The 111574-nt window shown below is 73.3% G+C and carries 102 protein-coding genes; 45 read left to right on the forward strand and 57 right to left on the reverse strand.

Annotated features, from left to right (window positions below; translation table 11 throughout):
- Positions 1 to 355: 355 nt before the first annotated feature.
- A complete protein-coding gene (locus Aru02nite_RS30185) occupies positions 356 to 1102 on the forward strand; it encodes a lysozyme (RefSeq protein ID WP_203663391.1) in 747 nt (248 codons plus the stop codon).
- A 56-nt stretch (positions 1103 to 1158) separates the two neighbouring features.
- Here Aru02nite_RS30185 and Aru02nite_RS30190 read toward each other — a convergent pair whose 3' ends face one another.
- On the reverse strand, positions 1159 to 1692 hold the full coding sequence (locus Aru02nite_RS30190) for a DUF2087 domain-containing protein (RefSeq protein WP_203663393.1): 534 nt from the start codon (positions 1690 to 1692) through the stop codon (positions 1159 to 1161).
- A 64-nt stretch (positions 1693 to 1756) separates the two neighbouring features.
- On the opposite strand from Aru02nite_RS30190, the gene hisN reads away from it, so the two are divergent.
- Positions 1757 to 2566, forward strand: coding sequence for a histidinol-phosphatase (hisN, locus tag Aru02nite_RS30195; RefSeq protein WP_203663395.1), 810 nt, complete (start codon positions 1757 to 1759; stop codon positions 2564 to 2566).
- 148 nt (positions 2567 to 2714) lie between these two features.
- On the forward strand, positions 2715 to 3563 hold the full coding sequence (locus tag Aru02nite_RS30200) for a hypothetical protein (RefSeq protein ID WP_239077053.1): 849 nt from the start codon (positions 2715 to 2717) through the stop codon (positions 3561 to 3563).
- A gap of 294 nt (positions 3564 to 3857) precedes the next feature.
- Here Aru02nite_RS30200 and Aru02nite_RS30205 read toward each other — a convergent pair whose 3' ends face one another.
- Genes Aru02nite_RS30205 through Aru02nite_RS30215 form a run of 3 tightly spaced genes read right to left on the reverse strand, consistent with a single transcriptional unit; the run spans position 3858 to position 6567 of the window.
- Positions 3858 to 4394, reverse strand: a complete 537-nt coding sequence (locus tag Aru02nite_RS30205) for a hypothetical protein (RefSeq protein ID WP_203663399.1) — start codon at positions 4392 to 4394, stop codon at positions 3858 to 3860.
- A gap of 26 nt (positions 4395 to 4420) precedes the next feature.
- Positions 4421 to 5935: a hypothetical protein gene (locus tag Aru02nite_RS30210; protein ID WP_203663400.1), complete on the reverse strand. Its 1515-nt coding sequence runs from the start codon at positions 5933 to 5935 to the stop codon at positions 4421 to 4423.
- Between the two features lie 8 nt (positions 5936 to 5943).
- Positions 5944 to 6567 carry a hypothetical protein gene (locus Aru02nite_RS30215; RefSeq protein WP_203663401.1) on the reverse strand — a complete coding sequence of 208 codons (624 nt, stop codon included), beginning with the start codon at positions 6565 to 6567 and terminating at the stop codon, positions 5944 to 5946.
- 374 nt (positions 6568 to 6941) lie between these two features.
- Between Aru02nite_RS30215 and Aru02nite_RS30220 the strand changes: the two genes are divergently transcribed.
- On the forward strand, positions 6942 to 7916 hold the full coding sequence (locus Aru02nite_RS30220; protein ID WP_203663402.1) for a helix-turn-helix domain-containing protein: 975 nt from the start codon (positions 6942 to 6944) through the stop codon (positions 7914 to 7916).
- An 84-nt stretch (positions 7917 to 8000) separates the two neighbouring features.
- Here Aru02nite_RS30220 and Aru02nite_RS30225 read toward each other — a convergent pair whose 3' ends face one another.
- From Aru02nite_RS30225 to Aru02nite_RS30240, 4 genes are all read right to left on the reverse strand, one after another.
- Positions 8001 to 12092, reverse strand: a complete 4092-nt coding sequence (locus Aru02nite_RS30225) for a carboxypeptidase regulatory-like domain-containing protein (protein WP_239077048.1) — start codon at positions 12090 to 12092, stop codon at positions 8001 to 8003.
- 312 nt (positions 12093 to 12404) lie between these two features.
- The gene (locus Aru02nite_RS30230; RefSeq protein ID WP_203663404.1) at positions 12405 to 13307 is read right to left on the reverse strand and encodes a carbohydrate ABC transporter permease; all 903 of its coding nucleotides are present in this window, start codon (positions 13305 to 13307) and stop codon (positions 12405 to 12407) included.
- Positions 13307 to 14239: a carbohydrate ABC transporter permease gene (locus Aru02nite_RS30235; RefSeq protein WP_203663405.1), complete on the reverse strand. Its 933-nt coding sequence runs from the start codon at positions 14237 to 14239 to the stop codon at positions 13307 to 13309. Before Aru02nite_RS30235 ends, Aru02nite_RS30230 begins: the two co-directional genes overlap by 1 nt.
- Positions 14236 to 15597: an extracellular solute-binding protein gene (locus Aru02nite_RS30240; RefSeq protein ID WP_203663406.1), complete on the reverse strand. Its 1362-nt coding sequence runs from the start codon at positions 15595 to 15597 to the stop codon at positions 14236 to 14238. The genes Aru02nite_RS30235 and Aru02nite_RS30240 overlap by 4 nt, the downstream gene beginning before the upstream one ends.
- Before the next feature lie 177 nt (positions 15598 to 15774).
- Here Aru02nite_RS30240 and Aru02nite_RS30245 point away from each other — a divergent pair, with 177 nt between their 5' ends.
- The 4 genes from Aru02nite_RS30245 (at position 15775) to Aru02nite_RS30260 (ending at position 20604) form a co-directional block, all read left to right on the forward strand.
- Positions 15775 to 17082, forward strand: a complete 1308-nt coding sequence (locus tag Aru02nite_RS30245; protein ID WP_203663408.1) for an ROK family transcriptional regulator — start codon at positions 15775 to 15777, stop codon at positions 17080 to 17082.
- 63 nt (positions 17083 to 17145) lie between these two features.
- Positions 17146 to 18888: a malto-oligosyltrehalose trehalohydrolase gene (treZ, locus tag Aru02nite_RS30250; RefSeq protein ID WP_203663409.1), complete on the forward strand. Its 1743-nt coding sequence runs from the start codon at positions 17146 to 17148 to the stop codon at positions 18886 to 18888.
- 69 nt (positions 18889 to 18957) lie between these two features.
- Positions 18958 to 19542, forward strand: a complete 585-nt coding sequence (locus tag Aru02nite_RS30255; protein ID WP_203663410.1) for a CGNR zinc finger domain-containing protein — start codon at positions 18958 to 18960, stop codon at positions 19540 to 19542.
- Positions 19543 to 19545: 3 nt separating this feature from the next.
- Positions 19546 to 20604 carry a serine hydrolase domain-containing protein gene (locus Aru02nite_RS30260; RefSeq protein WP_203663411.1) on the forward strand — a complete coding sequence of 353 codons (1059 nt, stop codon included), beginning with the start codon at positions 19546 to 19548 and terminating at the stop codon, positions 20602 to 20604.
- Positions 20605 to 20654: 50 nt separating this feature from the next.
- On the opposite strand, the gene Aru02nite_RS30265 is transcribed toward Aru02nite_RS30260, so the two are convergent.
- Positions 20655 to 21815, reverse strand: a complete 1161-nt coding sequence (locus Aru02nite_RS30265; protein WP_203663412.1) for an ROK family protein — start codon at positions 21813 to 21815, stop codon at positions 20655 to 20657.
- A gap of 129 nt (positions 21816 to 21944) precedes the next feature.
- Between Aru02nite_RS30265 and Aru02nite_RS30270 the strand changes: the two genes are divergently transcribed.
- On the forward strand, positions 21945 to 22703 hold the full coding sequence (locus Aru02nite_RS30270) for a creatininase family protein (protein ID WP_203663413.1): 759 nt from the start codon (positions 21945 to 21947) through the stop codon (positions 22701 to 22703).
- Positions 22700 to 23806: a mandelate racemase/muconate lactonizing enzyme family protein gene (locus tag Aru02nite_RS30275; protein ID WP_203663414.1), complete on the forward strand. Its 1107-nt coding sequence runs from the start codon at positions 22700 to 22702 to the stop codon at positions 23804 to 23806. Before Aru02nite_RS30270 ends, Aru02nite_RS30275 begins: the two co-directional genes overlap by 4 nt.
- Before the next feature lie 448 nt (positions 23807 to 24254).
- Here Aru02nite_RS30275 and Aru02nite_RS30280 read toward each other — a convergent pair whose 3' ends face one another.
- The 4 genes from Aru02nite_RS30280 to Aru02nite_RS30295 form a co-directional block, all read right to left on the reverse strand.
- The gene (locus Aru02nite_RS30280) at positions 24255 to 24560 is read right to left on the reverse strand and encodes a peptidoglycan-binding domain-containing protein (RefSeq protein WP_203663415.1); all 306 of its coding nucleotides are present in this window, start codon (positions 24558 to 24560) and stop codon (positions 24255 to 24257) included.
- Positions 24561 to 24694: 134 nt separating this feature from the next.
- Positions 24695 to 26578 (reverse strand): glycoside hydrolase family 15 protein, encoded by a 1884-nt coding sequence (locus Aru02nite_RS30285; protein WP_275408753.1) that lies wholly within the window; start codon positions 26576 to 26578, stop codon positions 24695 to 24697.
- Positions 26579 to 26662: 84 nt separating this feature from the next.
- Complete coding sequence (locus Aru02nite_RS30290) at positions 26663 to 27343, reverse strand: YcnI family protein (protein ID WP_203663419.1); 681 nt, start codon at positions 27341 to 27343, stop codon at positions 26663 to 26665.
- 31 nt (positions 27344 to 27374) lie between these two features.
- A complete protein-coding gene (locus tag Aru02nite_RS30295) occupies positions 27375 to 29396 on the reverse strand; it encodes a copper resistance protein CopC (protein ID WP_203663421.1) in 2022 nt (673 codons plus the stop codon).
- A 267-nt stretch (positions 29397 to 29663) separates the two neighbouring features.
- Here Aru02nite_RS30295 and Aru02nite_RS30300 point away from each other — a divergent pair, with 267 nt between their 5' ends.
- From Aru02nite_RS30300 to bcp, 3 genes are read left to right on the forward strand one after another with little or no spacing between them, the layout of a single operon-like run.
- Positions 29664 to 30212 carry a MauE/DoxX family redox-associated membrane protein gene (locus Aru02nite_RS30300; RefSeq protein WP_203663423.1) on the forward strand — a complete coding sequence of 183 codons (549 nt, stop codon included), beginning with the start codon at positions 29664 to 29666 and terminating at the stop codon, positions 30210 to 30212.
- The gene (locus Aru02nite_RS30305; protein WP_203663426.1) at positions 30205 to 30930 is read left to right on the forward strand and encodes a DsbA family protein; all 726 of its coding nucleotides are present in this window, start codon (positions 30205 to 30207) and stop codon (positions 30928 to 30930) included. Before Aru02nite_RS30300 ends, Aru02nite_RS30305 begins: the two co-directional genes overlap by 8 nt.
- Positions 30931 to 30981: 51 nt before the next feature.
- Entirely contained in the window at positions 30982 to 31458 is a 477-nt protein-coding gene (bcp, locus tag Aru02nite_RS30310; RefSeq protein ID WP_203663427.1) for a thioredoxin-dependent thiol peroxidase, read from the forward strand.
- Positions 31459 to 31462: 4 nt separating this feature from the next.
- Here bcp and Aru02nite_RS30315 read toward each other — a convergent pair whose 3' ends face one another.
- Together Aru02nite_RS30315 and Aru02nite_RS30320 are read right to left on the reverse strand one after the other, a co-directional pair.
- Entirely contained in the window at positions 31463 to 32089 is a 627-nt protein-coding gene (locus tag Aru02nite_RS30315) for a hypothetical protein (RefSeq protein ID WP_203663428.1), read from the reverse strand.
- Complete coding sequence (locus Aru02nite_RS30320) at positions 32086 to 32643, reverse strand: M48 metallopeptidase family protein (RefSeq protein ID WP_203663429.1); 558 nt, start codon at positions 32641 to 32643, stop codon at positions 32086 to 32088. The genes Aru02nite_RS30315 and Aru02nite_RS30320 overlap by 4 nt, the downstream gene beginning before the upstream one ends.
- 577 nt (positions 32644 to 33220) lie before the next feature.
- Here Aru02nite_RS30320 and Aru02nite_RS30325 point away from each other — a divergent pair.
- Complete coding sequence (locus Aru02nite_RS30325) at positions 33221 to 33373, forward strand: DUF5679 domain-containing protein (RefSeq protein WP_203663430.1); 153 nt, start codon at positions 33221 to 33223, stop codon at positions 33371 to 33373.
- A 257-nt stretch (positions 33374 to 33630) separates the two neighbouring features.
- Complete coding sequence (locus Aru02nite_RS30330) at positions 33631 to 34674, forward strand: TOMM precursor leader peptide-binding protein (protein WP_203663431.1); 1044 nt, start codon at positions 33631 to 33633, stop codon at positions 34672 to 34674.
- Between the two features lie 2 nt (positions 34675 to 34676).
- On the opposite strand, the gene Aru02nite_RS30335 is transcribed toward Aru02nite_RS30330, so the two are convergent.
- A complete protein-coding gene (locus Aru02nite_RS30335) occupies positions 34677 to 35159 on the reverse strand; it encodes a MarR family winged helix-turn-helix transcriptional regulator (protein WP_203663432.1) in 483 nt (160 codons plus the stop codon).
- A 114-nt stretch (positions 35160 to 35273) separates the two neighbouring features.
- On the opposite strand from Aru02nite_RS30335, the gene Aru02nite_RS30340 reads away from it, so the two are divergent.
- The gene (locus Aru02nite_RS30340) at positions 35274 to 36830 is read left to right on the forward strand and encodes an FAD-dependent oxidoreductase (protein ID WP_203663434.1); all 1557 of its coding nucleotides are present in this window, start codon (positions 35274 to 35276) and stop codon (positions 36828 to 36830) included.
- Positions 36831 to 36867: 37 nt separating this feature from the next.
- Entirely contained in the window at positions 36868 to 38178 is a 1311-nt protein-coding gene (locus tag Aru02nite_RS30345) for an ABC1 kinase family protein (protein ID WP_203663436.1), read from the forward strand.
- Positions 38179 to 38251: 73 nt separating this feature from the next.
- On the opposite strand, the gene Aru02nite_RS30350 is transcribed toward Aru02nite_RS30345, so the two are convergent.
- The 5 genes from Aru02nite_RS30350 to Aru02nite_RS30370 form a co-directional block, all read right to left on the reverse strand.
- Complete coding sequence (locus Aru02nite_RS30350; protein WP_203663438.1) at positions 38252 to 38437, reverse strand: hypothetical protein; 186 nt, start codon at positions 38435 to 38437, stop codon at positions 38252 to 38254.
- A 123-nt stretch (positions 38438 to 38560) separates the two neighbouring features.
- The gene (locus tag Aru02nite_RS30355; RefSeq protein ID WP_203663440.1) at positions 38561 to 39085 is read right to left on the reverse strand and encodes a YbhB/YbcL family Raf kinase inhibitor-like protein; all 525 of its coding nucleotides are present in this window, start codon (positions 39083 to 39085) and stop codon (positions 38561 to 38563) included.
- Between the two features lie 386 nt (positions 39086 to 39471).
- Complete coding sequence (locus Aru02nite_RS30360; protein ID WP_203663442.1) at positions 39472 to 39828, reverse strand: WhiB family transcriptional regulator; 357 nt, start codon at positions 39826 to 39828, stop codon at positions 39472 to 39474.
- A gap of 112 nt (positions 39829 to 39940) precedes the next feature.
- Positions 39941 to 40345 carry a hypothetical protein gene (locus tag Aru02nite_RS30365; protein WP_203663444.1) on the reverse strand — a complete coding sequence of 135 codons (405 nt, stop codon included), beginning with the start codon at positions 40343 to 40345 and terminating at the stop codon, positions 39941 to 39943.
- 271 nt (positions 40346 to 40616) lie between these two features.
- On the reverse strand, positions 40617 to 42770 hold the full coding sequence (locus tag Aru02nite_RS30370) for an ATP-dependent DNA helicase UvrD2 (protein WP_203663446.1): 2154 nt from the start codon (positions 42768 to 42770) through the stop codon (positions 40617 to 40619).
- Positions 42771 to 42889: 119 nt separating this feature from the next.
- Here Aru02nite_RS30370 and Aru02nite_RS30375 point away from each other — a divergent pair, with 119 nt between their 5' ends.
- Positions 42890 to 43150, forward strand: coding sequence for a mycoredoxin (locus tag Aru02nite_RS30375; protein ID WP_203663448.1), 261 nt, complete (start codon positions 42890 to 42892; stop codon positions 43148 to 43150).
- 47 nt (positions 43151 to 43197) lie between these two features.
- Here Aru02nite_RS30375 and Aru02nite_RS30380 read toward each other — a convergent pair whose 3' ends face one another.
- Genes Aru02nite_RS30380 through Aru02nite_RS30390 form a run of 3 tightly spaced genes read right to left on the reverse strand, consistent with a single transcriptional unit; the run spans position 43198 to position 45542 of the window.
- Positions 43198 to 44448 (reverse strand): MFS transporter, encoded by a 1251-nt coding sequence (locus tag Aru02nite_RS30380; RefSeq protein WP_203663450.1) that lies wholly within the window; start codon positions 44446 to 44448, stop codon positions 43198 to 43200.
- On the reverse strand, positions 44445 to 45065 hold the full coding sequence (locus Aru02nite_RS30385) for a winged helix-turn-helix domain-containing protein (RefSeq protein WP_203663452.1): 621 nt from the start codon (positions 45063 to 45065) through the stop codon (positions 44445 to 44447). Before Aru02nite_RS30385 ends, Aru02nite_RS30380 begins: the two co-directional genes overlap by 4 nt.
- Before the next feature lie 9 nt (positions 45066 to 45074).
- Positions 45075 to 45542 (reverse strand): MarR family winged helix-turn-helix transcriptional regulator, encoded by a 468-nt coding sequence (locus Aru02nite_RS30390; protein WP_203663454.1) that lies wholly within the window; start codon positions 45540 to 45542, stop codon positions 45075 to 45077.
- Between the two features lie 225 nt (positions 45543 to 45767).
- On the opposite strand from Aru02nite_RS30390, the gene Aru02nite_RS30395 reads away from it, so the two are divergent.
- A complete protein-coding gene (locus Aru02nite_RS30395; RefSeq protein WP_203663456.1) occupies positions 45768 to 46583 on the forward strand; it encodes a nitroreductase/quinone reductase family protein in 816 nt (271 codons plus the stop codon).
- Here the strand turns inward: Aru02nite_RS30395 and nudC are convergent.
- The 3 genes from nudC to Aru02nite_RS30410 form a co-directional block, all read right to left on the reverse strand.
- A complete protein-coding gene (gene nudC, locus Aru02nite_RS30400; protein WP_203663457.1) occupies positions 46558 to 47442 on the reverse strand; it encodes an NAD(+) diphosphatase in 885 nt (294 codons plus the stop codon). The two genes, Aru02nite_RS30395 and nudC, sit on opposite strands and share 26 nt — an antisense overlap.
- A gap of 66 nt (positions 47443 to 47508) precedes the next feature.
- A complete protein-coding gene (locus Aru02nite_RS30405) occupies positions 47509 to 48840 on the reverse strand; it encodes a M16 family metallopeptidase (protein WP_203663458.1) in 1332 nt (443 codons plus the stop codon).
- Positions 48841 to 48898: 58 nt separating this feature from the next.
- Positions 48899 to 50227, reverse strand: coding sequence for a M16 family metallopeptidase (locus tag Aru02nite_RS30410; RefSeq protein ID WP_239077049.1), 1329 nt, complete (start codon positions 50225 to 50227; stop codon positions 48899 to 48901).
- 106 nt (positions 50228 to 50333) lie between these two features.
- Here Aru02nite_RS30410 and Aru02nite_RS30415 point away from each other — a divergent pair, with 106 nt between their 5' ends.
- Positions 50334 to 50762 (forward strand): hypothetical protein, encoded by a 429-nt coding sequence (locus Aru02nite_RS30415; RefSeq protein WP_203663459.1) that lies wholly within the window; start codon positions 50334 to 50336, stop codon positions 50760 to 50762.
- 5 nt (positions 50763 to 50767) lie between these two features.
- Here the strand turns inward: Aru02nite_RS30415 and Aru02nite_RS30420 are convergent, their stop codons facing one another.
- The 5 genes from Aru02nite_RS30420 to Aru02nite_RS30440 form a co-directional block, all read right to left on the reverse strand.
- A complete protein-coding gene (locus Aru02nite_RS30420; protein ID WP_239077050.1) occupies positions 50768 to 51790 on the reverse strand; it encodes a hypothetical protein in 1023 nt (340 codons plus the stop codon).
- Positions 51791 to 51943: 153 nt separating this feature from the next.
- Positions 51944 to 52156 (reverse strand): hypothetical protein, encoded by a 213-nt coding sequence (locus tag Aru02nite_RS30425; protein WP_203663460.1) that lies wholly within the window; start codon positions 52154 to 52156, stop codon positions 51944 to 51946.
- A gap of 206 nt (positions 52157 to 52362) precedes the next feature.
- On the reverse strand, positions 52363 to 53019 hold the full coding sequence (locus Aru02nite_RS30430; RefSeq protein ID WP_203663461.1) for a GOLPH3/VPS74 family protein: 657 nt from the start codon (positions 53017 to 53019) through the stop codon (positions 52363 to 52365).
- Positions 53020 to 53022: 3 nt separating this feature from the next.
- The gene (locus Aru02nite_RS30435) at positions 53023 to 53247 is read right to left on the reverse strand and encodes a type II toxin-antitoxin system antitoxin (RefSeq protein WP_203663462.1); all 225 of its coding nucleotides are present in this window, start codon (positions 53245 to 53247) and stop codon (positions 53023 to 53025) included.
- A 65-nt stretch (positions 53248 to 53312) separates the two neighbouring features.
- Positions 53313 to 54236: an SPFH domain-containing protein gene (locus tag Aru02nite_RS30440; protein ID WP_203663464.1), complete on the reverse strand. Its 924-nt coding sequence runs from the start codon at positions 54234 to 54236 to the stop codon at positions 53313 to 53315.
- Positions 54237 to 54349: 113 nt separating this feature from the next.
- On the opposite strand from Aru02nite_RS30440, the gene Aru02nite_RS30445 reads away from it, so the two are divergent.
- Genes Aru02nite_RS30445 through Aru02nite_RS30460 form a run of 4 tightly spaced genes read left to right on the forward strand, consistent with a single transcriptional unit; the run spans position 54350 to position 56926 of the window.
- The gene (locus Aru02nite_RS30445; RefSeq protein ID WP_203663466.1) at positions 54350 to 54955 is read left to right on the forward strand and encodes a TetR/AcrR family transcriptional regulator; all 606 of its coding nucleotides are present in this window, start codon (positions 54350 to 54352) and stop codon (positions 54953 to 54955) included.
- Positions 54952 to 55596, forward strand: coding sequence for a VC0807 family protein (locus Aru02nite_RS30450; protein WP_203663467.1), 645 nt, complete (start codon positions 54952 to 54954; stop codon positions 55594 to 55596). Before Aru02nite_RS30445 ends, Aru02nite_RS30450 begins: the two co-directional genes overlap by 4 nt.
- Positions 55593 to 55970: a DUF6069 family protein gene (locus Aru02nite_RS30455; protein ID WP_203663468.1), complete on the forward strand. Its 378-nt coding sequence runs from the start codon at positions 55593 to 55595 to the stop codon at positions 55968 to 55970. The genes Aru02nite_RS30450 and Aru02nite_RS30455 overlap by 4 nt, the downstream gene beginning before the upstream one ends.
- Positions 55971 to 56023: 53 nt before the next feature.
- Positions 56024 to 56926: a GNAT family N-acetyltransferase gene (locus Aru02nite_RS30460; RefSeq protein WP_203663469.1), complete on the forward strand. Its 903-nt coding sequence runs from the start codon at positions 56024 to 56026 to the stop codon at positions 56924 to 56926.
- A 27-nt stretch (positions 56927 to 56953) separates the two neighbouring features.
- Here Aru02nite_RS30460 and Aru02nite_RS30465 read toward each other — a convergent pair whose 3' ends face one another.
- Complete coding sequence (locus tag Aru02nite_RS30465) at positions 56954 to 57742, reverse strand: DeoR/GlpR family DNA-binding transcription regulator (RefSeq protein ID WP_203663470.1); 789 nt, start codon at positions 57740 to 57742, stop codon at positions 56954 to 56956.
- Between the two features lie 270 nt (positions 57743 to 58012).
- Between Aru02nite_RS30465 and Aru02nite_RS30470 the strand changes: the two genes are divergently transcribed.
- From Aru02nite_RS30470 to Aru02nite_RS30485, 4 genes are all read left to right on the forward strand, one after another.
- The gene (locus Aru02nite_RS30470; RefSeq protein ID WP_203663471.1) at positions 58013 to 59398 is read left to right on the forward strand and encodes an MFS transporter; all 1386 of its coding nucleotides are present in this window, start codon (positions 58013 to 58015) and stop codon (positions 59396 to 59398) included.
- Complete coding sequence (locus Aru02nite_RS30475; RefSeq protein WP_203663472.1) at positions 59395 to 60183, forward strand: MBL fold metallo-hydrolase; 789 nt, start codon at positions 59395 to 59397, stop codon at positions 60181 to 60183. The genes Aru02nite_RS30470 and Aru02nite_RS30475 overlap by 4 nt, the downstream gene beginning before the upstream one ends.
- 3 nt (positions 60184 to 60186) lie before the next feature.
- Complete coding sequence (locus Aru02nite_RS30480) at positions 60187 to 60882, forward strand: HAD family hydrolase (RefSeq protein WP_203663474.1); 696 nt, start codon at positions 60187 to 60189, stop codon at positions 60880 to 60882.
- Between the two features lie 150 nt (positions 60883 to 61032).
- A complete protein-coding gene (locus Aru02nite_RS30485) occupies positions 61033 to 61227 on the forward strand; it encodes a hypothetical protein (protein ID WP_203663476.1) in 195 nt (64 codons plus the stop codon).
- A gap of 156 nt (positions 61228 to 61383) precedes the next feature.
- Here Aru02nite_RS30485 and Aru02nite_RS30490 read toward each other — a convergent pair whose 3' ends face one another.
- From Aru02nite_RS30490 to Aru02nite_RS30505, 4 genes are all read right to left on the reverse strand, one after another.
- Positions 61384 to 61806, reverse strand: a complete 423-nt coding sequence (locus Aru02nite_RS30490) for an acyl-CoA thioesterase (protein ID WP_203663478.1) — start codon at positions 61804 to 61806, stop codon at positions 61384 to 61386.
- Positions 61803 to 65096, reverse strand: coding sequence for an ATP-dependent helicase (locus Aru02nite_RS30495; protein ID WP_203663480.1), 3294 nt, complete (start codon positions 65094 to 65096; stop codon positions 61803 to 61805). Before Aru02nite_RS30495 ends, Aru02nite_RS30490 begins: the two co-directional genes overlap by 4 nt.
- Complete coding sequence (locus Aru02nite_RS30500; protein WP_239077054.1) at positions 65093 to 68296, reverse strand: ATP-dependent helicase; 3204 nt, start codon at positions 68294 to 68296, stop codon at positions 65093 to 65095. Before Aru02nite_RS30500 ends, Aru02nite_RS30495 begins: the two co-directional genes overlap by 4 nt.
- Before the next feature lie 378 nt (positions 68297 to 68674).
- Positions 68675 to 70012, reverse strand: coding sequence for an MSCRAMM family protein (locus Aru02nite_RS30505; RefSeq protein ID WP_203663482.1), 1338 nt, complete (start codon positions 70010 to 70012; stop codon positions 68675 to 68677).
- Positions 70013 to 70354: 342 nt separating this feature from the next.
- Here Aru02nite_RS30505 and Aru02nite_RS30510 point away from each other — a divergent pair, with 342 nt between their 5' ends.
- From Aru02nite_RS30510 to Aru02nite_RS30520, 3 genes are all read left to right on the forward strand, one after another.
- Positions 70355 to 71971 carry a gamma-glutamyltransferase gene (locus Aru02nite_RS30510; protein ID WP_203663484.1) on the forward strand — a complete coding sequence of 539 codons (1617 nt, stop codon included), beginning with the start codon at positions 70355 to 70357 and terminating at the stop codon, positions 71969 to 71971.
- Positions 71972 to 72131: 160 nt separating this feature from the next.
- Positions 72132 to 73055 carry a hypothetical protein gene (locus Aru02nite_RS30515; RefSeq protein ID WP_203663485.1) on the forward strand — a complete coding sequence of 308 codons (924 nt, stop codon included), beginning with the start codon at positions 72132 to 72134 and terminating at the stop codon, positions 73053 to 73055.
- A gap of 109 nt (positions 73056 to 73164) precedes the next feature.
- The gene (locus Aru02nite_RS30520; RefSeq protein ID WP_203663486.1) at positions 73165 to 74106 is read left to right on the forward strand and encodes an EamA family transporter; all 942 of its coding nucleotides are present in this window, start codon (positions 73165 to 73167) and stop codon (positions 74104 to 74106) included.
- 49 nt (positions 74107 to 74155) lie between these two features.
- On the opposite strand, the gene Aru02nite_RS30525 is transcribed toward Aru02nite_RS30520, so the two are convergent.
- Positions 74156 to 74599, reverse strand: a complete 444-nt coding sequence (locus Aru02nite_RS30525) for a MarR family winged helix-turn-helix transcriptional regulator (protein WP_203663487.1) — start codon at positions 74597 to 74599, stop codon at positions 74156 to 74158.
- Between the two features lie 132 nt (positions 74600 to 74731).
- Here Aru02nite_RS30525 and Aru02nite_RS30530 point away from each other — a divergent pair, with 132 nt between their 5' ends.
- Both Aru02nite_RS30530 and Aru02nite_RS30535 read left to right on the forward strand, forming a co-directional pair.
- A complete protein-coding gene (locus tag Aru02nite_RS30530; RefSeq protein ID WP_203663488.1) occupies positions 74732 to 75922 on the forward strand; it encodes an MFS transporter in 1191 nt (396 codons plus the stop codon).
- Between the two features lie 468 nt (positions 75923 to 76390).
- Positions 76391 to 77248 (forward strand): alpha/beta fold hydrolase, encoded by an 858-nt coding sequence (locus Aru02nite_RS30535; protein ID WP_203663489.1) that lies wholly within the window; start codon positions 76391 to 76393, stop codon positions 77246 to 77248.
- A 271-nt stretch (positions 77249 to 77519) separates the two neighbouring features.
- On the opposite strand, the gene Aru02nite_RS30540 is transcribed toward Aru02nite_RS30535, so the two are convergent.
- From Aru02nite_RS30540 to Aru02nite_RS30550, 3 genes are read right to left on the reverse strand one after another with little or no spacing between them, the layout of a single operon-like run.
- Positions 77520 to 78854, reverse strand: coding sequence for an AAA family ATPase (locus tag Aru02nite_RS30540; protein ID WP_239077051.1), 1335 nt, complete (start codon positions 78852 to 78854; stop codon positions 77520 to 77522).
- The gene (locus tag Aru02nite_RS30545) at positions 78830 to 80251 is read right to left on the reverse strand and encodes a serine/threonine-protein kinase (protein WP_203663491.1); all 1422 of its coding nucleotides are present in this window, start codon (positions 80249 to 80251) and stop codon (positions 78830 to 78832) included. The genes Aru02nite_RS30540 and Aru02nite_RS30545 overlap by 25 nt, the downstream gene beginning before the upstream one ends.
- On the reverse strand, positions 80248 to 81297 hold the full coding sequence (locus tag Aru02nite_RS30550; RefSeq protein ID WP_203663492.1) for a hypothetical protein: 1050 nt from the start codon (positions 81295 to 81297) through the stop codon (positions 80248 to 80250). The genes Aru02nite_RS30545 and Aru02nite_RS30550 overlap by 4 nt, the downstream gene beginning before the upstream one ends.
- A 213-nt stretch (positions 81298 to 81510) precedes the next feature.
- Here Aru02nite_RS30550 and Aru02nite_RS30555 point away from each other — a divergent pair, with 213 nt between their 5' ends.
- Positions 81511 to 82212, forward strand: coding sequence for a ThuA domain-containing protein (locus Aru02nite_RS30555; protein WP_203663494.1), 702 nt, complete (start codon positions 81511 to 81513; stop codon positions 82210 to 82212).
- A 4-nt stretch (positions 82213 to 82216) separates the two neighbouring features.
- On the opposite strand, the gene Aru02nite_RS30560 is transcribed toward Aru02nite_RS30555, so the two are convergent.
- Positions 82217 to 83347, reverse strand: a complete 1131-nt coding sequence (locus Aru02nite_RS30560; RefSeq protein ID WP_203663496.1) for a hypothetical protein — start codon at positions 83345 to 83347, stop codon at positions 82217 to 82219.
- 40 nt (positions 83348 to 83387) lie between these two features.
- Positions 83388 to 84167, reverse strand: a complete 780-nt coding sequence (locus Aru02nite_RS30565; RefSeq protein ID WP_203663498.1) for a peptidylprolyl isomerase — start codon at positions 84165 to 84167, stop codon at positions 83388 to 83390.
- A gap of 242 nt (positions 84168 to 84409) precedes the next feature.
- Between Aru02nite_RS30565 and Aru02nite_RS30570 the strand changes: the two genes are divergently transcribed.
- A complete protein-coding gene (locus Aru02nite_RS30570; protein WP_203663500.1) occupies positions 84410 to 84949 on the forward strand; it encodes a DinB family protein in 540 nt (179 codons plus the stop codon).
- 24 nt (positions 84950 to 84973) lie between these two features.
- On the opposite strand, the gene Aru02nite_RS30575 is transcribed toward Aru02nite_RS30570, so the two are convergent.
- Entirely contained in the window at positions 84974 to 86065 is a 1092-nt protein-coding gene (locus Aru02nite_RS30575) for a cytochrome P450 family protein (RefSeq protein WP_203663502.1), read from the reverse strand.
- A gap of 57 nt (positions 86066 to 86122) precedes the next feature.
- Complete coding sequence (locus Aru02nite_RS30580) at positions 86123 to 86527, reverse strand: hypothetical protein (protein WP_203663504.1); 405 nt, start codon at positions 86525 to 86527, stop codon at positions 86123 to 86125.
- Between the two features lie 115 nt (positions 86528 to 86642).
- Between Aru02nite_RS30580 and Aru02nite_RS30585 the strand changes: the two genes are divergently transcribed.
- Entirely contained in the window at positions 86643 to 88094 is a 1452-nt protein-coding gene (locus tag Aru02nite_RS30585) for an alpha/beta hydrolase (RefSeq protein WP_203663506.1), read from the forward strand.
- 56 nt (positions 88095 to 88150) lie between these two features.
- Here Aru02nite_RS30585 and Aru02nite_RS30590 read toward each other — a convergent pair whose 3' ends face one another.
- A complete protein-coding gene (locus tag Aru02nite_RS30590) occupies positions 88151 to 88834 on the reverse strand; it encodes a response regulator (protein WP_203663508.1) in 684 nt (227 codons plus the stop codon).
- Positions 88831 to 89988, reverse strand: coding sequence for a sensor histidine kinase (locus tag Aru02nite_RS30595; RefSeq protein ID WP_203663510.1), 1158 nt, complete (start codon positions 89986 to 89988; stop codon positions 88831 to 88833). The genes Aru02nite_RS30590 and Aru02nite_RS30595 overlap by 4 nt, the downstream gene beginning before the upstream one ends.
- A gap of 125 nt (positions 89989 to 90113) precedes the next feature.
- Here Aru02nite_RS30595 and Aru02nite_RS30600 point away from each other — a divergent pair, with 125 nt between their 5' ends.
- On the forward strand, positions 90114 to 91016 hold the full coding sequence (locus Aru02nite_RS30600) for an ABC transporter ATP-binding protein (protein WP_203663511.1): 903 nt from the start codon (positions 90114 to 90116) through the stop codon (positions 91014 to 91016).
- Entirely contained in the window at positions 91013 to 91792 is a 780-nt protein-coding gene (locus Aru02nite_RS30605) for an ABC transporter permease subunit (protein ID WP_203663512.1), read from the forward strand. Before Aru02nite_RS30600 ends, Aru02nite_RS30605 begins: the two co-directional genes overlap by 4 nt.
- A gap of 159 nt (positions 91793 to 91951) precedes the next feature.
- Here Aru02nite_RS30605 and Aru02nite_RS30610 read toward each other — a convergent pair whose 3' ends face one another.
- From Aru02nite_RS30610 to Aru02nite_RS30630, 5 genes are all read right to left on the reverse strand, one after another.
- Positions 91952 to 93106 carry a S8 family serine peptidase gene (locus Aru02nite_RS30610; RefSeq protein WP_203663513.1) on the reverse strand — a complete coding sequence of 385 codons (1155 nt, stop codon included), beginning with the start codon at positions 93104 to 93106 and terminating at the stop codon, positions 91952 to 91954.
- 116 nt (positions 93107 to 93222) lie between these two features.
- Positions 93223 to 94503 carry a hypothetical protein gene (locus Aru02nite_RS30615; protein ID WP_203663514.1) on the reverse strand — a complete coding sequence of 427 codons (1281 nt, stop codon included), beginning with the start codon at positions 94501 to 94503 and terminating at the stop codon, positions 93223 to 93225.
- The gene (locus Aru02nite_RS30620) at positions 94496 to 95158 is read right to left on the reverse strand and encodes a hypothetical protein (RefSeq protein ID WP_203663515.1); all 663 of its coding nucleotides are present in this window, start codon (positions 95156 to 95158) and stop codon (positions 94496 to 94498) included. Before Aru02nite_RS30620 ends, Aru02nite_RS30615 begins: the two co-directional genes overlap by 8 nt.
- Before the next feature lie 155 nt (positions 95159 to 95313).
- Positions 95314 to 96486, reverse strand: a complete 1173-nt coding sequence (locus Aru02nite_RS30625; RefSeq protein WP_203663516.1) for a DUF4185 domain-containing protein — start codon at positions 96484 to 96486, stop codon at positions 95314 to 95316.
- A 32-nt stretch (positions 96487 to 96518) separates the two neighbouring features.
- Positions 96519 to 97280, reverse strand: coding sequence for a PE-PPE domain-containing protein (locus Aru02nite_RS30630; protein ID WP_203663518.1), 762 nt, complete (start codon positions 97278 to 97280; stop codon positions 96519 to 96521).
- Positions 97281 to 97456: 176 nt separating this feature from the next.
- On the opposite strand from Aru02nite_RS30630, the gene Aru02nite_RS30635 reads away from it, so the two are divergent.
- Complete coding sequence (locus tag Aru02nite_RS30635; RefSeq protein ID WP_203663520.1) at positions 97457 to 100225, forward strand: AfsR/SARP family transcriptional regulator; 2769 nt, start codon at positions 97457 to 97459, stop codon at positions 100223 to 100225.
- Here Aru02nite_RS30635 and Aru02nite_RS30640 read toward each other — a convergent pair.
- Positions 100207 to 100584 (reverse strand): nucleotide pyrophosphohydrolase, encoded by a 378-nt coding sequence (locus Aru02nite_RS30640; RefSeq protein ID WP_203663522.1) that lies wholly within the window; start codon positions 100582 to 100584, stop codon positions 100207 to 100209. The genes Aru02nite_RS30635 and Aru02nite_RS30640 overlap by 19 nt on opposite strands.
- A gap of 516 nt (positions 100585 to 101100) precedes the next feature.
- Between Aru02nite_RS30640 and Aru02nite_RS30645 the strand changes: the two genes are divergently transcribed.
- The gene (locus tag Aru02nite_RS30645) at positions 101101 to 101709 is read left to right on the forward strand and encodes a hypothetical protein (protein ID WP_203663523.1); all 609 of its coding nucleotides are present in this window, start codon (positions 101101 to 101103) and stop codon (positions 101707 to 101709) included.
- Between the two features lie 278 nt (positions 101710 to 101987).
- On the opposite strand, the gene Aru02nite_RS30650 is transcribed toward Aru02nite_RS30645, so the two are convergent.
- The gene (locus tag Aru02nite_RS30650) at positions 101988 to 103880 is read right to left on the reverse strand and encodes a DUF2075 domain-containing protein (RefSeq protein WP_203663525.1); all 1893 of its coding nucleotides are present in this window, start codon (positions 103878 to 103880) and stop codon (positions 101988 to 101990) included.
- Between the two features lie 379 nt (positions 103881 to 104259).
- On the opposite strand from Aru02nite_RS30650, the gene Aru02nite_RS30655 reads away from it, so the two are divergent.
- Together Aru02nite_RS30655 and Aru02nite_RS30660 are read left to right on the forward strand one after the other, a co-directional pair.
- The gene (locus Aru02nite_RS30655) at positions 104260 to 106680 is read left to right on the forward strand and encodes a HelD family protein (protein WP_239077052.1); all 2421 of its coding nucleotides are present in this window, start codon (positions 104260 to 104262) and stop codon (positions 106678 to 106680) included.
- A gap of 133 nt (positions 106681 to 106813) precedes the next feature.
- Entirely contained in the window at positions 106814 to 107239 is a 426-nt protein-coding gene (locus tag Aru02nite_RS30660) for a hypothetical protein (protein ID WP_203663527.1), read from the forward strand.
- 73 nt (positions 107240 to 107312) lie between these two features.
- Here Aru02nite_RS30660 and Aru02nite_RS30665 read toward each other — a convergent pair whose 3' ends face one another.
- Together Aru02nite_RS30665 and Aru02nite_RS30670 are read right to left on the reverse strand one after the other, a co-directional pair.
- Entirely contained in the window at positions 107313 to 108278 is a 966-nt protein-coding gene (locus Aru02nite_RS30665; RefSeq protein ID WP_203663529.1) for a hypothetical protein, read from the reverse strand.
- A gap of 138 nt (positions 108279 to 108416) precedes the next feature.
- On the reverse strand, positions 108417 to 108908 hold the full coding sequence (locus tag Aru02nite_RS30670; protein WP_203663531.1) for an excalibur calcium-binding domain-containing protein: 492 nt from the start codon (positions 108906 to 108908) through the stop codon (positions 108417 to 108419).
- 203 nt (positions 108909 to 109111) lie between these two features.
- On the opposite strand from Aru02nite_RS30670, the gene Aru02nite_RS30675 reads away from it, so the two are divergent.
- From Aru02nite_RS30675 to Aru02nite_RS30685, 3 genes are read left to right on the forward strand one after another with little or no spacing between them, the layout of a single operon-like run.
- Positions 109112 to 109486, forward strand: coding sequence for a YybH family protein (locus Aru02nite_RS30675; protein WP_203663533.1), 375 nt, complete (start codon positions 109112 to 109114; stop codon positions 109484 to 109486).
- A 57-nt stretch (positions 109487 to 109543) separates the two neighbouring features.
- On the forward strand, positions 109544 to 110062 hold the full coding sequence (locus tag Aru02nite_RS30680; RefSeq protein WP_203663535.1) for a DinB family protein: 519 nt from the start codon (positions 109544 to 109546) through the stop codon (positions 110060 to 110062).
- 12 nt (positions 110063 to 110074) lie between these two features.
- Positions 110075 to 110578: a hypothetical protein gene (locus Aru02nite_RS30685; RefSeq protein ID WP_203663537.1), complete on the forward strand. Its 504-nt coding sequence runs from the start codon at positions 110075 to 110077 to the stop codon at positions 110576 to 110578.
- Between the two features lie 10 nt (positions 110579 to 110588).
- Here Aru02nite_RS30685 and Aru02nite_RS30690 read toward each other — a convergent pair whose 3' ends face one another.
- On the reverse strand, positions 110589 to 111320 hold the full coding sequence (locus tag Aru02nite_RS30690; protein WP_203663539.1) for a DUF2306 domain-containing protein: 732 nt from the start codon (positions 111318 to 111320) through the stop codon (positions 110589 to 110591).
- Positions 111321 to 111574 lie beyond the last annotated feature (254 nt).

Below are 111574 nucleotides of genomic sequence, written 5' to 3' on the forward strand. Positions count from 1 at the left end.
CCCCGCCGACCTCGATCCCGGCCGGCACCGCCACCTGGACGATGTGGCAGTACGCCGACTCCGGCACGTTCCCCGGCGACCAGGACTACTTCAACGGTGACGCCACCCGTCTCAAGGCGCTCGCCACGAACCACGACTGATCGACCCCGTTCGATCCGAACGGCGCCCGGCCAGCGAGCCGGGCGCCGTTCGCATTACCAGTGAGTAACCAAAACGACGAAAGTCACCACTCAGGGCGAACATTGAGAAGAAATTTGCCAGAACGTCTTGAGTGGCATCGTCCCGGATGGGAACCTGATCCCGAGTCCAGCCGTTTCAACCCCCTCTTTGCGGCTGGCGTACCGGGAGGTAGGTCATGACCCTTTCCCCAGCTCGTCATGTCAGACGCGCGCTGTTCGGCGCGCTCGCCGCGGCGGCCGTCGCGGTACTGAGCCTCGGACTCGCGGCCCCCGCCCAGGCCGCGACGTACGTGAGCGGCATGGACGTGTCGGCGTACCAGGGCAACGTGAACTGGACCGCCGCGTACAACAACGGTGGCCGCTTCGCCTACGTCAAGGCGACCGAGGGCACCAGCTACACCAACGCGTACTTCGCGCAGCAGTACAACGGGTCGTACAACGTGGGGATGATCCGCGGGGCGTACCACTTCGCCCGGCCGAACATCTCCTCCGGCGCCACCCAGGCCAACTACTTCGCCGCACACGGCGGCGGCTGGTCCGCCGACGGCAAGACCCTGCCCCCGGCACTCGACATCGAGTACAACCCCTACTCCGGCGGCACCTGCTACGGACTGTCCCAGTCCGGCATGGTCAGCTGGATCCGCGACTTCTCCAACACCATCAAGGCCAAGTACAACAAGTACCCGATGATCTACACGACCTTCGACTGGTGGAACACCTGCACCGGCAACTCCAGCGCGTTCGCGTCCACCAACCCGTTCTGGATCGCGATCTACCGGTCCACCCCGCCGACCTCGATCCCGGCCGGCACCGCCACCTGGACGATGTGGCAGTACGCCGACTCCGGCACGTTCCCCGGCGACCAGGACTACTTCAACGGCGACATGACCCGGCTCAAGGCACTCGCCACGAACCACGACTGACCGCGCCCCTCGGCGACGGCGCCCCGGCCAACCCGGCGGGGCGCCGTCGTCGTGTCTCAGACGTCGACCGGGCCGCCGGTCCGCCAGTAGATGCCGCGGTCCCGGGACATCAGGTCCTCGTCCACCAGGTATCGCCGGAGCGAGGCGTAATCGTGGTACCAGGCGCGCAGGACCGCGTCGACCGCGCGCTCCGGGTACCGTACGCCCGGCTCGAAGCAGGCGGCCAGGTGCTCCAGCACCACCTTGCGCTTGCCCCGCGCGGTGGGGATGCTGACCAGCCGGCCGTCCGCGATGAACGCGCGCAGCACCGCGTCGCGCTCCGCGTCCGGGTCCAGCCGTACCAGCTCGGCGGGGACCAGGTTGTCCCGCACCGCGGTCTTGAACAGCGACAGGTCCGCCGACAGCCGCCCGCCGGACTCGGTGACCAGGCCGCGGTCGGTCAGCGTCGCCAAGGCCCGCACCACGTCGCGGGCACCGAGCCCGCTCGCGGTCGCGACGTCCGACGGGGTCGCCGCGCCGAGCACGACCGCCGCGTACGTCCGGAGCCGCTCGGGCTCGGCCAGCAGCCGGCAGATAGCTTCGGGGTTCATCAAGGCACACAATATCCGGAAACCGGAGCCTCGCCGGGTGCCGGCGGGACCGTAGAGTGCTTGCATGACCCGCGCCCGCAACGACTACGGCGACGACCTATCGCTGGCACACGTGCTCGCCGACGCCGCCGACGGCATCTCCATGGCCCGGTTCCGGGCACTCGACCTGCGGGTCGAGTCGAAGCCGGACCTGACGCCGGTGACCGACGCGGACAAGGCCGTGGAGGAGTCGATCCGGTCCTCGCTGTCCCGGGCCCGCCCCCGCGACTCGGTACTGGGCGAGGAGTTCGGCGAGTCGGAGTCGGCGGTGTGGCGCGGCAACCGGCAGTGGATCGTCGACCCGATCGACGGTACGGCGAACTTCGTGCGCGGCGTACCGGTGTGGGCGACGCTGATCGCGCTGTTCGCGGGCGGCCAGCCGGTCGTCGGGCTGGTCAGCGCGCCGGCGCTCGGCCGCCGCTGGTGGGCCGCGACCGGCCACGGGGCGTACGCGGGGCGCAACGTCACCCACGCCTCGAAGATCCGCGTGTCCGGGGTGTCCCGGCTGGCCGACGCGTCCTTCTGCTACTCGTCGCTCGGCGGTTGGGAGCAGCGCGGCAAGCTCGACGGGATGCTGTCGCTGATGCGGCATTCCTGGCGCAGCCGGGCGTACGGGGACTTCTACGGCTACATGCTGCTCGCCGAGGGCGCGCTGGACACCATGGTCGAGCCGGAGCTGTCGCTGTGGGACGTGGCCGCGCTGATCCCGATCGTCACCGAGGCGGGCGGCACGTTCACCGACCTGACCGGTGCGCCGGCCCCGGGCAACGGCAGCGCGGTGGCCACCAACGGTGCCCTGCACGCCGACGTACTGGACGCGTTGGGCGACGCATGAGCGGAGCATCGGCGAAACCGGGCGCAGACCGGAGGCACCGCCCCGGAGCCGGGTATTTCGCCGCTGGATACTCACCGCTGTCGATCCGTTCGCGGCGACGGCCTATCCTCGCCGCGTGATCCCCCTCGGCTGGTTGTGCCTGGCCGCGATGATCCTGGCGTACGGCGTGGCCAACCTGCTCCAGTCCATCGCGGCGAACCGGGTCAGCGTGCACGACACGTTGCACCCGGGGCTGTTCGTCCGACTCGCCGGCCACAAGACGTACGTGATAGGCGTTGCGTTGCAGTTCGTCGGGTTCCTGCTGGCCTTCTTCGCCCGGCGCGACCTGCCGCTGTTCCTGGTACAGGCGAGTTCGGCGGCCGGCGTCGGCGTGATGGCGCTGCTCGGCATCCTGTTGCTGCGCTGGCGGCTCGTCGCCACCGAACTCGTGCTGATGGCGCTGCTGTCGCTCGGCATCACCGCGCAGGTGCTCGCCGCCCGGCCCGGCCCCGCGCACCGGATCGGCATGCCCGGCGGCATCGTGCTGTTCGCGGCGATCGGCGCGATCGGCGGCCTCGCCCTCCTCGCCGTACGGCTGCGCGGGGCGCCCGGGTCCGTCGCGCTCGGCTCCCTCGCCGGCATGGCGTTCGGCGCCGCCGCGATCGCGTCCCGGCCGCTCGCCGGCGTCGCCACCGTCAACGACCTGTTCCTCAGCCCCCTGCTGTACCTGCTGATCCTGCACTCCGTACTGGCCCAGCTGCTGCTCGGGCTTGCCATGCAGCGCGGCAGCGCGACCGCGGCGGTGGCGTCCATGGACGCGGCCTCCGCCGTACCGGCCGCGGTCGTCGGGGTGCTGTTCCTCGGCGACGGCATCCGTCCCGGCCGGATGTGGCTGGCCACCGTCGGCTTCGTGCTCGCGCTGTCCGCCGTCCTGCTCCTCACCCGGTACGCCCGGCCCCAGCCTCGGCGCGTCGCCGCCGGCCGGGTCACCGCGTTCGGCTCGGCCGACGCCGGCTGACGCGCCTCCCGGGTGGCTCGTTCGGCCCGGTTGAGCCAGGTCCGGACGTTCCGCGGTCGACACCAGGCAGGCGCGACGCCCGATGGAGCCGGACCGGGCCGCGGTCGATGCGCAGCAGGCGCGCGCGTTCGGGTCGGCTGACGCGCCTCCCGGGCGGCTCGTTCGGCCCGGTTGAGCCAGGTCCGGACGCTCCGCGGTCGACACCAGGCAGGCGCGACGCCCGATGGAGCCGGACCGGGCCGCGGTCGACGTACGGCGGGCACCCGCGTTCGGCTTGGTTGAGCCAGGTCCGGGTCAGCCCTGGGTCTGGGCCTTGCGGCGGGCGTGCCGGCGCAGCGCGACGACGAGGCACAGGATCGCCGCGAACAGGAACGCGCCGCCCGGGCACACGAACGCGCCGACGATCCCGGTCACCAGCCGCCCGACGCTGAAGTACGAGCCGAGGGCGAGGTGCGGGGTGCCCTCGCTGGCGGTACAGGTCACCGCGTACGTGCCGGCCTTGTCGGCGGTGAGCTGGTAGCGGCCGACCCAGTCCTCGCCGTCCCGGGTCATGGTCAGGCTGCCGCTGACCGGGTTCAGCGTCAGCCCGTCGGGGCTGGCGGTGCAGTCGACGGTGCCGGTGGAGCCGGCGGCGACGTACAGGGTGCGTTGTTGGCCGGCGGACAGCGCGACGTGGACCGGCCGGGACGGCTCGAACCGCTGGACCGGCCCGGTCGCCGGGGACAGCGCGAACAGGAACGCGCCGACGCCGGCACCGACGCCGACGAGCAGCACCACGACGGCGACGACGTACCAGAGGCGGCGGGGGCGGATGGCGGGCGCGACGGTCATGCGGACAGGGTGCCAGCCACGGGCCGTCAGGTGGTGCCGGGACGGCTGTACAGCAGGCGCGGCGTGCCGGGGTCGTGCGGGTCGAGCAGGACGTACGCGGTCTCCGGCAGGTCGGTGAGGTGCGCGGGCGTGGCGTCGGTGCGTACTCCGTCGGCGCGGAGCAGCGCGGCACCGCCGATCAGCGCGGCGGCGTGCGCGGAGGCGGGCTCGGTGTCCTGCCGCAGCACCAGCGTCGCGTCCGTACCGGTGGGTGCGACGGCGTCGGCGCGCAGCCGCCGGTACATGACGACGAGGCGGATGCCGCGGCGGCGGGTGAGCGCGTCGAGGCGTTCGAGCTGGGCGCGGCGGAGGCCGTCGGCGCCGACCACGACGAGCAGCCGGGGCGGCCCGTCGCCGGGCTTCTGCCGGCGTACCTGGTGCAGGAGGGTGCCGAGGAGGACCTGGGCGAGCAGGCCGGTGGACAGTTCGGGGTCGCAGCCGAGGAGCTGCATCACCCGCAGCTGCGCGTGCGGATCCCGGTACGGCCGGACGCCCGGGTCGTGCTCCTCCAGCAGCGCGAGCTGGCTGGCGGCCGCGGCGAGCCGGCGCAACCGAGGACCGGCCGCCGCGGTCGCCGCCTGCCCGCGTACGGCGGCGAGGTGGGCATGTTCGGCCGCGGTGAGCCGGGGATCGGGCCGGTCGGTGCCGGCCAGCGCGAGCAGCGCCGCGGCCACCCGCCGGAACGTCAGGGTGCCGCGCAGCGCCGCGACGGCCTGCCCGACGAGCGTCGCGTCGGCGGACCGGTCGCCGGTGTCCGGATCCCGGTCGACCGCGTGTACGGCCTCGGCCAGGACCGTACCGACCTGGCCGGCGGCGAGCCCGGACAGCAGCCCCACGGCGGGCAGGTGGTCGGGCAGGCTGAGCAGGTCGAGGCGGTGCCCGGCGGCGCCGGCCAGGCGTACGAGGTCGCGGGCGGCGCTCTCGCCGGTCAGGTCGAGTACGGTGACGGACCCGCCCGACCCGATGACCGAACCGGCAAGCGTGGACAGCAGCTCGGCGCGACCGGTGTCGGTCCCGCCGTACACGTCGACGCGTTCGGCGGCGACCGGGCCGACCGCGCACCATCGCCCGACCGGGGCCGGCTCCGGCGGTACGGGGGCCGGGCCGGGCGCGGGCGGGCAGCCGTCGACCCAGTCGGCGTACGCGGCGTCCGCGGCACGTACCGCCGCCATGCGGGGTACGACCGCGAGTGCCGTCGCGGTCAGGGCGAGCCCGGCGCACACCGCCGCCACGATCCCCACCACCGGCAGCAGCGGGGCCAGCGCCAGGCACACCGCGGCGAGCCCGGCCGCACCCACCGCGGGCCACCGGTACCGGTGGGTGCTCCGCACGCCCGCGGCGTACCGGTCGGCAGCGGGCAGCGCCCACTCCGGTTCCGGTACGGCCGGCCCGTCCTCGCGCCCCTCGTCCGGTACGGCCGGCGCCACGAGCCGGTACTCCCAGCCCCACCGTTCGCCGGGGGCGAGCAGCGCGTCGCGCCGCCGGTCGGTACCTCGGGCCATCGGTGTCGTCACTCCCCCGTCGCCCGCATCGGGCGGTCGGCGGCGAGCCGGTCGAGTTCGGCGGCCAGTACGGCGGTGCGCTCGGCGGCGGCGGCGTGCGCGGCGTCCCGGGCGGCGTCGTCCGCCGCGTCGAACCGCCGCCCGCAGGCGTCGCAGTGGGTGGCCGCGGCGCCGCTGTCCGCCCGGCACGCCCCGCACGTACGCCGGGTGCGGGCGGCGCGGGCGGCGGTGAGCTCGGCGCGCAGGTCGGCCGCCGCGGCGGCCCGGTCGGCGGCGGAGGCGAGCCGGTGCGGCAGTTCGGTGTCGCCGACGAGCCGGCCGTCGACGGCCAGGGCGGCGTCGGCGGCGCGGCGCAGCGCACGTCGACCCGCGGCACCGGCGCCGGGACGTACACCGAGGGTGACGATGAGGGGGTAGCGGCCGAGGACGGCGAGGCGGAGTTCGCCGGTGCGCCGGCGCCAGACGCGCGCCGCGGCGGCGGGGCCGTCGGCGGGACGCCAGCCGTCGGCGGCGGTGACCGCGTCGTCCAGCAGCCGGACCGCCGCGTCCGTCAGGTACGGCAGCGGAAGCAGCAGGTGGGCGTACGTCCGCCCGATCCACCGTCGCCCCGGGGCGCCGCCGGGTCCGGTCACCTGTCCTCCCACGAGCACGGTCGTGACCGTGTGCAGCAAATCGCACACGGGGTGGGAAACGCCCCATCACCACCGCGGGCGAGCCTATCCGCCACCGGTCACCGTGCGTACGGCGGCCGGGTGAGCGTCCAGCAGTCGGGCGGTCGGGCACGTTCCGGGCCGAACGGTGTCGGGTGATCGTTCCGGCGCAGCCAAAGTGTTCGGTGCCGAGCCGCCACAGGCCCTACCATCCACCCCAGAGGTCCCGCGGATCCGTCGGCGGGTCACGGCCCACGTGCAGGGTCGGGCTCGCCGCCCGGGTTCCGCGCGGCCTCGCCGTCGGCGCGGGGTCGACTCGGCCGCGCACCGCCTGCCGCCGGGAGGTGCCTCGCATCGTGCTGGAAGCTGTCGGGTTACAGCCGTCCGAGTGGCGGACCTACCACGTCCTGATGCGGTTACCGACGGCGACCGCCGAGGAACTCGCCGAGCGGCTCGGGGTGGGCGCGGCGCAGATCTCGGCGGCGCTGTCGGCGCTGCACCGGCGCGGCGCGGTCAGCCGTACGCCGGACGATCCGCGCCGGTGGCGTGCCGTACCGCCGGATCTGGCGTTCGGGCCGGAGCTGCGGCGACGGCAACGGGACCTGACGGTGGTCGAGGAGGCCGTGGACCGGCTGAGCGCCGAGTACCGGAACCAGCTGGCGCTGCGGGGCGCCGGTGACCTGATCGAGGTGGTGTTCGGCGAGGCGATCGCGCCGCGGGTGCAGGAGTTGCAGCGCAAGGCCGGCGAGGAGGTCTGCGCGATCGTCAAGACGCCCACGTTCTCCCTGGAGGCGCGGGAGAACCAGGCCGAACGCGACGGGCTCGCCGCCGGCATCGCGTTCCGCACGATCTACCCGCGCGAGGTGCTCGGCCTGCCCGGCGACCCGTTCGAGCTGGCCGAGTCGGTACGGATGGGCGAGCAGGCGCGGGTGGTCGCCGAGACGCCGCTGAAGCTCATCATGGTGGACCGCTCGGTGGCCGTCGTACCGGTGCTGCCGGCCGAGTCCACCGAACCGTCCGCGCTGCTGGTGTACCCGAGCGGGCTGCTGGACGCGCTGGTGGCGCTGTTCGAGACGATGTGGGCGACCGCGACGCCGCTGCTGGCCGCGTCCCGCCACGAGGTACGCGAGGCCGGTGGTGACGCGCCGTCGCCGCAGGACCTGCACCTGCTGTCGCTGCTGCTGGCCGGCCTGACGGACCAGGCGATCGCCGCGCAGCTCGGCCTCTCCATGCGTACGGTGCAGCGGCGGGTGCACGGGCTGATCGAACTGGCCGGCGTGCGTACCCGGTTGCAGTTGATCTGGCGCGCGGCGCACCGCGACTGGCTGTGAACGCGCCGCGGCCCGTCCGGCGCTGGGGTCCGGGCGGGCCGCGGGGTGCGTGGCGGCGGCCGTCGACCGCCGCCACACCGGGGATCAGGCCTTCTTGAGCGTCGTGTCGACCACGACCACCTGGCCCTTGACCACCTTCACGGTCTTCACCTGCGGCTGGTAGCCGTCCTTGGCGATGATGATCGTGAGGGGGTTGTTCCGGACGTCCAGCCACAGCGCGAAGGAGCCGTCCTTGCCGGTCTTCAGCGTGTAGCTGGTCGCCCAGCTGTCGATCTGCACGGTGGCTCCGGCGAGCGGGGCGGCGTTGCCCTTCGCGTCGAGGCCCTTGATGGTGCCGGCGACCTTGCCCCACGTCTTCGGCGGGTTGACGTGCATCGTCACGCCCACCGCCTTGACCTGGTACGGCGTGTTGGTCTGTACGCCGATGGCCGCGGTGTAGTCACCGGGCTGGCTGATCGCCGGGTCCGCCGCGTCCAGGGACAGCGTGACCTTCTTGCTGGCGCCGGGCGCCAGCGTGAACTCGGTCGCGTTCTCGCCGAGCCAGGACACGTCGCTGGAACCGCCCTGGTCGTACCCGGCCAGGACCTCGGCGGCGTCGATCGGCGGGGTGAACGACCCGCCGGGGTTGCCGCCGACCACGTAGAAACCGAGCGCACCGCCGGCGCGGTACACGGTCTGGGTGTTGTTCGGCAGCGCGCTCCACGAGTCGCTGCCCGGGTCGTACGCGAGGCCCTGGTTGGTCAGGGTCGCGTTGCCGTTGGTGACGCCACCGGAGACCAGCAGCTTGCCGTTGGCCACCGTGTACGCGCCGCCCCACAGGTCGATCGGCAGGTCGGCGACCGGGGACCAGGAGTCGGCACCCGGGTCGTACACGTAGGCGTGCTTGCCGCTGGTGTTCACGCCGCCGGCGCAGTACAGCTTGCCGCCGAGCGCGCCGCACGACTCCCACGCCGTCGGTTCCGGGTAGCTGGCGGCCTGCGACCAGGAGTCCGACGAGGCGTCGTACACCAGCACGTCGCTGACGCCGCAGGTGCTGGTGCACCCGCCGACCGAGTACAGCTTGCCGTCGAGGACGGCGCTGCCCGCACCGGCGTACGCCTTGGGCGCGGCCGTACCGGTCGACCAGCTGTTGCTGGCCGGGTCGTAGATCTCCAGCTTCGTGTCGGGCGCCCCGGACGCGCCCCAGCCACCGACGGCGTACAGCTTGCCGTTGATGAAGCCGTGGGCCGGGTTGCCCTCACGGGTGTCGGCGGCGCTGGCCAGCTTGCTCCAGGCGCCGGTCGACGGGTCGAAGGCGTACAGGTCCTTGCTGTCGGCGGACCCCGTGTACCCGAAGGCCGAGTACAGCGTGCCGTTGTAGTACGAGACGGCGTTGTCCTGGATGGCGGTCGGCAGGTTGGCGATCGGCGACCAGGTGTCGTCGGTCGGTGCCGCGTCGGACGGCGCGGCGCCCTTCGCCTTCACCAGCGTGCCGTTGCTGTCGTGGTGCGACAGCGGCGACGTCTTCGCGTCGACCCGGTTGACCGGCGCGTTCGCCGCCTGCATCTGGAAGCCGCCCTGCTGCTCGCCCAGCTTGACGGTCGCCGCGAGCCCACCGGTGTTGGTCAGCGTGACCGTGCCGCTCCCGGTGGTACCCCAGCCCAGCGTCTTGCTCACGCTGGACGTGTCGAGCGTGATCTGGCCCGCCTTCAGGGTGAAGTCGGCCCGGGTCACGTCGTCGGTGGCGACGTTCACCGTCGAGGTGGCCGTGGCGTACGCGGCCTTCGCGGCGCTGAACGGGTGCGAACCGGTGACCGACGAGAACATCCAGTAGTAGCCCTCGCCCGCGCCGGCGTCGGTCACGGTACTGGCGCTCTCCGCCGGCTTGTCGCCGGAGGTCACCGTCGCCGACTTCACGCCGCCGCCGGTGTTCGCGTCCACGACCCGGCCCTCGACCAGCCCGCCGTGTACCGGCGTGCAGCTCTTGTTGCCGAGGAAGACGTTGTCCAGCTCCCAGTAGTAGCCGTACTTGCCGGTGAAGTGGAACCGCACCTGTACGGCGGACTGGTGTGCCGCGCCGGACAGCAGCAGTTCCTGGTGGCCGGACGTGGTGCCGCTGCCGGACTTGTGCCACACGTTGGTCCACGTGGCGCCGCCGTCGACGGTGTAGTCGACGTCGCCGACCTGGTTGGAGTAGCCGTGGTAGTAGCTGTCGAAGCCGACGGCCGGTGAGTCCTGTGTGGACAGATCGGTGACCGGCGTGGTCAGGGTCGTGTCCTGGGTCTTTCCGGTACCCAGGTGGTCGGAGTCGACGATGGCGAAGTTGCCGCTGCCGCCGGTCAGGTTGCCGCGCTTGCCGTCGTCGGTGAACTGCCAGCCGCCGCCGTCGGTGGCGTTGGTGACCGTCCACCCGTCCGGCGCGGTCGCCGCGTCGAACGCCTGGTACGTGCCGTCGTACGTGGTGGTGTAGCCGGGCGCCGTGCACGTGTTGGCGTCGGCCCTGAGCGCCACGTTCCTCGTCGCGTCCGAGGTACCGAGGCTGACGTGCTCGTCGGCCGCGGCGTACCCGGCGATCGACGAGGTGACGTGCAGGGTGTAGTCGTGGCCCTCCGGCAGGTCCACCGAGTACTTCCCGGTGTACGGGTCGGTGTGCACCGGCCCGCCCGGTACGCCGTCGACGGTGATCGACGCGCCGAGCGGCCAGCCGTGGCCGGAGCCGTCGGTGACCTTGCCGGTGACGGTGTGCGTCGGTACGGCGGTGAGCGCCACGTCCGTCGTGACCGCGCCACCGTCGGCGACGCTGACCCCGCCGACCGTCTTGTCGGAGTAGCCGTACGCCGAGACCGTCACGTCGTACGTGCCGGGCGGCACGGTCAGCGTGTACGTGCCGTCGGTGCCGGAGGTCGCCTGGTTGTCGCCGACCTTGACGGTGGCGCCGTCGATCGTGGCGCCGGTGGCGGCGTCGGTGACGGTGCCGGAGACCTGGCCGTGCGGACCGCTGCGGAACGCGGCGAGCCCGTTCGGCGTACCCAGGCCGGTCGGCCCGTCGTACCCGGTGCCGGCCGTGCACAGGTACGCCGGGCTGCACGAGCCGTTGGCGCCCTCGGTCACGTCGTTCAGCGAGCCGGCGTTGGCGTACGGGTAGGTGTTGGGGTAGCTGCCGGCGACGGGGGTGCCGGCCGACGCGTACACGCCGGCGATGATCGGCGACGCCGCGCTCGTCCCGCCGTACTGCGCCCATCCGCTCGCCTGGTACGAGTTGTACACCGCGACGCCGGTGACCGGGTCGGAGACCGCGGACACGTCGGCCACGGCGCGCTTGTCGCACCCGGTGTCGTGCTGGAACGACGGCTTCGGCTCGTACACCGAGCAGCCCGAGCCGGGCCCGCCGTACGAGTTGTGCCAGACGCTCTCGTGCCAGCCGCGCGCGCTGTTGTCCTTCACCAGCGACGTACCGCCGACCGAGGTGACGTACTGCGACGCCGCCGGGAACGCCACGCCGTAGTCGCTGTCACCGGACGAGACCGTGATCGCGACGCCGGGGTGGTTGTAGTACTGCTCCTCGTACGTCAGCTCGTCGGCGTCCTCACCGGACCCCGGCGTACTCGTGTAGCCCGTGCCGTACGAGTTGGACACGTACTTCGCGCCCAGTTCCACGGCGGTGTTGACCGAACTGCCGAGCGAGTCGAACGACGCGTCGTCGCCCTCGACCAGCAGGATGTGCGCGTTGGGCGCGACGGCCGACACCATGTCGAGGTCGAGCGCGATCTCGCCGGCCCACCCGGAGTCCGGCGACGGGTAGCTGGTCCCACCGCGCTGGTCGACCTTGCGGAAGCAGCCGTTCGCCGTGGTGCACGGCGGCAGCCCGTACTGCTGGCGGTAGACCGCGAGGTCGGACTCCGCGTTCGGGTTGTCGTACGCGTCGACGATGGCGACGGTCTGCCCCGCGCCGCCGTTCGCCGGCAGGTTGTACGCGGAGAGCAGGTCCGCCGGGCCGAAGCCGGACGGCGCGTCGGCCAGCGGCTGCACGCCCTTGGCACCGGCCACATCGGTGCGCTTGAGCGCGTAGCAGGTGAACTCGCCCTTCTTGGCCGCGCCGCAGACCTGCTCGACCGCGGGCTTGCCGCTGGGTGTCGTGGGCTTCGCGAGGGCCGGCTGCTGGAAGCCGAGCCCGACGAGCGCGAGCACGCTCGTCACGGCCAGACCCCAGACACCGGCTCTCGCCCTGCGTCGTACCGTTCGTTTGTTGTGCATCAAGGTCCTCCCAGCCTCTCTGCACGATTGCCGCTGTTTCGCGGCAACGACCCGGCTTGGTACCGGGCTGGGAGTAACCCTGTCGAAGCAATCTGTAAGTGATCAAGGCGCCGAAATGGCGGGTTCGCGCCATGACACCAGCCCGCCAGGACCAATGCCTACAGACCGGTTTGCATGCCGTCTTCTCCTGCACAACGGACAGCGGCGCGGCCCCGAAACAACCGGGAAACCGCGCCGCAGTACCGATGTGACGGTTCAGCCCTTGAGTGCACCGCCCAGCGCGAACGAGCCGGACAGCCGGCGCGACATCACCAGGTAGAGCACCGCGACGGGGATGCAGTAGAAGATCGAGAACGCGGCCAGCTGGCCGTACTGCACGCCGCCGTGCTGCGGGTCGAAGAACGTGAAGATGCTGACCGAGGCCGGCAACTGGTTCGGGTCGATCAGCAGGATGAACGGCACGAAGAAGTTGCCCCACATGCCGATGAAGGTGAAGATCGTCACGACGATCACGCCCGGCCACATCAGCGGCAGCACGATCCGCCGCAACGTCGCCATCGAACTCGCGCCGTCGGTCCAGGCCACCTCCTCCAGCTCCACCGGTACGCCGTCCATGAAGTTCTTCATCAGCCAGATCCCGAACGGCAGCGCCGTCGACCCCATGAACACCGTCGCCGACCACATCTGGTCGATCAGGTTGAGCTGCGTGAACATCGCGTACACCGGGATCATGATCGCGGTGATCGGCAGCCCGGTGGTGAACAGGATCGTCAGCAGGAACGGCCGCTTCAGCCGCGACTTGTACCGCGACAACGGGTACGCGGCGAGGATCGCGACGACGACGGTGACCAGAGTGCCGCCACCGCACAGGATCAGGCCGTTGAGCAACGGCCGGAACAGGATGTCGGTGGTGGCGACGTTCGCGAAGTTGGCGCCGGTGAAGTGCTCCGGCCACTGCACCCGCAGGGTCTGCCCCTCCGCCACCGAGGTGGTCACCACCCACAGCAGCGGTACGAGGAACGCGAGGCCGATCACCACGAGTACCAGGTTGGCGGCGACCTTGCCGGCGGCGTGGACCGACCGGCGCGACGGCCCCTTCCGTGTGCCCGCAACGGTTCCCGCGCCGGACGTCGGCAGTTCGGCTTGCGTGATGGCCATCAGTCCGCCTCCGGTCGCAGCGCCCGCAGGTACACCAGCGAGAACAGGGCACCGATGACCAGCAGTACCAGGGCCATGGCCGTGCCGTACCCGATCTCGTAGCTCTGCAACGCCGTCTGGTACGTGTAGATCGGCAGCGTGGTGCTCTTGTTGCTCGGGCCGCCCTTGGTCATCGCGAAGATGAGCCCGAAGACCGACAGCGTCTGCAACGTGATGAGCATCAGGTTCGTGGCCACGGACCGGCGGATCGTCGGCAGCGTGACGTGCCAGAACCGTTGCCACAGACCGGCTCCGTCCATCGCCGCGGCCTCGGTCAGCTCCTGCGGCACCTCGGACAGGGCCGCCGAGTACACCAGCATGGAGAACGCGGTGCCGCGCCAGACGTTGGCCAGCGACACGGCCAGGATCGGCATCGTGTAGAGCCAGTTCTGTTGCGGCAGATGGAGGAAGGCGAGGATCTCGTTCAGCGAACCCTCGTCCCGGAAGAACGCGTACAGCAGATAGCCCGCGACGATCTCGGGGACCACCCACGCCGCGACCACGAGCGCACCGACGATGGACCGCACCGCCTTGGTGGCCAACCGGAACAGCATCGCGATGACGAGACCGAGGATGTTCTGCCCGACGATCGCGGACAGTACGGTGAACACCAGGGTCTGCAGGATCGCGTTGTAGAACCGGTCGTCACCGAACGCCTTGCGGAAGTTCGCCAGGCCCACGAAGTGCGTGGTCGTCTGCCCGGTGAGCTGCATGTCGGTGAACGCGTAGTAGACGCAGTAGACGATCGGGCCGGCGAGGAACACCAGCAGCAGCACCACCGCCGGCAGCAACGGCAGTCCACGGAGGAAAGTCCTGCTCCGCAACGGAACCCGGGCGGCACCGGACACCTCCGGTGCCGCGCCGGGACGTGCGGCTGTTGTGCTCGCCGTCATTTCGTGCCGGATTCCTTGGTCGTCTTGCCACCGACGATGTCGGACACGGCCTTGTCGTACGCCGCGGTCGCCTGGGTCGGCGACGAGCTACCGGTCGTCACGGCCTCCATCTGCTCCTGGATCACCGTCGACACCTTCGGGTACTCCGCGTACGCGGGCCGGTAGTGCGTCGAGGCCACCAGGTCGGTGAAGAACTTGACCGTCGGCGCGGCGGCCAGGTACGACGGGTCGGCCGCGACGTCCTTGCGTACGGTCAGGTTCTGCGCCGAGTTGTCGTACTTGGCGGCGTTCTTCTCGGTCTGCATGGCGGTGATGAACTTCCACGCCAGGTCCGGGTTCTTGGCCTGCCGGGTGATCGCCCAGCTCCACCCGCCGGACATGCTCGTCTTGCCGGGAGCCTGGCCGTGCTGCGTGGGCATCGCGGTCCAGCCGATGTTCTTCGACCAGTCGGCCCACGGCTTCGCGCCGGTCTTCAGCCAGGTACTCGCCAGCCACGAACCGTCGATGCTGAACCCGATCTTCTGGTTCGGGAACCAGTCCGTGGCGATGTTCGTGCCGATGTTGGCGTCGAGCGCCTGCGACGGCTTGGGCGCGAGACCGGTGGAGTAGATGGTCTTCAGGAACGACATCGAGTCCTGGAAGCCCTTGCTGCCCGTGACCCACTTCTTCTGCTGCGGGTTGTAGAGCTGGTCGTCCGTGCCGTACAGCAGCATCTCGAAGCCCTGCATGGACGCCGCTTCACCGTTGGCCTTGCCGGTGTAGATGCTCATCGGCGTCACACCGGGCGCCTTCTTCTTGATGGCGCGGGCCGCGGCGAGCAGGTCGTCCCACGACTTCGGCTGCCAGTTCGCCGGCAGGCCGGCCTTGGCGAAGACCCGCTTGTCGTACCAGATGCCGCGGGTGTCGGTGCCGTCCGGCACGCCGTACACCTTGCCGTCGAGGCCGCTGACGGCCTTCTTCGCGCTGTCCTGGAACTGCGGCCACTGGTCCCAGGACTTGACCCGGGAGTCGATCGGCTGCAGGAACCCGGCCTTGATGTCGGAGTTGATGAGGAACGTGTCCTCGTACGCGAGGTCGGGCGCGGTCCGCGGCGACTTCATCATCAGGTCGAGCTTGGTGTAGTAGTCGTTCTCGGTCGCCTGGATGGGAACGAGCGTGACCTTCTTGCCGGGGTTGGCCTTCTCGAACTCCTTCTTGACGCCGGTCAGGAAGTTGTCCATGACCCGGCTGTTGTTGTCGGTCGCCCGCTGGTACGCGATCTTGATCTCGTTCTTCGACTCACCGGACGAGCTGCATGCCGCCAACGGCACGAGCATGGCCCCGGCCAGAGAGAGGGCCGCGATCGATCGGAACCGCATGATGGTCCTTCCCGAGCGGCCGGGATCCGGCTGGGAGGTGGACCGGTCCGCTCAACGTGTCGCACAAGGAGGTCGCCGACGGCATGGGCGTCCCCAGTCGCGCCACGCCTTCGCGTACCTCCATCGGTCAAGCCATCTGTGTTGCACGAAAGTAAAACCATTGGATTAACTAAGTCAATGACTTCCCGGCAACGAGATGCCCCCGGTACACCGGGCCGGTCACTGGCGTTACCCGAGGCAGCCGCGCAGAAGCGCAGCGGCACCAACCTGCCCCGGGTCGGCGGGTACAACCAGGCCGTCGTCCTGGACGCCATCCGGCAGGCCGACGGCGTCAGCCGGGTCGAACTGGCCGGGCAGACCGGCCTCACCACGCAGACCGTGTCGAACATCGTCCGCCGGCTGCTGTCCGCCGGCCTTGTCGCGGAGACCGGGCGCGCCCCGTCCCGCGGCGGCAAGCGGCGCACCCTGCTCACCATCCGGCCCGACGCGTACTTCTCCGTCGGCGTGCACCTCGACCCCGACATGGCCGTCACCGCGCTCGTGGACCTGTCCGGCCGGGTCGTCACCCGGCACCGCCGCCGGCTGCCCGCCGCCGCCGACCCGGACCGGCTCGTACCGGCGGTGACGCGGGCGGTGGACCGGGTCGTGGCCGCGTCGGGCATCGCGCGGCGGCGGGTACTCGGACTCGGCGTGGCCGTACCGGGGCCGCTGGACACCCGGCACGGGCTGGTGGTCGAGCCGCCCAACCTGGCCGGCTGGCACGAGGTCGCGCTGCGCGACGCGGTCGGCGCCGCCACCGGCCTGCCCACCGTCGTCGACAACGACGCGACCGCCGCCGCCGTCGGCGAACGCTGGGCCGGCGGCGCCGACCGCGCCGGCAGCTTCCTCTTCCTGTACCTGGGCACCGGCATCGGCGCCGGCATCGTGTACTGGGACCGCGTCCTGCGCGGCGACACCGGGAACGCCGGCGAGTTCGGGCACACGGTCGTCGTACCGGACGGGGCGCCGTGCCGGTGCGGTGCGCGCGGCTGCCTGGAGGCGCACTGCTCCCCCGCCGCGCTGGTCGCCGATCTGGTGGAACGACACGGGAAGCGCGCGGCCGAACGGCTCGGGCTGAGCCTCGACCCGCTCCGGGTACGCGTCGACCACGGCACGCTCTGCCGCGCCGCGCGCGACGGCGACCCGGCCGCGCGGGACACCGTCGCGCTCGCCGCCCGGCGGATCGGCCAGGCCGCGCTGACCGCGGTGAACCTGCTCGACGTCAGCCGGATCGTACTCGGCGGCGACGCCCTGCGCGGCGTCACCGACCTGGTCATCGCCGAGATCGACCGGCAGGTCAACGGGCACGCCATCGCCCGCCGGGTGCGTACCGTCGCGATCGAGCCGAGCCTGGTGGGGCTGGACGCCGGTGCGGTCGGCGCCGCCTCCCTGGTCCTGCACGGGACGTACGCGCCGGGTTGGCGGATGCTGCTCGCCGAGTCCTGACCGCGGTCCGACCGGGTCGCCGAGTCTGGCGTCGACGGCGCGTGATCATGGGATGATGTCGCGGTGACGGCGTTCGAGGTGTGGGCACCGGCGGCGGAGCGGGTACGGCTGCGGCTCGGCCCGGGAGTGCACGAGCTGTCCGCGCGGCCGGACGGCTGGTGGCGTACCGAGGTGGGCGACGTCGAGCCCGGCTCCGACTACGCGTACCTGCTGGACGACGACACCGAGGCGCTGCCCGACCCGCGTTCCCGCCGCCAGCCGTACGGGGTGCACGGGCCGTCCCGGGTGTACGACCAGGCCGCGTTCCGGTGGACCGACGACGGCTGGACGGGGCGCGCGCTGCCCGGCAGCGTCCTGTACGAGATGCACGTCGGCACGTTCACGCCGGGCGCCACGTTCGACGCGGCGGTCGAGCGGCTGGACCACCTGGTCGCGCTCGGCGTCGACCTGGTCGAGATCCTGCCGGTCAACGCCGTCAACGGCACCCACAACTGGGGGTACGACGGGGTCGGCTGGTACGCGGTGCACGAGCCGTACGGCGGGCCGGACGGGCTGAAGCGGTTCGTCGACGCGTGCCACGGCCGCGGCATCGGCGTCGTACTCGACGTGGTGTACAACCATCTCGGCCCGTCGGGCAACTACCTGCCGCGGTTCGGGCCGTACCTGAAGCAGGGCCGCAACACGTGGGGCGACCTGGTCAACCTGGACGGGCCGGACTCCGACCCGGTGCGGCGCTACATCATCGACAACGCGCTGATGTGGCTGCGCGACTACCACGTCGACGCGCTGCGGCTGGACGCCGTGCACGCGCTGGCCGACACCCGCGCCACGCACCTGCTGGAGGAACTGTCGGTCGAGGTGGACGCGCTGGCGAGCCGGCTGGGCCGCCCGCTGTCGCTGATCGCCGAGTCGGACCTGAACGATCCGCGCCTGGTCACCCCGCGCGCCGCCGGCGGGTACGGGCTGACGGCGCAGTGGGACGACGACGTGCACCACAGCGTGCACGCGCTGCTGACCGGCGAACGCCAGGGCTACTACGCGGACTTCGGCTCGACCGAGGGCCTGGCGAAGGTGTTGACCAGGGCGTTCTTCCACGACGGCACGTACTCGACGTTCCGGCGGCGGCACCACGGGCGGCCGGTCGACCGCCGGCAGGTCCCGGGGTACCGGTTCGTGGCGTTCCTTCAGGACCACGACCAGGTCGGCAACCGCGCCACCGGGGACCGCATCTCGGCGACGCTGTCGCCCGGACTGTGCAAGGTCGGCGCGATGCTGATCCTGACCTCGCCGTTCACGCCGATGCTGTTCATGGGCGAGGAGTGGGCCGCCGGTACGCCGTGGCAGTTCTTCACCAGCCATCCGGAGTCGGAGCTGGGTGCGGCGGTGGCGGCGGGGCGGCGCGCGGAGTTCGCGGCGCACGGCTGGCCGCCCGGCGACGTACCGGACCCGCAGGACCCGAGCACGTACGAACGGTCCATTTTGGACTGGTCCGAGTTGGACAAACCGGCCCATGCGGAGATCCTTCGCTTCTACCGCAAGCTGATCGCGCTGCGCCGGTCGCGGCCCGAGCTTGCCGACCCCCGGCTCGACCGGGTACGTGTCGACGGCGGTCAGGACTGGCTGACCGTCCACCGTGGACGGTACCGGGTGGTGGTGAACCTCGCGCCGGTCCGCCGCACGCTCGCGGTCGGCGGCGTTCCGCTGGACGTACCGCTGGCGACGGAGCCCGGGTTCGTGTTCGCGCGCCGGGAGATCACCCTCCCGGCTGAATCCGCGGCGGTGGTGGCCTGCGTTCCCGCAGGCTAGCGGGGACGCGCCGGTTCCAAGATCAACCTGGTTGGTCGACAGGGGCCCGAATGCGGGAAGATGGACCGCATGGGCGAGGCTGCTTACCATCTTCGATTCGACGCGGGACGGACGAGCCTCGACCTGGTGGGCACCGTCCGCGAACGGTTGTCGTCCCGCCCGATCGACCGGCTCGGCGACGCCGGCCGGCTGCGCGAGTGGCTGGCCACCACCGGCCTCGTACCCGACGACCAGGTCGCCGTGGTGGACGGTGCCTGGCTGGTCGAGTTCGTGGCGCTGCGGGAGCTGCTGCACCGCGTCGTCCACGCCGAGCTGGCCGACGGCGCGGAGCCGGCGGATCTGTTCCGCCTCAACCGGATCGCCGCGGTCGCCCCGCCCGCCGTCCGGCTGCGCCGCGACCGGGACGGCACCCTCACCCGGCGCCTCGCCGGCCCGCCGCGCGTCGCCGCGATCTGCTCCGCGCTGGCCCGCGACGCGATCGACCTGCTCGCCGGACCGGACCGCGCGCTGCTGCGCGAGTGCGAGGGCGACACCTGCGACCTGGTGTACCTGGACACCTCGCGCGGCCGGCGCCGGCGCTGGTGCGCGAGTACCGCGTGCGGCAACCGGCAGCGGGTGGCGCGGCACCGCGGCCGGCTGGCGACCGCGGGCTGACGGATGCACACCACGGGGTACGACGGGCTCGCGGCGCTGCTCGCCGCCGGCCGCACCGCCCGGCTGTACTCGGGGGCCGCGTGGTCGGTGGGCACCGCGGACGGCCCGCTCGACCGGGGCACGCTCGGCACGCTGGCGTGGGACGGGCCGCCGGTCACCGCGGACACCCGGTGGGACCTCGCGTCGGTCACGAAACCGCTGGTGGCGCTGGCCGTACTGGCCCTGCTCGAACGCGGCGCGCTCGGCCTCGACGACCCGGTCGGCGACCACCTGCCGGAGTACGCGGGCGGCGAGCACGCCGGGGTCACCGTCGGCCGGCTGCTCACCCACACGTCCGGGCTGCCGGGCCGCCAGCCGCTGTACCGGCTGCACCGCACCCGCCCCGACCTCCTCGCCGCCGTACGGGCGCTGCCGCTGCGGACGCCGCCGGGCACGGCCGTGGAGTACAGCTCGGCGGGGTTCGTCGTGCTGGGGCTGGTGGCGGAGGCGGCGTCCGGGCTCGGGCTCGCCGACCTCGTCGCGGCGACGGTGACCGGTCCGGCGGCGATGACCGACACCGGCTTCGTACCACCGGCAGCGGACCGGGAACGGTGCGCGGCGACGGAGGACTGCCCGTGGCGCGGGCACGTCGTGCAGGGCAGCGTGCACGACGAGAACGCCGAGGTGCTCGGCGGTGTCGCCGGCCACGCCGGGCTGTTCGGCCCGCACACCGACCTCGAACGGCTCGGGATCGCCTTGCTGCGCAACGGTTCCGGCGACCGCGGCCGGCTGCTGTCCCCGCGTACGGTGGCGGTCGCGGGCGCGAGCCACACCGACGGGCTGACCATGCGGCGCGGCCTCGGCTGGCAGTGCCGCGACGCGCACGGATCGCCCGCCGGCGACCTGTTCACCGCCGACTCGTACGGGCACACCGGGTTCACCGGCACCAGCCTCTGGATCGACCCCACCCTCGGCCGGTACGCGGTGCTGCTCACCAACCGCGTCCATCCCAGCCGGGACACGCCGGGCTTCGACCGGCTGCGCGCCCGCTTCCACACCATGGCCGCCATCCACCCGGGATAGCGCCCGACCGCCGCATTGCCTGTGCTGGCAACGGTTCCCGGCCGCGCGACTCAGCGCAGGGCGGCGAGCCCGCGGGAGAGTACGAGGCCGGCGCAGCCGAGCAGGGCGGTGTCCTGGCCGGGGTCGGCCGCGACGACGGTGGGGCGGTGCTCGCCGCGGCGCTGCGGCGACCCGGCGCGGACGTACCGGGTGAGGCGGTCGAGGAAGCGCCGCCCGCCGGTCACCGCCTCGCCGTGCACGATGAACACGCCGGGCGCGAGGAGCTGCTGGACGGTGCCGAGCCCGACCGCCAGATTCCGCGCGTACTCGTCGGCCAGCGTCGCGGCGGCCGGTTCGGTGCTGGCGACCAGCCGGGCGAGGGTGACGCGCCGGGCGTTGGGCAGGCCCAGCTCGGCGGCGCGGTGGCGCAGCCAGGCCGTGGTGGCGATGGTCTTCCAGCAGCCGCGCCGGCCGCAGTCGCAGCGGTCGCCGCCGGCCACGACGGTGATGTGGGCGCCGCTGGCCGCGCCGGGCGCGCTGAGTACCTCGCCGCGGTGGACGATGCCGACGCCGACGCTCTCCCCGGTCGTCGCGGACGCGAACGTGTCGAGCCCGCGCCCGGCACCGAACCAGCGGTCGCCGAGCGCCTGCACGCGCGCGTGATGCTCCAGGTACACGGGGGCGTCGGTGACGGCGTGGATCGCCTCGGCGACGGGGAACCCGGCGAGCGAGGGCGCCGCGTGCCACTCGACGATGCGACCGTCGTCCGGTTCGACCAGGCCGGCGCCGGCCACGCCGACCCCGATCACCCCCACCGCACCGAACGCCTCCGCGCAGCTCTCCCGTACCGCGTCGCGGAACCCGTCGACCGCCTTGGTACGCAACGGAAACGGGCGTTCGGCGCGCCGGCGTACCTCGCCGGTGAGGGAGACGAGTGCGGCGATCACCCGACCGGGCAGGATCTCGACGGCGCCGATCGACCGGGCGGACGCGGAGAACCACACGGGTCGGGGCGGTTTGCCGCCGCGACTGGCCACCGCGGGTTCGGCCTCGACGAGGACTCCGCTGTCCAGCAACGGTTGCAGGATCGTACCGACGGTCGCGCGGGACACCCCGAACGTGCGCGCCAGCTCGGCGCGGCTCTGCGGGCCGCTGGCGTGCAGGGCCGCCAGCACGCGCATCCGGTTCACCACGCCCAGACTGGCCGGCGAGATGAGCGTCGGACCACTCATCTTCCCCTCCCCCGGTGTTTGTAGTAACTTCTAGCATACGACCGGCGCCCGGCGACACCCCGCGCCGGACCGCCGAGTGCGCGACGCGACCGCTTCCGACCGCCCGCGCCCGCGAGAGGGGGAACCCCGGTGGCCGCCCTGGCCGACCTGACCCGCACCGAGGCGCGATCGGTTGCGCCACAAGCGATCGCCGTGCTGCCGATCGGCGCGACCGAGCAGCACGCCGAGCACCTGCCGATGGGCACCGACGCGATGCTCGTCGGCGCCGTGCTCACCGCGGCGCTCGACGAGGTGCCCGCCGACGTGCCGATCGTCCGCACCCCCACCCTGCCGTACGGATCGTCCGAGCACCACCTGTTCTCGGCCGCGATGTCCCTGCGCCCCACCACCCTCCTCCCGGTACTCACGGATCTGCTCCGATCCCTTGTGGTGACCGGGTTCCGCCGGCTGATGATCGTGAACGGGCACGGCGGCAACGACGAGATCATGCGGCTGGCGGTGAAGCAGACCGCACTGGAGCACCCGGTCGCGGTCGCCGCCGCGTCGTACTGGGCGCTCGGTGCACCGGACGCGGCGACCCGGGTGCCCGGGCACGCGGGCTGGTTCGAGACGTCGCTGATGCTGGCGTACCGGCCGGATCTGGTGCGGGAGCGGCGATCCGTGCCGGTCGGCGACCCGCCGGTGTTCGACCGGCCGCCGTGGCCGGGGCTGGTCGTGGAGAAGCACGGCGAGTGGGCGCGGGTCGGTGGCCTCACCGACCCGGCGACCGACGCGGACCCGGACACGGGCCGGGATCTGTTGTCCCGCCGGGCATCCGCGCTCGCGGGCGCGATCGTCGCGTTCGACGCGGCGACGACGGAGTTCCGGACGGAGGGCACCACCGCATGAGGATCGTCGGCGTGGACGTCTGGGTGGTCACCGTACCGCTCGCCAACCCGTTCACCTCCTCGTTCGAGACGAAGACCGGCAACACCCGCACCGTCGTACGGCTGCGTACCGACGAGGGTGTCGACGGGTGGGGCGAGACGATGTGGGGCGCGCCGGTCGCCGCGATCGTGCGAAGCCTTGCGCCGCAACTGATCGGGCGCAGCCCGTTCGAGTTGGAACGGTTCCACGCGGACACCACGATGCTGCCGTTCTTCCACGGCTATCTGGGGTACGCGGCGAAGGCCGGCATCGACGTCGCCTGCTGGGACGCGATCGGCAAGGCCACCAACCGCCCCGTGTACGAGCTGATCGGCGGGCTGGTGCGGGACCGGGTGCCGCTCACCGCGCTGATCACCCGCGCCGACGCGGGCCCGGTCCCGGCCACGGACCTGCCGGCGGCGCTCGCCGCGCACACCGCGGATGTCGTACGGGACAACGGTTTCACCGCCGTCAAGGTCAAGGGTACGTCCGATGTGGACGGTGACGTGGCCGTCCTGCGGGCGATCCGCGCCGCGCTGCCCGACGTACGCCTGCGCATCGACCCGAACGCCGCCTGGCCGGTACCCGACACGCTGCGGGTCGGCCGCGCGCTGGAGGAGCTGGACCTGGAGTACCTGGAGGATCCGTGCGTGGGCATCGAGGGCATGGCCACGGTGCGCTCCCGACTGCGGATTCCCTTGTGTACCAACATGTGCGTGGTGCGCTTCGAGGAGTTCGCCCCGGCCGTACGGGCGGGCGCGGTCGACGTGATCCACGGTGACGTGTTCAAGTGGGGCGGCATCGCGGCGAACAAGGCGCTGGCCGCGCACTGCGACACGTTCGGCCTCGGCATGAACCTGCACTCCGGCGGCGAGCTGGGCATCTCGACCGCGGCGCACCTCGCGCTGGCCGCCAGCACGCCCGCCCTGCGATACGCCATCGACAGCATGTACTACCTGCACGCCGACGACATCGTCACCGAGCCGCTGCGCCTGACCGACGCCGCCCTCGCCGTACCGACGGGGCCCGGGCTCGGCGTGACCGTCGACGAGGACAAGCTCCGCCGGTACGCCAGCGACGCCTGACCCGCGTGCGGCGGAATGTCGGTCGACAACGGGATTCAGGGTGATGTTTCGCCATCGACCCACGCCGATCCAATGACCTGCTGTAGCGTCCTGGTTGCCGTAAGTGTTCGTCGAACAGCTCGGCGAACCCGCGGGGAGGGTACTGCGATGTTGATCGGCATCGGCGTGGGCATCGGACTCATCATCATCGGCACGTGTCCCTGGTGGTAACGCACCAACGGCGATCGGTTGGCGGACCGGCGGGGGGTTCGGCCCGACCACGGGGGGATCGCCGCGAGGTCCTGGGGGGACCTCATGAACCGGAGGCCTCTGGCGCATGGCGTCAGGGGCTCCCGGCCTTCTACGGAACCGTTGCGCCACAACAGCTCCCTCGACCCGCGTCGCCGCCGGAACGGTGGTGCGACTCCATACCCCGCCGGGAACCGTTGCGCCGCACCGTACTCCGGCGTCAGGCGGCCAGGCCGAGCGCGCGGAGCTGACGGCGGTCGGCCGCGGCGCGACTCAACGCCTGCGCCGTACGCGGGCCCACCACGCCGTCGGACACCAGCCCGGCACCCGCCTGGAAGCGGCGTACCGCGGTCGCGGTGACCAGATCGAACCGGCCGGTGACCTGACCCGGCCGCAGCAGTCCGGCGTCCACCAGCAGTTCCTGCGCCAGGCCCGGCTCCACCGGCGGTACCTCGGCCGCGGCACCGTCCACCATCGCCCCGGCCACCGCCACGACCAGCCGGCGTACGTTTCCCATCGCGCTCATCGTCGCCCCCTCCCGATGCACCCAGCGTGCCCGGTGGCCGCCCGCCCCCGCATCGCCCTGCGGGCTGGAACCGCCACCGCCATCGGTACCACCGGAGGCTGAGGGAACCCCGAGAACAGTCAGGGACTGGTCTGCTAGGGGGCGCCGTACCCGGGGCCGTCGCGCTGCTCCCGGACGCGTCCCCGCGCCGGCGCCGCACCCAGCGCGTACGCCGCGCTCACCAGCGCCAGATGGCTGAACGCCTGCGGGAAGTTGCCGAGCATCCGGTTCTGGCCCGTGTCGTACTCCTCGGACAGCAGGCCGACGTCGTTGCACAGGCCGAGCAGCTCGTCGAACAGCTCGGTCGCCTGCGCCGTCCGCCCCGCCATCGCGTACGCCCGGACCAGCCAGAAGCTGCACATCAGGAACGCGCCCTCGCCCGGCGGCAGGCCGTCCAGGGTGGTGTCGCCGTCGTGGATCGGCTCCGTCGAGTACCGCCGGACGAAGGGGCCGTCGCGCAGTTCGCGGTCGATCGCGTCGATCGTGCCGAGGATCCGCTCGTCGTCCGGTGGCAGGAACCCGACGTGCTGCATCAGCAGGACCGCCGCGTCGAGCGTCTCGCCGCCGTAGTACTGCGTGAAGGCGCCGAGCTTCTCGCTCCAGGCGTGCGTGCACACCTCCTCGTGTACGGCGTCGCGCAGCTCGCGCCAGCGGTCGACCTCGTCCCCGCCGTCCATCCCGTACTCCTCGACCGCGCGGACCAGCCGGTCGAACGCCAGCCACACCATCACCCGGGAGTGCGTGAACGGGCGCAACGCCCCGCGTACCTCCCAGATGCCGTTGTCGGGCTGGTCCCAGGCGCGCACCAGGTTCGCCGCGAGCGCCCGCTGCAACGGCCAGGAGAAGCCGTCCTCCTCGACACCGTCCCGGCGCGCCTCGTGCAGCGCGTCCAGCACCTCGCCGTACACGTCCATCTGGAGCTGCGTCGAGGCGTCGTTGCCGACCCGGACCGGCGCCGCCCCCTGGTACCCCGGCAGCGTGTCGACCGTCCACTCGCGCAGCCGCCGCTCACCGGCCACGCCGTACAGGATCTGGAGGTCCTCGGGGTCGCCGGCGACCGACCGCAACAGCCAGGACCGCCACGCCTTCGCCTCGTCCTTGAACCCCGCGTCCAGTAGCGACCGCAGCGTCAGCGACGCGTCCCGGAGCCAGCAGTACCGGTAGTCCCAGTTGCGTTCGCCGCCGAGCTGCTCGGGCAGCGACGTGGTCGGCGCGGCGACGATCCCGCCGGTCGGGTCGTACGTCAGGGCCTTGAGCGTCAGCAGCGACCGCACCACCTGCGCCCGGTACGGCCCGCGGTAGGTGCAGCGGCGCGCCCAGGCCCGCCAGTACCGCTCGGTCCGGGGCAGCTGCTCGTCGGTGTCGTGGCAGGTCGGCAGCGTGTGCTGGGACGACGGGTACCAGGTCATCGAGAACTGGTAGCGCTCGCCGGGCCGGACCTGGAAGTGCGCGACGTGCCGCATCTCGTGCTCGTCCGACGGCGGGTGCTCGGGCAGTACGTCGCCGCGCAGCAGCACCGCGTCCGGGCCGCCGATCGCGGTGATCGTCTCGCGGCCCTCGGCGTCGGTCCGGCGCTGCACCCACGGCAGGATCTCGCCGTAGTCGAACCGGATGACCCATTCCATCCGCATGTCGACCACGCCGTCGATGCCCTCGACCGTACGCAGGATGTCGGCCCGGCGGTCCCGGACGGGCATGAAGTCGACGACCCGGACCTGACCGGTCGGGGTGACGAAGTCCGTCTCCAGTACCAGGGTCTCGTCCCGGTACCGCCGGCGCACCTCGCTGACCTCGCCGGCCGGGCACAGCTGCCAGTGGCCGTCGTCGGGGCCGCCGAGCAGCGCGTTGAACACACCCGGCGAGTCGAACCGCGGCAGGCACAGCCAGTCGATCGACCCGTCCGTCCCGACCAGCGCCGCCGAGTGGGTGTCCCCGATCAGCGCGTACCGCTCGATGGGCAGTGGCATGACCCCATTCATACCCGCTCCGCGCCGGGCCGGCCGCCCCAAGCGCCGATCACCCACCGGGTACCCGCGCGCCGGGCGCGGGTACCCCGGGGCCGGTCAGGACCGGGTACGGGTGCGGGCGAACGCGAGACCGCCGAGTGCGAGGCCGAGCAGGCCGGCGACGAGGCCGGCCACGCCGAGCGTCAGCGCCGCGCCGGAACCGCCGGACGAGGACGCCCGCGTGGTCGCCGTCGCCACCGCGGTCGGTGCCGCCGACGCGCCGATCGACAGTACGGGGGCGGGGTGGTCGGGCTCGGTGCCGCCGGACGCCACCTGGATCCACCGCACCACCGAGTGGTCCGAGTACGTCTGGAGCGCCTTGAACGTCAGTGAACCGGACTTCGGCAGCGGCCCCAGACTCACCGGGAACTCCTGGAACTGTCCGGGTTTGACCCCCTCGTCGGCGCCCGCCGTCCAGGTGATCCTGTCGACCGCCTCGGACACCGTGCCGTCGTCGGTCTTCAGCGGCTTCGCCAGCTTCGCCCGGTGCACGTCGACCGTCCAGCCGGGCACCGGCTGCACCGACACCGACGGCACCGGCTTGTCCGTCGGCAGGAACACCTCGACCTTCGTGGTACTGGCGGTGTCGCTCTCGGTCGGCACCCGGAACGCGACGCGGGTGTAGCTGCCCGGCTCCGCCGTCGACGGGTTCACCGTGACGTGCGCGGCGGCGGGCAGCGCGAGCGCGAGCGCTCCCACCGCACCGGCGAGTACCGCCAGAACCACCTTGGCTCTCATCGTCGTCCTCTCTGGACAGTCCACTGTGGACTTACTTGACCGGCACCGTCGCGGTGACGGTCGCCTCGTCGATCTCGGAAACCCTTGCGGTGAAAGAGAACTTCCAGTTCCCGGCCTTCGGCAGCGCGACGTCCGCGATGGCGTGGTTGTCGGTGATCGCCTTGACCGGGATCGTCACCGGGCCGATGCCCCCGCCCGGCAGGCTCGCCGTCACCTGCCACTCCAGGACCTTCACCGCCCGACCGTCCGTCCGGTCGTACGCGATGGCGTGCAGCGTGTTGCGCCCGGTACGCGCCGGGTCGAGCTGCACCTGCAGGCTGAACAGCGAACTGTTCAGGGTCGCCGAGTACGGCAGGGCCTGCTGCTGGCTCGCCACCGTACGGGCCGACCGCGCCGGCGTCGTCTGCACCAGTACCGCCGTCACGCCGAGTACCGCGGCCAGGACCAGTACCTCGACCAGGATCAGCCGCCGCAGCCCGCGCCGCACCCGCACGTCCTCGGCCGGCCCTGCCGGGTCCTTCGCCGCGCCGTCGGATGCGTCGGTGCCCTCGGGTTCGGCGGCGCTGCCGGACCCGGCCGGATCGCGGGATTCGGCGCTGTCACGGGATTCCGCGCCGTCCTGCCCCGCGGACGGTTCGGCGCCGGAGCCGTCCGGCGACGCCGCGCGCGAGGCCGGCTCGTCGGGGCCGGGCGCGTCGGCGTCCGGCGGCTCCCCGGCGGCGGAGGTGGCGACGGTACGGGCGGGGTCCGCGACCGGTACGGCCCGGTCGGCGTCGCCGTACACCTCGTCCCAGACCCCGTCGGCGTACGGCGAGGCGTCGCTGTCGGCGGGCCGTACGGGGGCGGGCGCCGGTTCGGGCAGCGCGTACCGGCGGACGGCGGCGCGCGAGTACGAGGCGACGGCGAGGACGACCGCGAACGCGACGACCTTCACGATGATCAGCCGCCCGTACGTGGTGTCCACGAGCGCGGCGGGCGTACCGAGCTGGAGGCACGCCTGCACGATGCCGGCGACCGCGAGGACGGTGACGGCGATCGTCGCCCAGCGCGACCAGACCGGCAGCACGGCGGCGAGTTCGCGGGGCCGGCCGCGCGGCAGCAGGAACGCGACGACCATGATCAGCCCGCCGATCCACACCGCCATCGCTCCCAGGTGCACCGCATCGGACAGTACGGTCGCCCACGGGGCCGGTGACGTGCTCGGATGCCCGCCGTACCCCCAGGTGCCGAGGCCGACGACGGCGAGCACGGCGAGGACGGCCTTCTCCACGCGGCTCAGTTCGTTGCGCCGCTCGGCGCCGACGATGGCGAGCAGCGGCACCGCCGCGGCCAGGAGTACGAGGCGGAGCAGGTGCGCCCAGCCGAACCGGGAGTTCATCACCTCGACGAGGTCGTGGTAGCCGACGTCGAGCAGCGAACCGCCCGTCGAGTACGGCACCTCCAGGTAGAACTCGGCGAGCGTGCCGAGCGCCACGAGCGCGCCGCCCAGTGCGATCAGCCGCGCCGGCCCGCGCCGGGACAGCCGCCGCGGCCACAGCACCAGCAGCACGAGTACCGGACCGACGAGCAACGTCAGCCCCGCGTACCCGAGGTAGCGGGAGACCGGCATGGCCACCGCGACCACAGGGTTCTCCGCGGCGCCGGTACCGCCGGACGCGGCGGGCGCGGTCGCCGACGGCGCGCCGATCGAGAACGAGAAGCCGCCCGCGACGGGGTGACTGTCCGCCGAGATCACCCGGTACGTGACGAGGAAGGTGCCCTTGGGCAGTCCGGGCGACAGCGGGATGCGCAGCGACGTGCCGCCGTCGGCGAGTCGCGGCGTGCCGCCGACCTTGGCACCGGTCGGGGCGACCACCCCGATGTCCCGCGACACCATCTGTACCGGTTCGTTGAAGGTCAGGGTGACGCGTGCCGGCGTCTCCTGCACGATCGCCCCGCTGCCGGGGTCGGTACGCAACAGCACCGCGTGCGCGCTCGCCGGCACCGCCGGTACGACGGTGGCGAGCAGCGCGAACAGCGCCGCGGCCAGTACCGCCAGGATCCGCTTCAGCATGTCACCACCGAAGCCGCCGGCCGCGCACGACGCAAGCCGCGCTCCGTCCCGCGCGTCACTCCCATGCCGGGATAGTCGTCCGCGGTGCGGTGGAAGTTCCGGGCGTGGGGTGCGTCACGGTCGCGTACCGCGGAGGCGCCCGCGACCACCCGTGTACCCATTGGAACAATACGGTCACGGGTCGCGCGGACCGGACCCGCGCCGGTCGACGGTGCCCGCGCGGCCATGGCACTTTGGACGCACACACGAGAGACCGGGACGGCCACGATGACACTCGACCAGCCGACGCCGCGATCCTTCGCGTACTGGACGCGCTTCGACCGCACCGAGCCGGGCAGTTGGGTCGCGCTGGTGCTGCGGATCGCGCTCGCCGCGATCTGGATCGTCTTCGGCGCATCCAAGATCACCGACCTGAGCGAGTCGGTCCGCGCCGTCACCGCCTACCAGCTCTTTCCGTACGGGCTGGCCGTCGTGATCGGCTCCGCCCAACCCATCATCGAGGTACTGCTCGGTGTGGCGCTGCTCGTCGGCCTCGCCGTCCGGGTGATGGCCGCGATCTCCGGCGTCATCTTCCTGATCTACATCGGCGGCATCATCTCGGTCTGGGCGCGCGGACTGCGCATCGACTGCGGCTGCTTCGGCAACGGCGGCGCGCTCGCCGCCAACCAGAACACCATGTACGGCTGGGACATCCTGCGCGACGTCGGCTTCGTCGTCCTCGCACTGCTGGTGTTTCTGTGGCCGCGGTCGCGCTTCTCGCTGGACGCCGTCCTGTTCCCGGCGATCCCGGCGCACCTCGACGACGACGATGAGTAGTCGCAAGAACCAGCGGCGGGCGCAACAGGCCGTCCGCGCCCAGCTCGCCGCCGAGCGCCGGCGCCGCCGGATGATCTGGACCTCCGTACTCGCCGCCGTGGTCGTCCTCGTCGCCGGCGGCGTCACCGGCGCGATCGTCCTGACCCAGCGCGACGCCCGGGACTCCGCCGCGTACGCGGTGCCCGACACCGCGACCCGCGACGACCCGGGCCTGCGCCTCGGCCAGGGCCCCGTCCGCGTCGACGTCTACTTCGACTACATGTGCCCGAACTGCAAGGAGTTCGAGTCGCTGGCGTCCAGCGTGCTCACCAGCTTCGTCAGTACCCAGAAGATCACCCTCGTGTACCACCCGCTCGACTACCTGGACAGCGCCTCCGCCGGCACCCGGTACTCCACCCGGTCGGCCGCCGCGGCCGGCTGCGCCGCCGACGCCGGCAAGCTGCCCGACTTCACCAACGCGCTCTTCGGCAGGCAGCCGAAGGAGAAGTCGTCCGGCCTGACGAACGCGCAGATCGTCGCCGCGGGCAAGGCCGCCGGCATCACCGACGCGTCGTTCGCGACGTGCGTGACGTCGCAGAAGTACCGGGACTGGGTGTCGCACGTGTCGAACCAGGCGAGCGGGAAGGGCGTGCAGTCCACCCCGTCCGTCTTCGTGAACGACAAGCAGGTCGACCCGTCCGCGACCGCGCTCGCCAACGCGATCAACGCCGCCGCCTGACCGGTACGTCCACCGGTCGGGCGCGGCACCCAGGGCCTATCGTTGCGAGCCATGAGCGAACCCGTACGACTGGCACCCGGCGACGCTGCGCCGGAGTTCTCCCTGACCACCGACACCGGCGAGACGCTGAGCCTGGCCGACCTGCGCGGCCGCAAGGTCGTCCTGTACGCGTACCCCGCGGCGATGACGCCCGGCTGCACCACGCAGGCGTGCGACTTCCGCGACTCGCTGGACTCCCTGCACGCCGCCGGGTACGAGGTGGTGGGCATCTCGCCGGACGCGCCGGCCAAGCTGGCGAAGTTCCGCGAGCGCGACGGGCTGACCTTCCCGCTCGTCTCCGACCCCGACAAGGCCGTGCTCACCGCGTACGGCGCGTTCGGCGAGAAGAAGAACTACGGGCGGGTCGTGCAGGGCGTCATCCGCTCCACCTTCGTCATCGACCCGGACGGTCGGATCGAACTCGCGCAGTACAACGTGCGGGCCACCGGCCACGTCGCCAAGCTGCGCCGGGACCTCGGCCTCGACTGAAACATCAGCCGACGGACAGCAGGGTCCGGGTGTTGTCCCAGCCCTCCAGGTGTTCGTCGAGGCGGGCCAGGTCGTCCGGGCCGCGCAGCCGGTGCCAGCCGGGGCTCGCCGCGACGTCCCCGTGCGGCGCCGACCCCGCCACGGTACGGCCGGCGGCCCGCAACCCGGCCTGGTCCGTACGGTCCAGGTCGGGGTCGGCGGCGACCAGCCACTCCGGTACGGGCAGCCGCGTCGCCAACCCCACCAGCCCGGTACGCGCCGGCAGCACCGGCGCCGCCGCCACCCACCGCGTCGTCAACGGCCGGAACAGCTTGCCGACCAGCAGCGCGGGCAGGTCCGGCACGTCCGCCGGCAGCACCGCGGCCTGCTCGTACCCGGCGGCGCCGGCGGCGGTGAGCGCGTCGAGCGGGCGCGCGCGGGCCACCTCGTACACGGGCATGGCGGGCCAGCGGATCGCCTCGGCGAGCGGCATGTCGGCGGCGGTCGCGGCGATCGCCACGTCGACCAGCTCCAGGCCGGCGAGCAGGTCCACCACGTCCTCGGCGAGCGCCCGCCGCCACCCGTCCACCGGTACGCCCGGCGGCGCCCAACCGGGGGGCGACAACAGGACGACGGCGCACCGCGCGGTCATCCCGCCACCTCCTCGTCGTCGTCCTCGCTCAGCGACAGGCCGGCCGCCGCGGACACACCCTCCAGGTACCCCCGGGCCCGCTCGGTCCGCGGGTAACGCGACACGAGCGCCCAGAAGTCGGCACCGTGCCCCGGTACGACGAGGTGACACAACTCGTGCAGCAGCACGTAGTCCACCACCCAGTCGGGCATTCCGCTCAGCCGGGTGGAGAGGCGGATGGTCCGGTCGGCGGGCGTGCAGGAACCCCAGCGTCCGTTCTGGTTGCCGACCCAGCGCACGCTCGCCGGGACGGCGGTCGCGGGATGATCCGGCAGGTACCGCCGGGCGAGGGTGCCGGCGCGGTCGAGGAGCTGGCCGTCGCTGCGCGGTGCGCGCCGCTCACGTCGCCGCAGGCGCTCCACCATGCGGCCGACCCACTCGTCCTCCTCGGCGGCGGAGAAGCGGGCCGGGATGAGCACCACGACCCGGTCGCCGTCCCGGTACGCCGAGACGGTGCTGCGCCGGCGCGCGCTGCGCCGCACCTCGACGTTGTCCCCCGCGCTGCGCTCGCTCACGATCGCACGCTATCGGCCGTTCGCCACCCTCGACCACCGACGACGCCCGGCGACAGGCCGGCCACCGTACGGTATCGACCTGTTGTCGTACCGATTTCCGTATTTACTCGCGCGCGCCACGTTGACCTGGCCGACCGGCCCGCTTAGCGTCGTGTGCGACGAGATCCCGGGCCGGCGCTCGTTCCCGGCGCTCGGGGAAGGTGGCGGGTGCATCGCCAGGTCCGGGATCTCGGACTGCGCTCAAGGGGGTTGAGCTGCGGCGCAGTCTCGTCGGCGAGCGACGCTCGGCCCCGGCCGACCGGTCGATCCGCGACACGATGACGCCAGGGGTACGTCCGGTCGCGACCGGTCCGATGCCAGGACGTACTCTTAGTCGTCGTTTACGAACACTCAGTGAGTACAAGGTTGTGCGGCCCGCCCGGCCGCCGGGACGCCGACCGGCGCCCACGGCCGGATCCCACCGTCGGATTGCTCACACGCGCTGGTCGGCGCGGCCGGGAGCAGGCCAAGGCTGGGTAGGGTCCGCGCGGACCGGCGCTGCGATCCGGCAGTACCGGGCGAACACGAGGAGGGGACCGTGGCCGACACGTACAACGGCTACTGCGTGAAGTGCAAGGAGAAGCGGGACTTCCAGGGCGAGGTCTCGGTCAGTGACTCCGGTCGCCGGATGGCCAAGGGCCCGTGCCCGGTCTGCGGCACCAAGATGAACCGGATCCTGGGCAAGGCCTGATCCATCGCGGGTCGACCCATGACCCGCGTTCCGCTTGTCGGGCGACGGTCACCACCGCCGCCCAACGCGAGGCCCCGAGCCGTCGTCAGCAGGCCCGACGGCGGTTCGGGGCCTCGCGTCGTACTGTCCGAACCACGACCACCCTGCCGTACTTCTCCGGGCAAATGCCACGCCGGCTGTGGACAAGTCGATCTCGACGGCAGAGCGCTGTGGATAACCCGGTCGGATCCGGGCGTACGTGACCCATCGTGGTCCGCATGAAACGACCGCTGCTGCTGCCCGGCGTACCCCGACTGCAACGCGACCGGAGCACCGTGCAGGTCGGGGTGAACCCGGACAACGCCGTCGTGGTCCGGGGCGACCGGCCGGCGCTGGCCAAGGTGCTCAACCTGTTCGACGGCACCCGTTCCGAGGCTGTCGTACGGCGGGAGGCGTCGCAGCTCGGCCTCGCCGAGACCGACGTGACCCGGCTGCTGCACATGCTCACCGCCCGCGGTCTCGTCCGGGACGCCAGCTCGCTGCTCCCCCGCCAGCTCACCCCGGGCACCCGGCGACGCCTGGAGCCGGAGGCCGCGGCCCTCGCGCTGCGACTGCCCGACCAGGTCAGTCCCGCCCGGGTGCTCGGCCGCCGCCAGCGGGCCCGGGTGCTGCTCGTCGGGCGGAGCCGGATGGCCGCCCCGCTCGGCGCCCTGCTCGCCGCCTCCGGCGTCGGCCACGTGCACCCGACCGGGGCGGGCACCGTCGTCGGTACCGATCCCGCAGTGGGCGGCGTGCTGCCCGACGACACGCGCCGGCCGTACCGGCGGGCGGTGTGCGACGCGATCCTGCGCGCGGCACCCGACACCGACACCCGCACCATCGACGGCCCGGACGCCGACCTGGTGGTCCTGCTCGGCCGCCCCCGCCCCGTCCCCGCCGGGCTGTACGGGCCGGTCCTGCGCCGCGTCCGGCACCTCACCGTCTGGGTACGGGACGGCTCGATCGTCGTCGGCCCGCTCGTCCGCCCGGGCCGTACGAGTTGTCTGCACTGCGTGGAGATGGCCCGGCAGGACCGCGACCCGAGCTGGCCGGTGCTCGCCGCCCAGCTCGCCACGATGCCCGAGCCGCCCGCCGAGCCGGTCGAGGCGAGCCTGGCCGCGCTGGCGGTGGCCACGGCAGCGGCGCAGGCCCTGGCGGAGCTGGACGGCGACGAGCCGGCGGTACTCGACGGCGCGCTGGAGATCAGCCCGCCGGGCATGATCCGCCGACGGGCCTGGCCGGTGCATCCGCGCTGCGACTGCCTCGACCGCCGCCGCCGGTGACGTCAGCCGGCGTCACTCTCCGCCTCGTCGCTCAGGCGCTCGGTGTACTCGCGACTCACCTCGTTCAGCCGCCGGATGATCGAGACGAACGCCGCGAGCCGGTCCTCGTCGTACTCGTCGAGCACGCGTTCGACCTCGGCGCCGAGCCCGGCGAAGATCCGCTGCGCGCGTTCGACGTGCGTACCGGTGGCCACGATGACGACCTTGCGCCGGTCGGCGGGGTCACGGCGACGCTCGACCAGGCCGCGCCGCTCCAGCCGGTCGAGTACGGCGGTGATGGCGGAGGTGCTCATGCCGGTGAGGGTGGCCAGCCTGCCGGCGGTGAGTACCTGCTCGTCGCGGGCGAGGTCGAGGGTCTTCAGATCGGTCGAGTTCAGGCCGAACCGGTCGGCGATCGTCTGGTGCATCAGCACGGCCCGGGACGCGCTCTCCCGCATGGCGTCGTTCAGCTCGGCGTAGAGCTGTTTCCGACGCCCTTGTGACATCATGGAGGCATCGCTTGACGTCACCCTGACGCTCCTCTATCTTTCGATGTATCGAGACATCCTGCTCGTCGAGATATCCCGCCCGTCGAGCAATCCTAGCGAACGAGGTGCGTCATGAAGTCCGAACAGACACCGGTCCTGATCGTCGGCGCGGGCCTGGCCGGCCTGTCCACCGCGCTGTTCCTGGCCCACCACGGAGTACGGGCCGTGGTCGTGGACCGGCATCCCGGCACCGCGAACCAGCCGAAGGCACGCGGGCAGAGTCCGACGATCATGGAGGCGTTCCGGCGGGTCGGGGTCGCGGACGCGATCACCGCGGCGACGCCACCCGGCCGCCCCGAGATGACCATCGTCATCTGCGACGCCGTCACCGGCACCGTCATGCACAGCTACTCCGAGGCGTTCCCCGACTTCGCGGCGCTGTCGCCGATGCCGAGCGGGATGGCGAGCCAGCAGGCGGCCGAGGCGGCGATGGCCGCCCGCGCCACCGAACTGGGTGCCGACCTGCGCTTCAGTACCGTGTTGGAGTCCTTCGAGCAGGACGCCGACGGGGTCCGCGCGGTGCTGCGCGACGTGTCCACCGACGAGCGGTACGAGCTGACCGCCGAGTACCTGGTGGGCGCGGACGGGAACCGCGGCGGCGTCGGCAGCGCGGCGGGGATCGGCACGCACGGACGCGGCGCGTTCGGGCACACCACGACGGTGCTGTTCCGGGCCGAGGAGCTGATCGACATCGTCCCCGACACCGCCGTCCTCATGTACTACGTGCAGAACCCGGCGCTGCCCAACGAGTCCGGCGCGTTCGTGTCCACCGACCGTCCGGGTGAGTACGTGGCGGGCATCAACGACGACGCCACGCGTACGGAGGAGGAGACGGTCGCGGCGATCCGCACGCTGGTCGGCCGGCCCGACCTGGACGTCACCGTGCTCGGCAGCAACACGTGGGAGGTCGCGCACCGGGTCGCCGACCGGCTCACCGCCGGGCGCGTACACCTGGTCGGCGACGCGGCGCACCTGATGCCGCCGACCGGCGGGCAGGGCGGCAACACCGCGATGCTCGACGGCATGCACCTGGCGTGGAAGCTCGCCGCCGTCGTCCGCGGCGAGGCCGGCCCGGGGCTGCTGGCCAGCCACGACGCCGAGCAGCTGCCGTACGGGCAGACCATCGCGGACTGGCAGTTCGCGAACCTGTTCGAGCGGATGCATCCCGACCAGACGCCGGACGATCTGCCCGAGTTGCCCACCCCCACCATCGGCCTCTTCGGGTACCGGATGGCCAGCGGCGCGATCGTCGGCGGCGCCGAGACGTACGGGTTCCAGGAGGTCACGCCGGCGGTGCCGGGCATGCGCGCACCACACGTGCCGCTGCTGCGCGACGGCGCGCCGGTGTCCCCACGCGACCTCATGTACGACGGGTTCGTGCTGCTCACCGCCGACCCGGGCTGGGACGAGGCGGCGACGAAGGTGGCGGAGCGGCTGGGGATCCGGCTCGACGCGTACCGGATCGGCGCCGGGCTCACCGATCCGGACGGCCGCTTCGCCCCGGCGTACGGGGTGGAGGGCGGTGGCGCGGTGCTCGTGCGGCCGGACGGCGTGATCGGCTGGCGTACGGCGGGGGCGGCGGACGCGGCGGAGCTGGACGGCGCGCTGCGCACCATCCTGGACCGCTGATCGCGGCGTCTGCCGGCTCCGATGGGACAATGCACGGGTGACGGATATCCCGCGGCGTGCCGTGTCCCGTACCGCGAAGCTGGCGAGCCTGCCGCTCGGGCTCGCCGGCCGGGCCGCGCTCGGACTCGGCAAACGCGTCACCGGGACGGCTGCCGACCTGGTGTCGGCCGAGATCCAGCAGCGCACCGCCGAGCAGCTGTTCAGCGTGCTGGGGCAGCTCAAGGGCGGCGCGATGAAGTTCGGGCAGGCGCTGTCGGTGTTCGAGGCGGCACTGCCCGAGCACATGACCGGGCCGTACCGGGCTGCGTTGACGAAGCTGCAGGAAGCGGCGCCGCCGATGCCGATCGCCAGCGTGCACAAGGTGCTGGCCGACGACCTGGGGCCGCGGTGGAAGCGGCGGTTCGCCGAGTTCGACGACACGCCGACCGCCGCGGCCAGCATCGGCCAGGTGCACCGCGCCGTGTACCACAACGGGATGCAGGTCGCGGTCAAGGTGCAGTACCCGGGGGCCGGGCCGGCGCTGATCTCCGACCTCAACCAGCTCGGCCGGCTCGCCAACCTGTTCCGCGTGCTGCAACCCGGGCTCGACGTGAAACCGCTGGTCAACGAGCTGCGCGCGCGGGTCACCGAGGAGCTGGACTACAAGCTCGAAGCCGACACGCAGAAGGCGATGGCCAAGGCGTTCGCGCACGACGACGAGATCTTCGTGCCCAAGGTGTACTCCGGGTCCGAGCGCGTACTGATCACCGAGTGGCTGGACGGCACGCCACTCGCCGAGATCATCGCGAACGGTACGGAGGAGCAGCGCGACCTCGCCGGCCTGCGGATGGCGACACTGCACTTCTCCGCGCCGGCGCGCGCCGGGCTGCTGCACGCCGACCCGCACCCCGGCAACTTCCGCCTCCTGGACGACGGCCGGCTCGGCGTCATCGACTTCGGCGCGGTGTCCCGGCTCCCCGACGGCCTGCCCGAGCCGATCGGCCGCCTCACCCGGCTCGCGCTGGCCGGCGACGCCGACGGCGTACTGTCCGGGCTGCGCGACGAGGGGTTCGTGCCGCGGTCGGTCGACGTCGACGCCCAGGCGATCCTCGACTACCTGCTCCCGGTACTCGAACCGATCGGCGTGGACGAGTTCCGGTTCACCCGCTCGTGGCTGCGCAGCGAGGCGACCCGGCTCGCGAACCCGCGCAGCGACGCGTACCAGCTGGGCAAGAAGCTGAACCTGCCGGCGTCGTACCTGATGATCTACCGGGTGACGCTCGGCTCGATCGGCGTACTCTGCCAGCTCAACGCGAAGGCTGGCTACCGCGGCGTACTCGAACGCTGGCTCCCCGGCTTCGCCGACTGAGCGCACCGGTCACCCGGGCCCGCCGCTGGCGCGGCCGGCGAGACGCAGCCGCCAGGCGTCGGCTCGGCGCGGGTCAGGAGGCGTCGAAGCCGACCTCGATGGCGCGGATCTCGCTGCGGGTGCAGTCGGTGCACAGCCAGGACTCACCGCGCCGGTCGCGCTGGCGGCACCAGCCGAGCCGTTCCCCGGCATCCGCGGCGGTACGCCCGCAGGTGTGGCAGGTGACCTCGTCGGTCCTGGACTCAACCTGGATGTTCATCGCACGTCCGGCGGCGGGTCGTTGGTCGGCACCGGCACCCCCGCGTCGGACACACCTCCGTCCGGCGACCCAGGCTACTCGCGCGCGCGTCTGTCGGGTGTCGGACAGCGGACATGGTGTCGCTCATCTCGCGGCGACGGTACCGGTGAGCCGGCCGCTCTCCCGCGCCGCGTCCCGGACCGCCCGTACGGCGTCGGCCGGTGCGGTGTCGGGGGCGAGCCGCAGCGCCTTCGGCAGGGCGTACACGGTGAAGCGGTAGTGGTGGGTGCCGGTGCCGGCCGGCGGACACGGCGGTGACCAGCCGGTACGCCCGGCGGAGTTGCGGCCGACCACCCCCGGCGGGGTACGACCGGCGTCGACGTGGCGCGTGTCCGGCGGGATGTCCGTCACCACCCAGTGCGTGTACGTCCCGCCCGGCGCGTCGGGATCGTCCACGACCAGCGCCAGCGCGGCGGTCCGGGTCGGCACGCCGGACCAGGACAGCGGCGGCGACCCGCCCGCGCCGCGGCACGTGTACCGGTCGGGAATGGCGGCGCCGCCGGCGAACGCGGTCGACCGCACCGAGAGGCCGGCCGGCGGCGTGCGTCCACCGCCACCGCATCCGGTCAGTACGGCGGTGGCGGCGAGGGCGACGGCGATCCACCGCACGGTGCGGACCGTACCACCGGCGTACCGGAAGATCTCGCGGGATCGCAGTAACAGCAACGGAAAGGGGCCGGCCCGCACCGCGACCTGATGTGGGTCGCGGCGCGGGCCGGCGGGAGGGTACGTGGCTCAGGTGCGAGCGTCGGGCTCGGCGTACCTGACACGTACCGGTGTCGGGTGGTCCGGCGGCGCCGGTCAGCTGCCCTTGCGCGCCCGGGCGGCCACACTCAGGGCCGGCCGGTACGGCAGGGAACGCCAACGCGGCGCCCGGCGCATTCGTGCCCGGGCCAGTACTTCGTGCAACGTATGCATCTCAACACTCCGGTTCGTCATCTCGTTCATCTCGGTACTTCCAGGGGTGGGCGGGCTGACCCGCGTCGGACGGGGGTTCAGGCCGCGGACGACCTGGCGACCTCACGCAGGACGGCGTCGGTACGGGCCGCTACCTGGGCCCGCGCGACGGCGTCACGCGCAAGGTCTTCCTTGCGGGGCCGGCCCCGCGGCCGCTTACGCGGCACGACGGCACCGTGCTCGAAGATCTCGCCGCCCCACACGCCCCACGGCTCGTGCCGCTCCAGCGCGCCGGCCAGGCACTCGACCCGCAGCGGGCAGTCGCCGCACAGCGACTTGGCCACTTCCAGGTCCGCCGGGGTGTCGGCGAACCACAGGTCGGCTTCGAAGCTCCGGCAGGGCAGGTCCACCCCGGTCTCGACGGTCGGGTCGAGGGGAGTCACCACCAGGCTCATCGCCCGGTCACCTCGTTTCACGCTCGTGGCTTGATCAACTTCTGGGGAAACAAAAAGGCCGCGGAACCCGGTGTGCGGGATCCGCGGCCTCGAGGTGAGCCGGTCGGCCTGGTCAGGCCTGACTTTCCGGTCTTCCTCGAGGTGGGATTCCGCGGGCGAGAACCTTGGCCGCCATGGCCAGGGTGGACGCCGCGCCTACACCGGTCCCCTGCTGCTGGTCGATGCCGGCGGCATCGACGGACTCGTGCATCTCCGTGGAGACACTGAGCCCCTGGGTACGGAACTGAGGTGCCACATAGATCGGCTCACCGATCGGGAAGGCGGCCATCCAGCCGCCGTTGATCGGTGCACCGACACCGCGCATGCGGCGAACGGGACTGCCGCTGTCGACTGCGGTGCTGGACCGCTCGACCCGCGGCTCGACCGGAACGGGGAACCCGGACACCGGCGCCGAGAACGCGGGCAGGTTGATCGACAGCGGCGTGCACGGTCGCTGATCGCGGCTGATCGTCTCCACTGTCGTCACCTCCTGACGGCGCTCGGGTCGCTGGCCATCTGGCTGCTCCCTCGGTCTGAATCCGAACTCCGCACCGGCTCTTACCCGCGGTCGAAAACCCGCGGAAACCGGCGCGTCACCCGGACCTTGGCAGGCTATGCCGTGATCCGGTCGGGTGGCAATCGAATTTACGGAAGACGTTGCGGAAGTCTCTCCGAACCTCCGGTCGACCACCCCGGTGTCGCCGTGACCAGCGACAACGGCAACCCTACGCCGCAAGGTCAAGACCGCGTCAGCCGGTCGTCACATCCGGCGTCTCGTCCGGCTTGGCGCCGTCGATGAGCGCCAGTACGGACTTCCCGTACAGGCCGAGCTTGCGGGCGCCGATCCCGGGGATCTCGACGAGCCGTTCCGCGGAGTCGGGCCGGCGCTCGGCGAGGGCGGCCAGCGTCGCGTCCGTGAACACCACGTACGCGGGGACCTTCTGCTCGCCGGCGACGCGCCCGCGCCACGTACGGAGGCGCTCGTAGAGTTCCTCGTCGATGTCGGAGGGGCACTCGGCGCAGCGGCCCAGCTTGCGGTCCGCGGCGGCGGTCAGCGTGGCGCCGCAGACCCGGCACGACAGCACCGTCGTACGCCGGCGGCGGGGTGCGGCGGGCTCGGCGGAGCGCGCGGGTGTGCCGGTGGTACCGGTCGCGCCGCGGCCAGGGGTGGGCAGGAAGCGGGACGGCCGCCGCGGGCGTCCACCCGGTGAGCGCGCCTCCGGCCAGGACAGCCAGAGCTGTTCGCGCGCGCGGGTGATCCCGACGTACAGCAGGCGGCGCTCCTCCTCGACCTGCTCGTCGGTCCGGGCGAACGTGACGGGCAGGTTGCCCTCCACCAGCCCGACCAGGAACACCACGTCCCACTCCAGGCCCTTGGCGGAGTGCAGCGACGCGAGGGTCACCCCCTCCACCGTCGGTACGTGCTGGGCGGCGGCGCGGCGCACCAGCTCGCCGTGGAAGTCCAGCAGGGCGTCCGCCGCGGTCGGCTCGCCGCCGTCGTCCTCGCGCGGCGCGGGCGTGTGGTCGCGGGCCAGCCGGACCAGCGCGGCCAGCGCCTCCCACCGCTCCCGTTGCGCCCCGCCGGCCGGCGGCGAGTCGGGTGCCCAGCCGGTCGCGGCGAGCGCCTCGGCGACCGCGGTCGGCAGCGGCGTATCGGGTTCGACGGCACGGGACGCGGAGCGGATGGCGACCATCGCCTGGCGTACCTCGGGGCGTTCGAAGAACCGGGCTGCACCCTGCACCGTGTACGGGACGGCGGCGTCGGCCAGCGCCTCCTCGTACGCGGCGGACTGGGCGTTGGTGCGGAACAGGACGGCGATCTCGCGGGGCGGCACCCCGGCGGCGACGAGCTCGGCGCAACGGGTGGCGACCGCCGCGGCCTCGGCCGGCTCGTCCGGGAACGCGCGGACCGTCGGCGCCGGCCCCGCCGGACGCTGCCCCGTGAGTTCGAGCCGGAGCTTCGCCTGCGCGCCGCGGGCCCGCGCGATGACCTGGTTGGCCAGCCCCACCACCTGCGGCGTCGAGCGGTAGTCGCGGACCAGCCGCACCACCACGGCCCCCGGGTACCGCCGGGGGAAGCCGATCAGGTGGTCGGCGGACGCGCCGGTGAACGAGTAGATCGTCTGGCTGGCGTCGCCGACCACGGTCAGGTCGTCGCGGCCGCCGAGCCACGCCGCCAGCAACCGCTGCTGCACCGGGTTCACGTCCTGGTACTCGTCGACCACGAAGTGCCGGTACTGCGAGCGGACCTGCTCGGCCACGTCCGGGTGCTCCTCGATCGCCCACACCGCCGAGCGCAGCAGGTCCTCGAAGTCGATCGTGCCGGCGGCGCGCTTGAGCCGCTCGTACTCCTGGTAGACGAGGACCATGTCCTCCGGGCTGACGGGGATCTCCCGGCCGGCGCGGGCCGCGGCCGCCGGGTACGCCTCCGGCTCGACCAGGCTCGCCTTGGCCCACTCGATCTCGCCGGCCAGGTCGCGACCGAGGGTCTTGTCCGGGTGCAGCCGGGCGCGGGCGGCGGCCAGCCCGACCAGCCGGCCCTTGCTGCTCATCACCTCGGGCAGCTCCCGCCCGCCGAGCAGCCGCGGCGCGAAGAACCGGAGCTGGCGCAGCGCCGCCGCGTGGAACGTGCGCGCCTGTACGCCGCCGGCACCGAGCGCGCGGAGCCGGTCGCGCATCTCGCCGGCGGCCCGCGCCGTGAACGTCACCGCGAGTACGTGCTGGGGCTTGACCTGCCCGCCGAGCACCCGGTACGCGATGCGGTGGGTGATCGCGCGGGTCTTGCCCGTGCCGGCACCGGCGAGGATGCAGACCGGTCCGGCGGGCGCGGTCACCGCCGCGCGCTGCTCCGCGTCCAGTCCGTGCAGCGCCTTCGACGGGTCGCCGCCGTCACCCTCCGGCACGTCCGCGCCTCCCCCTCTGAGGTGTCTGCCACAACGGGATGTTCCCCGGCTGGTACGACGTTATCTCCAACAGGCGCCCATCCCCGGCGCGACGGCGACCCTTCGAGGAGGCTCCCCCGATGAGCGGTACGGACCAGTCCGTCACGATGTACTCCACCCCCTGGTGTGGCTACTGCCGCCGGCTCAAGGCGCAGTTCGACCGCGAGAACATCGCGTACACCGTGGTGGACATCGAGCAGGATCCGAAGGCCGCGGAGTACGTGATGAGCGTCAACGGCGGCAACCAGACGGTTCCGACGATCGAGTTCGCGGACGGTTCGGCGCTCACCAACCCGAGCATCGTGCAGGTGCGGGAGAAGCTCGGCTCGCTCGCCGCCTGACCGACCATCGCGTACGCCCCCGGCCGAGTGCCGGGGGCGTCGCCGTGTCACCCGACCGGGGCGTCGGCCTCCTTCTCCGCGGTGACCTCCGACAGCGGCCGCATCGTACGGATGCCCCTGGCGGTCAGGGCGACCACCGCGCCGACCGCGTACGCGGCGGTGAAGCCGAGGACCATCCCGGTCGCGCCGAGCTGCCGTACGAGCAGGCCGGCGGCGAGCGGCGCAAGCGCGGTCAGGCTCAGCACGGCGGTCATCAGCGCGCCGTTGACCCGCCCCAGCAGCCGGTCCGGCGTCACCGCGGCGAGGTACCCGAACAGCGTGGCGTTCGTGGCGGGCGAGACCAGTACCAGCACCGCCAGCGGTACGCCCGCGGCCGGGCTGGACGACAGCGGCAGGATCGCCGCCAGCAGCGGCATCCCGGCCAGGCAGAGGGTGTAGATCAGGATCGTGCCGCGGACCTTGCGGATCAGCGTGCCGGCGAGTATCGAGCCGATCAGCGCGCCGACCCCGATGGCGGTCTCGACCAGGCCGATCAGCGGCGGCGGCGTGCCGTTGCGCTGGAGCAGCAGGATCAGCCCGAAGATCGTGCCGTTGATGGCGAAGTTGATCCACGCGCCGATCATCAGCGTCGCCCGCAGGAACGAGTCGGTGAACAGGAACCGCAGCCCCTCCAACAGGTCCGACAGCGGCGACGTGGTCGGCTTCCCGGCCGCGCCCTGCTGGAACGGGCGGCGGATCGCGAGCAGCCCGGCCAGCGACAGCGCGTAGCTCACCGCGTCGGCAAGGAACGGCACCGCGCGGCCGGCCGCGTACAGCAGGCCGCCGAGGGGGCCGCCGGCCAGGCTGACCGCGGCGTTGCGGGCCTCGTTGCGGGCGACGGCGGCCGACACCTGCGCCAGCGGTACGAGGTTGCGCAGGGCGGCCGGCTCGGCGCTCTGGAACGCGGCGCTGCACGCCGCCTCCACGACGGCGACGGCCACGATCAGCGGCAGCGACGCGTGCCCGGACAGTACGGCGGCGCCGAGTACGACGAACGCGACCAGCCGTACGACGTCGCAGCCGATCATCAGGCGACGCCGGTTCACCCGGTCGACGAGGACACCGGCCGGCAGCTGCAGCGCGGTGCGTACGACGAGGGCCGTGGTGCCGACCGCGCCCGCCGCCACCGCCGACCCGGTCAGCGCCAGGATCAGCAGCGGGTACGCCAGCGACGTGATCGCGCTGCCGGTGTCGGACAGCGTCTGGCTGGCCCAGAGCAGGGTGAAGTCGCGGTTGCGCCACAGGCTGGGCGCGCTCACGGTCTGTCCTCCGACCAGGGCCGGGCCGGGATCCCCCACGCCACGAACCGGACCGGGCGCGCGCCGTCCGGCCGGGTCGACGGGTCGGTGAAGCGCTCGCCGCCGCGTACCCGGCGGGTGATCAGCGCGACGATCTCGTCGCTCAGCTCGCGCAGTTCCTCGGGCGTGACCCAGAGGAACGACTGGTCGAAGAAGGCCGCGTCGTACCAGTCCTGCGGCTCGGACTCCTTGCGCCGCTGGTACGCGGTGTGCTCGTCGAACTCGCGCTGGTAGGTCTGGTCGGCCATCGTCTCCCGGGCGGCCGCCACCTCGCCCTCGGCGCGCTCGCCCCAACTGCGCTGTTCCAGTACGGGTTTCCAGGGGCGCTGCCGGCCCGTACCGCCGCCGGCCTCCTCGACGTAGCCGTACTTCTGGAGCTGCCGGAGGTGCCACGAGCAGTTGGCGGGGCTCTCCCCGACGCGCTCGGACAGCTGGCTCGCGGTGAGCGCGCCGTCCAGGAACAGTTCCTCCAGGATCCGCACCCGCAGCGGGTGGGCGATCGCCCGCAGCTCGCGCGGATCGCGCAGGTACCGGTGCGGAAGCGCGCCGCCGCGGTCCCCCGACTCGTCCTCGGCCATGCGTGGAAACTACTCTTTCGAAAGAGACCCTTCAACCCCTTCCTCGTACCGCCGGAGGGTGTCGAGGAACGTCCGGCGTTCGGCCGGGCTGAGCGGGCGCAGCGCGTGCCGCCAGGCCGTGGCGCCGACCGCGAGCCAGTCGTCGATCGCGGCACGGTGCCGGGCGGCGATGCTGACGATGATGCGGCGGCGGTCCGCCGTGTCCTCGCGGCGGTCGAGGATGCCCTGCCGGTTCAGGTCGCCGACCATCAGGCTCACCGTTGCCGGCGCGACCTCCAGCCGCTTCGCCAGTTCGCTGACGGGCATCTCGCCGTCGAGCAGCAGCAGCGACAGCAGCGTCAGGTGCCGCGGCGCGAGCGTGAACGACGCCAGCGCGGCCGGTACCCGGATCCGCTTGGCCCGGCCGACCAGTCGCGGCATCAGCAGCAGCATCTCGCGTACGCCGTCGTCGACGCTCACGCCGTTCCGAGTTGACATGGCTCTCTCCGCAAACTAGCTTTGCTTGCAAATACATTTGCTTCTCAAGGTGTTTCCACACTAGGCGTGTCTGCACACGTTCGGTCGAGCGAGCCGGAGTCCGTTCGTTGTCTCGCTAGCCGCGAACGGGCTCGGTGCAGCCGGCCTGCAACCCCGGACCGGTGTCCCACCAAGGGATTCCGGCCCGCGGAGGGCGCGCGACGTGGGCGACGGCAAGGAGGCGGGATGGCCGACGCGGCCGAGTTCAACCGCGGCGTGATCGCGGAGTTCCGGGCGAACGGGGGGCGCGTCGGCGGCATGTTCGCCGGCGCCGACCTGCTGCTGCTCACCACCACCGGCGCCCGCACCGGGCGTACGGTCACCAGCCCCGTCGGGTACCTCGCGGACGGCCCGCGGCTGCTCGCGTTCGCCTCCAACGCCGGCGGCGACACGCATCCAGGCTGGTACCACAACCTGCTCGCGCAGCCGGAGGTCACCGTCGAGGTAGGCACCGAGCGGTACCCGGCGGTCGCCGTACCGTTGCGCGGGGCCGAACGCGACCGGTGGTACGCGGCGCAGGGCGAGCGGATCCCGGCGTACGCGGAGTATCAGCGGCGCACGGCGCGGCGGATCCCGGTCGTCGCGCTCTACCGGGTCGACAGCGAGCGGGGCCGCGCCGTCGCCCTCCACCTGGTACGCGTGCACGCGGCGCTGCGTGCCCAGCTCGCCGCGGCCGTCGACGGCGGCGCACCGGTGGACGAGCTGGCGGCGCACTGCCTGTCGTTCTGCGGCGCGCTCGGCGAACACCACGGCGCCGAGGACGCGACGTTTCCCCGGCTCGCCGCCGCGATCGACGGCCTCGCCCCCGTACTCGACACGCTGCGTGCCGAGCACCGCGAGGTGGCCGCCGCCCTCGCCGACGTACGGAAGCTCGCGGCGGGCGGGGACGCGGCGGCGGCGCTCGCGCGTACCGCGGGACTCGGGGTGGAACTCGACGAGCACTTCGGCCGGGAGGAGCGGGAACTGTTCCCGCGCCTCACTTCCCTGCCAGCCAACTGGTGATCAGGAAGTACGCCACGGAGGTCTGGAACGGCAGCGCCGGGCCGGCCGGCGTGCCGAAGTCGGCGCGGCGGAACCAGCGGGCGTCCTCGATCTCCACGCCGTCCACGGTGACCGGGTCGGCCGGATCCCCGAACGCCGTGTACGCCAGCATCAGCGAGCGCGGGAACGGCCACGGTTGGCTTGTCACGTAACGGATGTCGCGGACGGCGAGGCCGACCTCCTCGGCCACCTCGCGGGCCACCGCCGCCTCCACCGACTCGCCCGGCTCGACGTACCCGGCGAGGCACGAGTACCGGTTGGCGGGCCACTCGGGCTTGTGCGCGAGCAGGCAACGCCCCTCCGGCCCCGGTACGCCGTCGTGCACCAGCGCGATCATCGCCGGATCGGTGCGCGGCCACAGGGTGCGACCGGTACCGGCGACGCGGGTCCAGCCGGCCTCCGCGGTCACCGTCGGCTCCCCCGTACGCGGGTGGAAACGGCTGTCGGTGTGCCAGTTCGCCAGCGCGACGGCGGTCGTGAACAGGTCCACGTCCGCCTCGGTGAGCAGGTGCCCGGTCGTACGCAGGGAGACGGCGCGGGTGTCCGGCAGCTCCGGAAGCGGTGCGGCGACGGCGAACCAGGGCGTCTCGTCGACGTCCACGCCGAGGAACAGCCGGTCACCGTCCGGCGCCGCCGCCCCGTCCAGGTACGCCAGGCGCGGCGGGTCGCCCAGCACCAGCGCCCGGTCGCCCTCGACGACCAGCACCCGGCCGCGCTCCCACGCCTCCGCCAGCCAGACCTGGTCCGTACGCCGGTGGCCCGCGCGGTCGACCGCCCCGTGGTACAGCCGGGTGGTCACCTCGGTCGTCCCGCACGACATGTGTGTTCCCCCTGTTCCGCGGGTCGGGCCCGCCCCGTCCGGCTCAACGAGACGGACCCGCCCACGTCACTCTCCGTGCCCGTTCTCGGCCCGTGTCACCGGGAAAAGACGGGTCAGCGACGGCTCGATCACCGATGCGTCACCGAGCACCACGGTGGCCGCGTTCGCCGGGGCGAAATAGCGCTCCGCGACCTCGGTGACCGCTTCGACACTGGCGGCGGCCATCCGCTCGGCGTGCCCGGTCAGCCAGTCCAGCCGCAGCCCCGATCCGGACAGCGAGGACATCAGCCCGGCGAGGCCGGACTGGGTCGCCAGGCTGAGCTGCAACGTGCCCACCCCGTACTGCCGGGCCTGCTCCAGCTCGTCCACGCCGACCGGCGTGGACACCAGCCGCCCCAGCTCGTACCAGGTCTCGACGAGGGCCGGTGCGGTCACCTCGGTCGCCACGTCGGCGGACACCACGACCGACGAACCCGCCGCCGAGTGCTCGATCGACGACCGCGGCGAGTACGTGTAGCCCTTGGCCTCGCGGATGTTCTCCACCAGCCGGGACGAGAAGTAGCCGCCGTAGATGAGGTTCGCGAGCTGGAGCGCGGAGTGGTCCGGGTGCGTGCGGCCGACCGCGCCGAGCCCGATCCGCAGCGACGACTGCACCGAACCGGGCCGGTCGGCGAGCGTCACCGGGCCGGGCTCGATCCCCGGTACGGCCGGCAGTTCGACGCTCTTGCCGCCGCCGTTCCAGGTGGACAGCGCGGCCTCGGCGGCGTCCAGCGCCTTCGCCGGCGGTACGTCACCGACGATGACCAGGATCGCGCCGGCCGGGTGCACCCGCTCGGCGTGCAGCGACCGCAACGCGGCCGGCCGTACGGCGGCGAGCTGCTCCGGCTCGGCGGTCTGCCGCGCGTACGGGTGGCGGCCGTACATCCGGTGGTTGAGCGCCGCGCGCGCCAGGTACGCCGGCTGGGTCTTGGCCACCCGGACCTGGTCGGCGAGCCGGTCCCGCTCCGCCGCGACCTCACCCGACGGGTACGTCGCGTCGGAGAGCACCAGGCCGAGCAGGTCCAGCAGCCGGCCCAGGCCGGACGACAGCGCGTTCCCGCCCAGCAGCAACCGGTCCGGGTCGACCGCCGCGGTCAGGCCGCCGCCGATCCGCTGCAGCTCGGTGGACAGCTCCACATTGGACAGTTCGGACGTGCCGGACAGCATGGTCTCGGCCAGCACCATCCCGCGCGCCACGTTCGTCCGGGCGAACGGCACGCGCAACCGCACCTCGACCAGCGGTACGGCCGGGCGACGCGCGGCGATCACGGTCAACCCGTTGGCCAGCGTGCGCTCGGCGGTCTTCGGCAGCTTCAGCTTCCGCGCCGCCGCGAGCGCCGGTACCTCCCGCAGCGTCATGCCGCACTCCCATCGATCCGTGCCCCGCCACCGACCTGCCGCAGCCTCCGGTCCGCGCTCACGACGCGCCTCCCGGAACGACCTCGACGGTAGCGCGCCGGGACGGGCGCAGGCTGGCGGCAGCCGCCACGATGGACTCCTCGCTGACCTCGCCGATCAGGCGGGGCAGATCGTTGGTGAGCGCGGCGTCCCCGCGCTGCTGGGCGATGGTGCCCATGCGCAGCGCGCGGCCGAGCACCGGGTCGAGGTCACGCAACAGCTGCGCGACGATGCGGGCCTTGATGCCGTCCAACTCCCCCGGTACGAGACCGCCGGTGGCGAGCCGGTCCAGCTCCTCGTCGACGGTGCCGAGTACGGCGTCGACGGAGCCGCCGGGCGGCAGGTGCGCCGACAGCAGCATCGCGGTGGGGTCGCGCACCTCGAACGGTTCGCCCATGAACCCCACGTACCCGCCGATGCCGGTGACCGCGCGGTCCTTCAGCACCAGCCGCTCCACCAACCGGGACGAGTCGCCGTCGGTCAGCACCTCGGCGAGCACGACATACGGCAGGTACGCGGCGAAGTCGCCGATCGGGTCGGGAACCCGCCAGGCGGAGGCGAACGCGGCCAGCGGCGCCCGTTCGTCCACATAGGAGTCACGGCGCTCGGCGGTCAGGTCCGGCTCGGCGAAGCTCGGCCGCACCGGGGCCGGCCGCGCCGGTACGTCACCGAAGTGCTGCTCCACCAACGCCTGCGCGTCGGCCACGTCGAAGTCGCCGGCCAGCGCGAGCGTCGCGTTGCTCGCCGCGTAGTACGTGGTGAAGAAGTCCTCGGCGTCGGCGACGGTCGCGGCGTTCAGGTCGACGAACGAGCCGTACCCGTCGTGCGCGTTGGGGAACGTGTCGAACATGACCGGCGGCAGCCGCAGCCACGGAAACCCGCCGTACGGCCGGTTCAGCACGTTGACCCGGATCTCCTCGGAGACCACGTCGATCTGGTTGCGCAGGTTCTCCTCGGTGATCTTCGGCCGGCGCATCCGGTCGGCTTCGAGGAACAGCGCGCGCTCCAGCGCGTTCGACGGGAGGAACTGGTAGTAGTCCGTGTAGTCGAGGTGGGTCGAGCCGTTGAAGGTGCCGCCGGACCCCTGCACGTACCGGAAGTGGGCGAGCTTCTCCAGGTTCTCCGAGCCCTGGAACATCAGATGCTCGAACAGGTGGGCGAACCCGGTCCGGCCCTCCGGCTCCGACCTGATGCCGACGTCGTAGATCACCGCGACGGCGACCACCGGCGCGCTCCGGTCGGGCGCCAGGACGACCCGCAGGCCGTTGGCGAGCTGGTACTGCTCCACCGGGTACTTGGTGGTCGGGATCCGCACGCGGCGGTTGCTGAGACTGCTTCGAGCGGGCACCTTGCGACCCTATCCGCAGAAACCCGCCAACCGCACGAGGCCCCACGGATCGGACCGGACCCGACGCCTATCCTTGGGGATCCGTCCGAGGAGGTGTCCGACCACCATGCCGGTACTCGTGCCAGTCGAGTCGCTGTTCATCCTGGACGGGCTGGTCTCCTGCGGCAGCTGCCACGGCCCGATGGCCCCCGTGTGCGGCACGCCGGTGCCGCCCGTGGTGCGCGACCGGCACTACTCCTGCCGGGCCGGCTGCGAGCGTTTCACCGTCGACGCCGACCACGCCGAGCGGTACGCGTTGGACGGGGCGCTGCGGCGACTGTCCACATCGGACGACGCGCCGTACATCCCGGGGTGGACTCCCCCGTCGTACGACGACGGCCGCAAGCACGTGGCGCGCCGGTGGAACGCCGCGTCCGCCGGGGAGCAGCGCGACGTGCTGCGCCACCTGATCCGGGCCGTCGTGGTCGGCACCGAGACCGGCACCGCCGCCGCCGAGGTACCGCTGTCGGTCGCGTTCCACCGCCGCGCCGACTGACCGCGTCAGGACCGGCGGATCGAGTTGATCGCGTCCTTCACGACCCAGTCGTACTGCTTGTGCGTGCCGGGAATCGACACGTACAGCACGGCGGCGGTCGGCTTGCCGACGTCCAGGGTGACCACGCCGACCAGCTCGTTGTCGGCCTTCAGCCCGTCCTTGCTGTCGTCGAAGTGCAGCCGGAAGATCGACACCCACGCGTTCAGGCCGCCGATCGTGGTCAGCTTGTCCTCGATCTTGTCCATGTGGTTCGGCTGCGGATAGTACGACTCGCGCACGTCCGCGACGATCTGCTGCCCCACGCACTTGAGGTCGAGGATCGTGCCGTCGTTCACGGTGGCCGGTACCGACCCGGACAGCACGGACGCCAGGTACTGCCCCTTCGAGTACTGCTCGGTCACGAACGCCTGGCCGACCCGGTAGTGCACCTTCAGCTGGCCGCCCACCCAGTCCTCGTGCCACGGCTGGAACGGCGACGAGAACTGCTTGTACGAGATGCCCGCCGTCCGGTCCGACGTGCGCGGGCCGGGCGGCGCGGGCGGACCCTCCTTGTACCCGGGGTTCGCGGTGGCGGTCGGCGGCGGACACGCCTGCGCGAGCGGCGGACCGGTCTGCTTCTGCGTGTGGACCCCGAACGGCAGCCCGCCCCCGCCGCCGAACGAGCCGGTGATCGCCATGGCCAGCACGACGATCAGGCCGACCCCGAGTACGGTGCCGGCCGCGCCGAGGAACCAGCCGAGCCGTAGCCCGCGCGGCTTGTCGGTCGTCCCGCCCGGGGTGCCGCCGCCGAGGGCGACCGGGTCACGCCGCTGCCACCAGTGGCGCTGCGCGTCGGGCGGCGGCGGGGCCGACACCTCGTGTGCCGCGGTGACCAGCCCGGACTCGGCGCGCGGGTGCGCCGGGTGGGCGGCCCGCACGATCGGCGTACTTCCGGGCACGTCGCGGGCCGGCGGCGGTACGACGACGAAGTCGGTCGTCTCGCCGGCCTGCCGGGACCACACGGCGTCGCGGTCGCTCTGGTCGGTCATCTCCCGCGCTCTCTTCGGGTACGCGCCGGGGCCGTGCACCGCACGCCCGGCGGGCGGCTCGCGGCCCTGCCCGACAACGGTAGCGGGCGACGCTGTGGGCGCCGGGTGTGGCCGGCGGCGGAGCGGGGATCGTGATGCTGCGTCGTACCACCGTCACCGGCGGTCAGGATGTCGGCGCTGGTCGGCGGGCGTCGGCTGCCGGGGCGAGTGCAGCTCGATCACCGTACTGGTCTCGGGGTGCCGCGCGGACTGGCTGGGGTGCCACGGCGCGAGCGAGACGGCCGCGGCCATCGCGACTCCCGCCGCCGCGATCGCGCAGACGACGAGCAGTTCGGTACGGCCGGTCGTGCCGATACCGGCGGCCATGGTGTGTCCTTCCCCGTGGTGCCTGGACGCGGGGCCATCGCGGCGGCCCCGCGGCGGAGGAGCCAGAGCCTCCGAGGAGCCAGAGCCTCCGCCGTTGTCGTTGCTGTGCGTGAGCGTCGCACGGATTCCGGATCCCGTCAGCCCCGCGGCCGGCTCTTCACCGAAGTTCCGTCAAGAATTCGACAGAAACTTCAGGTGGTACCGGCTCAGCTGCCTGCGGCGGCACCGGCCGAGGCCGCCGCGGCCCGGTCGGACTGGATCGCCTTGCGTACGGCGGTCGCCACCGGATCGACACTCTCCGCAAGCATCTCGATACGTTTCTTGTACGAGCGGCGCTCCGACCCGCTCAGCACCGTACGCAGCTCGGCCGCCGCGGCGAGCGCCACCGCCGCCGCGTCCCGGGCCTCGACCCGGTCCACCGGCCGGTCCCCGCGCAGCGCCTGCCCCACCCCGTCCACGTACGCCCGGTACGTGCGCGGGTCGGTGACGGTCAGCCGCTCGGACGGGAAGATGCCGAGCACCCGGCGCGTCTCGACGGTGAGGAAACCGTTGTCCACCAAGCGGTCCCGTACCCGGGGGCGGGCCTGGCGGGCCTGCCGACGCACCCAGTGCCGCCAGTCGCGGGGCCGGCCCGACGCGGCGATCTCGGCCAGCACGTCCGCGGCGAACGGGTCGGAATCGGCGACCAGACCGGTCGGTACGGCCTTGCGCTGCTCGTCCCGCAGCGCGCCGGCCAGCAACAGGTCGGCGAGCGCGGCACCGCGCAGCAGGTACCCGATCCGGTCGCGGGCGACCAGGCGTTCCTTGGCGGGATCCAGTGCCAGCAGGTACATCCGGGACGGCAGGTCGTCGGGAAGCCGCACGGCTCACTCCTCGTCGTCGGTACTGTCATCGTCCTGTGTGGACGGTCGGCCGGGGCGGCGGATCCGCCCCACGTCCTTCGGCAGCCGGCCGGCGTCGGCCAGCGCGCGCCGCAGCAGGAACTCGATCTGCGCGTTGGTACTGCGCAGTTCCGCGCCGGCCCACCGCGCCAGCGCGTCGTGCACGGCCGGATCGAGCCGGAGCAGGATCTTCTTGCGTTCAGTCGCCATACGCGATCGTCCTTACGCCGCAACGGTTCCCGCACCGTCCACCATGGACGGTGCGGGAGCCGGCCCTACTGGTACAGCGATCCGGTGTTGACGATCGGCTGGGTGCCCCGCTCGCCGCAGAGCACCACCAGCAGGTTGCTGACCATGGTGGCCTTGCGCTCCTCGTCCAGCTCGACCACGTCGCGCTCGGTCAGCCGGTCCAGCGCCAGCTCGACCATGCCGACCGCGCCCTCGACGATCCGCTGCCGGGCGGCGACCACCGCACCGGCCTGCTGGCGCTGGAGCATGACCTGGGCGATCTCCGGCGCGTACGACAACCGGGTGATGCGGGACTCGATCACCTTGACGCCGGCCGACGCGACCCGGGCGCCGATCTCGTCGGACATCTTCGCGGTGATCTCGTCGGCGTTGTCCCGCAACGACAGCGACCCGTTCTCGTGCGAGTCGTACGGGTAGGCGCCGGCGACGTGCCGCACCGCGGTCTCCGCCTGGATCGACACGAACGCGCGGAAGTCGTCCACCTCGAACACCGCCTTGGCGGTGTCCTCGACCTGCCACACGACGACCGCGGCCATCTCGATCGGGTTGCCGTCCGCGTCGTTCACCTTGACCGTGTCGGTCTCCAGGTTGCGGATCCGCGTGGAGATCTTGTGCCGCTTGGTGAACGGGTTGACCCAGCGCAGGCCGCTGGTCCGGATGGTCCCGGTGTACCGCCCCAGCAACTGCACGACGCGCGCCTCGCCGGGGGCCACCGAGTTCAGCCCGCCGCCGAGAATGGCGCCGGCGACGATCGCGACGACGCCGACCGGGACCAGAGCGCCGGCGCGGTCGGCGGACGCGCCGGCCACGATCACCACGACGCCGAGCACGATCAGTACGAGCACAAGGGCCAGCATCGGCAGGCCGGCGGCGCCGCGCGCGGGCCGCTCGGACACCTGCGCCGCGGGCATGTCCACCTGGACGGACTCACCGGGCCGGGGGGTACTCATCTGCCACTCCCTCTCTTCCGCCGCCTCGCCGGGCGGCTATCCAGAGCCTAGCAAAGTGATATCACTTTTTACCAGCCCTGGCGCTTCTTACTCAGGCGACGTATAAATTACTCATGCAGGTAACGAAGGCGGCGGAGGGCCGGAGCGTGGCGGCCACCGCGCGGCGGGCGCAGATCGTCGCCGCCGCGACCGAGGTGATCGCCGAGGCGGGCTACCGGCAGGCGTCGTTCGCGCGCATCGCCAAGCACGCCGGGCTCAGCAGCACCCGGCTGATCTCGTACCACTTCGCCGACAAGGGCGAGCTGATCCGCGAGGTCGCGGGGACCGTGTTCGAGAGCATCGGGCGGTTCATGCACGAGCGGATGGCCGGACACGAGAGCGCGCGCGAGCTGCTGGAGGCGTACATCCGGGGGGTCGTGGGGTTCACGGCGACGCACCGGGCGCAGATGGCCGCGCTGACCCAGATCTTCCTGAACGGTGGGCTCGACTTCGACGCCGACGACGGTGCGGCCGCCAGCTCGCACGTGGAGGAGATCCTGCGGCACGGGCAGCGGACCGGCGAGTTCCGGGACTTCGACCCGCGCGTCGTCGGTACGAGCGTCCAGCGGTCCGTGGAGGGGCTGCCGTTCCTGCTGGCCGCCGACCCCGACGTCGACACCGGGGCGTACGCGGACGAGCTGGTGACCATGTTCGATCTCGCCACCCGGGCCGCGTCGTGAGGATCCGGCCGCTCACCGTCGTCGACTTCGTCGTCCCGACCGCGGCGTACTACGTGCTGCGGTTCGCCGGGGTGCACGAGCCGGTCGCGCTGGTGGCCGGCGCGGTGCTGTCGGTCGTGAGCGGGGTCGGCCAGCTGGTGTGGCGGCGGAAGATCGCGGCGATGCCGGTCTTCTGGCTCGTGGTGATGCTGGCCAGCCTGGCGGTCTCGCTGCTCGTCGGGAGTCCCCGCTTCCTGCTCGCCCGCGACGCGATCGGGGTGGCCGCGGGCGGTGTCGCGTTCCTGCTGTCGCTGCGGTTCCGGCGACCGGTGACGTTCACGCTGTGCCGGCCGTTGCTGGAGAAGCGGTTCGGCACCTCGGCCGACTGGGACGACGCGTGGCGGCTCGCGCCGCGGTTCCGGCGGCTGTGGCGGGTCAACACGGTGATCTGGGGCGTCGCGCTGCTCGCCGACGCCGTACTGCGCGTCGCGATGGCGTACGCGCTGCCGATCGACGTGGCGCCGGGCGCGAACACCGTGCAGTACGTGGTGTTCACGGTGCTGATGATGGCGGTCACGAACGTGCACCTGACACTCGCCGGCCTGTGGCGGGTGCTGCACACCCTTCCGCGCACCACCGCACTCTCCGGAGGTACCGCATGACCAGACGCCTGCTCGCCGTACTCGGTGCCGCGCTCACGGCCACGTTGCTGTGGGTTCTCGCGGTGCCGGTGGCCGGCGTAACCCTGACTGTCCATAGTGGAGGGTCGACGCTGACCGTCGGGCCGGCCGCCGTCGTGGTGGTGCCGCTGCTCGCCGGGCTCGCCGCGCTCGGCCTGCGCGTCCTGCTCGAACGGCACCGCGTCGCCTGGCTCGTCGCCGCCCTCGCCGTACTCGCGGTCTCGCTGCTCGGTCCGCTCGGCGCCACGAGTACGGGTGCGGCGGCGGTGCTCGCGGCGATGCACCTGGCCACCGCCGCGGTCCTGCTCCCCAACCTCTGGGTACGCCGGCGCCCCGTGGCGCCCGTGCCCGCCTGACGCCACGCGGTATTTCGGGTGCGCGGGCCGTACGGTGCGGCGATGCTGACCTGATGCGCACCGTGCCGCCCGCCGGACTCACCGTCCGGCCGCTGCGGGCCGACGACGCCGCCGCCGTCGTCGCCCTCACCAACGCCTGCGAACTCGCCGACCTCGGCGAGACGCTGGCCGAGTTCGACGACGTCGTCGCCGACTGGCACCGGCCCAGCTTCGACCTCGCCACCGACTCGGTCGGCGTGTTCGACGGCCCCGACCTCGTCGGGTACGCGGAGGTGTACCGGGCGCGCCGCGCCGAAGCGTACGTGCGGCCGGAACGGCGCGGCGCGGGCATCGGTACCTGGCTCGCCGGGTGGACGCGGGAGCAGGCGCGCGCCGCCGGCGGCCGGCTCGTCGGGCAGACCCTGCCGGCGGGGAACACCGGCGCGGTCGGCATGTTCACCGCGCTGGGGTACACGCCGCGGTGGACGACGTGGGTGCTGGCGCTGCCGCGGGACGCCGAGCCGCCGACCGCGCCGCCGCCGCCCGGCGTCACGATCCGGGAGTACGAGGACGGCGACGGGGCCGCGGCGTACCGGACGATCGAGGACGCGTTCGGCGAGTGGCCGGACCGGGAGCCGACGACGTACGGGGACTGGGCGGCGGGGGTGCTGGAACGTACCGGGTTCGCGCCGTGGCAGGTGCAGCTCGCGGTCGCGGACGGCGTGGTCGTGGGCGCCTGTCACGTGATCGTGTCCGGGGACGGCGTCGGCTGGGTCAACCAGCTCGCCGTACGGAGGGACCACCGGGGCCGGGGCATCGCGCGGGCGCTGCTGGCCGCCGCGTTCGCCGCGACCCGCGCGCAGGGCGCGAGCGGCGCCGAACTGTCGACCGACTCGCGTACCGGTGCGCTCGACCTCTACCTGCATCTGGGCATGCGCGTCCGGCAGACGTTCACGCACTACGCCGTCGAGCTGTGATCCCTTGCGCCACAAGGGATCCCGGGCTTACGGAGCGTCCGCGACCGTGGTGCGTACGTCATGGTCGGCGAGGTCGCGCAGGGCGGCCTCGTCGGCACCCGCGTCGGTGACGACCCGTTCGAAGTCGGCCAGCTCACCGACCCGGTGCAGCGCCGTACGCCCGAGCTTGGTGTGGTCGACGAGGAGTACGCGCCGGGCGGTGACGGTCAGCAGGGCGCGCTTGGTGGTGACGATCTCCTGCTCCTGGTGGTACACGCCGCCGTCGCTGACCCCGGCGAACGAGTAGAAGCCGAGGTCGGCGCGGAGCGCGCGGGCCGACTCCACGCACGGCGACCCGACGAACGAGTCGTGCAGCTCGTTGTACTCCCCGCCCAGCGCGATCAGCCGGATGTTCTTGCGCCCCATCATGAGTTGGACGATCGGCGCGAAGTTCGTGACGACGGTCAGCGGGTCGATGTCGACCGCCAGCTCGGCCAGCGCGAGCGTGGTGGTGGAGTCGTCGAAGAGTACGGACATGCCGGGTTCGATCAGGGCGACCGCGCTGCGGGCGATGGCCCGCTTGGCCGCCACCGCCGACTGCCGCCGGTACGTCACGTTGCTCTCGAACACGCTCGACGGCAGCGCCGTCACCCCGCCGTGGTACTTGCGGACCAGGCCGCGGCGCGCGAGTTCGTCCAGGTCGCGGTGCGCGGTGACGAGGCTGACGTCGAACCGGTCGGCGAGGTCCTGCGCGCTCGCCGTCCCGACCCGCACCAGGTACTCGGCGACGTCCTGCTGGCGTGAGCCGGGGTCCTTGCGTCGACGCCGGTCGGTCATCCGTTCCCCTCCACCGTGCCGCGGCACGCGCCGGGCGTCCGTACGGTACCCGTTCGGCTGGCGCGGCCACCCTTCGGCGTCGCGCGATGACGAAATCGTGTCTCCAAAATTACAAACTTGAGTGGTAACTTGTCGCTCGGCGGCGAAAATTTGGCCGCATCGGCTCGGTCGGACGTACCGCCGGCACCGGCGCCGGCGCCGCCGGCCACTCCCGGACCGAGGTGTCGCCATGACCCCCAGACCCGCACACCCGAGTACGGCGGCGGCGCGATGACGGCCGCCACCCTCGACATCGCGAACCTGTCCCGGTTCCGCCGCAAGCTCACCCTGCTCTCGTCGATCGGGATGTTCCTCGACGGCTTCGACCTGACCGTCATCGCCGTCGCCCTGCCCGTACTGAAGAAGTCGTGGACGTTCACGCCGCTGACCTCGGGCATCACCAGCTGCTCGGCGATCGTCGGGATGTTCGTCGGCGCGCTGGTGATGGGCCGGGTGTCCGACCGGCTCGGCCGCAAGACGATGTACCTGATCGACCTGATCGGCTTCGTCGTGTTCGCCGCGCTCGCCGCGTTCTCGCAGAACGTCTGGGAACTGATCGTGTTCCGGTTCCTGCTGGGCTTGTGCATCGGCGCCGACTACCCGATCTCGTCCGCGCTGACCGCGGAGTTCGGGTCGCCGAAGGACCGCGGCCGGCTCGTCGTGGCGCTCAGCCTGATGTGGAACGTCGGCGCGTTCGCCGCGTACCTGGTGGGTGTGGCGTTCCTGCCGATCGGGCCGAGCGCGTGGCGGTGGATGCTGCTCGTCGGCGCCGCGCTCGCGCTGGTGACGCTGTTCTTCCGGACGAGCATCCCGGAGTCGCCGCGGTGGCTGATCGCGCACGGGCGTACCGGGGAGGCGAAACAGGTGGTCGCCGACCTCGTGACGCGCTCCGCCGGCAGCCGCATGACACCGGACGAGGTCGTGCTGCCCGCCCCCGCACCACCCGGTACGGACACCAGCGGGCGGTGGCGGCGGCTGTTCGGCCGCGGACTGATCGGCGCGACCGTGTTCGTCTGTACGTTCTGGTTCGCCCACGGCGTCGCGTACTACGGCATCCAGATGTACTCGCCGACCATCCTCACGTCGCTCGGCGGGTCGAGCCAGCTCGCCGCGAACATCGGCTCGGCGGTCATCGCGCTGCTCGGCGTGGTCGGCGCCGGCATCTCCTGCGCGTTCGTCGACTCGTGGGGCCGCCGACCCGTACTGCTCACCGCGTTCGCCGGCGAGACCGCCGTCCTCGTCGCGCTCGCGCTGCTGCACGCCCCCGCGCTCGCCGTCATCGTCGTACTCTTCGCGGTCGCGATCCTGTTCGCCAACATGGGTCCGGGCACGCTCGACATGGTCTACTGCACCGAACTCTTCCCGACCGAGCTGCGCGCCGCCGGTACCGGACTGGGCACCGCGGTCAGCCGGGTCGGCGCGATCCTCGGCGTGCTCGTCTTCCCGAACCTCGTCGACGCGTGGGGTGTCGACAACGCGCTCTGGCTGTTCGTCGGCGCCGGGCTGCTCGGCCTGGTGGTCACCGTCGCGATGGCCCCCGAGACCAAGAACCGCACCCTCGAACAGACGACCGGCACCCGGCCGGTCCTCGCCGTCGCCACCAAGGAGGAACTGTGACCCGGTTGACCGTACTGGGATTCCGGGCCGGGCGGCCCGACGCGGTCTCGCCGTGCTCGGGCTACCTGCTCGAACACGACGGTACGACGGTGCTCGTCGACTGCGGCCCCGGCATCGTCGGCCAGCTCACCGCCCGCGGGCTGGAGCACCGGATCGACGCGGTGGTCCTGACGCACCTGCACCAGGACCACATGTTCGACGTGGTGCCGCTGGCGTTCACGCGGCTGCTCACGCCGACCCCGCCACCCCGGATCCCCCTGTACGTACCGGAGGACAGCGTGGCGACGCTCGCCCGGCTCGACGACTGGGTGGCCGTACCGACGGATCCGGCGGTGGGGCGCCCGCTGTCCACCGCGTTCGACGTACGGCCGCTGGTGAGGGACGGCGCCACCGTCGTACGGCTCGGCGACGGCGTGACGCTCACCGGGTTCCGGGCGAAGCACGCCGTACCGTCGGCGTCGCTGCGCTTCGCGCTGGGCGACCGTACGGTGGCGTTCTCGTCGGACACCGGGTGGTGCGACGGGGTGCTCGGTGCCGCGCGGGACGCGGACGTGTTCGTGTGCGAGGCCACGTACCTGACGGCCGATCCGGCGATGCTCGCCGACCACGGCCACCTCACCGCCGAACTGACCGGCTCGCTCGCCCGTACCGCGGGGGTCGACCGGCTCGTCGTCAGCCACCTCCTCGGGTACGACGACGAGAAGTCGTTCGCCGCCGCCGCGGAGTCCGCCGCGCCGGTGCCGGTCACCGCCGCGAGCGCCGGCCTCGTGGTACCGGTGGGTTAGCCGATGGTGCTGGTGTTGTGGGACGTCGACCAGACGCTGCTGGACCTCGGCGCGGTCGACCGCGAGGTGTGGTACTCGCTGTGCGCGGACCTGGTGGGTGTGCCGCCGCGGCCGGCGACGGTCGTGCCCGGCCGGACCATCCGGCAGATCCTGCGCGACATCCTCCGGGAGTACGGCGCGGCGCCGGAGACCGCCGACCGCCTGCTGCCCGTCGCGCTCGAACGGGAGGCCGAAGCGTTGGCACGCCGGGATCTCCGCACCGCGGGCCGGCTGCTGCCCGGCGTACCGGAGGTGGTGGCGGCGCTGGACCGGGATCCGACCGTGGTCCAGTCCGTACTGACCGGCAACCAGCTGGCCACCACCCGGCTCAAGCTCGCCGCGTTCGACCTCGTGCCGCCGCTCGACCTGCGGTACGGCGCGTTCGGGTCGGACCGTGAACACCGGCCGGACCTGGTACCGGTGGCGCGGGAGCGGACCGCGGCCGCGTACGGGCCCGGCGCCGCGATGCCGACCGTCCTCGTCGGCGACTCGGTACTGGACGTCGACGCGGCGCACCGCAACGACGCCCGGGTCGTCGCGGTCGCCACCGGCTTCACGCCGGCGGCGGAGCTGCGCGCGGCCGGCGCCGACGTCGTACTGGACGATCTGGGTGACCTGCCGCGCAGCCTCGCGGCGATCCTCGGCGAGGTGGCGGCGTAATTCGCTGACGGTGGCGGTCGCACCGCTGCTAGGGTCGGGCGCATGACGATCTGAGGATCCGCGCCGTCGCGCGCCCACCAGCAGCCATCTGCCGGCGGCCCCGGAGCCGGCACCCGTTGCGGCAAGTACGCACACCCTCAGGGAGTTGTCATGACCGAAACGCCAGACACACCGGACGCGACCACGCCGGACGAGCAGCCCGAGTTCCTGAACCGGGCGGCCCGCCGCGCGAAGGGCAAGAAGGCCCAGTCGCAGAACCGGCGGCTCGACGGCGCGAAGCAGCACGGCGACACGCACGGCGCCGCGCACGCCCAGCGCAACTACGGGCACCGCCGCTCCGGCTGACTGCGCCTCCAGGCACCGCCCCGCACGCCGCGGGGCACCGTCGGACGCCGCCCCGGACCACCGGGGCGGCGTCCGCTGTCTCCGGCCGGTACCGGCGGGTCCTGGCCGTACGCGGCGAAAGTCGGGCAACCGGCACGATCGGCGCCGGCCGTACGGTCAGGAGATCAGCTCCGGTACGGTCGCCAGCGTCCGCAGGTGCCCGCGCGGGTCGGCGATGAGCCGGCGCTCGGTCAGGTCGAGCAGGCCGCCGACCGCGGTGATCTCCGCCGCGGGCGTACCGTCCGCCTTCGTGATGTGCTGGACGATCCGGAACGTCTTGCGCCCCTCCTCGTACGCGAAGGCGCAGGACACGTCGACCTCGTCGCCGCCGCGCAGCTCCCGCAGGTACCGGATGGTGGTTTCGAGGGCGACCGGGCCGACGCCGGTGGCGAGCAGCGCGTCCTGGCCCACGCCCGCCGCGCGCAGGCACTCCCACCGCGCATGCTCCGCGTACTGCAGGTAGACGGCCTGGTTGAGGTGGCCCTGGGTGTCCAGTTCGTAGCCGCGGACGGTGACCCGGGTGGTGAAGGTTTCGCTCACCCCTCCGAGGCTAGGGTGTCCCCGGCCGCCGGCGGCAGGTCGGTGACCAGCGCCGCGAGGCCCTCGGCGTCGAGCAGGTCGACGGGCGCGTCGGTCACGCCGGCCGCCACGTAGTGGAACGCGGCACCGACCGCCGACACCGGCACCCCCGCCAGCTCCGCCCACGCCAGCCGGTACGCGGCGAGCTGCACGGCCGCCGCCCGCGCCGCCGTACCCTCCGGTCGGCGTCCGGTCTTCCAGTCGACGACGCGGTATCGTCGCAAGCTCCTCAACTCCGTATAGCTGCCGTCGGGCTCCGCGTACACGGCGTCCATCCGGCCGCGTACCACGATCCCGGCGACGACCGTGGCGAACGGCACCTCCACCGCCACCGGCGTACGGTCGGCCCATTCACTCGCGAGGAACCGTTCGCGCAGCGCCGCCAGGTCGTCGTCCGGTACGGCCTCGGCGTCGGCGGCACCGGGCAGTTCGTCGATGTCGAGCAGTTCGCGGGCGCCGAGCCGGCGTTCCAGCCAGCGGTGGAACTCGGTGCCCCGGGCCGACCGCGGGTCCGGCTTGCGCGGCAGCGGCCGGCGGATCCGGCGGGCGAGCGCCATCGGGTCGTCGGCGAGCACCACCAGGTCGGTGACGCTCAGCGCCGACGGCAACGGGATCTCGCCCGCGCCGCGCCCGGCCCGGTCCCGCTCCGCCAGCAACAGCTCCACCTCGTACGCCCAGCGCCGCTCCTCGTCGTCGGCGGGGTCCGGCGTACCGCCGGCACGCAGGGCGGTCAGCTCGTCGCGGACCAGCGCGGCGGCGTCGGCGAGGGCGGGCCGCCGGTCGCCGAGCGGATCGGCGGGCCACAGCGCGCGCGGCGGGTTGGACTTGACCGGGTTGGGCGCGTCGGGCGCGGGTTCGTCGGCCCAGGCGTCGACGTACCCGGCGCCGGCGAGGCACCGTTCACGTACCTCGGTGAGGAGGGCGGACGGGCCGCGGCGACCGGTCGCGTCGCCGTCCCACCAGTACCCGGAGCAGAGCAGGAGGCGGCGCGGCCGGGTGACCGCCACGTACGCCAGGCGGCGCTCCTCGTCGGCGTCGTGCTCCACCCACCGGGCCAGAAACTCCTTGCGTACCTTGGAGAGTTCGCGCTGACTGTCCACTGTGGACACGATGAACTCGGGCAGCCCGGTACGGTCGCCGCGCAGCGCGAACGGCAGTACGCCGGGGCGGGCGAGCCAGTGGTCGGCCTGCGAGCGCGCCGGGAACACCTGCTCGGACAGCCCGGCGAGGGCCACCACGTCCCACTCCAGACCCTTCGCCGAGTGCACCGTCAGCACCTGCACCGCACCGGTCACCACCTCGACGTGGCCCGGCTCCAGGCCGCGTTCCTGTTCCTCGGCCGCGGCGAGGAAGGCGAGGAAGCTGGCCAGCGTCGCGGTGTCCGAGTCGGCCGCGAACCGGGCCGCCACGTCGCCGAACGTGTCCAGGTGCGCGCGGGCCAGCCCGGCGTCCGCCCCCGCGCGTACGGCGACCTCGACGTCCAGCCCGATCGTGTGCTCGACGTCGGCGACCAGGTCGGGCAGCGCCGCGTCCAACCGGGTACGCAGCTCCGCCAGCTCCGCGGCGAACGCGGCCAGCCGCCGGAACCCGGTCGGCGAGTACGCCTCGGCCGGGCCCAGGTCGTCCAGCGCCTCGACCAGCGTCACCTCGTTGCCGCCCGGCCCGTCGTCCGCCGGCCGGTACCGCTTGGACAGGGTGCGGGCGCGCCGGTGCAGCGCCACCACGTCGCGCGGCCCGATGCGCAGCCGCGGCCCGGTCAGCAGCCGCATCAGGCCCGCGCCGGCCGCCGGATCGGCGAGTACCTGAAGGGTCGTGACGACGTCGCGTACCTCCGGGGTGTCGAGCAGGCCGCCGAGTCCGACCACCTCGACCGGGATGCCCCGCGCGCGCAACGCCTGCTCCACGGCCGGGATCTGCCTGCGGGACCGGACGAGTACCGCGGTGGTGGGTGGACTGTCCACTGTGGAGTTCAGCCGCCAGTGGGTGTCGATCGCGTCGGCGAGCCAGCCGGCCTCGTCGGTCGCCGTCGGCAGCAGCGCACACCGTACGGCGCGGCCCGCGGCGGCGTGCGGTGCCGCGTCCAGGACGACGGCGGCGCTGCCGCGGGCGCGCAGCGGTGCGCTCAACGCGTTCGCCACGTCGAGGATGGCCGGCGCGTTGCGCCAGCTCACCGTCAGCGACAGGCGGTCCGCCGGCGTACCGTTGGCGCGCGCGAAGTCCGCCGGGAACCGTTCCAGCGTGCCGGCGCTGGCGCCACGCCACGCGTAGATCGACTGGGCGGGGTCGCCGACCGCCGTGACCGGGTGCCCCCGGCCGAACAGCGACCGCAGCAGCACCGCCTGCGCGTGCGACGTGTCCTGGTACTCGTCCAGCAGCACCACCCGGTACCGGTCGCGTTCGGTGGCGCCGACGATCGGGTGCTCGCGCGCCACCCGCGCCGCGCGCGACATCTGGTCCGAGTAGTCCATCGCCTCGGCCGCGTGCTTGCGCTCCGCGTACTTGCGGACCAGCGGCAGCATCTGCAGGCGCGCCTTCTGCCGCGCCAGCAACCGTTTCGTGTCCAGCGGGACGGTGCCGGGGATCCGCTCGATCGCGGCGATCAGCCGCTCGGTGAACCGGGTCAGCTCGTCCGGGTCGCGCAGGTGCTCGGACATCTCCGCCGCGAGTCCCAGCACCTCGCTGGTGACGGTGACGGGCGCGAGGTCCACTTCGGACATGTCCCCGTCGTACGTGCGGACGACGGCGTCGGCGAGCTGCCAGCACGCGGCCTCGGTCAGCAGCCGGGTGGTCGGCTCGAAGCCGGCGCGCAGCCCGTGCTCGGTGACCACCCGCGCCGCGTACGAGTGGTAGGTGGCAACGGTGGGTTCGCCGGTCGCCGCGCCGGACTCGCCGGCAACCTCGGGGATCCGCGCCAGCTGGCTGAGCCGGGACCGGATCCGGACCGACAGCTCGCCGGCCGCCTTCCGGGTGAACGTCAACCCCAGCACCTGATCCGGCCGTACGAACCGGTTCGCGACCAGGTACACGACGCGGGCGGCCATCGTCTCGGTCTTGCCCGAGCCGGCTCCCGCCACCACGAGCAGCGGGCCGAGCGGCGCGGCGATCACCGCCGCCTGCTCGTCCGTCGGCCGCGGCAGGCCCAGCAACTCGGCGAGCCGGGCCGGCGAGTACCGCGGGGTGCGGCCCCGGCTGTGGTTCGGTTGCGCCGCAACACCTTCCACGCGGTCCACTGTGGACGGATCGGTGCTCATTCGCCGGTCACCTGGCGGCCGTGCGCGGACAGCGGGCAGCTCGACTGCACCGCGCAGGACCGGCAGTGCTCGTTCACCACCGCGCTGAACGTCGCCGCCGCCATCCGGCGCGCCGCATCGTGCACCATCTCCTCGGCCCAGCCCGGATCGTCCGCGTCGGCCAGCGCCGGCTGCCGCTGCTCCCGCGGATGCGCCCGGGTACCGCCGATCTGGACCAGCGCCGCACCGCCCGGCTCGACGCCCGGCTCGATCCCGGGCAGCTCGGCGAACGCGTCGTGCCCCGCCGCCACCTGGTACGCCGCGAGCTGCGGGTGCTCGGCCGCCGCGGCGTCCGTCGGCGCCGTACCACCGGTCTTGAGGTCGATGATGACCGGCCGCCCGTACTCGTCCAGCTCCAGCCGGTCGACCGCGCCGGTCAGCTCCACCTCCGGCTCGTCCGGCCGGGGCGGCAGCTTCGTACGGAACCGGCGCTCGGTGGCGACGAGCCGGCGCGGGTTGTCAGCCAGCCACTCCGCCAGCTTGTCCAGCATCCGGTCCGCCTCGGCGCGCTTGCGGTCCACCACCCAGCGCGCCGGGAACTCCACCTCGTCCCAGTGCTCGTCCAGGAACTTGCGCAGCGCCGACAGGTCGTCCGCCTCCGCCGCCGCGTTGTGCACCAGCGTGCCGACGCTCTGCTCGACGCCCGGCGGATTGGCTCCACCGTGCCGTTCCAGCACCCAGCGCACCCCGCACCGCCGTACGTTCTCCACAGTGGACGGTGACACCTCGACGGTCTCCCCCGGCCCGGCCAGCGGACGCTCGTCGGACAGCGCGCCCATTCCCCACCACGACGCCGGATGCGCCCCCGGTACTCCCGCGGCGGCCAGCCGGGCGAGCTGCCGTGCCGCCGCCCGCCGCCGCGCCGGCTCACCGTCCACATCGGACACCACGGTACGCAGCTCGGCCACCAGCGCCGGCAACGTCAACGCGCGCGGCAGTTCGGCAGTACCGGGAAGGTCGGTGTCGGTCAGCTCGGTGACGAACCGGCTCGGCAGCTCCTCGCCGTCACCCGCCGCCACCGCCGACACGATCAGCCGCTCCCGCGCCCGGGTGGTCGCCACGTAGAAGAGCTTGCGTTCCTCGTCGAGCAGCGCCGCCCGGTGCGCGGCGGTACCGACGGCGGGCGGGTCGGCGGGCTCCGCACCGGCCGGGTCCGGACGCCGGCCCGAGGCCAGGTCGACCAGCAGCTCCGAACCGAGCAGGCTGCCGCGCAACCGCAGGTCCGGCCACGTCCCCTCCTGTACTCCCGGCACCGCGACCAGGTCCCACTCCAGCCCCTTCGACGCGTGCACGGTGAGGATCCGTACGGCCTCGCCGCGCTCCCCGGTCGGCGCCAGCGAGTCGCCCGGAAGCTGTTGCGCCGCAACGTGTTCACCGAACGCGGCCGGGCCGGCACCGGGCAACCGTTCGGTGAACCGGCGGGCCGCGTCGAACAGCGCGACGACCGCGTCCAGGTCGCGGTCCGCGGCGGCGCCGCGCTGCCCGCCCGCCAGCGCCAGCCGGGTCCACCGCTCCGCCAGCCCGCTCTGCTGCCACACCTCCCACAGCACGTCCAGCGCCGTCGCGCCCGGCTGGTGCGCCGTACGCCGGGCGGTCGCGAGCAGCCCCGCGATCCGTACCGCCGGGGCGGCCCAGCGGCGGTCGACGGCGGCCAGCTCCACCGGGCGGCGCAACGCCTCCAGCAGCAGTACGCCGGACGGCCGGCGGTCGCCGCCCGGCAACGCCAGCGCCCGCAGGCCCTGCCGCAACTGCCGTTCGGTGAACGGATCCGCGCCACCCAGCGGCGAGTGCAGCAGCGCGACCGCGGCCTCCTCGGTCAGCGCGTCCGGCCGCAACGCGCACCGCAGCAGCATCAGCAGCGGCGCCACCGCGGGCTGCGCCGACAGCGGCAGGTCCTCCGCCGCCACCCGCACCGGTACGCCGGCCTGCGTCAGCGCCCGCCGCAGCGGCGCGAGCTGCCGTACCGTCGAACGGACCAGCACCGCCATCCGCGACCACGGGACGCCGCGCAGCAGGTGCGCCTCCCGCAACGCGTGCGCCAGGTACGCCGACTCCTGCGCCTCGGACCGGAACACCCGCACGTCGACCGCCCCGGTACGGTCCGGCGGCGGCGCGACCGCCCGGTGCCGCGGCGGGCCGGTGAGCCGGGACGCGACACGCCGGGTCAGCGCCGCCGGCCGGGCCGCCTGCCGCCACGCCGTCCACAGCACCACCGTCGGCGCCGGCACCCCCGGCGACACCGGGAACCGGTCGGCGAACCCGGTCACCCCGGCCGGATCCGCGCCCCGGAACGCGAACGTCGACGAGTCCGGATCCCCGAACGCGACGATCGTGCGCCCGTCGCCGGCCAGCAGTTCGAGCAGGTCGAGCTGCGCCGGGTCGGTGTCGTGCAACTCGTCGACGTAGCAGTGGCGGAAGCGGTCGCGCTCCGCCGCCAGCAGCGCCGGATCGTCGGTCAGCAGGTCGATCGCCGCCCGGATCAGCTCCGCCGGATCGTACGACGCGGCGCCGTGCCCGGTCGCGTCCCGCAACGCCAGCACCGCCGAGTACTCCCGGGCGAAGCGCGCCGCGGCCCGCCAGTCCGCCCGCCCCAGCTCACCGCCCCACCCCGCCAACCGCTCCGGCGGTACGCCCCGCTCGGCGGCGCGGGCCAGCAGGTCGCGCAGCTCCGCCACGAACCCGCGGGTACCGAGCGCGGCGCGCAGCTCGTCCGGCCAGCCCGCGTCGTACGCGGAGTCGTCGATGCCGGCGGCGATCAGCTCGCGGATCGTCACGTCCTGCTCCGGCCCGGCCAGCAGCCGCGGCTCCGGCTCGCCGCGCTCCGTCGCCGCCCGCCGCAGCACCCCGTACGCGTACGCGTGGAAGGTACGGACGAACGGCTCCGCCCGGAACGCGATCGACGTGTCGTCGGCGACGGCGGACAGCCGGGTCGCGATCTGGTGCCGCAGCCGGCCCGCCATCCGCCGGCCGAACGTCAGCACCATCACCCGGTCCGCGCCGACCTCCGCCGCCCGCGCCGCGACCGCCTCGACCAGCGTCGTCGTCTTACCGGTGCCGGGGGCGCCGAGCACCAGCAGCGGGCCGCGCCGGTGCGCCACCACCGCCCGCTGGGCAGCGTCGTACGCCAGCGGTGTCGATCCCGACACCGCCGGCCGGACCAGCCGGTACCCCCCGGGTGCTCCGAGCGGTGTGTCGGCGGGGCCGCCCGCGCCGACGCTCGGAGCGCTCACGCCCGATGGCTCCCACGCCTCGCGCTCACCGCACCATCAGACCACGCCGCTACGACACTCCACGACCGCCCACGCCCACGCCTCCGCCGGAACCACCCGAACGACCCACCGGGTGACGATCAGTCGACCTCGGTACCCGACGGTGCAGCGGCGGCCGCGGTGCGCGGACGTTCGGCCACGTCGAGGAACGCGACAGCCAGGTCCGGCACAGTCCGGCCCGACGAGCATCTCGTCGCCGCCGACGCGGTACCGACCGGTCCGTACGCCGGGGCGAGGTCCGCCGGCGGGCTCAGGTACGTCCCGTCGACGTCAGGCCGAGCGGGCGGTGGTCGGATCGTGCGACAGCACCACGTCGTGCTCGTACTGCTCGCCGTCCACCAGGTGCACGTCCGCCGTCACCGCCGGGAACCCCGCCGCCACCACCGTGTACTCCCCGGCCGCCAGATCGTCGATCCGGTACCGGCCCTCGCCGTCGGTGGCGACCTCCGCCGCCCGCTCGCCGCGCGCGTCGTACAGGGTGACGAGGGCGTCGGGCAGCGGCCGGTCGTCGCGGCCGGCGCGGGCCGTACCGAGCACGCTCGCGCCGCCGATCAGCGCCACGTCCAGGCCCACCGTCCCGGTCTCCGGCACCGTCACCGGCACCGCCGCGGGCCGGTACCCGGGTGCGTGCACGACCACCGTGTACCCGCCGGCCAGCAGCTCGGCGAACCGGTAGCCGGCGGTGTCGTCGGCGGCGCCCGCGGCCAGCACCTCACCGCTGCCGTCCACCAGCGACACCGTCGCGCCCGGTACGGTGCCGACGCCGCCCGCGATGCGCACCGTCCCGGTCAGCACCGCCGTACCGACCAGCGTCAGGTCCAGCTCCACCGGCGCACCGCCGACCGCCACCACCGACGCCGACGGCTGGTGCCCCCGCGCCCGCACGATCAGCGTGTACGTGCCCGGCCGCGGCGCCGGCACCTGGTACCAGCCGTCCACGCCGGTCACGCAGCGGCCGGTCTGTTGGCCGGACAGGTCGATCAGGGTGACCGCGGCGCCGGCGACGACGCTGTCCGCCGCGTCCCGCACGTACCCACGGACGGGGGTGCCGGCGGGCTCCGGCTCGGCCGGGCGCCGCGGCGCGTTGGGACGTACCTCGCCGCCCCAGGTCGGGCCGGCCCACTCCGGCAGCCGCTGCCCCTCCGGTACGGCGGCGGTCACCCATCGGTCGGGCGCGGCGCTGGGCACCGTGGCGGCGAGCCGGGCGCGCGCGGAGTCCCGGACCCGGCCGTTCCCGGGCTCCGCCGGCGACCCGGCCACCGTCGGCGGCTCGGACACGGTGGGCTGCGCGGGCGCGGCGGACGGCACGGGCGCGGTCGACCCGGCGGGCGGCTCGAACCCCGGTACGGGGCTCGCCGCGGAAGCGGCCGACGCCGCCTCGGCGGCCTGCCGGACGCGCCGGTTGCCGCGCTCCCGCAGTACCGCGGCCAGCACCATCAGTACGGCGGCGAGCAGCGCGGTGGCGCCGATCGCGGCCGGCCACCGCCACCCGTACTTGTCGTGGTCGATGTGTCCGGTGACGGCGAGGCCGGCGCCGCCCACGAGGACACCGAGGATCAGGCCGGCCCCGATGGCGGGCGCCCACCAACCCCGGGCGGTCTTCGTCATCTGTCTGTCCCCTCGTCGCACGCTGCCGTCGGCCCGGGCCACGGGCTCGATCACGGACCCGCGGCGGGTCCGGGGTGACGCGGGTGGCCGGTCGGGCTCGCGGGACCGGGTGGCCCGACGTGACCGGCCGAGGGGTGTCCCCCGTCGGCCGGCGTCCGGGCGAACCGGACACCGCCTGGCAGCCTACGCTTCCCACCCGGGTCGGCCCGATCCCACCCGAACGGTTACGCACCGCCACCGGCGTGTGCCCCGTACTGTCCACATCGGACCGCAGGTCCCGGTGTTCGGTGACGGAGCCGCGAGGGCTGGCCACCGCACGTATCGTTCATACATCGGAGCGTAATGGGGGAGGCGGAGGAGGCGAGCGTGTCAGCGGGCATCGCCGCCGGACACCCGGCCACGGCCGAGGCCGGCCTGTCCATCCTGGCCGCGGGCGGATCCGCCGCGGACGCCGCCGTCGCCGCGGTCCTCGCCAGCTGCGCCGGCGAGACCGTCCTGACCGGTCTCGGCGGCGGCGGGTACGCCACGTACTTCGACGCCGCGACAGGCACGGTGACCTGCCTCGACTTCTTCGTCTCGGTACCGGGACTGGACGGGGACGCCACCCCGGGCCCGATGACCCCGGTCAGCATCACCCTCGGCACCGTGCCCATCCCGTACGAGATCGGCGCGGCGAGCGTGGGGGTGCCCGGGGTGCCGGCCGGCTGCGGCGCCCTGCACACGCGGTGGGGGCGGCTGCCGTGGCAGACCGTCGCCGCGCCCGCCGTCGACCTGGCGCGGACCGGTACGCCACTGCCCGCGCCGCAGGCGCACACCCTGCGCGCGCTGGCCCCGGCGCTGCTGCCGTCCGACGGCGCCGTCGCGTACGCGCCGCGCGGCCGGCTGCTCGAAGGCGGCGAGCTGCTCCGGCATCCCGGCCTCGACAAGGCGATGACGCTGCTCGCCGAGGAGGGCCCGGACGTCTTTTACACCGGCTCGGTCGCCGACACCATCGTTGCCGCGGTCCGCGGGGCCGGTGGCGCGATGGGCCCCGCCGACCTGGCCGGCTACCAGGTCCTGGAGGTACCGGCGGGGCACGCCCGGTTCGCCGGCGCCCACGTGTACGGCCGCAGCGGCGACCTCAACCGCACCGTCGACACGCTCGACGCGCTGGGCGACGACGTACTCGACGTGCAACGCCCGCACCGCGCCGTACTGCTCGCGAACGCGTTGCGCGACCACGCCCTCCAGCGACTCGGCGACACCACCAACATCTCCGTCGTCGACCCGGACGGCAACGCCTGCGTCGTCACCACCACGATGGGCCTCGGCTCCGGCGTGTGGCTGCCCGGCCTCGGCGTACACCTGAACTCGATGCTCGGCGAGGGCGAGCTGATCGTCGGCGAACTGCCGCCCGGCGCCCGGATGGCGAGCATGATGTCGCCGCTCGTCGTCACCGCCGACCCGGCCACCCCCGGCGCCACGCCGACCGACGGCACCGCCGACGCGCCCGGCCCCGAACTGCCCACCGACACCGTCGTCGAGGTACACACCGCCGGCGGCGTCGTACCGCCCGGCGGCGGCGCCGTCACCGCACTCGCCGACGTCACCGCACCCGTACCGCTGCCCGACGCGGAACCGCGCGCCACCCACCCGCGCCGCCCCGGCGAGGTACTGCTCGCCGTCGGCGCGGCCGGCGCGTCCCGGATCCGTACCGCGCTGGCGCACACCATGGTCGGCGTGCTCGTCGACGGGCTCCACCCCGAGATGGCCATCGCCCGCGGACGGTTCCACGTGGTCGGCTCCACCGCGCACGCCGAGCCCGGCGTACCCGACGACGAACTCGCCGCGCTCGCCACCGCCGGGTACCGGATCCACCGGTGGCCCGGCCTCGACCACTACTTCGGCGGCGCGTCCGCGGTCGGCCCCACCGGCGCCGGCGGCGACCCCCGCCGCGGCGGCATCGGCATCCACCTGTAGCCCGTCGGCGCTCGCGCGTCCACCCACCCGGCGCCCGCTCGGTGCGTCCGAACCCGCCCCATCCACCGCGCAGACATCCGTTACGGGGGCGGTCGCGCGTTAGTACCGGTTCAGGGTCAATGTATTGACCTGGGTGAATTTGTACTGGTAAGAATCCTTCATGTTTCCCCTCAGAAGAGCGTCCCTCGCGCTCGCCGCGGCCGGAGTCGCCGCACTCGCACTCACGCCGGCCACCGCCGGCCACGCCGTTCCCGCCTCCGCGAACGCCGCCACCCACGCCCGCACCGTCGTCCCCGACCCGCACGCGGCGCACCGCGGCACCGTGCCCGCGCTGCGCGGCGCGGCCGCGCGTACCCGGATGGCCGGTGCGGCGGCCGACTTCCGCGCCGCGCACCGGGACCTGCTGCCCGGCGCCCGGCCGTCGCTCGCCGCACAGATCCACCCCGCGCAGGGCACCAGCCTCACGAACGTCTCCGGTACCGGCGGCGTCGTCGCCACCCAGAGCTTCAGCAGTACCCTGACCGTCGCGCGGTCCGGCACCACCATCTACACCCCGACGCTCTACCCGGCCGGCGGCTCCTGCATCGAGATCACCACCGTGTACACCAGCGGCCAGCGCTCGGTGTCGGTGTGGGACTGGTGCAACGACATCACGTTCGTGGTCTCGGTGCCGATCGACTCCACGTTCCTCGGCACGTACGCCAGCGGCGGGTTCTACTCGGCCGAGGTGCTGCGGACCAGCAGCAACCCCAACACCTGGGTCGCGTACCTCTACAACTACGCGAACTCGACCTGGCAGACGCTCTACACCTCGTCCGGCTCCACCCAGGCCGGCACCAGCGGCTGGGACGTCTACGAGCTGTACTCCGACGTCGCCGCCAACGGCACCAGCTACGCCTGCACCGACATGGCGGGCACCACGTTCGAGGCACGCTCGATCCGGCAGTACATCAACGGATCCTGGGTCAACGCCGCACCCGGCAACGCCGGCACCGCGTACGACCAGCCGCACGACAACTTCAAGTGCCCCGACATGACGTACCAGATGGTTTCGCAGTACGACAACTGGCGCGCTGTGGGTTGAGGGCGCTGCGCCGGCCCGCTCCTGTCCCCACAGATCACCGGTCGTCTTCACGTGACCGGGTGACGAAGCTCTCCGGGGGTGGAGCGGCGCCGGTCGGTAAGGTGCGGCTGTGGGAGCTGCGCCTTTCCGTACGCCGACCGCCGGGCTGGGCCTGGCGGTCGCGTCGGCGTTGGCGTTCGGCGGGTCGGGGCCGGTGGCGAAGCCGTTGATCGACGCGGGGCTGAGCCCGCTGTCGGTGGCATGGCTGCGGGTGGCCGGTGCGGCGCTGCTGCTGCTTCCCTTGGCGGTACGGCATCTCGGCGCGCTGCGGCGCCGTCCGGTGGCGATCGTCGGGTACGGGTTGTTCGCCGTGGCCGGCGTACAGAGCTGCTACTTCGCCGCCATAGCAAGGATCCCGGTCGGCGTTGCCCTGCTCGTGGAGTACCTGGCGCCGGTGCTGGTGCTCGCCTTCGTCCGGGTCGTACTCCGGCGTCGGGTGTCGCGGGCCGCCCTGGTCGGTGTCGTCCTCGCCGTGGTGGGCCTGGCGAACGTGGTGGAGGTGTGGTCCGGCGCGCGGTTCGACCTGCTCGGCCTCGGGCTCGCCCTCGCCGCCGCCTGCTGCCAGGTCGTCTACTTCGTACTCTCCGAGTCGGCCGGCGACGGCGTGGGCCCGGTCGCGATGCTCGGCCCGGGACTCCTCGTCGGCGCGGTCGCGATGACCGTCGTCGCGCGCCCCTGGTCGATGCCGTGGCACCTGCTCACCACCGCCCCCGAGGTACGCGGGCACGCCGTACCGGCGATCGTGCTCGTGGCCTGGATCGCCGTGGTGGCAACGGTCGTGGCGTACCTGACCGGCATCGCCGCGGTACGCCGGCTGTCCGCGCCGGTCGCCTCGACCGTGGCGACGCTGGAGGCGGTCATCGCCGCGCTGCTGGCCTGGCTGCTGCTCGGCGAGGCGATGGACGCGGTACAGATCGGCGGCGGTGTCCTCGTCCTCGCCGGCGCGGTCGTCGCGCAGCGCGCCACCCCGGCCACCGCCCCCGAACCGGAGCCCGTCCCGGTCGGCTCCTGACCCGGCACCGCCACCGGACGGTGCCGCCGGAGTACGCGGAAAGGCTTGGTCAGCCGCGGACGACGCGGGCGAGCGGGGCCAGCTCGGGGTCGTCGAGGGCGGCGTCGAGCGCCTCGCGGAGCGCCTTGTCGTTGGTGGGGCGCGCCTGGCGCAAGAGTTTGCGGCCGGCGGTGGTGACGTCGGTGTAGATGCCGCGGCGGTCGTCGGGGCACAGGTACCGCTCCAGCAGGCCGCGGTCCTCCAGCCGGGTGACGAGCCGGGTGGTGGCGCTCTGGCTCAGCACCACGGCGTCGGCGACCTGGCTCATCCGCAGGTGCCCGCCGGGTCCGTCGTGCTGCCGGCTGAGCACGTCGAGCAGCGAGTACTCCCGGACGCTGAGGCGGTGGCCGGACTGCAACGCGCGCTCGACGTGCGCCTCGATCCGGCCGTGCAGCGCGGACAGCGCGCACCAGCCCTGGGCCAGCGCGGTCATTCCCGGTTGGGTCGCGGTCATCGCTCCTCCTCGCGTACGTGACCGAGAGTACCGCACGATCGAGATAGTCGTCTCTTGCCGATAGCCCGCGCTTGCAATTATTGTCGGCAGTCGTTGAGTGCACCTGCAACGAACTGCCGGAGGAACCGCACCATGCCACTCGCCCTGCTGGCCCTCGCGATCGGCGCCTTCGGGATCGGTACCACCGAATTCGTCGTCATGGGTCTCCTACCGGACATCGCCGGCACGTTCGGCACGTCCATCCCGACCGCCGGCCTGCTCGTCACCGGGTACGCGCTGGGTGTCGCCGCCGGCGGCCCCGTGATGACCGCGCTCGGCACCCGGATCCCGCGCAAGCGCATGCTCATGCTGCTGATGGCCCTGTTCGTGGTGGGCAACGCGCTGACCGCGCTGGCGCCGACGTTCGGGCTGACCGTGGTGGGACGGATCGTCGCGTCGCTCACGCACGGCGCGTTCTTCGGCATCGGCTCCGTCGTCGCCGCCGACCTCGTCGCCCCGCAACGGCGCGCCGCGGCCATCTCGCTGATGTTCGCCGGGCTGACCGTCGCGAACGTCGTCGGCGCCCCGTTCGGCACGCTCGTCGGGCAGCACCTCGGCTGGCGTGTCACGTTCCTGGTGGTGGCGGGGCTGGGGATCCTCGGCCTGGCCGGCGTCGCCGCGCTCGTCCCCGACCTCCCCGCCTCCCCGGTACGCCTGCGGCACGAGCTGCGCGCCCTCCGCAACGTCCAGATACTCCTCGCCATGGCCATGACGATCCTCGGCTTCGGCGGCGTCTTCACCGCCATCACGTACATCGCGCCGATGATGACCCGGGTCGCCGGGTACGCCCCGGCCTCCGTGACGTGGCTGCTCGTACTCTTCGGGCTCGGCATGGTCGCCGGGAACCTCGTCGGCGGCCGGTTCGCCGACCGGGCCCTGATGCCGATGCTGTTCGCCGCGCTCGGCGGACTCGCCCTCGTCCTGGCGCTGTTCACCGTCACCGCACACGGCAAGGTCACCGCCGCGGTCACGCTGTTCCTGATCGGCGCGCTCGGGTTCGCGACCGTACCGCCGTTGCAGAAGCGGGTACTCGACCACGCGTCCGGCGCGCCCACCCTCGCCTCCGCCGCCAACATCGGCGCGTTCAACCTGGGCAACGCGCTCGCCGCCTGGCTCGGCGGCGCCGTCATCGCCGCCGGACACGGCTACACCGCACCGAACTGGGTCGGCGCCGCCATGACCACCAGCGCCCTGCTCCTCGCCGTCGTGTCCGCGCTGCTCGACCGCCGCCCCCGCCGTACCTCGGCCGTCCCGGCACCCGCCCCGGCCCCGGCGCTGCGCTGACGCGTTCCCGTACCCTGCCGCGGGAGGTCTGGTAGCGTGCCCGGTGCACGAGACGACCGAGGAGGTGAGACCCATCAACGCAGTGGCCGGGTGGGCGCTCCCCTCTCGTACGGCCTGACCAGGGGCCGCCGGGACGCCCACAGCAGCGTCCGAAAGGCACCACCTGTGTACTTCCGCGTACCGACGCCCGCCGTCGTCGTCCCGACCCTTCCACACCTCACCGCCCGGACCATCCACCGGCCGGAACCCTTGCGTACCAAGCAGATCCGCTCCTAGGGCGGGTCGGCGCAGGTTCGGTCGAGCGAGCCGGAGTCCGTTCGTGCCGACAACGTGGCGAGACGGCGAACGGGCCCGGCGCAGCCGGCCAGCAACCTGTGCAGACACGCGGTACGCGCGGGCGGAGTCCCGCGACCGCCCGGCACCGAGCCGATCCGGGCCACCCGCACGCCACGACGAAGGGACCGCACCATGCCGACCTACCTCGGCGCCGACGGCGCCACCCTGCACTACGACGTACTCCCGCACGACGACCGGATCGGCCCGATAGCACCGGTGATCGCGCTCGCCGGCGGCGCCGCGCTGCACCCCGCGTACCTCGGGGACCTGGCCGGGCTCACCCGCGACCACCGCGTACTCGTCCCGCACCTGCGCGGCGTCGGCCGTTCCCCGCTGCCCGCCGACGTCACCGTCGCCTCGTACTGGCGGCAGGCCGAGGACCTCGAACGCCTCCGCATCCATCTCGGCCTCGACACCCTCCGGCTGCTCGGCCACTCCGCCGGCACCCGGCTCGCGATCAGTTACGCCGTACGGTTTCCGGACCGCGTCGCCGGGCTGGTCCTCGTCACGCCGCCCGCCGCGTACCTGGTGGACGAGCCGTCCGACACCCGACCGATGATCGACCGCCGGCGCGGCGAACCGGCCGCCGACGCCGCCATCGCCGCCCTCGACGCCGGCCCCGCCACCCCCGACGACGCCGGCCTCAACGCCTGGCAGCTCCGCATCGCCCCCCTCGGCTACGCCACCTGGGGCGACCGCGAACGCGCCCACGCCGCCGAATCCCGCTACGACTACGCCGCCAACCGCGCGTACTTCTCCGTCGACCCGCCCGCCGACCTCGCCGCCCGCCTCACCACCGTCACCGCCCCCGTCCTCGTACTCGCCGGCGCCGACGACTGCTTCGCCGGCGTAGCCCCCGTCACCGCCCTCGCCGCCCTCTTCCCGCACGCCACCTGCACCGTCCTCCCCCACACCGCCCACTTCCCCTGGCTCGACAACCCCCACGCCTTCCGCCAGGCCACCACCACCTTCCTCACCACCCTCCGGTAGCCGCACGAACCGCTGCGCCGACCGCACAGGCGCGGCGGCGGCTCGGCGGGGCGGTGGCGCAATGGCTCGACCGCGCGGTGGGTTGTGCTGGGCGCCGAAGGCGCCAACAGCACGCGGCTGACGAGAGGGCGGGGCAACGGGAGCGCGAGAGAGGACAGCGTCCTCTCTCGCACCCCCAAGCCCCGGCACGGGGCAATCGACACCGGGGAAACATGCACCACGCCAGCGGCGAACACCCGCAGCCCGCGAGTACGCGAGGGAACGCCGAGGCTCAGAGCGACACCCGAGCGCGGCCGACGTGGTCGAGAAACGCCACGTTCGCCGCCCACCCGTCGACCTGCGGCGTGTCCGCCCCCAGCCACACCGGCTCGTCCGCCGGGTACGCGGCGAGCTGCGCCGCGATGCCGCCGCGTCCGACGACGACGCACGCCTGCCGGTGCCGTGACGCGAGCACGCACAGCCGTCCGGCTTCGAGGTGGAACGCGGAGGCGTCGCGCCGCCCGGACAGCGGGTGCCACGCCACGACCACCTCGTACTGCCGGCCCTGCAACCGGTTGGCGGTGTCGACGGTGACGGCGCCGGCCGGGATCCCTTGTACGGCAAGGGCTGCGTCGACGGCACCCCGCACGTACGCGCGCTGGTCGCGGTGGGTGACGCCGACGGCGACGTCGGCCGGGGTCAGCGCGCGGGTACCGGATCCGTCCACTGTGGACGCTCCGGCGCCGAGCAGCCGCCCGACGAGCGTGGCGATCGCGGCGACGCACTCCGGATCGGTCCGCGGCAGGTACGCCTCCGGCAGCTCCAGCAACCCCCACCCGGTCTCGGCCGCCGTCGCCAGTACGGCCCCGACGGCGTCGGTGCCGGCGGACGGGAGCCGCAGCGCCCGCTCGCCCGGCGGGCTGCCGGCCCGGAACGGCCTGGTGTAGAAGGCATCCGACACCACGGACGCGGCGGACGGCGGCAGCCGCCAGCTCACCGGCAGCGGCACCACCGGGGTGTCCGGATGGTTGCGCAGGATCGTACCGGCGGCGGTGTCCAGCGGCCAGGTCGCCAGCGACCGCAGCACGTGCTCGTCCGCGACCGTGAACGGCGACAGCTGCCCCGGATCACCCACCAGCAGCAGGCGGTCGAACAGCCCCGCCACCCGTACCAGCGCCGCCGACGACATCTGGTACGCCTCGTCCACCACGCCCAGCTCGAAGTGGTGGTCGTCGCCCGACACGAACGCCCACTTGGCCGCCGTCGCGATCAGTACCGGACAGGCGGCGAGATCCGCGGCGCGCGTCGAGTACGCGATGGTCGGTGGGGCGTCCTCGGGCGCGCGGTACTCGCCGCTGTGCAGCCGACCGACCGCGGCGGGCGCCACCGCGGCGGCGATCGACGCGGCCAGATCGTCGGCCTGGTCGTTCGTCTGCGTGATGATCGGCACCTGGCCGCCGGCGTCGACCAGCCGCTGCGTGAGCTGCCGTACCAGCGTGGACTTGCCCGCACCCGGCGGCGAGTCCACCACCACCGTGCGGGCGCCGCCGTCGACGTACGACCAGGTCTGCTCGACGGCCGCGGCATGGTCGGCGGCCGCGGTCATGCCGGCCCCTGGTGGGTCCACGGCAACTCGTCCGGCAGGGTGTCACCGAACACCGGCTGCGGCCCGAACGGCGCCAGCACCACCGCCGCCCCCACCTGCGGCAACGCCGCGTCCGCATGCTCCGGCCTGCGCCCCATGCCCTTCACCACCACGCAGTCCAGCACCCCGTCCGCGTCCGGCGCCCCCGTCCGCACCTGCACGCCCGGCCGGTCCGCCACCCACAGCTCCGTACCCGGCGGGCGGTCGAACGGCAGGTCCGGCCGGATCCGCAGCAACGGCCGCAACACCTTGGTACCGCGGGCGGACAGCTCCCGCCGCTCGTGGTCCCGGCCGACGACCGTACCGGCCAGCGCCTCCCCGGACGCCACGTACCCGGCCAGCACGAGCGGATCGTCCAGCGCCATCTGCCGCTCCAGCGCGGCCGTCCGCGCCTCCAACTCCCCCAGGAACCGGAACGCCCGCAACTGGTCCAGCCGCGTACTGAAATGCGCGGTCCCGGCGTCGACCCGGTCCATGTGGTGCGTCCAGGCGCGCCGGTCCGACTCCCACCGCGGCTCGGCGTGCGCGGCCGGCGGCAACGCCCCGACCAGCTCGCGTACCCGCCAGGTCGCCTCCCACGCGGGCGCCAGCGCCTCCTCCGCCGCCACCCGCAACGGCCCCGCGTCCCCGTCCGCGTGGTACGTCTCGACCGCGGGGGTGAGCACCTCCGCGTCCCACTCCGGGTCCGGCACCGGGCCGGCGGCCGGCAACGCCTCACCGGCGCGCGCCGCCGCCGGCCCGTCCGTACTGGCAGACGGGTCGACCCAGCCCAGCGCGGCGTGCAGGTCGGCGTCCTCGGCGGGCAGCTGCCCGGTCACCCAGTGCGTCGTCAGCAGCCCGCCCGCGGCGAGCACCAGCGCGGAACCCGGCAGCACCCGCCGACCCGCCAGGAAGCTCAGGTGCGCGCCCGCCGCCGGCAACGCCCCGTCCACCGCGTACTCCCCGTCGGTGCGCAGGTAGCGCAGCGAGCGGCCGAGCGTGTCGCACAACCACGCCGCCGTCGGCTGGTTCGGTACGAGCAGCTGCGGCGCGCGCGGGCACACCTGCTCCGTCCCCGTCGGTACGCCCCGGCGGTCCAGCACCGTCACCTCCTCCCGCGCCGCGAACCCCGCCAGGTACGCCAGCAGGTCGGTGGCGAAGTCGGCCAGCGCGGCGAACCGGACGTCCCGGTTGCGCGGCTCCGCCATCACCACCGTGCGCCAGGCGTCGGGCGCCGTCCCGTACCGCAGGGCGACGGGGGCGCCGGGATCGCCGGCCAGGTGGTAGCCGACCACCACCAGCGGCGCATCCGCCAGGTACGCATGGCACCGGCTCGCCGCCGCCACCGCCCGGCGCCCCTCGTACGCCCGCAACCGCCGGTACGTGGCCAGCTCGCTCACGCCGTACCCACGAGGTCGAGGGCGCGGGCGGCGCGGGACAGCCCCTCGGCGAGCGCGGTCTCGGCCGGGCCCACCGGGGCACGGGCGCCGTCGGCGAGCGCGAGGGCGTCGGCGACGGTGTCGACGGTGCCGCAGGCGTTCGCCGCCGCGGTACCGAGCCGGCTGACGGTGCCGCGCTCGTCCTGCTCCGAACGGCAGAACCCGAACAGGTCGCAGCCGAGACACCCGTCGCCGAACCGGTGCCCCAGCGCGGCGACCGACTCGGCGACCCGCGCCGCCGCGTCCTCCGCGTCCGGGTCGGGCAGCGCCGGCGCGTCGGCGACCCCGGCCGCGCTCAGCGTCGGCAGCAACGCCGCCAGCCTGCGTACCTGCGGGGCGACGTCGAGCGCCGCGCCCGTCGGCCGGAGCGAGAAGTTCTCCGGCAGTACCAGCACCGCGCGCGTCGCCGTGTCCGCGAACCCGCGCAGCGCCAGTACGGTGACCGCCACCTGTCGCGCGGCCGCCGCGACCTGCGCCGGGTCCGCCACCCCGTCCACGCACGGGAACGGCCGCGGCTCCACCACGTGCAGCGGCCCCGCACCGGCCACGATCAGCGAATCGGGCGACAGGTACGTCTCGCGCCCACCCAGCCGCAACGGCAGCACCGGGCCCCGCAGCAGGGTCACCGCATCCGCCGGCGCGTCGGCCAGCGCCGCGATCGTCGCCTCCGCGCGCGCCTCGTCCGGCCCCGCCGGGATCTCCCGCACCCGACCCCGCACCACCGGTACGCCCAGCGTGTCGCGCACCGGGTCGAGCAGCGCGGCCAACCCGTCCGCCGTGCAGGCCGTCTCGAACTGGCGGCGCCGGGCGTGCGCGTACGGGCTGCGGTGGCCGGGCGGGCTGCCGAGCAGCCCCGCCACCGTCGCCAGCGGCAGTTCGGCCACGTCCAACGCCTCGCGGCGCGCGCAGCCCGGCACCTCCAGCAGCCCCGCCACCCGCCGCGGCGTCAGCGCCGCCCGGGGGAAACCACCACGCCAGCGGGTCAGCTCGTCACTCGTCGGGTACACGAGAAACGACCGTACCGGCCAGGTACGACAGCGTCGCCGCTGCCGCGCCCGCGACCCGTCGCACTCCGCAGCCGGCCACCGCCGCAGGGTACTTTCCGCCCGGCTCTGCAACCCGGGACCGGCCGACCACCCCGAGCGCTCGGGGCGACATCGCGCGGCCCGCGGCGGCATACTGGGGCCGATGACCGCCGTCACGCACCGCCGGACCGCACCGTGACCACGCCCGACGAGGCGTACCAGGTGCTGGTGTTCAGCCGGACCACCGGGTTCCGGCACGACTCGATCCCCGCCGGCATCGCCGCGGTCCGCGCGCTCGGCGACCGGCACGGCTTCGGCGTCGACGCCACCGAGTGCGGCGCCGTCTTCACCGACGACACCCTCCCCCGGTACGCCGCGGTCGTGTGGCTGTCCACCACCGGCGACGTGCTCGACGAGCCGCAACGCACCGCCTTCCAGCGGTACGTCGAGGGCGGTGGCGGCTACCTCGGCGTGCACGCCGCCGCCGACACCGAACACCGGTGGCCCTGGTACGGCGGGCTCGTGGGGGCGCGGTTCCACGACCACCCGGCGACCCAGCCCGGCACCGTACGCATCGAGGACGGTGGCACGGCCGCCACCGAGGGGCTGCCGCGGGAGTGGCCGCGCACCGACGAGTGGTACAACTTCCGCGCCAACCCGCGCGGGTCCGTGCACGTGCTCGCCACCGTCGACGAGGCGACCTACGACCCGGTCGGCTACCGCGGCGGCGCGATGGGTGCCGACCACCCGGTCGCCTGGTGCCACCGGTACGCGGGCGGTCGCTCGGTCTACACCGCGCTCGGCCACACCGCCGAGTCGTACCGGGAGCCCGCGTTTCTGCGGCACCTGTACGGCGCGCTGCGGATGGCCGCCGGTACCGCGCCGTTCCCCGCCTGACGGGTCACGTCGCCGGCAGCGGGGCCTGCCACAGCCGTACCCGGTGGCCGTCGTCGGCGGCGACCACGACGGCGCGCCCGTCGCCGGCGGCCAGCAGGCGCGTCTCGCCGCGGGCCGACACCGTTGCGGGCACGGCGATCCGGCTCCACCGCGCGCCGTCCGCCGACCACCACAGACCCATCCGACCCTCCCCGGGTACGGTCGCGAGCAGTCCGCCGCCGGGCAGCGCCGCCAGCGACCGTACGCCGGCGGTGCCGTGCTCGCCGCCCGCGCCGAACCCGCCGATCCGTTGCCAGCCACCGGATTCCCGTCGCCACGCGGCGTACCGGTCGCCGTCCGCGCCGACCGCCACCGCACCGCGGACCGTCGGCACCACGCGTTCCAACGACTGCCGGCCGTCCGGCGCCACGACCCGCTCCCGCCGCCACGTACGCCCGTCGGCCGAGTACCAGGCCACCGGCTCGCGGCGCAGCGCCGGCCCGGCCAGCACGTACCGGCTGCCCACGGCCAGCCAGCCGCCCGGGACCGCCGTCACGTCCGCGGTCGTCGTCTGCTCGCCCGGCCCGCCTGCCACCGCCGCACTGTCCGGCAGCCGCCCGAACCCGGCCGCGCCGCGCGCCCACCACACCGCGCCGCCGACCCGGCCGGACGAGCCCAGCCAGTCCCCCACGACCACGGAACCCGTTGCGCCACCGGCGATCCGGCTCACCCCCACCGACCGCGGCCCGCCGTACAGCTCGACCGCGCCGAGTACCTCGGCGACCGTACCGTCGGTCCGCTCGTACCACGAGCTGGTGCGGGGGTTGCCGTGCGCGCCGCCCACCTGCGCGCCCAACGCCACCAGCCGCCCGCGGTGACAACCGCCCGCGTACAGCGCCTGGCGGTGGCCGTAGTAGGTGACCGCCGCGGTCCGCGCCCGGCGCCACGCCACGCCGTCCGCACTGCGCCACACCCCCGGCGCGCCGCGTACCAGCCCCAGCACGTACCACCGGCCGCCGCAGCGCAGCACGTCCCGCACCGCCACGCCCGCACCGGCCAGCCGTACCGCCGACCACCGCGGCTGCGGCCCCGCCACCGCGTCGCCGCCGAGCCCCGCCGCGACCAGTACCGCCAGCGCCCCCGCGACCACCCGCATGCGTCCACGCTAGCCGGCGCGCGCGGGTGGTGCGGTCCCGTCAGCGGGTGGTGAACGTCGTGATGGTGACGGGGAGTTTCGGCTCCCCGTCACCGTTCGGGCCGTCGACACCGGCGGCCGCCACCTTGTCCACGACGGACAGCCCACCGGTCACCGTCCCGAGCACCGCGTACGACGGCGGGATCGTGTCGTCCTGGTAGCAGATGAAGAACTGGCTGCCGCCGCTGCCGGGGCTGCCAGTGTTCGCCATCGCCACCGTCCCCCGTGGGTACGGGTGGGTCGCGCCGGTCGGCAGGTTCTCGTCCGGCACCGTGTACCCGGGGCCGCCGGAGCCGGTGCCCGACGGGTCACCGCACTGCAACACCCACAGCGCCCGGGTGGTGAGGCGGTGGCACGGCGAGCCGTCGTAGAACTTCTGCTTCGCCAGGCTGGCCAGGCTCCGCACCGTGCACGGCGCCTTGTCGGCGGCGAGCCGGATCGTGATCGTGCCACGGTTCGTGGTCAGTACGGCCGTTGTCGGGAGCGCCGACGTCGGGTCGGGCGGCGACACCGCGCGCGCCGGCTTGTGCCCGTCCGACCGGTACCGGCAGGCGCCGGCCGCCGCGCTGCCATGGGGCGCGCCCGACCCGCTCGGCGACCCGGCCGCCGACCTGCCCGCCGACCAGTGGTGGTACGCCAGCAGGCCGCCACCGCCGCAGCACAGTACGAGAACCACGGCGCACGCGCCGACCAGCCACCCGATCCATGCCCGCTTCGGCGGTACCCCGGGCGGGGGCGTGTCCCACGGCGGCTGCTGCCCTGACGGTTCCGACGGATGCATGCCCGGAACGGTACCGGTCGTCCCGTCCCCGCCGTAACGCTCCGGCCGTCGCCGGACGACCTGGCCCCCGGTGACGCTCTTCGCCTTGTCCTGCAACGGATCCCGCGGCGTCCATCCACGTGCCGCGCACCGCACGCGTCGAACCGCACCGCACGCGGGGCAGCGCTGCGGACAGGAGTCGACCGCAACGCCGTCTAGCGTCAGTACCGACGGAGGAACGGGAACGGCGGAAGGCGAGAACGATGACCACCGAGGCGACGACCACAGCGGCGACGGTCACCGGCGAGCGGGCGGACCTGCTGGAGATGCTGACGCAGCACCGGTTCTTCCTGCGGAACACGACGCGCGGGCTGACCGACGAGCAGGCGTCCCGGCGTACGACGGTCAGCGAGCTGTGCCTGGGCGGCCTGATCAAGCACGTCACCGAGGTCGAACGGACCTGGGCGGACTTCATCGTCAACGGCCCGTCCCCGGCGGCCGACTTCGAGAACATGACCGAGGCCGACTGGGAAGCCCGGACGAACGGCTTCAGACTGCTGCCCGGCGAAACCCTGGCCGGCGTACTCGACGCCTACGCCGAGGTGGCCCGCGGTACGGACGAGCTGGTGGCGACGGTCGACCTGGACGCGTCGCACCCGCTGCCGTCGGCGCCGTGGTTCGAGGCGAACAAGCGCTGGTCGGTACGGCGCACGCTGCTGCACATCGTCGCGGAGACGGCGCAGCACGCCGGCCACGCGGACATCATCCGGGAGTCGCTGGACGGCGCGAAGTCGATGGGCTGACCCACCCCCCCGGGTACGCACCGGTCAGCCGGCCGCGGGGCCGGGGTGGACGGGCAGCGCGAGCAGGCCGCGGCTGCGCCACGACGGACGCCAGCGCAGCTCACCGACCGGTACGGCGAGGCGCAGGTGCGGGAAGCGCGCCAGCAGGCGGCCGAGGACGGTCTCGGCCTCCAGCCGGGCCAGCGGCGCGCCGAGACAGTAGTGCGACCCGTGCCCGAACGTGAGGTGCGGGTCGCCGCCGCGCGCGGGATCGCCGTTGGCGGCGGCGATGCAGAGCAGTACGGTGTCGCCGGCGGGGATGTCGACGCCGCCGATCCGGAGGTCGCCGAGCGGGAACCGCCGGATCGCGTACGGGTTCGGGTCGGCGGCGGCGATCAGGTCCTCCAGCGCCGCGCCGCCACCGGTACGGCCGGTGAGCCGGTCCAGCACGGCGTTGCCGATCAGGTGCACCGAGTTCTCGTACCCGGCCCAGAGCAGCAGGAACGCCAGCGACAGCAGCTCGTCCTCGCTCAGCCGGTCGTCCGCGTCGCGGGCGGCGACCAGCCCGGACAGCAGGTCGTCGGCGGGCGCGGCACGCTTGGCGGCGATCAGCCCGGTGAGGAACGCCAGCATCCCGCCGAGCGCCGCCCGGGTCGCCTCCGGTCGGGCCGGGTCCGGCGCGACGAGCGTGTCGGTCCACGCGCGGAACCGGGCCCGGTCCTCGACCGGTACGCCGAGCAGGTCGCCGATCACCGTCAACGGCAACGGTACGGCCAGCGCGGCCATCAGATCGACGCTGTTCACACCGTCCATTGTGGACAGCAGAGCGTCGGTGGCGCGCTCGGTGGACGCGCGCAACGCCGCCACCCGCGTACGGGTGAACGCGGTGGCGGCGAGGCGACGCAACCGGGTGTGGTCCGGCGGATCCAGGTTCAGCAGGTTCGCATCCAGCGCCGGCGGCAACGAGAACCCCCGGTACCCGCCGGTCGAGTGCGCCTTGTCCAGCGACAGCCGCGGATCGGCCAGCGCCTCCCGGACCTCCCGATACCGCGAGACGACCCACACCGCGGCCCCGTCCGGCGTCTCGTCCCGCCGGACCGGACCGGCCTCCCGCACCACGTTTCCGGCTGCCAGCACCCGACCATTCTCCCCGGCCGGTACGTGCGGGCGTCGAGCCGGGCGGCACCGGCGCGGTCAGCCGGCCGGCGGCGCCAGCCGTACGAACACGACCGGCTCGGCGAGGTCGAGCACGACCTCCTCGTCCAGTCCGGTGACCCGCCGACCGCCGGTCGAGATGGCGAACGTGCCGCGGGTGAACGCCCGCCACGCCCGCTCCACCTCCACGGTCGGATCCGGCTCCGCGGACGCGAACAGCGGCACCCGCACCGCGCCCCGCGCGCGGACCTCCTCGTCCGACCGGTACTGCCGGTCGAGGACGTGGCGGCAGCGGGCCGCGTCGGCGCGCAGCTCGTGGATCTGTTCGGTCACGGCGCGGCGGATCAGGTCCCGCGCGGTGGTCCGCTCGTGCGCCAGCCGCACCAGTACGGCGGGCAGGTCGTCGTCTGCGCCGGTCGTCCGGCTGCGTACCTCGATCTCCACGGCCGCCACCCTAGAGCCCGGGTACGACAGGAACCACGGGTCGTGCCACGGGAGTACGCGGAGGGTCGGAGTGTGGGCCGATGTGCGCGGGACCGGCGCGGGCGAGCCTGGGCGCATGACGAGAGCGATACGACGGGCGCTGGTCGCGCTGGCGCTGGCGGCGACGGCGGTACCGGCCGCGGCGACCCCGGTGGCGGCGACCGAAACGCTGACCTGGCGGGAGTGTCCGGGCGGCGGCGGCCCGGACGGCATGGAGTGCGCGGACCTGCGGGTACCGCTGGACCCGGCGCGGCCGGACGGGCGCCAGCTGACCCTGGTACTCGGCCGGCTCCGGGCGGACGGCGGCCACCCCGCCGAGGGCACCGTACTGGTCAACTACGGCGGGCCGGGCGCGCCGAACGTGGAGATGATGCGCGACCGCTCGCTGTCCCCCGGTACGCAGCCGTTCGCGAGCCTCCGGCACCACATGGACATCGTCACGTGGGACACCCGTGGCTTTCCCGGCCTGAGTACGCCCGCGTTGGACTTCTCGTGCCTGTCCGGGCTGCCCGCGAACCCGGACCCGCTGGCGCTCCCCACCGACGAGGCCGGCTTCCGGCGGCTCGCCGCACGCAACCGGGACGCCGCGGACGCCTGCCGTACCAGGGATCCGGAGCTGTTCGACCGCATGGACGCGGCGGCGAACGCCCGGGACATGGAGGCGGTCCGGCGCGCGCTCGGCGTCCCGCGCATGAGCCTGTACATGGGCTCGTACGGCGGGGTCTACGGCCAGACGTACGCGCGGCTCTACCCGGAGCGGGTGCGCGGCATGGTGCTCGACGGCACGCCGAACCACACCGACCCGTACCCGGCGGAACTGGTCGCGCAGGCGCGGGAGAACGGCCGGCGGATGGACCGGTTCGCCGCGTGGTGCGCCACCGACACCGGCTGCGCCCTGCACGGCCGGGACGTACCGGCGGTGTGGCGGGCGCTGACCGCGCGGGCCGACCGTACGCCGGTGCCGGCGCCCGACGTGCACGCGTCGTTCGGCGGCTGGACGCTGCGGATGCTGGGCGCGGAACGGCTGCACGCCGCCGGACCGGCGGACTGGCCGGCGCTCGCCCGCGACATCGCCCACGCCGTCGACGGCGACGCCTCCGGGCTCGCCGAGTCGCCGACCCACCCGTACCCGTCGATGAGCTATCCGGTGTCGCACTGCCGGGAATGGCCGCGCGCCAAGAACTTCGCGGACCTTCGCTCCACAGTGGACGGTCTCGCCCGGGTGGACCCGAACTTCGGCGCCGGCGGCACGTTCGCCGCCTCGATGCTCGCCTGCGTCGGCTGGCCCGTCGGCGTGGACGACCCGGTCCGGGCGCTGCCGCGCGACCTGCCGCCGCTGCTCGCCGTCGGTTCCTGGGGCGACTCGGCCATGACCGCCCGCGCCGTCGACCGGGTACCCGGCAGCGGCACCGTCACGCACGACGGCCCCGGCCACGAGCTGTACGCCACCGGCAACGCGTGCGTCGTCGCGCACGCCGACCGGTACCTCACCACCGGCGCCGTCCCCCCGCCCGGCACCGCCTGCTGACCCGGGTACGGCCCGGTCACCGCGGCCGGGCCGTATTTCGGCTCAACCGCAGGCGATCAGCCCTCGGACGGGCGGGCCGGCGTGACGAGACCGCTCTCGTACCCGGTGATGACGAGCTGGGCGCGGTCCCGGGCACCGAGCTTGTCGAACAGCCGGCCGATGTGCGTCTTCACCGTCGCCGGGCTGAGGAACAGGTGCGCGGCGATCTCGGCGTTGGACAGGCCGCGGGTGATGAGCGTCAGCACGTCGCGTTCCCGGGCGGTGAGGGCGGCCAGGCTGGTCGACGCCGCGGCGGCCGGCCGGGGCCGCGCCACGAACTCCGCGATCAGCCGGCGCGTCACCGTCGGCGCCAGCAGCGCCTCACCCGCCGCGACCACGCGTACCGCGTCGAGCAGGTCGGCCGGCGGCGTGTTCTTGAGCAGGAAGCCGCTCGCGCCCGCGCGCAGCCCCGCGTACACGTAGTCGTCGAGGTCGAACGTGGTGAGGATGAGCACCCGGCTCGTACCGTCCGGCGCGGCGCAGATGCGGCGGGTGGCCTCGATGCCGTCCATCTCCGGCATCTGCACGTCCATCAGCACCACGTCGGGACGCAGCTCGGCCGCCAGCCGTACCGCCTCGGTGCCGGTGCCGGCCTCGCCGACGGTGACCAGGTCCGGCGCGGTGTCCAGCAGTACCCGGAAGCTGCCGCGCACCAGGTCCTGGTCGTCGGCGACCAGTACGGTCGTCCGGCCGTCGGTCACCGCGCCCCCTCCGCCGCCGGTACCGGAAGGTGGGCGGTGACGGTGAAGCCGCCGCCCGGCCGGGGGCCCGCGGTCATCGTGCCACCGTGCATGGCGACCCGTTCGCGCATCCCGAGCAGGCCGTGGCCGGGCCGGTGACCGGTACGTACCGGGCGGGTGCCGTCGTCGGCCACCTCCACCCGTACGCCGTCGGCGGTGGCCGCCACGAGCACCGTGCACCGGGCCGGCGCGGCGTGCCGTACCACGTTGGTCACGGCCTCCTGCACGATCCGGTACACGGCGCGCGCGACGTCACCGGGCAACCCGTCCGTGCCACGTACCGTCGTCTCGACGGTGACACCGGCGTCGGTGGCGCCCGCCGCCAGGGCGTCCAGGCCGGCGAGGCCCGGCACCGGGCGCGGCTCGTCCGGCGACTCCGGCGAGCGCAACAGGCCCAGCATGTGCCGCATCTCCGTCAGTGCCTGACCGCTGGTCGACTCGATGACCCGGAGCGCGTCGCGTACCTCGTCGGGACGGCTGTCCGCGACGTGGTTCGCCACCGCCGCCTTCACCCCGATCAGGCTCAACGTGTGCGACACCACGTCGTGCAGCTCCCGGGCGATCCGCAGCCGCTCCTCCGCCGCCGCCCGCTCGGCGAGCCGCTCCGCGGCGACCGCCGACGCGGCACGACGCTCGCGTACCGCCCGGCCGATCGTCCACGAACAGCCCAGCAGCGCGCAGCCCGCGACCAGGATGCCCGGCCCGCCGGCCGTCGCCGGACCGCTCACCACGGCCACGAGTACGAGAAGGCCGCTGAGCACGCCGATCACCACGGTCGGCTCCCGGCGCCGACGTGGCCGCGCCACCGCCACCGGGTACACGGCGAACGCCGCCGCCAGCAACGGATCCCCGAGCAGCCCCAGCCCCGCGCCCACCACCGACACCGTGCACACCAGTACGAACACCGGCAACGGGAACAGCCGGCGCAGCGCGACCGGCAGGCCCGCGCCGGCCGCCACCAGACACACCGCCCACACCGGCCCCGGCGGCGACGGCCCGAACGCCGGCAACACCACCACCACCGTGTACGCCAGCGCCGCCGCAACGTCCAGCAGGATCAGCTCCGTACGCGACAGCCGCCGCCGGAGAAGCGACCGCGGCTCCCGCTCATCCACGTCCCGGAACGTACCAGCGGGGGACGGTGCCGGGATCGGACCTGGGGACGACGGACCGTGGGAGTAGGCGGGGTCGTCCCCCGCTCCGATCCGCCCGGCCACCGTCCCGCGACACCATCGCCGGCATGATCGAGATCCGGGACCTGACCAAACGGTACGGCGGGCGCAACGCCGTCGACAGCCTGTCGTTCCGCGTCGAACCCGGCACCGTGACGGGCTTCCTGGGCCCGAACGGCGCCGGCAAGTCCACCACGATGCGCCTGCTGCTCGGCCTGGCCACCCCGGACCGCGGCACCGCGCTCGTCACCGGCCGCCGGTACGCCACGCTCAAGCATCCGCTGCACCAGGTCGGCGCGCTGCTCGACCCGGACGCCGCGCACCCGGGCCGGACTGCCCGCGACCACCTGCGCGCGCTGGCCCGCAGCAACCGCATCCCCGACCGCCGCGCCACCGAGGTACTCGACCGGGTCGGCCTGGCCGGCGTCGCCCGCCGCCGGGTGGGCGGCTTCTCGCTCGGCATGAAGCAGCGGCTGGGGCTGGCGGCGGCGCTGCTCGGCGACCCCGGCGTACTGCTGCTCGACGAGCCCGTCAACGGCCTCGACCCGGACGGCGTGCGATGGATCCGGGACCTGCTGCGGTCGCTGGCCGCCGAGGGCCGCACCGTCCTGGTGTCCAGCCACCTGATGAGCGAGATGGAACTCACCGCCGACCGGCTGGTCGTCATCGGCCGCGGCCGCCTCGTCGCCGACACGTCCGTACCGGAGCTGGTGGCACGGTACGACCGTGGCGTGGTCGTCCGGTCCGCCGACGACGCCCGGCTCGCCGCCCTGCTGCGCGCCGAACGCGCCACGGTGGCCCCCGGTCCGCACGGCGGCCTGCTCGTCACCGGCCTCACCGAGACCGACATCGGCGAACTCGCCGCCCGCCACACCATCCCCCTGTACGGCGTCGCCCGCCGCCGCGCGTCCCTCGAAGACGCGTACCTGGCGCTCACCGCCGGCACCGTCGAACACCGGAGCGGCACATGACCGGCGCCCTGTCCGCGGAGTGGCTGAAGCTCCGCTCCCTGCGGTCCACCTGGTACCTCGTCGGCGTGGTCGCGCTCGCCACCGCCGGCGGACTGCTCCTCTCCTGGTACGCCGCGCACCTGTGGGACACCCTGCCCGCCGCGCGCCGCGCCCACCTCGCCGTCGCGCCGCCCACCCCGCTGATCCAGCCGGTCGTCGAGACCTGCCTCGGCATCCTCGGCGTCCTCGCCCTCGCCGGCGAGTACGGTCGCGGCACGCTGCGCGGCACCCTCACCGCCGTACCCCGGCGCGGCACCGTACTCGCCGCCAAGGCCGGCACCGTCGCCGCCGTCGCCCTCGTCCTCGGCCTCGCCTGCGTCACCTGCACCACACTCGGCGCACGCGCCCTCGTCGGCGACCGGCACATCGCCGGCCTCACCGGCCCCGCGATGCACGACACCCCACTGCTTCTCGCGTACGCCGGCGCGGCGGTGACCGCCGCCCTCCTCGGCCTCGGCCTCGGCGCCGTACTCCGCTCCACCGTCGGCGCCGTCGCCGCACTCGTCGGCATCGTCCACATCATCCCGATGGTCGTCTGGCACCTGCCCGACCCCGCCGGCCGCTGGGCCAGCTCCCTCGTCCTCGACGCCCTGCCCCAACAACTCGTCGGCCTCGACAACCACAACTCCGTGTACGGCGCCGCCCTCGCACCGCCCGCCGCCCTCGCCGCGCTCCTCGCGTACGCCCTGCTCCCGCTCGCCGCCGCCGCCCTCCTCCTGCACCGCCGCGACGTGTGACCACGGGCGCACGCACGCCGAGGCGGCAGGGCGTCGCCGCGGGTCACCGCGCGCGGGATCCGGTTGCCCCGCACCATCTTCCCGGTACCCCCGGGCGACGTGGGCGCGCCGCCGCGATCGGCAGTCACGCCACGATGCGGGTGCGTTGTGTCAGCGGAGTCAGTCGCGGCGAGGTGGCGGCGGAGGCGCGCCCACGGACGGGCCGCCCGGCCACGGAGCCGGCCGCTGCGCCGGTTCCGGCCGACGCGACCGTACGACCAGGACCACGACGGCCACCGCGAGGACCAGCCCACCACCCACCACACCCGCGAGCGCCGCACCGCTCAGCCCACCGGTACGCCCGGCGGCCGCGTTCGGTGTGGTTGAGCCATCTCCGGTGGCACCGCCGTCCGGGGCCGGCGACGACGCCAGCGGATCCGGCACCGGCCCGCCCAACGGATCCCGGCCCACCCGCGGTACGTCCGCCGTCAGCGCCGCCACCGGATTCACGATCCCGAAGCCGTACTGCGGATCCCAGCCCGCCGGGCCCCGGTCCGTCGCCGTCTTGATGATCCGGTTGATCACGTTCGACGCGTTCAGTTCCGGGTACTTCGCCCGCACCAGCGCCGCCACCCCACTCACAATGGCAGCAGCATTGCTGGTGCCGGAGCCTTCGCTGTAGTTCGACTCGCCCGACTTGACGAACGTCGCAGCGGGGATCTTCACCGCGGGCGCCGAAAGCGTCGCGTACTTTCCTTGCGCCGAGCCGTTCCAGAACCGCCCGGACGCGTCGACACCTGTGGCGTTGAGGACTCCCTTCAGCCGACCGGGTGCCCCGATGCTGTCGATGCCGACATCGGTGTTGCCTGCCGCGCCGACAACGACGACGTCGTGGACCTCTGCGTAATGGATCGCGGAGACCAGTGCCGGCGTCGACTCGTTGTTGCCGAACGACAGGTTGATCACCTCGGCGTGTTGGTCGACTGCCCACCGGATGCCGTCCGCCGCGGCGTCGGGGCTGACGTTGTCGCCGTTGCTCGCGACGCGAACCGGCAGGACCTTGACACCTGGCGCAACGCCGAGTGTGCGATCCTCACCCCCGCCTTGAGCGGCGATGATCCCGGCCATGCTGGTTCCGTGACCGCTGGCGTCTTGCGTCGCCGGCATCCCGGCAAACTTCCCGAACGATCGCCCGGCGAGAACATGTCCGGCCAGGTCTGGATGGGTGGCATCGACTCCCGTGTCGACAACGGCAACCGTGACTCCCGAGCCGTTGCTGATTTCCTGCGCCTGCGGAACGTCCAGGAAACCCAGGTACCACTGCGCTTCCCGCACGGTCTGCGCCTGTGCCGCACCGGGCGCGGCGACAGCCGCGAGGACACCGATGGCGAGTACTGCCGCCGCCCGGCGTACCCATCGGGTGTGTGTTGCCACGCCTGCTCCGTTCCGCGCTACTCGATGACCGGGGGCGGGCCGAGCGGCACCGACCACACGTCATCGTCCTCGATCAACCAGGTCTGACGCTCCTCGCCGTCCTGTTTCCCGCCCGCACCGCCGGGCGACACTCCGCCATAGGTGTCGCCCGCAGGCCCGCTCGCGCCGCCGCGGCCGGATCCAACGCCGGCCGCACGTTGCGGACCCCGAGGTTCCGTCGCATCGGCACCGCGGTAGCCACTCGCGCCGGCACTGTAGCCCGTCGGTCCGAATCCGGCCGCGCCACCGCCAATCCCTGCGCCACCACCAATCCCTGCGCCGCCACCGAAACCCGCGCCACCCACGCCCCCGCCGATACCGGCGTCCACGGCCGGAGTCGCTCCCGCAGACCCGGGATGGCCAGCGCCCGCCAGGCTCGTCCCCGACGACCGGTTCCATTGCGACGGTTCGACCGCGGCCGCGGGTGATCCGGCGCCGTTGTGCGACGCGAATCCGGTCGTACCGTATCCGGCGCCCGTCTTCGGCGGCGGTGGTGAACCGACGCTTGGGCCACGGCTGTCCACGCCGCCATACCCGCCGCTTCCGCTGCCGCCCCCGTCGCTCCCGTAGTCCGTCCGGGTGCGCGGATCCAGCGTGGGCGCCTCGTCGTACGTGGGGATGGCGGCGTGTTGTTCGGCGTACGCGGCGAGCAGGGTGTCGAAGGCGGCGCGGGCGCGGTTGGTGCCCTCGTCGTACCAGCGGTCGGCGTCGAGGTTGGCCTGGGCGGCCTTGCGGTTGGCGGTGGCGTCGACGGTACGGCCGGTGGCGTCCGGGTACGCGGCGGCGATGCGGTGCCCCACGTAGTCGCGGAATCCGTTGTCCGCGTAGCGATCCCGGTGGGTACGGAAGAAGTGGTACTGCACCTGGTTGCCGGTCTGCGCGTCCTCGTACCGGATGCCGTGCATGCCGAGGTTGTGGACGTCGCCCATGTCGGGCAGCGGGATCGAGGCGATGGCGGTGGCGAGGGCGGTGCCGGTGTCGCCGGACAGGTGGATCATGGTGGACATCCGCGCGTAGAAGTCGTCGATCTGTTTGACGAGCGACTCGTAGTGCCCGCGGTACGCGTCGGCGCCCGCCCCCGACCAGTCCTTCTCGCCGATCCGGGCCTTCAGGTCGCGCAGGGTGCGGGACGCGGTGTCGAGGATCTGGAAGTACGTGTGCCACTTGAGTTGGAGGTTCCAGACCTGGTCGGGGCGGCCGGCCATGGTGACCGCCCGGATGATGGCCTCCCAGGTGAAGTCCTTCGCGACCTCACTCATCGGCCCCGCCTCCCCCGTACCCGCCGGATGCCGCCGGGCCGCGCGCCGGCGCGCTGCCGGTACCCGCGCCGGTGCCGCCGTCGGTGCCGCTTCCCTTGTCCGGCACGGAATCCCCGGCGTGGCCGGGTGGTGCCGCGGTGTCGGAGTCGGTGCCCGCCGCGCTCGACGTGAGCAGGTTCTCGACCTGCTCGGCGAGCAGCGAGTTGCGGCGCTCGGCCGTGGCGTACCGCTCGGCGATGGTGCGGGTGCCCTCCGCCAGGTCGGCGATCGCCCGGTGCAGCCGCACGCTGAACTCCTCCGCCGCGGCCGCGCCCGCCCCGTACCGGTGCCAGAGGGTGTCGGCGTCGGCGAAGCGGCCGGACGGGTTGGTCCAGTCGTTCATGGCGCCGCCGGCGTGGTGGTCCCGGGCCTCGGCGGCGCTGACCCGGGTGGCCGAGCGGATGTCCTTCGCCGCCGTGGTCAGGTCGCCGTCGAGGTAGCTCGCCAGGCTGTACAGCTCCTTCGCCACGTCGGCCAGGTGCCGCGCGTCCGCGTGCAGCGGCCGTCCGTCGACGCCGTGCGTCAGGTCCGCGCGGGGATCGCCCAGCGTGGAGCCCTCCAGGTCGATCGGGTGTGCCGGCGGGTTCGCCGGGCCACCGTCCGCTGCCGCCTCCACCGGGCCACCCCGCTCCGTCGACCGTCCAGTTACTCGGCGAACGATATCGAGCCGCCACAATCCGCGCGATCCCGCGCGTCGTACTCCCGGGTCGGGGCACGGAAACGGCCGCGGGACGCCCCCAGGCGCCCCACGGCCGTTCGCCGTCGTACGGGTCAGGACACGATGCCGTCGACCTTGTACTGCATGAAGCGGTAGTTGGTGTTGTCGTACCACTGGCTGACGACGATGTGGAAGTTGCCGAACGTCGAGCCGGGCACGATGAACCCGCCGTACGGGTTGGCGACCAGGTTGGCGACCTCCTTGCCGGGTGCGCCGGGCAGGATCATGGTCTGTTCCAGCGTGTGGGTCAGGTCCGAGGTCGGCAGCGGGAACACCATCGCCCGGATGGCCAGCGGCTCCATGTTCAGCCACGTCAAGGCGTACTTGCCGTCCATCGCGCGGAAGCAGATCTCGCCCCACTTGCGGACGCCGAACACGGTGGTCGGCGGCTTGCCCCAGTCCCAGCCGCCGTCGGCGTACCCCCAGGGCTCGTACGCGTCGGCGTTGCCGAGGCTGTCCTTGCGTACCCGGTGCAGCAGCATGCCGGAGGCGATGTCGCGGTTGAACACGGTGGACAGCACGTAGCAGTAGTCGCCCTCGGCGACCGCGTACGTCTTCTGCTGGAACTGGCCGCCGTGCAGGTCACCCGGCCACTGGCACAGGTACTCCCAGGTCTCGCCGTTGTCGGTGGAGCGCCAGAAGTCGGTGTGGTGGGTGTCGTAGATGACGCCGCGCATGAGGTGCATGTACATGACGCCGTCGACGACGAACACGTCGGACGGGATGGCCGTGGTGGCCTTGTCGCCGACCGGGTTGTGCGGCTCGTCGACCAGCGCGTTCGCGTGGCCGCCGCCGACGCTGCCGTCGATGTGCAGGTTGTTCAGGTCGGCACTGCCGGACCGCAGCCCGACCGGCGCCCGCCAGTCGTCCGGCGCCTCGCCCGGATTGGGTACGTGGTCGCCGTTGAACGTGTCGCCGCCGACGAACAGCATCGTGCCGTCCGGGCAGCGTACGGGGATGCCCAGGTCCGTCCACGGCGACGCGAACGGGCCGGTCTCCGCCGGACCGCTCAGGTTCTTGATCTTCGTGGCGAGGGTGGGACTCGACGGGTCGCCGGGCGAACCGGCGATCGCCGCCACCGAGCCGGTCCCGACGACCGCCGCCCCGACCGCGACCCCGACACCGAGCTTGAACAGGCCGCGGCGGGACATGTCCGCCGGTGTGTCCGCGGCGTGCGCGCCGGGCTTCGCCGTCGTGGCGTGCCGCCCGCGGGGGAACAGGGTCATGGTCGTGTGCCTCTCAGTCGTACCAACGGATTTCAGTCGTACCAGCGGATTCCGTCGCCACCGTCGGCGGCGATCGTCTGCGGCAGGATGCCGTTCTCCTGCGGGTACCGGGGGTGGTTGGCCAGCAGTCCCTCGATGGACCGCAGCGACGTCGCGTCGCACACCCCGTCGGTGTGGATGCAGAAGCGCCGCACGTGGATGCCGTCGAACGTCTCCGGCCCCGGTCCGGGCGAGGTCACGCCGGCGAGCCCGACACCCTTGGGTACCGTCGCCCACAGTCCGGTACCGGGCTGCATCGGGTCGGCGTACAGCATGCCGTTGACCTGCTTCTTCGGTACGTCGGTCGCACCGCTGGCGAGCGTCTGCAACACGAGGTCGCCGACCCAGGCACCCTGCGAGTACCCGACGATCGTGATGGTGGCGTCGGGGTGCGCGCGGTGGGTCTCCTCGACCGCCGCCAGCATCGCCTTGTACCCGAGGCGGACGCTCTCGTCGAAGCCGGTCGCGGACAGGTCGGGCATCTCGTTGTGCGGTCCGACGAACGGGCCGCCGCTCGCCGGGTAGCAGACCGGTACGGCGATGCCACCGTCGAGCCGCCGGTTCGCGTACCCGTAGGTGACGGTGCAGCCCTTGCCGTCAACCGGTACGGATCCGGTACCGCCGGCCTCGATGTAGTAGTGGTCGGATCCCGCGGCGTACGACGGGCCCGCCCACGTGCCGACCGCCGCGACGACCGCCACCGCGGAGGCGACGAGCGCCCCGACGCGACGGCGACGTGTCCTGAGCAGGTTCACCACACGTGTCCTTCCGGATCGGGCCCGGACCCCCGGCGCCGGGATGGCCACCAGGCTCCGGCGGATTTCCACCGAATGATCCGAACCACAGGGTCTCCGTCATGCTTGCAGATGCCTTGCGCAATTCCTGTGCCGCTGGTTGTGTGATGCCTGCACCGCTACCCGAAGGGCGACAGATGGCGGATCTCCGGCTCCTCGGTCCCGTCGAGATCCGGTCGGACGGCCGACTCCTCGACACCGGCACCGCCAAGCAACAGGCGGTGCTCGCCGTACTGCTGCTCGACGCCGACCGGCCGGTACCGGTCGACACGCTGATCGGTCGGGTCTGGGGTGACGCGCCGCCGCCGACCGCGCGCGGCACGCTCCAGGCGCACCTGAGCCGGATCCGCCGCACCCTCACCGGAGTCGCCGACCTGGAACACCGGGCCGGGGCGTACCGGCTGCGGGTGGACCGCGACGACGTCGACCTGTACCGGGCGCGCCGGCTCGTCGCCGACTCCCGTACCGGCGGTGTCGCGGACGAACGCCGCGCCGAACTCCTGCGTACCGCGGCGGGGTCGTGGCGGGGCGAACCGCTGTCCGGGCTGGACGGCGCGTGGTTCGGCCGGATGCGGGAAACGTTGCTGCGCCAACGACTCGACATCCTCGCCGAGTGGGCCGGGGTGGCGTTGCGGCTCGGTGACGCGGGCGCCGTCGTCGACGTCCTCGGCCCGGTACACACCGACGAACCGCTGGTCGAGCCCGTCGCCGAGGCGCTGATGCGGGCGCTCGCCGCCACCGGCCGCGAAGCCGAGGCCCTCACCGTGTACGACACGTTCCGGCGCGGCCTGGCCGACGCGCTGGGCGCCGACCCGAGTACCGGGATGCAGCGGCTGTACCGCGAGATCCTCGCCGGCGACCCGGCACCGCGGCCCGCACCGCCCGCCGGCCCGCGCCCGGCGCAGCTGCCCGGCGACCTCGGCGCCCTGTTCAGCGGCCGTACCGAGCAGCTCGGGCGGCTCGACAAGGCGCTCGGTGCAGCGTCGCTGGTCGTCGTGTCCGGCGCCGCCGGCGTCGGCAAGACCAGCCTCGTCGTACGGTGGGCGCGCGGCGTCGCCGACCGCTTCCCCGACGGTCAGCTGCACACCAACCTGCTCGGCCACTCCCCCGGCCCGTCCGCCGAACCGCGCGGCGTACTCCGACGGTTCCTCACCGCGCTCGGCGTCGACGCGCGGCGCATCCCCGCCGGCCAGGACGAACTCGTCGACCTGTACCGCAGCATGCTCGCCGACCGCCGCGTCCTCGTCGTACTCGACAACGCCCGCGACGCCGACCAGGTACGCCCGCTGCTGCCCGGCTCCGCCGCCAGCCTCGTCGTCGTCACCAGCCGCAACCAGCTGCCCGGCCTCATCGCCGCCGAGGGTGCGGTACCGCTGCCGCTCGACGAACCGAGCCACGGCGAGGCGCTCGACCTGCTGGCCCGCAGGCTCGGCGCCGAACGCGTCGCCGCCGAACCCGCCGCCGTCGACCGCGTCGTACGGCTCTGCGACCGGCTACCGCTCGCGCTCAGCGTGTTCGCCGCCGGCGCCGCGCTGCGCCCCGAGCACCCGCTCACCGCGCTCGCCGACGCCCTCGCCGCCACGCCCGGCCGGCTCGACGCGCTCGACCTCGGCGACGACAGTACCGACGTGCGGGCCGCCTTCTCCTGGTCGTACGCGGCGCTCGGGGCCGACGCGCAACGCCTCTACCGGCTCGTCGGGCTGCACCCCGGCCCCGAAGTGTCGCTCGCCGCCGCGGCCGACCTCACCGGCTGGCCCGAACCCCGCACCCGCCGTGCCCTCACCGAACTCACCCGCGCCCACCTGCTCACCGAACCCGTCCCCGCCCGGTACGGCTGCCACGACCTGCTCCGCGAACACGCCGCCGAGCTCGCCGCCGACACCGACACCCCCGCCGACCGCGACGCCGCGCTCGCCCGCCTGCTCGACGGGTACCTGCACACCGCGCACGCCGCCGCCGTCCTCCTCGACACCCACCGCGAACAGCTCGTCGCCCCGCCCGTACACCCGCGCGCCGACACCCCGGCGCCCCTCGCCGACCACGGCGCCGCGCTGACCTGGCTGACCACCGAGTACCCGAACCTGCTCGCGGCGCTGCACCTGTGCGCCCGCCGCCACCTCGACCGGTACACCTGGCACCTCGCCTGGTGCCTCTACCCCCTGTACTACAACCGCGGCCACTGGACCGAACAGGTCAACGCGCAACAGCTCGCCCTCGCCGCCGCGCAACGCCGCGACGACACCCACTGCGCCGCGTACAGCGAACACGCGCTGGCCGTCAGCTACCAGCGACTCGACCGCCGCGACGAGGCACTCGACCGCTTCCGCAACGCCATCGCCCTGTACGACCGGCTCGACGACCCCGCCAGCCGCGCCCGCGTCCACTACAGCCTCGCCTGGCTGCACACCACCGACGAGGAGTACGAGCAGGCCATCGAACAGGCCCGCCTCGGCCTCCAGTACGACACCGGCACCGGACGCGGCCGCGCGCTCGAAACCATCGGCTGGGGCGAGATCCAGCTCGGCCGGCCCACCGACGCCATCGCGTCACTGACCGGCGCCGTCGACATCTACCGCGAGCAGGCCAACCGCAACGGCGAAGCCGCCGCCACCGACTCCCTCGGCGACGCGTACACCGCCGCCGGCGACCACGCCACCGCCATCACCTGCTACCAGCGCGCCGTCGACCTCACCGCCGAACTCGGCGACCGCTACCACGAGGCGCTCTGCCGCCACAACCTCGGCATCGCCTACCACCGCGCCGGCCGTACCGACGACGCCCGCGCCGCCCTCACCGCGTCCCTCGCCATCCTCGACGCCATCGGCCACGCCGACGCCGCCCACGTCCGCGCAACCCTCACCACCCTGGACCCCCCGGTACCGGCCGCTCAGCCGTCGTCGCCCTGACCGTCACCCAACGCGTCGTACTTCGTCGCCCGGCCGCGCGCGAGGTCCGCCGGGTAGCGGTGCCCGTTGCGGTCGATCTTCGCGTTCGCCTCGCGCAACAGGTCGATCCCGCACACGTCCGCCAGCCGTACGAGATACAGCAGCACGTCCGCCATCTCGTCGGCCAACGGACCGCGCAAGCCCTGCGCCAACTCGGCCGCGATCTGCTCCTCACTGAGCCACTGCAGTACGGCCGCCAGCTCCCCCGCCTCGCCGGCCACCGCCATCGCCAGGTTCTTCGGCGTATGGAACTGCTCCCAGTCCCGTTCCCGCGCGAACCGCGCCAGCCGCCCCCGCAACTCCACGATCGAATCCGCCATCCCCGGACGCTATGCCATCCGCAGCACCCCGTACCCGCCGGTGTCGCGTCGGGCCCGTTTGCCCGCAGCGACCCGGGAACCGTCGCGGCGATGGCGCCTTGGTACGGATCGATAGCCTTCTCCCGGTGCTGGATAGTTGATGCCATCGCCCCGCCTCCGCTCAGCAACGGCACCTGGCGGCTTGTCAAAATGCGGCGCGATGGTGGCGATTGGCAGTTGGCCTCCGCGCTGCGGTGTCCGAACAAGGGCGCGCATCGACGACGGGCTGACGCACGGTCTGCGCATCTGCTGTCGACGTGCTGGTCTGTCTCGTGCGACCAGGAACCGCGGCACAGCCCGGCTCGCCGTATAGGGCATCGTCAGGCTCTCGCTCATGGGGACGCACCCGGCTCCGCACATCTACTGGGTCCGGTGTCGTCATTTCCCTCGGCGTTGCCATCAGCCGCAACGTTGTAGCGCATGTCTGCGCTGCCCCCTTCGCCCCCACCCGCCGGGTCGCCGAGGTGGCAGGTTGTTGTGCCGATCGTCATCGTCGTCGCCGTACTGGCCGTCGCGGTTACGACGGTGACCATCGTGGCGGCCAAGGGCCGGTCCGGAGCGCTCGGATCCCAGCAACCGTCGCGTTCTCCCGGTGAGCAGTTGCGCTATCACATCGACAAGATCAAACCCTGCTCCATGCTGCACACGGCAGACTTCCACAACCTTGGCCTGACGAAGAAGGACGCCGACGAGACGTCCGGCCGGGACAACGCGCTCTGCGCCATGGCCCTGGTATCGACCAGCAAGGCGCCGACCACCGGCAACGCGGAGTCCGGAACCGCCACGATCGCGCTCTACTGCCGTGACGACGTTGACTCGGCCCGGAGCACCTTCGACCTGCAGGTCGACCTGAAATCGTCAAACGCCACGAAGAAACGGGTCAATATCGGCGACGAGGCGACCGAGATCCTCATCGACCGAGATCAGGTTCCCCTCCGGGAAGTGATCGTCGCCCGCTATCAGAACCTCGTCATCGCAGTTACCCTGTCGCTTTCTGGATACAAGTACACACCAACCTGGGACACGTTCGAGCCGCCCACCACCACGATTCTTCGGCGAACCATCGCCGCTGTACCGAGATCCTGAACGGCGACAAGCCGGGGAAGCCCTCCGTCGTCGATGTCATCACGGACTCCTCAGGGTGTTGCCCAGGGTCAGGCTTGGGTGTTGCGCCCTACCAACTGGCGGTGCCGGCGCGCATCGGAGCACGACGGTGGCAGCGGCTCCCAAACGTCGATGCCGTTACGAGACACCGAAACCGGCGTCGCGTCGGATGCCGCGAATGCCGACGGCAGAAGGTGTCGATGCGGCAGCGCCACCGCGGAGTCAGCTGCCGGTTGCGCGCGCCGTAAGGGGTGCGCCTGTCACCGGCGCTCGTCCGGAGTCGTGCGGTGGGTGAGGGCGGTGAGGAACTCGCGGGTTTCGGCGTCGGTGGCGTAGAGGACGGTTCCGCGCATGCCGCGGGTGAGCAGGACCTTGTAGACGTTGCGTACCAGGCGGTCGAAGTCGGCGTCGGTCGCCTTCCTCCCGCGCAGCGACGGGTCCTTGTTGTACTCGCGGCGTACGACGAGGTGGCCGTCGCGGGCGACGATGTCGGGGCCGAGGATGACGCCGGACCAGTCGTACTCGAAACCCTGTGCGGTGTAGACGCAGCCGACCTGGCCGATGCCGCGGGGGTCGGTGGCCCAGAAGGCGCTGGCGGGCGCGTCGCCGACGGAACGGTCACCGCGCAGGTTCCACGGCCGGTTCCAGTCGCCGATCGTCACGTCGCCGACGAGGCTGCCGTCCTCGCGCGGGTCGCTCCACGGCCAGCAGTACCCGGCGGACATGCGGGCGGTGCCGCCGGTCTTCTCCTGCTTGGCCCGGAGCATCTCCTCCAGCACCCACGGTGTCCCGGCGACCTGGAGTTCGAACCGGTCGTCGCCGGGCCAGCGCTGCGGTCCGCGGTCGGACAGGTCGAGCAGGTCGAGTACCCAGTCCTCGTAGGCGCGGCTGCCACCGCACCGGAACTGCTCGCGCAGGTGTACGACCTCGACGTCGAGCCCGCGCTGCGCGGCGTGCTCGTGGATGGTGTCGACGGTGCCGGTCTCGTCGGGCTTCACGACCTGGTGCTCGTCGAGCAGGAACACGGGTACCCGGGCGGCGGAGATCAGCTCGTCGACCTGCGGCCGGTCACCGTCGCGCATCTCCTTGCGGGTGAAGCGGTTCACCGAGGTACGCCGGATGCGGTGCGCCTCGTCGCAGATCACCACGTCGAGGTCGTTGGGCGTGGCGGCCATGAAGCTGTTGAAGTACTTGAACAGCGACTTGAGGCGGCTGGAGCCGCGGCCGGCGTACTGGCGGAGGGTTTGCGTGAAGGAGCGGGAACCGGTGGCGTGCACGGCGGGGTAGCCGTGCCGGGCGAGTTCGCCGAGCAGGGACAGTGCGATGGCGCTCTTGCCGGAGCCGGGGCCGCCAGTGACGATGACCGCGGTCTTGTGGTCGGACCGCCGAGCCCGGACCACCGCGTGTCGCACCACCTCGTACGCGAGGCGCTGCTCGTCGAGCAGTACGAACTGCTCGCGTTCCTTGATCTCGGCCGCGGCGAGCGCCATCAGGTTCTTGCTGGGGCGTACGGCGCTGGACCGCAGCCGGTTCGCCGCCCCGGCGCCGGATTCGGGCGCCAGCCGGGACTTCAGGTAGTCGAGGAACTCGTTGCGCCGCTGGCGGGTGTACAGCCGGCTCCACTCGTCGGGCTTGAGATCGAACAGGTCCGTGACGTCGAGATCGGCGGCGTTGTGCAGGTACGCCGCACCGCCGAGGCTGCGGTCGTGCTGCGCGAGAGCGCCCAGGAAGTCGGCCGCGTACTCGCAGTACCCGCGGACCTGCAGGCCGGGGTGCAGCTTCGGCCCACCGGGCACGTTGTCCACGAGTACCAGGCGGGGGTCCTCCTCCCACAGCTCGGCGCGCGACCACTGCTTGAGTTCGACGATGACGAAGCTGTCCTGGCCGGTGGTCGGGTCGACGCCGGCCAGGACCACGTCGGCGCGCTTGCTGGTCAGCGGCAGCTGGTACTCGATGAGGACCTCGACGTCGCCGAGACCGGCGTCGAGCAGGTCGTGGGCGAGGATCGGCAGGCTCTTCTCCCACGACCGGAACTCGGCCCTGGACGGCGTCTGCCATGTCTGGTGCATGATCTGGTCGGCGATGCGGGTCGCCAACGTGCCCTGCCTGGCCAGTTCGACAACAGCGGACGCGGAGCCGGTGAACGCCGACAAGGAAACAACCCCCGGGCAGCACGAAGTACTCGTGCGGTGGGGGCATGTCCCGGTTCGGAAGCCCGTCGTTCCGCTCTGACGCCGTCACTGTATCGACCGGGTGGGACACCACGCGTTCACGGCGGGACGGGGCAGAACTCGCAGAGGCGGCGGTATCGCCGGCGTCGGAAGCCGGGCGAATGGTTGGGGCCGGGGAGAGAAAGGGGCCGGAGCGGGCGGGACACGCGGCGGCCTTCTCGGGTCATTGTATCGGGCGGCCGGGGGCGTACGGGGTGTTGCGGTGGGGAAAGTGAGGGAATCGGCGATGCGTGGGAGTCGGGGTGGTGGGCGCGTTAGGTTGGGCGGTCGGTTGAGTGGTTCGCGGGGTTAGGCGGCTGGTGTGGCGGACGGCGGGGCAGGGCAGGTACTCCGGGCCGGTGTCGGGGAGCTGGGGGAGGTCGAGCGCGAGCAGGCGTACGTGACGCGGCTGTACGCGAAGCTCGACGCGATGCGGGCGACGGCGGGCGAGCATCTGGCGGAGGCGTTGCGGGCCAGCGGGGGTACGCCGGGGGCCAGGTCGGAGCGCGAGTCGGTGGTGTCCCGGGCGCGCGAGCAGGTGGCCGGGCTGGACGCGGTGGAGCAGGGCCTGTGTTTCGGCCGCCTCGACTTCACCGACGACACCGCGCAGGGCACCGGCCCGGAGCGGCAGGCCGAGGGGCCGCGGTACGTGGGGCGGATCGGGATCTTCGACGAGGACGACGACTACGAGCCGCTGCTGGTGGACTGGCGGGCGCCGGCGGCGCGGGCGTTCTACCTGGCGACGGCGGCGTCACCGCAGGGCGTACGGCGTCGGCGGCACATCACGACGCGGGGCCGTACGGTCGTCGGGGTCTCGGACGAGGTGCTGGATCTCGACGAGGCGGACGGCGCGCCGAACCGGGACGGGCTGACGGGTGAGGCGACGCTGCTGGCGGCGCTGACCCGGAGCCGTACGGGGCGGATGCGCGACATCGTGGACACCATCCAGGCCGAGCAGGACCGGGTGATCCGTTCCGATCTGGCCGGGGTACTGGTCGTGCAGGGCGGCCCGGGTACGGGGAAGACGGCGGTGGCGCTGCACCGCGCGGCGTACCTGCTGTACACGTACCGGGAGCAGTTGTCGCGGCAGGGTGTGCTGCTGGTGGGGCCGCACGCGACGTTCCTGGCGTACATCGGGCACGTGTTGCCGGCGCTGGCGGAGACGGGTGTGCTGCCGCGGACGGTGGGCCAGCTGTACCCGGGGATCGACGCGCGGCGCGCCGAGTCGGCGGCGACGGGCGAGGTCAAGGGTTCGCTGGCGATGGTGGACGTGGTGCGCGCGGCGGTCGCGGACCGGCAGCGGGTGCCGGACGGGCCGGTCGAGGTGGAGATCGCCGACACACACGCGGGTTTCGGGTTCCAGCGCGACACGGTCGTCCTGGAGCCGGAGGTGATCGAGCGGGCGCGGGACCGCGCGCGGCGTACGACGCGGCCGCACAACCTGGCGCGGCCGGTGTTCGTGGCGGAGGTCGTGGACGCGCTGGGGTGGCAGGTCGCGCAGCGGCTCGGCGCGGATCCGTACGCGGACCAGGCACTGGGCGGCAACGACGCGCCCGGTGAGGGCGCGCTGCTGCTGGACGAGGCGGACGTGGCGGAGATCCGCCGCGAGCTGGCCACGGACCAGGCGCTGCTCGCGGCACTCGACGACCTGTGGCCGGTACTCACGCCCCAGCGCCTGCTCGCCGACCTGTACGCGTCGGACGAGCGGATGGCCGCCGCCGGGCTCGACGCCGACCGGATCGCGTTGCTGCGGCGGCCGGCGGGCAGCGGCTGGGCGCCGGCGGACGTACCGCTGCTGGACGAGGCGGCGGAGTTGCTGGGCGAGGACGACTCCGCCCGGCAGGCCCGGCTGGAGCGCGCGCGCCGGCGGCAGATCGCGTACGCGCAGGGGGTTCTGGACATCACCGCCGGGTCGGCGTCGCAGGAGTTCGAGGACGAGGAGTCGGAGATCCTGGAGGTCGGCGACCTGCTCGACGCGTCGCACCTGGCCGACCGGCAGGAGTACGCGGAGCATCTGACGGCGGCGGAGCGCGCCGCGGCCGACCGGGAGTGGACGTTCGGGCACGTCATCGTGGACGAGGCGCAGGACCTGTCGCCGATGGCGTGGCGGCTGCTGATGCGCCGCTGCCCGACCCGTTCGATGACGGTGGTCGGCGACGTGGCGCAGACCGGCGACCTGTCCGGCACCGGCGCCTGGTCCGACGTCTTCGACCGGTACGCCGCGGACCGGTGGCGCCTCACCGAGCTGCGTACCAGCTATCGCACCCCGGCCGAGATCCTGTCGGTCGCGGCCCGGCTGCTCACCCACATCGACCCGTCGCTCGCCGCTCCGCTGGCCGTCCGCGAGACCGGGGTACCGCCGGCGATCGTCGCCGCCGCGCCGGACGGGCTGGCCGACTCGGTGATCGAGACGGTGCGCGCGGCGGTGGCCGAGGTGGGTGACGGGCGGGTCGGCGTCATCGTCCCCGCCGGATCCGCCGGCACCCTGGGCGGTACGGTCGCCGCCGCGGTGCCGGGCGCCGCGTTCGGCGACGACCCCGACCTGGAACGTACGGTCGCGGTGCTGACGGCACGGCAGGCCAAGGGGCTGGAGTTCGACACGGTGGTGGTGGTCGAGCCGGGCAGCATCGTCGCGGAGTCGCCCCGCGGCCACAGCGATCTGTACGTGGCGCTCACCCGTACCACGAACACGCTGACGATCGTCCACAGTGGACACCTACCGGTGGAGCTGGCGACCGCCTGACCGCGGGCCGGGGCGGTCCGACGCTCGTACGAGGGGGTGCGCACCTTCGTACCGGGGAGTCGACCGCTCCGGCGAGCGGCATCCGGCCGAACGGAGGGTGTCCCGGCGAGCGCTCGGGGTAACACTCGGCAGGGTGAACGGTGTCCTGATTCAGCTCAGTTTCCTGTTCTCCAAGCTGATGTACTGGATGATCGTGTTGCCCGTGCGGGCGCTCGCCGGCCTGTTCGGTGCCGCGGGACGAACGGGTCGCCCCCGGCCACAGGGTCACACGCATCATCGGAGCAGCCGGCCGGCCACGCGGCAGTCGCGGCGCTGGTCGCGTACCGAGGTGTGGCGGTTCTACCGGGCGGAACTGGAACGCTACGTGGGCTTCGTACGCTACGAACGGCTGTATCCGCAGTGGCACAACACTTTCCCGCACGTGCCGCGACCGCACCCGCCGGTACGCCCGGTGTTGCAGCCGATGCCGTGGTCGCGGTTCAACCACGAGATCGCGGCGATGGAGGCCGAGGCGTACGGGGGGCCGCAGCTCACCCGGGCCCTGCCGCGACACCGCTAGGGCGCCGCGCGAGGCGGCGACCCGGCCGAGGCTCGGGCGCGGATCGGTTCCGTACCAACCGATCCGCGCCCGTTCACTGCATGACGGGGATGGCCGGGTGGCCGGGGTCGGCCGGGCACCGGTAGACCTGCATCGTGTACGCGCGCCCGATGGTGACGCCGACGGCGTCGGCGTGGTCGGTGGCGTCGTCGTCCTCGGTGGGGCGCCAGCTGCCGGTGCCGCCGTCCCACTCGGTGCTGTCGACGGTGAGCAGCGGTTCGCCGGTCGCGCCGCACGCGCACACCACCGGCGACGCGTCGCGGAACGTCCACGGCGCGGCCCAGCCGCCGACCTTCCAGCCCGGCGCCACCGACAGGTCGTACTGGTAGCGGATCTGGTCGTCGACGTCCCAGGTCCGGATCCGCTCCTCCGCGGCGGCCGGCGCGTCACTCAGCGACGGGTACTCGGTGATCCGCTCGGGGTGCACCACGCACGGGTTCGGCAGGTAGTCGGCGGCGAGCAGCTCCGGCTCGGGCGGCGCGGCGAGGAGGTCGGTGACGGCGGCGGAGTCGCGCCAGCGCAGGAGTACGGCGGGGAGTTCCTCGTCGGGGTGGTCGAGCGGGCACCACAGCACCTGGAGCAGGTCGGTACCGGGCGGGCAGGGCAGGTCGGGCACGTCGCGGGCGTACAGCTGGGCGACGGGCAGCAGCGGCACCGGATCCCGGCCGACGACGGGCCGTTCGCGCTGGCGCGCCTCCCAGATCCCGCGCAGGTACGCCTGTTCCTCGGTCGTGTAGTCGCGGCCCCACGCGGCGGCGACCACGGCGCGGCGCCGGCGTTCCTCGTCGGGCCGCACCAGGGCGTACGCGTCGTGCTGCCGGCTGCGGCACGTCGGCCACGGCTCGTCCGCCGGCCACCGCATCGGCCCGCCCACCGAACTGTCCGCGGCCATCGGCGCGCCCGGCCGGGGATGCAGCCGTGTCGCCGTGCGTTCCTGCCGCGCCAGTTCGGGTACGAGCGCGAGCACGTCGGTCGGCCGCGGCGGTGTCGTGCGTACCATCGGATCTCCTCGGTCGTCGAGCGTCGCACCGAGGATGCCGGCATGCGAAGCCCGCCGCCATCGACCGTTCCGCCGGGTTTCCACCACACTCCACAGTGGACGGTGACGGTCCGGATCCGTTCCGTACCAGGCGGTGCGTCAGCGGTCGTCGCAGTCGACACCGTCGCGGTCGTGGTCGCGGTACCACCAGTACTCGGGATCGCGGCCCCGGTGGTACGGGCCGTAGCCGTGCGCGTTCGCCTGGCGGCACGTGCGGAACCGCGGATCGCGCGGGTACCGCCGCGGCCACCTCCCCGCCTCCGACGGTGTGCCGGTCCGCCGCGGTACGGCACGCGTGCCGTACGGACGGGTCGGCGGCGCGGCGGCGACGGACGTCGCCGGCAGGCCGGTCGTCGGCGCCACGCTCGGGCGCGCGGCACCGCTCGTCCGCGCCACGCTCGGCGCCGGTACGGGGTGGCCCGACGCGACGTCCAGCGCGCGCGCCGCCGGCTGGCCGGGGCCGCCCACGACCGCGAGCAGGCCGAAGATCCCGCCGTACACCACGGCGGCGGCGCAGCAGACGATCACGACGATCACGCCGGTGGACAGCAACGGCTTCGGTGGCGCGGGCGGGTGCGAACTACCGGACATGGCGGCCTCGATGGGATACGCGGGACGACTCCACCCCGAGGTTCGCGCCCGCCCGCCTTGACCGCCATGGCCCCGCTGGCCCCAGTTCGCGGTCCGATCGGCGCGCCGTCCCCCCGAACGGCCGGTGGTTGCGCGTCGTCCGGTCACCTCCCGATCGGCCCACCTGCCCGGAACGTGTCCCACCCAGGCGTTACCGTGCAGGCATGACGAACGACGGGGCGCGCGAACCGGAGGATCTGGGGCGGCTGTTCCTGGCGCGGGCCAACGCGGGCGACGCCGACGGCCTCGCCGCCCTGTACGAGCCGGACGCGGTGCTGGCGTTCCCGCCCGGCCGCGTGACGGTGGGGCGCGCGGCCATCCGCGCGGCGTACGCGGAGTTGTTGGCGGGCCGCCCCACGTTCGCGCCGGGCCGGCCGAACCCGACACTCCGGCACGGCGACACCGCCCTGACCTCCACCGTACTGGCGGACGGGTCGGTGACCGTCGAGGTGGCGCGGCGGCAACCGGACGGCACGTGGTTGTGGCGCATCGATCATCCGCGCCTCGCGGTCACGCACCCGACCGATCCGGCCCCGTAGCCTGGCGGACGGTCCGGCACGTCGGGACCGCGACGCGACGAGAACGGGGAGTACGGGATGGGTGAGCGGGCGGATCTGCTGCGGATCCTCACCGAGCAGCGGGACACGCTGCTGGTCACGGTGGACGGGATCACCGACGAGCAGGCACGGCAGCGCAGTACGGTCAGCGAGCTGACGCTCGGCGGGCTGGTACGGCACCTGGACCGCTGCTACCGGACGTGGCTGGCGATCATGGCGGGCCGGGGCCCGGAGATGACCGCGGCGGAGATGGTCGACCCGGACCAGTACCGGATGCGCGACGAGGAGACGGTGGCCGGGCTGGTGGCCGCCTTCCGCGCGACGTTCGACGAGCTGGCGGCGGCGCTGGACGCGGCCGACGACCTGGACCGTACGGTGCCGCTGCCGGTGATGCCGTGGGCGACCGGCGACCCGCAGCACTGGTCCCTGCGGTACATCGTGCTGCACCTGTTCCGCGAGACGTCGCACCACTCGGGGCACGCGGACATCATCCGGGAGGCCCTGGACGGCGCGAGCACGACGGCGAGGCTCGCCGAGGTGCTCGGCATGGCCGACTGATACAACCGTCGTGTGACGTCTGACTGGTCGTACCTGCCGGAGCCCGCGCGCGGCATCGCCGTCGCCACCGAGGCGGCGGTCGCCGCGGCCCGCGACAGCGACCCCGAGGCGTACGCGGAGGCCACCGAGCGGCTCGCCGCGCACAGCGCCGAGCAGGTCGGCATCGTCGCCGGCGAGACCGTGCGTCTGCTGCTGGAGGACCGGTACGCCGACGGCCTCACCGGCGACGACCTCCGGGAGGTACTCGTCGCCTGCGCCGCCGCGGCCACCTGGTACGACGACTTCGACCCGAACGTGGCGACCACGCTCATCGCCGGTGCCCTCGGCGTACACGAGGCGGACGGGGAGCGGCTGCCGCTGACGGCCGCGGACATGGCCACGCACGCGCCGCTGCTGGTCGCCGTGCTCACCGCCGGCCCGAAGCCGGCCAAGGGCCGGGCGGGCACCACCCACCCGCTCCCGGTGTACCTGCGGGCCGCGCTCGCCGAGATCGCCCGCACCCAGACCATGGACTGACAGCCTCGGGCTACTTTGCTTGTACGGCAACGGAAGCCGGGCGCCGCTTCGGTACGCCGAGGCGGCGCTGGACGTACACCTCGGCGATGACCACGTTGGCGAACAGTGCGAGCCAGACGCTGGCACTGGCGGCGTCGTGGATCATCGTCTGCGTGTCGCCGTGGTACATCGGGCCGGCGAGCGGGCCGAAGATGATCAGCGACACGACGAGCTGCCACGGGCGGGACGCCAGCGACGCGAGCGTGACGGCGAAGTTGCGGACCATCCAGCGACGGTGGTCGGCGTACCGGCGGGTGCGGGCGGCGCGGTAGCCGGCGACGGCGGTGACGATCCACATCGCGTCGAGGGCGTACAGGCCGGCGATGTTGGCGGCGCCGAACTCGCTCATCGTCGCGACCGGGACGGCCAGGATCATCGACGGGAACACGCCGGCGAAGAAGTACGCGCGGCCGGTCCAGCGGTGCACCTTCGGGTACCGGTTCCGCAGCCAGGGCCAGAACTGCACGAACCCGGTGACGGTGGCGACGGTCGCGGTACCGATGTGCGCGACGAGCAGCCAGAAGTGCACCTGGTCGCCGTGCATCGGGACGCGGCTGGTCGCGATGTCCGGCGGCAGGTACGCGGACAGCATGTACGACAGGATCAGCAGCCACACGCCCGCGAACGGGATCAGCCACCACGGGCGTCGCCGGCGTCGCGGCGCCACGCGGGTGGCGGCGGGCCGGTCCAGTGTCTGGGTCATGTCGTTCTCCTCCCCGATTCCGGTGGTTACACCTTCGTCGGGAACGACCGCGTACGCCCTGGCACCAGCACCCGGGTTCGGTTTCGGGTTGTCCCCACCAGAGTGTGGATCTCCGCAGGGGTGTCGGTGGGCGACCGCATGGCGCGCACACAGTCTGCACACGTAGCTTGGTTCGCATGAGCGTGATCTACCTGGCGGGTGCGGGCGGCGCGGGCGGGGGCCTGGCGGGCCTGTTCGCCGACTGGGCGACCAAG

This window comes from Actinocatenispora rupis (assembly GCF_016861975.1).
Classification (GTDB): domain Bacteria; phylum Actinomycetota; class Actinomycetes; order Mycobacteriales; family Micromonosporaceae; genus Actinocatenispora; species Actinocatenispora rupis.

What these genes read in the sequence shown, in the direction of transcription:
- Aru02nite_RS30185 (WP_203663391.1), top strand. Translation starts at nt 356, where the DNA reads ATGACCCTTTCCCCAGCTCGTCATGTCAGACGCGCGCTGTTCGGCGCG.
- Aru02nite_RS30190 (WP_203663393.1), bottom strand. Translation starts at nt 1,692, where the DNA reads ATGAACCCCGAAGCTATCTGCCGGCTGCTGGCCGAGCCCGAGCGGCTC.
- hisN (WP_203663395.1), top strand. Translation starts at nt 1,757, where the DNA reads ATGACCCGCGCCCGCAACGACTACGGCGACGACCTATCGCTGGCACAC.
- Aru02nite_RS30200 (WP_239077053.1), top strand. Translation starts at nt 2,715, where the DNA reads ATGATCCTGGCGTACGGCGTGGCCAACCTGCTCCAGTCCATCGCGGCG.
- Aru02nite_RS30205 (WP_203663399.1), bottom strand. Translation starts at nt 4,394, where the DNA reads ATGACCGTCGCGCCCGCCATCCGCCCCCGCCGCCTCTGGTACGTCGTC.
- Aru02nite_RS30210 (WP_203663400.1), bottom strand. Translation starts at nt 5,935, where the DNA reads ATGGCCCGAGGTACCGACCGGCGGCGCGACGCGCTGCTCGCCCCCGGC.
- Aru02nite_RS30230 (WP_203663404.1), bottom strand. Translation starts at nt 13,307, where the DNA reads ATGGCCATCACGCAAGCCGAACTGCCGACGTCCGGCGCGGGAACCGTT.
- Aru02nite_RS30235 (WP_203663405.1), bottom strand. Translation starts at nt 14,239, where the DNA reads ATGACGGCGAGCACAACAGCCGCACGTCCCGGCGCGGCACCGGAGGTG.
- Aru02nite_RS30240 (WP_203663406.1), bottom strand. Translation starts at nt 15,597, where the DNA reads ATGCGGTTCCGATCGATCGCGGCCCTCTCTCTGGCCGGGGCCATGCTC.
- Aru02nite_RS30245 (WP_203663408.1), top strand. Translation starts at nt 15,775, where the DNA reads ATGACTTCCCGGCAACGAGATGCCCCCGGTACACCGGGCCGGTCACTG.
- Aru02nite_RS30255 (WP_203663410.1), top strand. Translation starts at nt 18,958, where the DNA reads ATGGGCGAGGCTGCTTACCATCTTCGATTCGACGCGGGACGGACGAGC.
- Aru02nite_RS30260 (WP_203663411.1), top strand. Translation starts at nt 19,546, where the DNA reads ATGCACACCACGGGGTACGACGGGCTCGCGGCGCTGCTCGCCGCCGGC.
- Aru02nite_RS30265 (WP_203663412.1), bottom strand. Translation starts at nt 21,815, where the DNA reads ATGAGTGGTCCGACGCTCATCTCGCCGGCCAGTCTGGGCGTGGTGAAC.
- Aru02nite_RS30275 (WP_203663414.1), top strand. Translation starts at nt 22,700, where the DNA reads ATGAGGATCGTCGGCGTGGACGTCTGGGTGGTCACCGTACCGCTCGCC.
- Aru02nite_RS30280 (WP_203663415.1), bottom strand. Translation starts at nt 24,560, where the DNA reads ATGAGCGCGATGGGAAACGTACGCCGGCTGGTCGTGGCGGTGGCCGGG.
- Aru02nite_RS30285 (WP_275408753.1), bottom strand. Translation starts at nt 26,578, where the DNA reads ATGAATGGGGTCATGCCACTGCCCATCGAGCGGTACGCGCTGATCGGG.
- Aru02nite_RS30290 (WP_203663419.1), bottom strand. Translation starts at nt 27,343, where the DNA reads ATGAGAGCCAAGGTGGTTCTGGCGGTACTCGCCGGTGCGGTGGGAGCG.
- Aru02nite_RS30295 (WP_203663421.1), bottom strand. Translation starts at nt 29,396, where the DNA reads ATGCTGAAGCGGATCCTGGCGGTACTGGCCGCGGCGCTGTTCGCGCTG.
- Aru02nite_RS30300 (WP_203663423.1), top strand. Translation starts at nt 29,664, where the DNA reads ATGACACTCGACCAGCCGACGCCGCGATCCTTCGCGTACTGGACGCGC.
- Aru02nite_RS30305 (WP_203663426.1), top strand. Translation starts at nt 30,205, where the DNA reads ATGAGTAGTCGCAAGAACCAGCGGCGGGCGCAACAGGCCGTCCGCGCC.
- bcp (WP_203663427.1), top strand. Translation starts at nt 30,982, where the DNA reads ATGAGCGAACCCGTACGACTGGCACCCGGCGACGCTGCGCCGGAGTTC.
- Aru02nite_RS30315 (WP_203663428.1), bottom strand. Translation starts at nt 32,089, where the DNA reads ATGACCGCGCGGTGCGCCGTCGTCCTGTTGTCGCCCCCCGGTTGGGCG.
- Aru02nite_RS30330 (WP_203663431.1), top strand. Translation starts at nt 33,631, where the DNA reads ATGAAACGACCGCTGCTGCTGCCCGGCGTACCCCGACTGCAACGCGAC.
- Aru02nite_RS30335 (WP_203663432.1), bottom strand. Translation starts at nt 35,159, where the DNA reads ATGTCACAAGGGCGTCGGAAACAGCTCTACGCCGAGCTGAACGACGCC.
- Aru02nite_RS30340 (WP_203663434.1), top strand. Translation starts at nt 35,274, where the DNA reads ATGAAGTCCGAACAGACACCGGTCCTGATCGTCGGCGCGGGCCTGGCC.
- Aru02nite_RS30350 (WP_203663438.1), bottom strand. Translation starts at nt 38,437, where the DNA reads ATGAACATCCAGGTTGAGTCCAGGACCGACGAGGTCACCTGCCACACC.
- Aru02nite_RS30360 (WP_203663442.1), bottom strand. Translation starts at nt 39,828, where the DNA reads ATGAGCCTGGTGGTGACTCCCCTCGACCCGACCGTCGAGACCGGGGTG.
- Aru02nite_RS30375 (WP_203663448.1), top strand. Translation starts at nt 42,890, where the DNA reads ATGAGCGGTACGGACCAGTCCGTCACGATGTACTCCACCCCCTGGTGT.
- Aru02nite_RS30385 (WP_203663452.1), bottom strand. Translation starts at nt 45,065, where the DNA reads ATGGCCGAGGACGAGTCGGGGGACCGCGGCGGCGCGCTTCCGCACCGG.
- Aru02nite_RS30390 (WP_203663454.1), bottom strand. Translation starts at nt 45,542, where the DNA reads ATGTCAACTCGGAACGGCGTGAGCGTCGACGACGGCGTACGCGAGATG.
- Aru02nite_RS30395 (WP_203663456.1), top strand. Translation starts at nt 45,768, where the DNA reads ATGGCCGACGCGGCCGAGTTCAACCGCGGCGTGATCGCGGAGTTCCGG.
- nudC (WP_203663457.1), bottom strand. Translation starts at nt 47,442, where the DNA reads ATGTCGTGCGGGACGACCGAGGTGACCACCCGGCTGTACCACGGGGCG.
- Aru02nite_RS30405 (WP_203663458.1), bottom strand. Translation starts at nt 48,840, where the DNA reads ATGACGCTGCGGGAGGTACCGGCGCTCGCGGCGGCGCGGAAGCTGAAG.
- Aru02nite_RS30415 (WP_203663459.1), top strand. Translation starts at nt 50,334, where the DNA reads ATGCCGGTACTCGTGCCAGTCGAGTCGCTGTTCATCCTGGACGGGCTG.
- Aru02nite_RS30420 (WP_239077050.1), bottom strand. Translation starts at nt 51,790, where the DNA reads ATGACCGACCAGAGCGACCGCGACGCCGTGTGGTCCCGGCAGGCCGGC.
- Aru02nite_RS30425 (WP_203663460.1), bottom strand. Translation starts at nt 52,156, where the DNA reads ATGGCCGCCGGTATCGGCACGACCGGCCGTACCGAACTGCTCGTCGTC.
- Aru02nite_RS30435 (WP_203663462.1), bottom strand. Translation starts at nt 53,247, where the DNA reads ATGGCGACTGAACGCAAGAAGATCCTGCTCCGGCTCGATCCGGCCGTG.
- Aru02nite_RS30440 (WP_203663464.1), bottom strand. Translation starts at nt 54,236, where the DNA reads ATGAGTACCCCCCGGCCCGGTGAGTCCGTCCAGGTGGACATGCCCGCG.
- Aru02nite_RS30445 (WP_203663466.1), top strand. Translation starts at nt 54,350, where the DNA reads ATGCAGGTAACGAAGGCGGCGGAGGGCCGGAGCGTGGCGGCCACCGCG.
- Aru02nite_RS30455 (WP_203663468.1), top strand. Translation starts at nt 55,593, where the DNA reads ATGACCAGACGCCTGCTCGCCGTACTCGGTGCCGCGCTCACGGCCACG.
- Aru02nite_RS30460 (WP_203663469.1), top strand. Translation starts at nt 56,024, where the DNA reads ATGCGCACCGTGCCGCCCGCCGGACTCACCGTCCGGCCGCTGCGGGCC.
- Aru02nite_RS30465 (WP_203663470.1), bottom strand. Translation starts at nt 57,742, where the DNA reads ATGACCGACCGGCGTCGACGCAAGGACCCCGGCTCACGCCAGCAGGAC.
- Aru02nite_RS30470 (WP_203663471.1), top strand. Translation starts at nt 58,013, where the DNA reads ATGACGGCCGCCACCCTCGACATCGCGAACCTGTCCCGGTTCCGCCGC.
- Aru02nite_RS30480 (WP_203663474.1), top strand. Translation starts at nt 60,187, where the DNA reads ATGGTGCTGGTGTTGTGGGACGTCGACCAGACGCTGCTGGACCTCGGC.
- Aru02nite_RS30485 (WP_203663476.1), top strand. Translation starts at nt 61,033, where the DNA reads ATGACCGAAACGCCAGACACACCGGACGCGACCACGCCGGACGAGCAG.
- Aru02nite_RS30495 (WP_203663480.1), bottom strand. Translation starts at nt 65,096, where the DNA reads ATGAGCACCGATCCGTCCACAGTGGACCGCGTGGAAGGTGTTGCGGCG.
- Aru02nite_RS30505 (WP_203663482.1), bottom strand. Translation starts at nt 70,012, where the DNA reads ATGACGAAGACCGCCCGGGGTTGGTGGGCGCCCGCCATCGGGGCCGGC.
- Aru02nite_RS30510 (WP_203663484.1), top strand. Translation starts at nt 70,355, where the DNA reads ATGGGGGAGGCGGAGGAGGCGAGCGTGTCAGCGGGCATCGCCGCCGGA.
- Aru02nite_RS30515 (WP_203663485.1), top strand. Translation starts at nt 72,132, where the DNA reads ATGTTTCCCCTCAGAAGAGCGTCCCTCGCGCTCGCCGCGGCCGGAGTC.
- Aru02nite_RS30525 (WP_203663487.1), bottom strand. Translation starts at nt 74,599, where the DNA reads ATGACCGCGACCCAACCGGGAATGACCGCGCTGGCCCAGGGCTGGTGC.
- Aru02nite_RS30530 (WP_203663488.1), top strand. Translation starts at nt 74,732, where the DNA reads ATGCCACTCGCCCTGCTGGCCCTCGCGATCGGCGCCTTCGGGATCGGT.
- Aru02nite_RS30535 (WP_203663489.1), top strand. Translation starts at nt 76,391, where the DNA reads ATGCCGACCTACCTCGGCGCCGACGGCGCCACCCTGCACTACGACGTA.
- Aru02nite_RS30560 (WP_203663496.1), bottom strand. Translation starts at nt 83,347, where the DNA reads ATGCGGGTGGTCGCGGGGGCGCTGGCGGTACTGGTCGCGGCGGGGCTC.
- Aru02nite_RS30565 (WP_203663498.1), bottom strand. Translation starts at nt 84,167, where the DNA reads ATGCATCCGTCGGAACCGTCAGGGCAGCAGCCGCCGTGGGACACGCCC.
- Aru02nite_RS30570 (WP_203663500.1), top strand. Translation starts at nt 84,410, where the DNA reads ATGACCACCGAGGCGACGACCACAGCGGCGACGGTCACCGGCGAGCGG.
- Aru02nite_RS30585 (WP_203663506.1), top strand. Translation starts at nt 86,643, where the DNA reads ATGACGAGAGCGATACGACGGGCGCTGGTCGCGCTGGCGCTGGCGGCG.
- Aru02nite_RS30600 (WP_203663511.1), top strand. Translation starts at nt 90,114, where the DNA reads ATGATCGAGATCCGGGACCTGACCAAACGGTACGGCGGGCGCAACGCC.
- Aru02nite_RS30605 (WP_203663512.1), top strand. Translation starts at nt 91,013, where the DNA reads ATGACCGGCGCCCTGTCCGCGGAGTGGCTGAAGCTCCGCTCCCTGCGG.
- Aru02nite_RS30615 (WP_203663514.1), bottom strand. Translation starts at nt 94,503, where the DNA reads ATGAGTGAGGTCGCGAAGGACTTCACCTGGGAGGCCATCATCCGGGCG.
- Aru02nite_RS30625 (WP_203663516.1), bottom strand. Translation starts at nt 96,486, where the DNA reads ATGACCCTGTTCCCCCGCGGGCGGCACGCCACGACGGCGAAGCCCGGC.
- Aru02nite_RS30635 (WP_203663520.1), top strand. Translation starts at nt 97,457, where the DNA reads ATGGCGGATCTCCGGCTCCTCGGTCCCGTCGAGATCCGGTCGGACGGC.
- Aru02nite_RS30640 (WP_203663522.1), bottom strand. Translation starts at nt 100,584, where the DNA reads ATGGCGGATTCGATCGTGGAGTTGCGGGGGCGGCTGGCGCGGTTCGCG.
- Aru02nite_RS30665 (WP_203663529.1), bottom strand. Translation starts at nt 108,278, where the DNA reads ATGGTACGCACGACACCGCCGCGGCCGACCGACGTGCTCGCGCTCGTA.
- Aru02nite_RS30670 (WP_203663531.1), bottom strand. Translation starts at nt 108,908, where the DNA reads ATGTCCGGTAGTTCGCACCCGCCCGCGCCACCGAAGCCGTTGCTGTCC.
- Aru02nite_RS30675 (WP_203663533.1), top strand. Translation starts at nt 109,112, where the DNA reads ATGACGAACGACGGGGCGCGCGAACCGGAGGATCTGGGGCGGCTGTTC.
- Aru02nite_RS30680 (WP_203663535.1), top strand. Translation starts at nt 109,544, where the DNA reads ATGGGTGAGCGGGCGGATCTGCTGCGGATCCTCACCGAGCAGCGGGAC.
- Aru02nite_RS30690 (WP_203663539.1), bottom strand. Translation starts at nt 111,320, where the DNA reads ATGACCCAGACACTGGACCGGCCCGCCGCCACCCGCGTGGCGCCGCGA.